This is a genomic window from Brachybacterium sp. YJGR34 (assembly GCF_003347015.1).
Taxonomy (GTDB): Bacteria; Actinomycetota; Actinomycetes; order Actinomycetales; family Dermabacteraceae; genus Brachybacterium.
The window spans coordinates 1-113633 of sequence record NZ_PNFB01000002.1; the positions used below are offsets into that span (position 1 = coordinate 1).

98 protein-coding genes and 2 tRNA genes (1 of these 100 running past the window's edge) are annotated in these 113633 nt (G+C 73.6%); 48 read left to right on the plus strand and 52 right to left on the minus strand.

Annotated elements, in window-relative coordinates; all coding sequences use genetic code 11:
• Positions 1-73: 73 nt before the first annotated feature.
• Positions 74-808 carry a L,D-transpeptidase family protein gene (locus CXH06_RS01880; RefSeq protein ID WP_114853472.1) on the minus strand — a complete coding sequence of 245 codons (735 nt, stop codon included), beginning with the start codon at positions 806-808 and terminating at the stop codon, positions 74-76.
• Positions 809-1064: 256 nt separating this feature from the next.
• Here CXH06_RS01880 and CXH06_RS01885 point away from each other — a divergent pair, with 256 nt between their 5' ends.
• The 3 genes from CXH06_RS01885 to CXH06_RS01895 all read left to right on the plus strand — a co-directional run bounded on the left by CXH06_RS01885 (position 1065) and on the right by CXH06_RS01895 (position 3324).
• Entirely contained in the window at positions 1065-1907 is an 843-nt protein-coding gene (locus CXH06_RS01885) for a serine hydrolase (RefSeq protein ID WP_232820154.1), read from the plus strand.
• Entirely contained in the window at positions 1904-2719 is an 816-nt protein-coding gene (locus CXH06_RS01890) for a serine hydrolase (protein ID WP_114853473.1), read from the plus strand. The genes CXH06_RS01885 and CXH06_RS01890 overlap by 4 nt, the downstream gene beginning before the upstream one ends.
• Before the next feature lie 230 nt (positions 2720-2949).
• Positions 2950-3324 (plus strand): DUF3817 domain-containing protein, encoded by a 375-nt coding sequence (locus CXH06_RS01895; RefSeq protein ID WP_114853474.1) that lies wholly within the window; start codon positions 2950-2952, stop codon positions 3322-3324.
• A gap of 21 nt (positions 3325-3345) precedes the next feature.
• Here CXH06_RS01895 and folP read toward each other — a convergent pair whose 3' ends face one another.
• Complete coding sequence (gene folP, locus CXH06_RS01900) at positions 3346-4305, minus strand: dihydropteroate synthase (RefSeq protein WP_114853475.1); 960 nt, start codon at positions 4303-4305, stop codon at positions 3346-3348.
• 146 nt (positions 4306-4451) lie between these two features.
• Between folP and CXH06_RS01905 the strand changes: the two genes are divergently transcribed.
• The 12 genes from CXH06_RS01905 (at position 4452) to CXH06_RS01960 (ending at position 15654) form a co-directional block, all read left to right on the plus strand.
• Positions 4452-5600 carry an NAD-dependent epimerase/dehydratase family protein gene (locus tag CXH06_RS01905; protein WP_114853476.1) on the plus strand — a complete coding sequence of 383 codons (1149 nt, stop codon included), beginning with the start codon at positions 4452-4454 and terminating at the stop codon, positions 5598-5600.
• 10 nt (positions 5601-5610) lie between these two features.
• Positions 5611-6729 carry a glycosyltransferase family 1 protein gene (locus CXH06_RS01910; RefSeq protein WP_114853477.1) on the plus strand — a complete coding sequence of 373 codons (1119 nt, stop codon included), beginning with the start codon at positions 5611-5613 and terminating at the stop codon, positions 6727-6729.
• 29 nt (positions 6730-6758) lie between these two features.
• Positions 6759-7388: an RNA polymerase sigma factor gene (locus CXH06_RS01915; protein ID WP_114853478.1), complete on the plus strand. Its 630-nt coding sequence runs from the start codon at positions 6759-6761 to the stop codon at positions 7386-7388.
• Complete coding sequence (locus CXH06_RS01920) at positions 7381-7575, plus strand: zf-HC2 domain-containing protein (RefSeq protein WP_114853479.1); 195 nt, start codon at positions 7381-7383, stop codon at positions 7573-7575. Before CXH06_RS01915 ends, CXH06_RS01920 begins: the two co-directional genes overlap by 8 nt.
• A 102-nt stretch (positions 7576-7677) precedes the next feature.
• The gene (gene msrA / locus CXH06_RS01925) at positions 7678-8304 is read left to right on the plus strand and encodes a peptide-methionine (S)-S-oxide reductase MsrA (RefSeq protein WP_114853480.1); all 627 of its coding nucleotides are present in this window, start codon (positions 7678-7680) and stop codon (positions 8302-8304) included.
• 53 nt (positions 8305-8357) lie between these two features.
• A complete protein-coding gene (msrB, locus tag CXH06_RS01930; protein WP_114853809.1) occupies positions 8358-8762 on the plus strand; it encodes a peptide-methionine (R)-S-oxide reductase MsrB in 405 nt (134 codons plus the stop codon).
• A 184-nt stretch (positions 8763-8946) separates the two neighbouring features.
• A complete protein-coding gene (locus CXH06_RS01935; RefSeq protein WP_114853481.1) occupies positions 8947-9837 on the plus strand; it encodes an ABC transporter ATP-binding protein in 891 nt (296 codons plus the stop codon).
• Positions 9834-10865, plus strand: coding sequence for an aliphatic sulfonate ABC transporter substrate-binding protein (locus CXH06_RS01940; protein WP_114853482.1), 1032 nt, complete (start codon positions 9834-9836; stop codon positions 10863-10865). Before CXH06_RS01935 ends, CXH06_RS01940 begins: the two co-directional genes overlap by 4 nt.
• Positions 10862-11683 (plus strand): ABC transporter permease, encoded by an 822-nt coding sequence (locus tag CXH06_RS01945; RefSeq protein ID WP_114853483.1) that lies wholly within the window; start codon positions 10862-10864, stop codon positions 11681-11683. Before CXH06_RS01940 ends, CXH06_RS01945 begins: the two co-directional genes overlap by 4 nt.
• Entirely contained in the window at positions 11680-13740 is a 2061-nt protein-coding gene (gene acs / locus CXH06_RS01950; RefSeq protein ID WP_114853484.1) for an acetate--CoA ligase, read from the plus strand. Before CXH06_RS01945 ends, acs begins: the two co-directional genes overlap by 4 nt.
• Before the next feature lie 37 nt (positions 13741-13777).
• Entirely contained in the window at positions 13778-15151 is a 1374-nt protein-coding gene (locus tag CXH06_RS01955) for an O-acetylhomoserine aminocarboxypropyltransferase/cysteine synthase family protein (protein ID WP_114853485.1), read from the plus strand.
• Positions 15148-15654 carry a CoA-binding protein gene (locus CXH06_RS01960; protein ID WP_114853486.1) on the plus strand — a complete coding sequence of 169 codons (507 nt, stop codon included), beginning with the start codon at positions 15148-15150 and terminating at the stop codon, positions 15652-15654. The genes CXH06_RS01955 and CXH06_RS01960 overlap by 4 nt, the downstream gene beginning before the upstream one ends.
• Before the next feature lie 7 nt (positions 15655-15661).
• Here the strand turns inward: CXH06_RS01960 and CXH06_RS01965 are convergent, their stop codons facing one another.
• The 3 genes from CXH06_RS01965 to CXH06_RS01975 form a co-directional block, all read right to left on the minus strand.
• Positions 15662-16030 carry a glyoxalase/bleomycin resistance/extradiol dioxygenase family protein gene (locus tag CXH06_RS01965; RefSeq protein ID WP_114853487.1) on the minus strand — a complete coding sequence of 123 codons (369 nt, stop codon included), beginning with the start codon at positions 16028-16030 and terminating at the stop codon, positions 15662-15664.
• A 59-nt stretch (positions 16031-16089) separates the two neighbouring features.
• Positions 16090-16752: a pentapeptide repeat-containing protein gene (locus CXH06_RS01970; RefSeq protein WP_114853488.1), complete on the minus strand. Its 663-nt coding sequence runs from the start codon at positions 16750-16752 to the stop codon at positions 16090-16092.
• 91 nt (positions 16753-16843) lie between these two features.
• Entirely contained in the window at positions 16844-17713 is an 870-nt protein-coding gene (locus CXH06_RS01975; protein WP_114853489.1) for an aldo/keto reductase, read from the minus strand.
• Between the two features lie 45 nt (positions 17714-17758).
• Here CXH06_RS01975 and CXH06_RS01980 point away from each other — a divergent pair, with 45 nt between their 5' ends.
• Positions 17759-18127: a MerR family transcriptional regulator gene (locus tag CXH06_RS01980; protein ID WP_232820155.1), complete on the plus strand. Its 369-nt coding sequence runs from the start codon at positions 17759-17761 to the stop codon at positions 18125-18127.
• Positions 18128-18132: 5 nt separating this feature from the next.
• On the opposite strand, the gene CXH06_RS01985 is transcribed toward CXH06_RS01980, so the two are convergent.
• Positions 18133-18206 (minus strand) — tRNA-Met (locus CXH06_RS01985).
• Between the two features lie 1087 nt (positions 18207-19293).
• Between CXH06_RS01985 and CXH06_RS01995 the strand changes: the two genes are divergently transcribed.
• A complete protein-coding gene (locus CXH06_RS01995) occupies positions 19294-20574 on the plus strand; it encodes a polysaccharide lyase family 1 protein (protein ID WP_157975560.1) in 1281 nt (426 codons plus the stop codon).
• A 15-nt stretch (positions 20575-20589) separates the two neighbouring features.
• Here the strand turns inward: CXH06_RS01995 and CXH06_RS02000 are convergent, their stop codons facing one another.
• The 9 genes from CXH06_RS02000 to hemE are packed head-to-tail and all read right to left on the minus strand — an operon-like array spanning position 20590 to position 30701.
• The gene (locus tag CXH06_RS02000; RefSeq protein WP_114853492.1) at positions 20590-21894 is read right to left on the minus strand and encodes an MFS transporter; all 1305 of its coding nucleotides are present in this window, start codon (positions 21892-21894) and stop codon (positions 20590-20592) included.
• A gap of 51 nt (positions 21895-21945) precedes the next feature.
• Entirely contained in the window at positions 21946-23259 is a 1314-nt protein-coding gene (gene hemL / locus CXH06_RS02005; protein ID WP_114853493.1) for a glutamate-1-semialdehyde 2,1-aminomutase, read from the minus strand.
• A 34-nt stretch (positions 23260-23293) separates the two neighbouring features.
• On the minus strand, positions 23294-24316 hold the full coding sequence (gene hemB / locus CXH06_RS02010) for a porphobilinogen synthase (RefSeq protein WP_114853494.1): 1023 nt from the start codon (positions 24314-24316) through the stop codon (positions 23294-23296).
• Positions 24317-24326: 10 nt separating this feature from the next.
• Positions 24327-25097 carry a uroporphyrinogen-III synthase gene (locus CXH06_RS02015; RefSeq protein WP_114853495.1) on the minus strand — a complete coding sequence of 257 codons (771 nt, stop codon included), beginning with the start codon at positions 25095-25097 and terminating at the stop codon, positions 24327-24329.
• The gene (hemC, locus tag CXH06_RS02020; RefSeq protein ID WP_114853496.1) at positions 25094-26119 is read right to left on the minus strand and encodes a hydroxymethylbilane synthase; all 1026 of its coding nucleotides are present in this window, start codon (positions 26117-26119) and stop codon (positions 25094-25096) included. Before hemC ends, CXH06_RS02015 begins: the two co-directional genes overlap by 4 nt.
• On the minus strand, positions 26116-27339 hold the full coding sequence (locus CXH06_RS02025) for a ferrochelatase (RefSeq protein WP_114853497.1): 1224 nt from the start codon (positions 27337-27339) through the stop codon (positions 26116-26118). The genes hemC and CXH06_RS02025 overlap by 4 nt, the downstream gene beginning before the upstream one ends.
• A 28-nt stretch (positions 27340-27367) precedes the next feature.
• Positions 27368-28084, minus strand: a complete 717-nt coding sequence (hemQ, locus tag CXH06_RS02030; RefSeq protein WP_114853498.1) for a hydrogen peroxide-dependent heme synthase — start codon at positions 28082-28084, stop codon at positions 27368-27370.
• A complete protein-coding gene (locus CXH06_RS02035) occupies positions 28081-29496 on the minus strand; it encodes an NAD(P)/FAD-dependent oxidoreductase (protein ID WP_114853499.1) in 1416 nt (471 codons plus the stop codon). The genes hemQ and CXH06_RS02035 overlap by 4 nt, the downstream gene beginning before the upstream one ends.
• Positions 29493-30701: a uroporphyrinogen decarboxylase gene (hemE, locus tag CXH06_RS02040; RefSeq protein ID WP_232820156.1), complete on the minus strand. Its 1209-nt coding sequence runs from the start codon at positions 30699-30701 to the stop codon at positions 29493-29495. The genes CXH06_RS02035 and hemE overlap by 4 nt, the downstream gene beginning before the upstream one ends.
• 96 nt (positions 30702-30797) lie before the next feature.
• Here hemE and CXH06_RS02045 point away from each other — a divergent pair, with 96 nt between their 5' ends.
• On the plus strand, positions 30798-32315 hold the full coding sequence (locus CXH06_RS02045) for a glutamyl-tRNA reductase (RefSeq protein WP_114853501.1): 1518 nt from the start codon (positions 30798-30800) through the stop codon (positions 32313-32315).
• Positions 32316-32546: 231 nt separating this feature from the next.
• Here CXH06_RS02045 and CXH06_RS02050 read toward each other — a convergent pair whose 3' ends face one another.
• Positions 32547-32930: a hypothetical protein gene (locus CXH06_RS02050; RefSeq protein ID WP_114853502.1), complete on the minus strand. Its 384-nt coding sequence runs from the start codon at positions 32928-32930 to the stop codon at positions 32547-32549.
• 89 nt (positions 32931-33019) lie between these two features.
• On the opposite strand from CXH06_RS02050, the gene CXH06_RS02055 reads away from it, so the two are divergent.
• A complete protein-coding gene (locus CXH06_RS02055; protein ID WP_114853503.1) occupies positions 33020-33331 on the plus strand; it encodes a hypothetical protein in 312 nt (103 codons plus the stop codon).
• Between the two features lie 12 nt (positions 33332-33343).
• Here the strand turns inward: CXH06_RS02055 and CXH06_RS02060 are convergent, their stop codons facing one another.
• From CXH06_RS02060 to CXH06_RS02085, 6 genes are all read right to left on the minus strand, one after another.
• On the minus strand, positions 33344-35428 hold the full coding sequence (locus CXH06_RS02060) for an acyltransferase family protein (protein WP_232820157.1): 2085 nt from the start codon (positions 35426-35428) through the stop codon (positions 33344-33346).
• Complete coding sequence (locus CXH06_RS02065; RefSeq protein ID WP_114853504.1) at positions 35425-37569, minus strand: acyltransferase family protein; 2145 nt, start codon at positions 37567-37569, stop codon at positions 35425-35427. Before CXH06_RS02065 ends, CXH06_RS02060 begins: the two co-directional genes overlap by 4 nt.
• A gap of 18 nt (positions 37570-37587) precedes the next feature.
• Positions 37588-38907, minus strand: coding sequence for a M18 family aminopeptidase (locus tag CXH06_RS02070; RefSeq protein WP_114853505.1), 1320 nt, complete (start codon positions 38905-38907; stop codon positions 37588-37590).
• Positions 38908-38953: 46 nt separating this feature from the next.
• The gene (locus tag CXH06_RS02075; protein WP_114853506.1) at positions 38954-41044 is read right to left on the minus strand and encodes a DUF6541 family protein; all 2091 of its coding nucleotides are present in this window, start codon (positions 41042-41044) and stop codon (positions 38954-38956) included.
• A gap of 14 nt (positions 41045-41058) precedes the next feature.
• Entirely contained in the window at positions 41059-43530 is a 2472-nt protein-coding gene (locus CXH06_RS02080; protein ID WP_114853507.1) for an acyltransferase family protein, read from the minus strand.
• 109 nt (positions 43531-43639) lie between these two features.
• Complete coding sequence (locus tag CXH06_RS02085; protein ID WP_114853508.1) at positions 43640-44536, minus strand: hypothetical protein; 897 nt, start codon at positions 44534-44536, stop codon at positions 43640-43642.
• A gap of 254 nt (positions 44537-44790) precedes the next feature.
• On the opposite strand from CXH06_RS02085, the gene tgt reads away from it, so the two are divergent.
• Entirely contained in the window at positions 44791-46074 is a 1284-nt protein-coding gene (tgt, locus tag CXH06_RS02090) for a tRNA guanosine(34) transglycosylase Tgt (protein WP_114853509.1), read from the plus strand.
• Positions 46075-46078: 4 nt separating this feature from the next.
• Entirely contained in the window at positions 46079-47644 is a 1566-nt protein-coding gene (locus CXH06_RS02095; RefSeq protein ID WP_114853510.1) for a PQQ-binding-like beta-propeller repeat protein, read from the plus strand.
• Positions 47645-47653: 9 nt separating this feature from the next.
• On the opposite strand, the gene CXH06_RS02100 is transcribed toward CXH06_RS02095, so the two are convergent.
• The 3 genes from CXH06_RS02100 to CXH06_RS02110 all read right to left on the minus strand — a co-directional run bounded on the left by CXH06_RS02100 (position 47654) and on the right by CXH06_RS02110 (position 52218).
• Positions 47654-48376 (minus strand): hypothetical protein, encoded by a 723-nt coding sequence (locus CXH06_RS02100; protein WP_232820158.1) that lies wholly within the window; start codon positions 48374-48376, stop codon positions 47654-47656.
• A gap of 232 nt (positions 48377-48608) precedes the next feature.
• On the minus strand, positions 48609-51587 hold the full coding sequence (locus CXH06_RS02105) for a glycoside hydrolase family 2 TIM barrel-domain containing protein (RefSeq protein ID WP_114853512.1): 2979 nt from the start codon (positions 51585-51587) through the stop codon (positions 48609-48611).
• A gap of 139 nt (positions 51588-51726) precedes the next feature.
• Positions 51727-52218, minus strand: a complete 492-nt coding sequence (locus tag CXH06_RS02110; protein WP_114853513.1) for a DUF2975 domain-containing protein — start codon at positions 52216-52218, stop codon at positions 51727-51729.
• 269 nt (positions 52219-52487) lie between these two features.
• On the opposite strand from CXH06_RS02110, the gene CXH06_RS02115 reads away from it, so the two are divergent.
• Positions 52488-54047, plus strand: a complete 1560-nt coding sequence (locus tag CXH06_RS02115) for a DUF3375 domain-containing protein (RefSeq protein WP_114853514.1) — start codon at positions 52488-52490, stop codon at positions 54045-54047.
• Positions 54048-54063: 16 nt separating this feature from the next.
• Here CXH06_RS02115 and CXH06_RS02120 read toward each other — a convergent pair whose 3' ends face one another.
• On the minus strand, positions 54064-54435 hold the full coding sequence (locus CXH06_RS02120) for an MGMT family protein (protein WP_114853515.1): 372 nt from the start codon (positions 54433-54435) through the stop codon (positions 54064-54066).
• Between the two features lie 80 nt (positions 54436-54515).
• On the opposite strand from CXH06_RS02120, the gene CXH06_RS02125 reads away from it, so the two are divergent.
• Together CXH06_RS02125 and CXH06_RS02130 are read left to right on the plus strand one after the other, a co-directional pair.
• Positions 54516-55583: a YeeE/YedE family protein gene (locus CXH06_RS02125; protein ID WP_114853516.1), complete on the plus strand. Its 1068-nt coding sequence runs from the start codon at positions 54516-54518 to the stop codon at positions 55581-55583.
• A 37-nt stretch (positions 55584-55620) separates the two neighbouring features.
• Complete coding sequence (locus tag CXH06_RS02130; RefSeq protein WP_114853517.1) at positions 55621-55851, plus strand: sulfurtransferase TusA family protein; 231 nt, start codon at positions 55621-55623, stop codon at positions 55849-55851.
• 69 nt (positions 55852-55920) lie between these two features.
• Here CXH06_RS02130 and CXH06_RS02135 read toward each other — a convergent pair whose 3' ends face one another.
• Positions 55921-57363, minus strand: coding sequence for an MFS transporter (locus tag CXH06_RS02135; protein ID WP_114853518.1), 1443 nt, complete (start codon positions 57361-57363; stop codon positions 55921-55923).
• A gap of 102 nt (positions 57364-57465) precedes the next feature.
• On the opposite strand from CXH06_RS02135, the gene CXH06_RS02140 reads away from it, so the two are divergent.
• The 12 genes from CXH06_RS02140 (at position 57466) to CXH06_RS02195 (ending at position 72202) form a co-directional block, all read left to right on the plus strand.
• Positions 57466-58347, plus strand: coding sequence for a helix-turn-helix transcriptional regulator (locus CXH06_RS02140; protein ID WP_114853519.1), 882 nt, complete (start codon positions 57466-57468; stop codon positions 58345-58347).
• Positions 58348-58391: 44 nt separating this feature from the next.
• Complete coding sequence (locus CXH06_RS02145) at positions 58392-59090, plus strand: DUF4194 domain-containing protein (RefSeq protein ID WP_114853520.1); 699 nt, start codon at positions 58392-58394, stop codon at positions 59088-59090.
• Positions 59091-59224: 134 nt separating this feature from the next.
• Positions 59225-60277, plus strand: a complete 1053-nt coding sequence (locus CXH06_RS02150; RefSeq protein WP_114853521.1) for an ABC transporter substrate-binding protein — start codon at positions 59225-59227, stop codon at positions 60275-60277.
• Between the two features lie 10 nt (positions 60278-60287).
• Complete coding sequence (locus CXH06_RS02155) at positions 60288-61283, plus strand: iron ABC transporter permease (RefSeq protein WP_114853522.1); 996 nt, start codon at positions 60288-60290, stop codon at positions 61281-61283.
• Positions 61280-62299 carry an iron chelate uptake ABC transporter family permease subunit gene (locus tag CXH06_RS02160; protein WP_114853523.1) on the plus strand — a complete coding sequence of 340 codons (1020 nt, stop codon included), beginning with the start codon at positions 61280-61282 and terminating at the stop codon, positions 62297-62299. The genes CXH06_RS02155 and CXH06_RS02160 overlap by 4 nt, the downstream gene beginning before the upstream one ends.
• Before the next feature lie 9 nt (positions 62300-62308).
• Positions 62309-64153, plus strand: a complete 1845-nt coding sequence (locus CXH06_RS02165) for an SIP domain-containing protein (protein ID WP_114853524.1) — start codon at positions 62309-62311, stop codon at positions 64151-64153.
• A 132-nt stretch (positions 64154-64285) separates the two neighbouring features.
• Complete coding sequence (locus CXH06_RS02170; RefSeq protein ID WP_114853525.1) at positions 64286-66064, plus strand: CDP-glycerol glycerophosphotransferase family protein; 1779 nt, start codon at positions 64286-64288, stop codon at positions 66062-66064.
• A gap of 159 nt (positions 66065-66223) precedes the next feature.
• A complete protein-coding gene (locus CXH06_RS02175) occupies positions 66224-68230 on the plus strand; it encodes a glycosyltransferase family 2 protein (protein WP_114853526.1) in 2007 nt (668 codons plus the stop codon).
• Entirely contained in the window at positions 68227-69033 is an 807-nt protein-coding gene (locus CXH06_RS02180) for a polysaccharide pyruvyl transferase family protein (RefSeq protein ID WP_114853527.1), read from the plus strand. Before CXH06_RS02175 ends, CXH06_RS02180 begins: the two co-directional genes overlap by 4 nt.
• Before the next feature lie 169 nt (positions 69034-69202).
• Positions 69203-70150 carry an ABC transporter permease gene (locus CXH06_RS02185; protein ID WP_232820159.1) on the plus strand — a complete coding sequence of 316 codons (948 nt, stop codon included), beginning with the start codon at positions 69203-69205 and terminating at the stop codon, positions 70148-70150.
• Positions 70143-71003, plus strand: coding sequence for an ABC transporter ATP-binding protein (locus CXH06_RS02190; protein WP_114853528.1), 861 nt, complete (start codon positions 70143-70145; stop codon positions 71001-71003). Before CXH06_RS02185 ends, CXH06_RS02190 begins: the two co-directional genes overlap by 8 nt.
• A complete protein-coding gene (locus CXH06_RS02195; RefSeq protein ID WP_114853529.1) occupies positions 71000-72202 on the plus strand; it encodes an acyltransferase in 1203 nt (400 codons plus the stop codon). Before CXH06_RS02190 ends, CXH06_RS02195 begins: the two co-directional genes overlap by 4 nt.
• 36 nt (positions 72203-72238) lie before the next feature.
• Here CXH06_RS02195 and CXH06_RS02200 read toward each other — a convergent pair whose 3' ends face one another.
• The 4 genes from CXH06_RS02200 to CXH06_RS02215 form a co-directional block, all read right to left on the minus strand.
• The gene (locus CXH06_RS02200) at positions 72239-72946 is read right to left on the minus strand and encodes an SDR family NAD(P)-dependent oxidoreductase (protein WP_114853530.1); all 708 of its coding nucleotides are present in this window, start codon (positions 72944-72946) and stop codon (positions 72239-72241) included.
• Positions 72939-73625 (minus strand): 2-C-methyl-D-erythritol 4-phosphate cytidylyltransferase, encoded by a 687-nt coding sequence (locus CXH06_RS02205; RefSeq protein WP_114853531.1) that lies wholly within the window; start codon positions 73623-73625, stop codon positions 72939-72941. The genes CXH06_RS02200 and CXH06_RS02205 overlap by 8 nt, the downstream gene beginning before the upstream one ends.
• Before the next feature lie 189 nt (positions 73626-73814).
• A complete protein-coding gene (locus CXH06_RS02210) occupies positions 73815-75095 on the minus strand; it encodes a CDP-glycerol glycerophosphotransferase family protein (RefSeq protein WP_114853532.1) in 1281 nt (426 codons plus the stop codon).
• A gap of 2 nt (positions 75096-75097) precedes the next feature.
• A complete protein-coding gene (locus CXH06_RS02215; protein WP_157975562.1) occupies positions 75098-76816 on the minus strand; it encodes a glycosyltransferase in 1719 nt (572 codons plus the stop codon).
• 228 nt (positions 76817-77044) lie between these two features.
• Here CXH06_RS02215 and CXH06_RS02220 point away from each other — a divergent pair, with 228 nt between their 5' ends.
• The 3 genes from CXH06_RS02220 to CXH06_RS02230 all read left to right on the plus strand — a co-directional run bounded on the left by CXH06_RS02220 (position 77045) and on the right by CXH06_RS02230 (position 83199).
• Complete coding sequence (locus CXH06_RS02220; RefSeq protein ID WP_232820160.1) at positions 77045-80428, plus strand: ATP-binding protein; 3384 nt, start codon at positions 77045-77047, stop codon at positions 80426-80428.
• A 220-nt stretch (positions 80429-80648) separates the two neighbouring features.
• Entirely contained in the window at positions 80649-81128 is a 480-nt protein-coding gene (locus CXH06_RS02225; RefSeq protein WP_114853534.1) for a hypothetical protein, read from the plus strand.
• Positions 81129-81234: 106 nt separating this feature from the next.
• Positions 81235-83199, plus strand: coding sequence for a hypothetical protein (locus CXH06_RS02230; protein WP_114853535.1), 1965 nt, complete (start codon positions 81235-81237; stop codon positions 83197-83199).
• A 25-nt stretch (positions 83200-83224) separates the two neighbouring features.
• On the opposite strand, the gene CXH06_RS02235 is transcribed toward CXH06_RS02230, so the two are convergent.
• The 6 genes from CXH06_RS02235 to CXH06_RS02260 all read right to left on the minus strand — a co-directional run bounded on the left by CXH06_RS02235 (position 83225) and on the right by CXH06_RS02260 (position 90482).
• Complete coding sequence (locus tag CXH06_RS02235) at positions 83225-83842, minus strand: LytR C-terminal domain-containing protein (RefSeq protein WP_114853536.1); 618 nt, start codon at positions 83840-83842, stop codon at positions 83225-83227.
• A gap of 13 nt (positions 83843-83855) precedes the next feature.
• Positions 83856-85268: a beta-N-acetylhexosaminidase gene (locus CXH06_RS02240; protein ID WP_114853537.1), complete on the minus strand. Its 1413-nt coding sequence runs from the start codon at positions 85266-85268 to the stop codon at positions 83856-83858.
• A 231-nt stretch (positions 85269-85499) separates the two neighbouring features.
• Positions 85500-86627, minus strand: coding sequence for a peptidoglycan-binding protein (locus tag CXH06_RS02245; protein WP_114853538.1), 1128 nt, complete (start codon positions 86625-86627; stop codon positions 85500-85502).
• 382 nt (positions 86628-87009) lie between these two features.
• Positions 87010-87083: transfer RNA gene (locus tag CXH06_RS02250), tRNA-Pro, on the minus strand.
• A gap of 56 nt (positions 87084-87139) precedes the next feature.
• The gene (locus CXH06_RS02255) at positions 87140-88078 is read right to left on the minus strand and encodes a metallophosphoesterase (protein ID WP_114853539.1); all 939 of its coding nucleotides are present in this window, start codon (positions 88076-88078) and stop codon (positions 87140-87142) included.
• 1 nt (position 88079) lies between these two features.
• The gene (locus CXH06_RS02260) at positions 88080-90482 is read right to left on the minus strand and encodes a penicillin-binding protein (RefSeq protein WP_114853814.1); all 2403 of its coding nucleotides are present in this window, start codon (positions 90480-90482) and stop codon (positions 88080-88082) included.
• Between the two features lie 253 nt (positions 90483-90735).
• Here CXH06_RS02260 and CXH06_RS02265 point away from each other — a divergent pair, with 253 nt between their 5' ends.
• From CXH06_RS02265 to CXH06_RS02280, 4 genes are read left to right on the plus strand one after another with little or no spacing between them, the layout of a single operon-like run.
• Positions 90736-91062: a WhiB family transcriptional regulator gene (locus CXH06_RS02265; RefSeq protein ID WP_114853540.1), complete on the plus strand. Its 327-nt coding sequence runs from the start codon at positions 90736-90738 to the stop codon at positions 91060-91062.
• A complete protein-coding gene (locus tag CXH06_RS02270; protein WP_114853541.1) occupies positions 91059-91229 on the plus strand; it encodes a DUF4177 domain-containing protein in 171 nt (56 codons plus the stop codon). The genes CXH06_RS02265 and CXH06_RS02270 overlap by 4 nt, the downstream gene beginning before the upstream one ends.
• A gap of 3 nt (positions 91230-91232) precedes the next feature.
• Positions 91233-91763, plus strand: a complete 531-nt coding sequence (locus tag CXH06_RS02275) for a RidA family protein (RefSeq protein WP_114853542.1) — start codon at positions 91233-91235, stop codon at positions 91761-91763.
• Positions 91764-91773: 10 nt separating this feature from the next.
• Positions 91774-92601 carry an MBL fold metallo-hydrolase gene (locus CXH06_RS02280; RefSeq protein ID WP_114853543.1) on the plus strand — a complete coding sequence of 276 codons (828 nt, stop codon included), beginning with the start codon at positions 91774-91776 and terminating at the stop codon, positions 92599-92601.
• Positions 92602-92691: 90 nt separating this feature from the next.
• On the opposite strand, the gene CXH06_RS02285 is transcribed toward CXH06_RS02280, so the two are convergent.
• The gene (locus tag CXH06_RS02285) at positions 92692-93369 is read right to left on the minus strand and encodes a Crp/Fnr family transcriptional regulator (protein ID WP_114853544.1); all 678 of its coding nucleotides are present in this window, start codon (positions 93367-93369) and stop codon (positions 92692-92694) included.
• Positions 93370-93526: 157 nt separating this feature from the next.
• Between CXH06_RS02285 and nth the strand changes: the two genes are divergently transcribed.
• From nth to CXH06_RS02305, 4 genes are all read left to right on the plus strand, one after another.
• Positions 93527-94219 carry an endonuclease III gene (gene nth / locus CXH06_RS02290; protein WP_114853545.1) on the plus strand — a complete coding sequence of 231 codons (693 nt, stop codon included), beginning with the start codon at positions 93527-93529 and terminating at the stop codon, positions 94217-94219.
• Positions 94216-94899: a CoA pyrophosphatase gene (locus CXH06_RS02295; protein ID WP_114853546.1), complete on the plus strand. Its 684-nt coding sequence runs from the start codon at positions 94216-94218 to the stop codon at positions 94897-94899. The genes nth and CXH06_RS02295 overlap by 4 nt, the downstream gene beginning before the upstream one ends.
• Positions 94900-95094: 195 nt before the next feature.
• Positions 95095-95481, plus strand: coding sequence for a cold-shock protein (locus tag CXH06_RS02300; RefSeq protein ID WP_114853547.1), 387 nt, complete (start codon positions 95095-95097; stop codon positions 95479-95481).
• Positions 95482-95485: 4 nt separating this feature from the next.
• Positions 95486-96418, plus strand: a complete 933-nt coding sequence (locus CXH06_RS02305; RefSeq protein ID WP_114853548.1) for a DUF3027 domain-containing protein — start codon at positions 95486-95488, stop codon at positions 96416-96418.
• Between the two features lie 118 nt (positions 96419-96536).
• Here the strand turns inward: CXH06_RS02305 and CXH06_RS02310 are convergent, their stop codons facing one another.
• The 9 genes from CXH06_RS02310 to CXH06_RS02350 form a co-directional block, all read right to left on the minus strand.
• Positions 96537-97709: a DNA polymerase III subunit delta' gene (locus tag CXH06_RS02310; RefSeq protein WP_114853549.1), complete on the minus strand. Its 1173-nt coding sequence runs from the start codon at positions 97707-97709 to the stop codon at positions 96537-96539.
• The gene (gene tmk, locus CXH06_RS02315) at positions 97706-98437 is read right to left on the minus strand and encodes a dTMP kinase (RefSeq protein WP_114853550.1); all 732 of its coding nucleotides are present in this window, start codon (positions 98435-98437) and stop codon (positions 97706-97708) included. The genes CXH06_RS02310 and tmk overlap by 4 nt, the downstream gene beginning before the upstream one ends.
• Positions 98434-99510 (minus strand): Gfo/Idh/MocA family protein, encoded by a 1077-nt coding sequence (locus CXH06_RS02320; protein WP_114853551.1) that lies wholly within the window; start codon positions 99508-99510, stop codon positions 98434-98436. Before CXH06_RS02320 ends, tmk begins: the two co-directional genes overlap by 4 nt.
• 95 nt (positions 99511-99605) lie before the next feature.
• Positions 99606-100460 carry a carbohydrate ABC transporter permease gene (locus CXH06_RS02325; RefSeq protein WP_114853552.1) on the minus strand — a complete coding sequence of 285 codons (855 nt, stop codon included), beginning with the start codon at positions 100458-100460 and terminating at the stop codon, positions 99606-99608.
• On the minus strand, positions 100457-101611 hold the full coding sequence (locus CXH06_RS02330) for a carbohydrate ABC transporter permease (protein ID WP_369832962.1): 1155 nt from the start codon (positions 101609-101611) through the stop codon (positions 100457-100459). The genes CXH06_RS02325 and CXH06_RS02330 overlap by 4 nt, the downstream gene beginning before the upstream one ends.
• Complete coding sequence (locus CXH06_RS02335) at positions 101608-102954, minus strand: ABC transporter substrate-binding protein (RefSeq protein ID WP_114853553.1); 1347 nt, start codon at positions 102952-102954, stop codon at positions 101608-101610. Before CXH06_RS02335 ends, CXH06_RS02330 begins: the two co-directional genes overlap by 4 nt.
• Before the next feature lie 210 nt (positions 102955-103164).
• Entirely contained in the window at positions 103165-105885 is a 2721-nt protein-coding gene (gene topA, locus CXH06_RS02340; RefSeq protein WP_114853554.1) for a type I DNA topoisomerase, read from the minus strand.
• Positions 105886-105981: 96 nt separating this feature from the next.
• Positions 105982-106932 carry a phosphatase PAP2 family protein gene (locus CXH06_RS02345; protein ID WP_114853555.1) on the minus strand — a complete coding sequence of 317 codons (951 nt, stop codon included), beginning with the start codon at positions 106930-106932 and terminating at the stop codon, positions 105982-105984.
• Positions 106929-108527: a methyltransferase gene (locus tag CXH06_RS02350; protein ID WP_114853556.1), complete on the minus strand. Its 1599-nt coding sequence runs from the start codon at positions 108525-108527 to the stop codon at positions 106929-106931. Before CXH06_RS02350 ends, CXH06_RS02345 begins: the two co-directional genes overlap by 4 nt.
• A gap of 95 nt (positions 108528-108622) precedes the next feature.
• Between CXH06_RS02350 and CXH06_RS02355 the strand changes: the two genes are divergently transcribed.
• The gene (locus tag CXH06_RS02355; RefSeq protein WP_114853557.1) at positions 108623-111076 is read left to right on the plus strand and encodes a DEAD/DEAH box helicase; all 2454 of its coding nucleotides are present in this window, start codon (positions 108623-108625) and stop codon (positions 111074-111076) included.
• Between the two features lie 17 nt (positions 111077-111093).
• On the opposite strand, the gene CXH06_RS02360 is transcribed toward CXH06_RS02355, so the two are convergent.
• From CXH06_RS02360 to CXH06_RS02380, 5 genes are all read right to left on the minus strand, one after another.
• The gene (locus CXH06_RS02360) at positions 111094-111426 is read right to left on the minus strand and encodes an Rv3654c family TadE-like protein (protein WP_114853558.1); all 333 of its coding nucleotides are present in this window, start codon (positions 111424-111426) and stop codon (positions 111094-111096) included.
• A complete protein-coding gene (locus CXH06_RS02365) occupies positions 111423-111818 on the minus strand; it encodes a TadE family type IV pilus minor pilin (protein WP_114853559.1) in 396 nt (131 codons plus the stop codon). Before CXH06_RS02365 ends, CXH06_RS02360 begins: the two co-directional genes overlap by 4 nt.
• Positions 111818-112018 (minus strand): DUF4244 domain-containing protein, encoded by a 201-nt coding sequence (locus CXH06_RS02370; RefSeq protein ID WP_114853816.1) that lies wholly within the window; start codon positions 112016-112018, stop codon positions 111818-111820. Before CXH06_RS02370 ends, CXH06_RS02365 begins: the two co-directional genes overlap by 1 nt.
• Before the next feature lie 159 nt (positions 112019-112177).
• Positions 112178-113263, minus strand: a complete 1086-nt coding sequence (locus CXH06_RS02375; protein WP_114853560.1) for a type II secretion system F family protein — start codon at positions 113261-113263, stop codon at positions 112178-112180.
• A protein-coding gene (locus CXH06_RS02380; protein WP_114853561.1) for a TadA family conjugal transfer-associated ATPase crosses the window boundary here: on the minus strand, positions 113260-113633 show its 3' portion. 859 nt of this gene lie beyond the right edge of the window; 374 of the gene's 1233 nt are visible here — the last part of the coding sequence; its start codon lies beyond the right edge, outside the window; the stop codon is at positions 113260-113262. Before CXH06_RS02380 ends, CXH06_RS02375 begins: the two co-directional genes overlap by 4 nt.

Here is a 113633-nt window from a genome sequence, read left to right on the forward strand (position 1 = left end):
CGGCGGCGAGCCCGGGGGCCCGCCGCCGTCCGGCGACCGGGGAAGGTGCTGCGCCCCGCGGCGGGGGCGGTGGTCAGCTGTGGATGAAGACCCGGCGCTGCCTGACCATCCATCCGCGCGACCACAGCATGTTGGTCGCGGCGGTGGAGATCCGGCAGCAGCCGTGCGAGGCCGGGTAGGTGGGGATCGAGTTGGACCCGTGGATGGCCCAGCCGCGGTCGTAGTACGCGGGGCGGTAGAGGTTGCCGAGCGGGCCGGACTGCCAGCCACTGCTGTAGAAGCTGTACATCCGGAAGTCGCCCTTCGGGGTGGTCGCCGTCTTCCAGCGGCCTCCCGAGTAGTAGCGCTCACCGCTGCCGGTCGAGGTGTTCAGGATGTACTTCAGCGTCCCGTTCCAGGTCGCCGTCATCACCTGAAGGCTCAGATCGACCTCGAAGCCCCAGCCGGAGGTCTTCTGCCGTGGGGGCTGGACCCCGTTGGACAGGGCGCGGTAGGTGTTGGGGCCCACCACGCCGTCGCGGCCGAGTCCCGCCGACTTCTGCAGCGCCCACACCGCCTGCTGGGTGAGGTGGCCGAAGCTGCCGTCGACGCTGCCGCACCAGTACTTCAACCGGTTCAGCCTGCTCTGGAGCGAGCTCACGGCGGAGCCCCGATCGCCGCGGCGCAGGGTCGGCGCCGCCTGGGCGGCGGTGGTGCCGATGGTCATGCCGAGACCGAGCGTGCCCACCCCGAGCAGCAGGGTGCGGCGCGACGGGAGCGCGACGGGCAGGAGCCCGCGGTCCGGTCTGTCGATGATCCTCAGGTTCATTCTCTATCCCCCTCGTGAGTTCCGGCGGCCCGTGCGGGGCCGATCCGGGACGCCACGTCGGTGTGGCGACACATCCATCATGCCGGAGTCAAGACCGGGTCAACAAGAGGGAAAATGCGCAGGTGTCGGCGCTGTGCGGCCGAGTCGGACGACGGCACTGGTCGGGGCGCATATCGGGCGTCTCGGACACGTGGTCACGAATCGGTCTCGACCGCGGAGGCTCGGCGCGTCGGACGCGTGTGCCATATTTGAGCGCGTGGAGCCCGAGACCGCGCCGACGACGCCCGCCGACCCCGCCGTCCCCGTGGACGTCGACTTCCCGCACGTCCTGGGGGTGACCGACGCGCAGCGCACCCTGCACCTGCAGGGCGACGGCACCCGGGTCCTGGACCTCGCGAGCGTCTCCAAGCCCCTGAGCGCGCTCGGCGTCCTGGTCGCCGTGGATCGCGGCCTCGTCGACCTCGACGAGCCGGCGGGCCGCGAGGGAGCCACGGTGCGCCACCTGCTCGCCCACACCGCCGGCTATCCCTTCGACGGCGAGGCGGCGGTCGGCGCCGTCGGCGCGAAGCGCATCTACTCCAACACCGGCTTCGAGGTGCTCGCCGCGCACGTCGAGGAGGCCACCGGCTACGGCTTCGACGAATGGATGGAGCAGACCGTGGTGGCGGGGCTGGACCTCGTGGACCTCGAGCCGACGGGCTCGCCGGCCGCCGGCTACCGGGGCTCGCTGCGCGATCTGCTCGCCGTGGGCCGCGAGCTGCTCGAGCCCTCGCTGATCTCCGAGGAGCTCTGGCGCGAGGCGACCAGCGTGCAGTTCCCGGGGCTCGCCGGCATCCTGCCCGGCTACGGCCGGCAGACGCCCAACGACTGGGGTCTGGGCCTCGAGATCCGGGGCGGGAAGTCGCCGCACTGGACCGGATCCCGCTCGAGTCCCCGGACCGTCGGCCACTTCGGACAGTCCGGCTCCTTCCTGTGGGCGGACCCGGATCAGGGTCTGGCCGCCGCCTTCCTCGGCGAGAGCCGCTTCGGCGCGGAGCACGTGCGCGTGTGGCCCGGCCTCACCGACGCGATCCTGGAGCGCTACGGGACGGCGGTGTGAGCTCCCTCGACCTGCTCGACGACTTCGGCGTCGAGGCGGCCGCGATCGTGCTGGGCCCCGAGGGGGTGCGCGAGACGCGCGGCGATCTGCGGCGGGCGCGGCCCTGGCGCTCGGTGAGCAAGGTGCTCACCGGGTTCGGCGTCGTGCTCGCCGCACAGGAGGGGCGAGTGGGTCTCGACGATCCCGCCGGTCCGCCCGGCGCGACCCTGCGCCACCTGCTCTCCCACGCCTCCGGCTGCTTCTACGAGTCCGCCTCCACCCTGCAGGCCCCGGGGCAGCGGCGCCACTACTCGAACTACGGGATCGACGAGGCGGCCCGCCACCTCGAACGGAGCCTGGGGCGGGACCTCGAGGACTGGATCCAGGAGCGCGTGGCCTCTCCGCTGGGCATGGAGCACCTCCGGTGGGGCCCGTCCGCAGCGGTCGACGCCGTCGGTCCGCTCGAGGACCTCGCGCTGCTGGCCGCCGAGCTCCTGCGGCCCACGCTGCTCGAGCCGGCCTGGTACGCCGAGCTGACGCGCCCGCAGTTCCCGGACCTGGTGGGCATCATGCCCGGCTTCGGCAAGCAGAGCCCCAACCCCTTCGGCCTGGGCGTCGAGATCCGCGGCACGAAGTCCCCGCACTGGACGGGCACCCGCAACAGCGAGGGCACCGTCGGCCACTTCGGGATGCGGGGCACCGCGTTCTGGGTGGATCCCGTCGCCGACCTCGCCCTCGTGGTCGGCACCTCCCTCGACTTCTGCGACACCCACCGCGAGGTGATGCCGCGCCTGGCGGACGCCGTGCTCGCCGAGCACGCCCCCTCCGCCTGAGCCGGGCCGCCGCCCGCCCGGCGCCGGCCGGGTCCTCCGCAGAATGGTGCGGATCCGTGCCGGATCAGGCCTCCGGGTGGTTCGACTCCGCACCTTTCCCGGGCGCGGCACAGACCGGGCCGCGGCGGCGAGATCCCGCTCACGGGGCGGGTCCGCGGTCCGCGGATACCCAGGCGCGGCCTCTAGCCTGGGCGCCACCCGGTCCCCGCGCCCCTGGAGCAGATCTCGCCATGACCACCCCGCCTGCCGACGCCCCGACCGCCGCCGCTGCCGCCGAGGCCGCCGCGCCGTCGGCCCCTAGCCTCCTGGGCCGCATCTTCGCCGTCGTCGCCTTCGTCGAGGCCTTCACCTGGGCGGGCCTGCTGGTCGGGATGTTCCTCAAGTACGTCACCGGGACCACCGAGGCCGGGGTGTGGCTGTTCGGCCGCCTCCACGGCGGGGCGTTCATGGTCTACGTGGCGGTCACGATCGTCGCCGCGATCTCGCTGCGCTGGAGGTGGTGGGTGGCGCTGACGGCGCTGGCCTGCGCGATCCCGCCGCTGGTGACGGTGCCGCTGGAGATGTGGCTGCGTCGCACCGGGCGCCTGTCCCGCCCCGCCCGCTGAGGCGGAGCGGGCCCGCCGGGCTCACACGTTGTGCACGAGCGGGCCGGCGGGATCCCGCCACCCGGCCAGCACCTCGAGCATGCGCACCATCCGCACGGTCGCGGCCACGTCGTGGACCCGCAGCACGCGCGCGCCCTGGCGCATCACCCAGGCCGCCGCGGCCAGCGACCCCTCCAGGCGCTCCTCCTTGGGCAGTCCCAGGGACTCGCCGATCACGTCCTTGCGCGAGAGCGCCGCGAGCACCGGCAGCCCCAGCGAGGTGTACTCCGACCAGTCCCGCAGCACCTCGAGGGTCTGCACGGTGGACTTGTTGAGGTCCGGGCCCGGGTCCAGGACGATCCGCTCGCGCGGCACCCCGGCCTCGAGCGCGCGCTCGAGGCGCGCCGCGAGGAAGTCCCGCACCTCCTCGACCACGTCCTGGTAGTGCGGGTGGGGGAAGGGGCGGCGCGGCGAGGCCACCGAATGGGTGATCACCAGCGAGGCGCCGAGCTCGGCGACCGTCGGCGCCATCCGCGGGTCCGAGAGCCCCGTGGTGTCGTTGACGAGATCCGCCCCCACCTCGATCGTCGCCCGGGCGACCGCGGCGTGGTAGGTGTCCACGCTCAGCAGCACGTGGGGCGGCAGCTCACGGCGCAGGGCCTCGATGACGGGGACCACCCGCTCGCACTCCTGCTCCACGGGCAGCGGATCGCCGGGGGCGAACTTCACCCCGCCCACGTCGATGAGGTCCGCGCCGGCCGCGGCGGCCTCGAGCCCGGCGCGGACCGCGGCCTCGAGGGCGAAGGTGCGGCCCTGGTCGTAGAAGGAGTCCTCGGTGCGGTTCACGATCCCCATCACCAGCACCCGGCGCGTGGTGTCCGGCAGCGGCCGAGGGGCGAGCGCCTCCGGGGGAGCTGGGACCGGTTCTCCAGAGAGCCGGGATACAGTGGAATCCACCATGGGCGAACGCCCCGTCGAGCTGTCGTCGTACGCGTTGTTCATGGCCTGTTCCTCAGCAGTTCGGGCGGGAGTCCCTCGTCTTTGAGCGGCACCCGTCCTGCACTACGTTATGAGCGAACACGTCGATGCACAATCCGGCTGCGGTCTCCACCCTATGCCGGGACCTGGACCTTTGGAGGACTCACGAGATGAAGATCGTCGTCGCCGGCGGAGATGGCTTCTGCGGATGGCCCACTGCCCTGTACCTGTCGCAGAAGGGGCACGACGTCACGATCGTGGACAACCTGGTGCGGCGCGAGATCGACGTGGAGCTGGGGTCGAACTCCATGACCCCGATCCTCCCGCTGGAGGAGCGCGTGGCGGCGTGGAAGGAGGTCTCCGGGAAGGACATCGCGGTTCGGATCGCGGACCTCACCGACTACGACGCGGTGGTCTCCGTGTTCGAGGACATCCGGCCCGAGGCGTTCGTGCATTTCGCCGAGCACCGCAGCGCGCCGTATTCCATGATCGACCGCGAGCACGCGATCGAGAACCACCGCAACAACGTCGAGGGCACCCTCAACGTGCTGTGGGCGATCAAGGACATCGCCCCCGACTGCCATCTCGTCAAGCTCGGCACGATGGGCGAGTACGGCCAGCCGAACATCGACATCGAGGAGGGCTGGATCGAGATCGAGCACAAGGGCCGCAAGGACCGCCTGCCGTTCCCGAAGGCCCCGGGCTCCTTCTACCACCTCACCAAGGTGCACGACAGCGACAACATCATGTTCGCCTGCCGCATCTGGGGCATCCGCGCCACCGATCTCAACCAGGGCGTGGTCTACGGCCTCGAGACCGACGAGACCCGCCTCGATCCGCGGCTCGCGAACCGCTTCGACTACGACGCGGTCTTCGGCACGGCCCTGAACCGGTTCATCATCCAGGCCGCCATCGGCCACGACCTCACGGTCTACGGCAACGGCAGCCAGACCCGCGGCTACCTGGACATCCAGGACACGGTGCGCTGCATCGAGATCGCCTGCGAGAACCCGGCCGACCGCGGCGAGTTCCGCGTCTACAACCAGTTCACCGAGCAGTTCTCCGTCAAGGAGCTCGCCGAGAAGGTGCAGAAGGTCGGGCGCGGCCTGGGTCTCGACGTCGAGCTCGCGACGACCGAGAACCCGCGCGTGGAGAAGTACGACCACTACTACAACGCGGTCAACACCAACCTCCTGGACCTGGGGCTGGAGCCCCACCTGCTCACCGACGAGCACCTCGTCGAGGTCCTCCAGGTGGCGCTGAAGAACACCGATCGCGTCCGGCGCGAGCTGGTCATGCCCACCGTCACCTGGAAGTGAGCACCCGTCCGTGAAGATCGCGATCGTCACGGAGACCTTCCTGCCCTCGGTCGACGGCGTGGTGACCCGGCTCCGCCACGCCGTCGAGCGCTTCGTGGACCTCGGTCACGAGGTCATGGTGGTCGCCCCGGAGCTGGGCGTCACCGAGCACCACGGCGCGAGGGTGGTGGGCATCCGTCCGGTGACGCTGCCGTTCTACAAGCATCGGCGCTTCACCCTCCCCACCCCCACGGTGGACGGCATCATCCGCGGCTTCCACCCGGACGTGGTCCACGCCGCCCAGCCGATCCTGCTGGCCTCCTCCGGCGCCTACGCCGCCCGCCGGCAGCGGATCCCGCTGGTCGCGAGCTACCACACGCACATCCCGCGCTACCTGGACCTGTACCGGGCCTATCGCTGGGGCAAGCCCGCGGTGTGGTGGCAGATCAAGCGCAACCACGCACTGGCCGACATCAACCTCGCGACCTCGCAGACCATGCGCCAGGAGCTGGCCGAGAAGGGCATCGAGGACCTGCACGTGGTCCGACGCGGGGTCGACACCCGGCAGTTCCATCCCCGCTTCGCCTCCGCGGCCATGCGCGAGCGCCTCACGCAGGGGCATCCGGAGAAGAAGCTCCTGGTGTTCGTGGGGCGCCTGGCCGCGGAGAAGGAGATCCACACGCTGCGCCCGATGATGGACCGCCGCGACGACGTCGCGCTCGCGATCGTCGGCGACGGCCCCTTCCGCGGTGAGCTGGAGCGGCACTTCGCGGGCACGGCGACGCTGTTCCCCGGCTTCATGGAGGGCGAGGAGCTCGCGAGCGCCTTCGCCAGCTCCGACGCCTTCGTCTTCCCCTCGGTCACCGAGACCCTGGGCCTGGTCATCCTCGAGGGCATGGCCTCCGGTCTGCCGGTGGTCGCCGCCCGCTCGGGGCCGACGATGGAGCAGGTCACCGACGGGGAGAACGGCCTGCTGTTCGACTCCGGGGACGAGGGCAGCCTGGACGCGGCGCTGACCCGGCTGGGCGACGGCGATCTGCGCGGTCGCATCCGTGCCGCGGCGCGTGCGGAGGCGGAGAGGTTCTCCTGGGACAACGCCTCCGACGATCTGCTGCGGTACTACGAGATGGCGATCGAGAAGCACGGCTGAACGGCGCCGGGGCCCGTACACTCCCCGGCATGGACAGCCGCACCCGTGCCGGTGAGCAGGTGCTGCTCGCCGCCCTGCGTGCGGGCGATCAGGATGCCTACCGCGAGCTGGTCGACCGCTATGACGCGGGGCTGCGCCGCGTGGCCCGGGGCCATCTGCCGCCGGCCGCCGCGGAGGAGGCGGTGGGGGAGACGTGGGCGTCCGTGGTCCGCTCCATCGATCGCTTCGAGGGTCGCTCCTCGGTGAAGACCTGGATCTATCGGATCCTCCTGAACACGCTGCGCACGGCGGCAGGGCGGGAGGGGCGCGTGGTCCCGTTCTCCGCCCTGGGGTCCGCCCACGACGCCGAGACCGCCTCGGGCGCGCCGGTTGAGGACACCTATCGTGGCCCCGGCTGGCTCGGCGCCACGCCCTCGCGCTGGGACGACATGCCCCATGAGGAGCTCGAGCGGGAGGAGCTGCTGGACATGATCCTCGAGGCCGTCGACATGCTGCCGCCCGCCCAGCGGGAGGTGGTGGAGCTGCGCGACCTGCAGGGCTTCAGCGCTGCCGAGGCCGCCGAGGTCCTCGGCATCACCGCCGTCAACCAGCGGGTCCTGCTGCATCGCGGCCGCGTCGCCGTCCGCCGGCTGCTCGAGGAGTACCTGAGCCATGACTGATCCGCTGCCCCTGCACTGCGCGGAGGTCCTCGACCTGCTCACCGAGCTGCTCGAGGACGCGCTCAGCGCGACGGACCGCCTGCTCGTGGAGGCCCATCTCGCGGGCTGCGAGGACTGCCGGATCCGGCGGGAGCAGCTGCGCGTGACCATCGAGCTGATCGGGAGGGCCGGGCGCAGGGTGCTCTGAACGGCCGTTCCCGCCGCGGGTGTAACACCAGGCCCCTTCGCTGGTCTGCACTCCTGTCCGCGCGCCGTCCCGATCGGGGCGGCCGGAACGACAGGAGCCGACATGACCCGTACGACCAGCTTCATCACCTCCCTCCTCGGCGAGCAGCCCGGCACCTCCGGCCCCGAGCTCGTCCCCTCCGCGCCGCACCTCGTCACCGGGAACTCGTTGACCGGGCCGTGGCCTTCCGGCCATCAGAGCCTGGTGGTGGGCATGGGCTGCTTCTGGGGCGCGGAGCGCCTGTTCTGGGAGCTGCCCGGGGTCCACGTCACCGCCGCCGGCTACGCCGGGGGCTCCGTGGAGAATCCCTCCTACCGGCAGGTGGCCACGGGCCGCACCGGTCACGCCGAGGTGGTCCGGGTCGTCTTCGACCCGGAGGTCATCACGCTGGAGGAGCTGCTGGCGGTGTTCTGGGAGAACCACGACCCCACCCAGCACCTGCGCCAGGGCAATGACGTGGGCAGCGAGTACCGCTCGGTGATCCTCACGGCCGACGAGGAGCAGCACCGGGCCGCCCTGGCCAGCCGGGAGCGCTACCAGCAGAAGCTGACCGCCGCCGGTCACGGGTGGATCACCACCCAGATCGAGCCGCTGGAGCGCTTCCATCTCGCCGAGGAGGGGCACCAGCAGTACCTGGCCCGGCATCCGGAGGGCTACTGCCATCACGGGTTCTGCCAGGTCAGGTACTGACCGTGGGCGGCACACGCACCGCCGAGACCACCACGCATCCTGAGGAGAGCACCATGACCCGTTTCACCGACCACGAGATCCGTCAGCGCCTCACCGACCTGCAGTACCGAGTTACCCAGGAGGGCGGCACCGAGCGCGCCTTCACCGGCGAGTACTGGGACACCAGGGCCGACGGCAGCTACCGCTGCCGCGTCTGCGACGCCGAGCTGTTCAGCAGCCGGGCGAAGTTCGACTCCGGCTCCGGCTGGCCCTCCTTCGTCGAGGAGGCCTCCGAGGGGGCCGTGCGCCGCCTCGAGGACCGGAGCCTGGGGATGCGCCGCATCGAGGCCCGCTGCGCCGGATGCGACGCCCACCTGGGTCACGTCTTTCCCGACGGCCCGCACCCCACCGGGGAGCGCTACTGCATGAACTCCGCGTCCCTGCGGCTGGAGACGGAGGGACCGTCGGCCGGCGAGTGAGGCCGGCATCGCGCGAGCGGGGAGGGGTTCGGCCGGACCCCTCCCCGCCGCGTCCCGTGCCTGCCGTGAAGCGGCTCACGCCGCGGCGGCCCGGAAAAGGCCCATAGGCCTGCTTTCGGGCCCGAATGTTTCAGCATATGACGCTGATGTGGTCTCCGTATGACACGGCCTGCAGGATGCCTCCATGACCACAACGGTGACCGCCACGTCCTCGAGCACTCCGCGCGCCGCCGCGGAGCGCTCCCCGGGCTCCCGCGGCCCCTCCGCGACCCCGCACGGGGTGCAGCTGGAGGGGATCGCCCGCGCCTTCGAGGGTCCCCAGGGCACCCGGGCGGTGCTCCGGGATCTCGACCTGGAGCTGGCCGGCGGGGAGATCGTCGCCGTCGTCGGCCCCTCGGGCTGCGGGAAGTCCACGCTGCTGCGCCTCATCGCGGGGCTGGACCGCCCCAGCGCCGGTGCCATCCGTCTGGGCGGCGGCGTGCTCGAGGGCACCGACCCCCGCACCGCCGTCGCCTTCCAGGAGCCGCGCCTGCTGCCCTGGCGCACCCTGGCCGACAACGTCGCCCTGGGCCTGCCGCGCGGCACCGCCCGGCGCGCGGGCCGGGAGCGGGTGGAGCACCTGCTGCGGCTCGTCGGCCTCGAGCATGCCGCGGACCTGCGGCCGCGCGAGGTCTCCGGCGGCATGGCGCAGCGCGCCTCCCTGGCGCGGGCGCTCGCCCGCAACCCCGAGGTGCTGCTGCTGGACGAGCCCTTCGGCGCCCTCGACGCCCTCACCCGTCTGCGCATGCAGGACCTGCTGCTCGACATCCACGCCGCCGAGCCCACCACGGTGCTCGTGGTCACCCACGACGTCGAGGAGGCCCTCTACCTCGCCGACCGGGTGCTGCTGCTGCGCACCCTGCTGGGCGCGGCCCCGGAGGCACCCTCCCTCGCCCGCACCATCGCCGTGCCGGGGACCCGGCCGCGCGACCGCGCCGACCACGACCTGGCGGCGCTGCGCTCGGAGCTCCTCGAGGGCCTCGGCGTGGACACCCATCATTCCCCTCAGCCCACCACCTCGGAGTACCCCTCATGAACCGCACCCTCACCCGCCGCACCGCCACCGCCCTCGGCCTCGGGGCCGTCGCCGCGCTCGGGGCCGCCTCCTGCGTGCCCGGCGAGGGATCCCAGGACCAGGCGGGCGGGTCCGGCGCATGGAGCCTCAGCGCCCTGACCGTCGACTGGGCGACCTACAACCCGCTGAGCCTCGTGGTGCGCGAGCAGCGCCTGATCGAGGACGCGCTCGGCGAGGAGGTCACCGTCGAGTGGGTGCAGTCGGCCGGCTCGAACAAGGCCAACGAGTTCCTGCGCTCCGGCTCCGCGCACGTCGCCTCCACCGCCGGCTCCGCCGCGCTGCTCGCCCGCGCCAACAAGTCCCCGATCAAGGTCATCGACATCTACTCCCAGCCCGAGTGGTCGGCGCTCGTGGTCGAGGAGGGCAGCGACATCACCGGCCCCGGCGACCTCGCGGGCCGGGCGGTCGCGGCGACCCCGGCCACGGACCCCTACTTCTTCCTCGTCCAGGCCCTCGGCGAGGCCGGGCTGAGCATCGACGACGTCGAGCTGCAGCCGCTGCAGCACGCCGACGGCCGCACCGCCCTCGAGGGCGGCAGCGTCGAGGCCTGGTCCGGGCTGGACCCGATCATGGCCGCCGCCGAGGTGGAGTCCGGCGCGCAGCTCGTCTACCGCAACGTCGACTTCAACACCTACGGCTTCCTCAACGCCACCGAGGACTTCATCGACAACCACGCGGACGTCGCCCAGGTCGTCGTCGACGCCTACGAACAGGCCCGCAGCTGGGCGCTCGAGAACCTCGAGGCCACCGCGGAGCTGCTCGCCGAGGCCGCGGGCATCGACGTCGAGGTCGCCACCACCGTCATCACCGAGCGCTCGAACCTCGACGTCAGCGGCGTGCCGGGGGAGGACCAGCTGGCCGTGCTCGAGGCGATCACCCCGATGCTCGCGGACTCCGGCGACGTCCAGGGCGGCGCCGAGGCGCTCGAGGAGGCCCGTGCCTCGATCGTCCACGACGCCTTCGCGCGCGCCGCCACGGAGGCGCAGTGAGCACCGCCGCCCCGACCGTCGAAGCCCCCGCGAGCACGGCGCCGGCCGCCCGTCCCGGCCTCTGGGACCGCACCGCCGTGCGCCTCGCGGCCGGGGCGGTGCTGCCGCTGGTGATCCTCGGCGCCTGGCAGGCCGTGACCGTCACCGGCGTGGTCCCCGCCTACCGCCTGCCCCCGCCGCTGACCGTGGTGCAGGCGGGCGTGCAGCTCGCCGAGGACGGGGCGCTCTGGCTGCACGTCGCCATCTCCGTCCAGCGCGTGCTGCTGGGCTTCGCGATCGGCTCGCTGGCGGGGCTCGCGGTCGCCGGCGTGGTGGGTCTGTCCCGCGCCGGCGACGCCCTGCTCAGCCCCACCCTCGCGGCCCTGCGCGCGGTGCCCTCGCTGGCCTGGGTGCCGCTGCTGATCCTGTGGCTGCAGATCGGGGAGGAATCCAAGGTCACGCTCATCGCCATCGGCGCCTTCTTCCCCGTGTTCACCACCGTCGCCGCCGCCCTGCGGCACGTGGACCCGCACCTGGTCGAGGCCGGGCGCTGCTTCGGCCTCTCCGGCTGGTCGATGTTCCGCACCATCCACCTGCCCGCCGTAGTGCCCTCCGTGGTCTCCGGCCTGCGCCTCGCCCTCGCCCAGGCCTGGCTGTTCCTCGTCGCGGCGGAGCTGATCGCGTCCTCGATGGGCCTGGGCTTCCTGCTCAACGACTCCCAGCAGACCGGCCGGGTGGACCGGATCCTCCTGGCCATCGTGCTGCTGGCCCTGCTGGGCAGTCTCACCAACGCCGCCCTCGGCCTGGCGGAGAAGAAGCTGCTGAGGAGGTGGGCATGAGCGTCGCCGAGTCCCGTCTGATCGAGCAGCGCACCTTCGCCCCGGATCCTGCGCTCGCGGGGACCTGGAACGCGGACCGGGCTCTGGTCGAGCGCGCCGCGGCGGACCCGATCGCCTTCTGGGAGGAGGCCGCCCGGCGCCTGGACTGGGCCGAGCCCTGGCACACCGCCCACCAGTGGGATGCGCCCGTCGTCGACTCCGCGACCGGGGAGCTCTCCGTCCCCGCGGCCCGCTGGTTCCTGGGCGGGCGCCTCAACGTGGCCGAGAACTGCGTGGACCGCCACGTGCGCGCCGGCCGCGGGGCGAAGGTCGCCCTGTTCTTCGAGGGCGAGGGCGGCGATCGCGAGGCCGTCACCTACCAGGACCTCCAGCGCCGCGTGAGCCGAGCCGCGAACGCGCTGACCGAGCTCGGCATCGGGCCCGGCGACCGGGTGATCGTCTACCTGCCGGTGCTCGTGGAGACCGTGGTGATCGCGCTGGCCTGCGCGCGCATCGGCGCCGTGCACTCCCTGGTCTTCGGGGGCTTCAGCGCGGAGGCGGTGCGCTACCGCCTCCAGGACACCGGGGCGAAGCTGCTGGTCACCTCCGACGGCCAGTTCCGGCGCGGCGCGGCCGTGGAGGTCAAGTCCGCGGCCGACGAGGCCGTGCGCGACCTGCCCGCCCTCGAGCACGTGCTGGTCGTGCGGCGCACCGGTCAGGAGATCGCCTGGACGCCCGGGCGGGACGTGTGGTGGCACGAGAGCGTCGAGGTCGCCAGCGCGGTCCACGAGCCCGCGTCCTTCGACGCCGAGCATCCGCTGTTCATCATCTACACCTCCGGCACCACCGGCCGGCCCAAGGGCCTGGTGCACACCGCGGGCGGCTACCTCACCCACGCCTCCTTCGCGCACTGGGCGCACTTCGACGCCAAGGACTCCGACGTCCACTGGTGCACCGCGGACCTCGCCTGGGTCACCGCCCACACCTACGAGATCTACGGCCCGCTGAGCAACGGCCTCACCCAGGTCCTCTACGAGGGCACCCCCGCGGTGCCGCACCGCGAGCGTCACCTGGAGATCATCGAGCGCTACGGCGTCACCGTCTACTACACCGCCCCCACCCTCCTGCGCACCTTCATGAGCTGGTTCGGACCGGAGCTGCCCGGCGGGCACGACCTGTCCTCGCTGCGCCTGCTGGGGACCGTCGGCGAGGCGATCAACCCCGAGGCCTGGATCTGGTTCCGCCGCACCTTCGGCCGTGACGAGCTGCCCATCGTCGACACCTGGTGGCAGTCCGAGACCGGGGCCGCGATGCTGGTCCCGCTGCCCGGTCTCACCACGCTCAAACCCGGCTCCGCGACCGGGCCGCTGCCCGGCATCGACATGGCCGTGGTCGACGCCGAGGGGCGGGAGGCGCCCGCGGGGACGGCGGGCACGCTCGTGGCCCGTCGGCCCTGGCCCGGCATGGCCCGCACCGTCTGGGGCGATCCGGAGCGCTACCGCGACTCCTACTGGCGCGAGTACGCCGGCTGCGGGGAGCACGGCGGCTACTACGTCGCCGGGGACTCCGCGACGGTCGACGCCGACGGCTGCTTCTGGATCCTGGGCCGCCTCGACGACGTCGTGAACGTCTCCGGCCATCGCCTCTCCACCATCGAGATCGAGTCCGCCCTGGTCGCGGACCCCTCCGTGGCTGAGGCCGGCGCGGCGGGCGTCGACGACGCCCTCACCGGGCAGGCCGTCGCCGTGTTCGTGATCCCCGCGGAGGCGACGGCCGGCGAGGGAGCGGACGGCCTCGACGCCGCGGCGCTGCGTGCCCGCGCGGCCCGCGAGATCGGCCCGATCGCCAAGCCCCAGCACCTGCTGACGGTGCCGGACCTGCCCCGCACCCGCTCCGGGAAGATCATGCGGCGCCTGCTCACCCAGCTGGTCCACGCCGAGCGATCCCGCCGCGCCGGGCTCGAGCCGCCCGAACTCGGCGACATCACCTCGCTGCAGAACCCCGAGGCCGTGGCGCTGGTCGCCGACGTCCTCGCCGCGCTCCCCGCGGACGATCCGATCCTCGCCCCGCAGAGCTGACAGACTCACGCCCCACCGCCGATCCTGGAGGACCCCCATGCCCCCGATCTCCCCCGCCCCGAGTGAGGAGCGCCGCTTCGGCTTCCGCACCCGTGCCCTGCACGCCGGCGGCACCCCCGACGCCGCCCACGGCTCCCGGGCGGTGCCGATCTACCAGTCCACCTCGTTCGTCTTCGACGACGCGGCCGACGCCGCGAACCTCTTCGCCCTGCAGAAGTACGGGAACATCTACTCCCGCATCGGCAACCCCACCGTCGCCGCCTTCGAGGAGCGGATCGCCTCCCTCGAGGGCGGCATCGGCGCGGTCGCGACCGCCTCCGGGATGAGCGCCGAGTTCATCACCTTCGCGGCCCTCGTCGGCGCCGGCGACCACGTGGTCTCTTCCGCGCAGCTCTACGGCGGCACCGTCACTCAGCTCGACGTCACCCTGCGCCGCTTCGGCGTCGAGACCACCTTCGTCGCCTCCTCGGACCCCGAGGACTACCGCGAGGCGTTCCGGCCGGAGACGAAGGTGCTCTACGTGGAGATGATCGGCAATCCCTCCGGGGAGATCGCCGATCTCGAGGGTCTGTCCGCGCTCGCCCACGAGCACGGTGTGCCGCTCGTGGTCGACGCGACCCTCGCGACCCCCTACCTGGTGCGTCCCCTCGAGCACGGCGCCGACATCGTCATCCACTCCGCCACGAAGTTCCTCGGCGGGCACGGCACCACGCTCGGCGGCGTGGTCGTCGAGTCCGGCCGCTTCGACTGGGGCAACGGGAAGTTCCCCGGCATGACCGAGCCCGTCGACTCCTACGGCGGCATCCGCTGGTGGGCGAACTTCGGGGAGTACGGCTTCCTCACCAAGCTCCGCTCCGAGCAGCTGCGGGACATCGGTCCCGCACTCTCGGCGCAGTCCGCCTTCCAGCTCCTGCAGGGTGTCGAGACGCTCCCGCAGCGGATGGACGCCCACCTCGCCGGGGCGCGGGCGGTCGCGCAGTGGCTCGAGGCGGATCCGCGGGTCTCCTACGTGACGTGGGCGGGCCTGGACTCCCACCCGCACCGGGCGCGCGCGGAGACGTACCTGCCGCTGGGCCCCGGCTCGGTGTTCGCCTTCGGCGTCGCCCCGACCGGCGAGTTCACGGACGAGGAGGAGCGGGCCGTCGCCGCCCGCGCCACCGGCGAACGGGTCATCGAGAACCTGCAGCTGGCCTCCCACCTGGCGAACATCGGCGACGCCCGCACGCTCGTCATCCATCCCGCCTCGACCACGCACCAGCAGCTCACCGCGCAGCAGCTGCTCGAGGGCGGGGTGCGCCCGGACCTGATCCGGCTGTCCGTCGGCCTCGAGGACGTGGAGGACATCCTGTGGGATCTCGACCAGGCGATCACAGCCGCGACCGGCCTCGAGCGGACGGAGGGCCAGCGATGAGCACCGAGGACCAGCGCACCTGGCAGGGCCCCTCGGCGCCCGAGCGCCTGGCGATCCTGCGCCGCACCCGCAGCGTCGCGATCGTCGGCGCCTCCGCGAACCCCGCCCGGGCCAGCTACTTCGTGGCGACCTACCTGCTCTCGAGCTCGCCCTACGAGGTCTACGTCGTCAATCCGCGGGCCGAGGAGATCCTGGGCCTGCCCGCCTACGACTCCCTCGCCGACCTGCCCGTGGTGCCGGACCTGGTGGACGTCTTCCGCAAGGACGCCGACCTCCCGGGCGTGGCCCAGGAGGCGGCGGACGTGGGCGCGTCGGCGCTGTGGCTGCAGCTGGGATCGTGGAACGAGGAGGCCGCCGCGATCGCCGAGGGCGCGGGCCTCGACGTCGTCATGGACCGCTGCCTGAAGATCGAGCACGCCCGCTTCCACGGCGGGCTGCACCTGGCCGGCTTCAACACCGGGGAGATCAGCTCGAGGAAGCAGCGGGTGAGCGGGCGCGGCTGAGCGCCTCTCAGGCCTCGCCGCCGCCCAGCGGGTGCGAGAAGTCGATCGTGACGCCGGGGACGGCGGCGAGGCGCACCACGGCGGAGCGCTCGCCGAAGTCCATGTCCGCCGGCTCTCGCACCGCCTCCGCGCCGCGCTCGAGGGCGCGCGAGAAATCTGCGTCGACATCCTCGCTGGTGACGTGGAGGACCACGCCCCGGGCGGTCTCCCCGCCGGGGTCCGGGGCGTTGAGCCACAGCGGGATGCCGCTCGGGGCGGTGAGCGCGGCGAAGCTGCCGAAGTCCGCCTCGATGCTCCATCCGAGGGCGTCGCGGAGCGCGGCGGCGGCCCGTGAGGGCTCCTCGAGGATCAGGGTCAGGGCGCGGATGCTGGTCATCGGGGAGACTCCTTCGTGGTGAGCAGGGCCTGGGGCGACACTACCGGGCAGGGCGCGGCTCAGTCCTCGATCCGCACCCCGAGGTGGGTCGCGAGGGCCGGGGCGAGGGCGGTGACCTGCTGGGCGTCCAGGGTCGCACCGGCCATGCCCTCGAGATTGCCGATCGAGCCCATCTCGAGTCCGCGGAGGTCCACGTCCTGCAGCTGGGCATGGGCGAGGGCGAGGCTGCCGGTGCGGCAGTCGATGAAGGCGACCCGCTTCGCGTGGACGCCGCTGAGGTCCAGCTCCCCGATCGTGCAGTCCTCGAACAGGACGTCCTCGAGGTGGGAGGAGCGCAGATTGATCCAGTCCAGCTTGCAGCCGCTGATGCGGGTGGAGGTCACGGAGGCGTCGTAGATGTCCAGTGCCCCGATCCGGGAGCCGGTGAGCTCCACGTCGCGCCAGGTGGAGCGGGTGGCGTCCAGGACCGGAGCGTTCAGACGATCGATCCGGGTCTCGACGAGGCGGGCGGAGGTCAGCGCCGTGGTGTGCGCGGTGACGCCGAGAAGCTCGCACTCGGTGAGGGTGAGACCGGTGAGATCGGCGCCCGAGAGGTCCGCGTCCTCCAGACGCAGGCCCTCGACGTGCTCGTGCGGCCCGAGGTCGCCGTGCACGCCCCGGTCGAGATCGGGGAGCACGAGAGGGCTCAGCACGGGCTTCCGGGTGGTCGAACGGGTGCGCACGGTGCTCCTCGAGGAGATCGGATCCCGCGGCGGCGGGCGGTGTCCTCGAGGGTACGGGGGAGGGCCGACGGACGAGGCGCCGGCCCGGCGCTCACCCCGCCGGGCTGCTCCAGCCGTCCAGGCGGGCGAGCTGATCCTCGGACAGCTGGACGGCGGTGGCGCCGACGTTCTCGGCCAGGTGCTCCGCGGAGGTGGTGCCCGGGATCGGCAGGACGTGCTCCCCGCGGCGGACCAGCCAGGCCAGCTGCACCTGCGTGGGGGAGGCCCCGGTCTCCGCGGCGACCTGCTCGAGCGGAGAGCCGTGGACAGCCTCGCCCGGCGAGACCGGGAAGAAGGGGACGAAGGCGATGCCCAGCTCCGCGGTGCGCTCGAGGACCGGGTCATGTGCGCGGGCGCCGTAGTTGTAGAGGTTCTGCACGGCGGCGATGGGAACGACGTTCCGCGCCCGCTCGAGGGTCGCGACATCGACCTCGGACAGGCCGATGCGCCGAACCCGTCCCGCCTCCTGTGCCTGCTGCAGCGCCCCGACCTGCTCCTCGAGGGGGATTCCCGGATCGACCCGGTGGAGGTAGACCAGGTCCAGGGTCTCCCTCCGGAGGCGGCGGAGGCTCTCCTCGATCTGCTGGTGCAGGAGCGCGGGATGCCCGAGCGGCACCCACTGCTCGGGGCTCGGCCGGATCATGCCGACCTTGGTCGCCACCATCGCGTCCACGCCGTGCAGGGCCTCGGCGAGCAGCCGCTCACCCTCGCCCAGGGCGTAGGCGGAGGCGGTGTCGAAGTGGCTGACTCCGAGGTCCACGGCGCGCCGCACCAGGGCGATCAGCGCGTCTCGGTCGCTCGGCGTCGCCCAGATCGGAGCGGCCGCGCCGCGACGGGAGCCGGGCTCGTCGGCCAGTCGCATGGTGCCCAGGCCGATGCGGGAGGCGGGGAGGGGAATACTGACGGTGCGTGAGGTGTCCATGACAGTGACGCTAGGAACTGACACCGATGTGAGGAGCAAGCCGGTATGACGCAGCACACAGCGATGCGCATCGGGGAGATCGCCGCGGCCACCGGCGTGAGCGTGCGCCTGCTGCGGTACTACGAGGAACAGGGTCTGCTGTCGCCGGACCGCACGCCGACCGGTCAGCGGCTCTACCGCACCGAGGACGTCGCGACCGTGGGCCGGATCCGCCGGCTCCTCGCCGCCGGCCTGGGGACGCGCACGATCCGCACCATCCTCGGGTGCGCCTGCGGCGGGACGGGCGATGTCGAGCCCTGCCTGGACCCTCTGCTCCTGGAGGAGGTCTCCCGCCTCGATGATGAGCTGGCGCGGCTCGCTGAGCACCGCAGTGCCCTCACCGGTCTGCTCGAGGACAAGGTGCACAGGAGATGATCGGGACGCTCCGGCAGGATTCGAACCTGCGACCGGCTCCTTATGGGGGAGCGGCTCTGCCGGGCTGAGCTACGGAGCGAGGAACCGAGGAGGTGACCGGCTCCAGCCTGCTGGACGCGTCGGGCGCTGTCGAGCCTGCCGTCATCGACCGACTCGGACCGTCGTGCACCGTCTCTGCCGACAGGTCCGAGAATGCGTCAGGGCGTAGCGCCTCTTGTCGATCTGCCCGCGAGATCTCTTCGGTGCCTCAGGCAGGGATGCCCGCGAAATCTCACGCGCTCGGGCGGAGGTGGATCACTGTGGTGGTGTCGGAGAGGGGCTTTGCGAGCGAGGCCTCGAGGTCGAGTGTGCGGTCGCGGGCATGGTCGGTGAGGCGGTCCTGGATGGCTCGGTCTCGACGGTCTCGACCTCGTCGCCGACCTTGCGGACCGTGATCGAGGTGCGCAGCAGCGGCGACGGCCTCGTCGCCGAGAGCCCGAGCAGGGAGTCCGTCTCCCGGGCCGGGCGGAGGTAGCGGCCCATCGTCCGCGCTCTCGTGTCGACACCGACCGCAGCGTCGGGAGAGGGCCGCAGCGTCGGGAGAGGGCCGCGAACGTTCACGTATTTGCGGATACGCAACTTCGCGAACGCCACGACAGCGGGGCCTTCAGGGCGTCGAAGGAGTACTTCCGTGAGCGGCTCCGCCGAGATCCCGCTCGCCGGCCTGGCGGCGCCCTGCAGGCGCCTCCTGGCGTTGTCCCGGGACCACCCCGTGACCGCAGTGACCTCGTCCACCATCACCCCCCGTCCTTCCTCGAAGCCTGCCGGTAGGCCCTGGCGCACTTCGCCGTGATCTCCGCTCCCGCACCCATCGTCAGCTCACATCCCATGCCCCAGCGTCACACCGGTTCGCGGGCACCTCTGCGTGAAGCACTGAGGGCGCTTCACGGGCATTCTCCGTGAGTCTCGTCGCAGGGTTGATGTGGCGACCGCGGCCCCGTAACCTCTTGGACATGACCCGTGAGAAACCGGTTTCTCGCCGCAGGGACGCGACGAGGAATGGCAGCGCCGAGGTCGTGTCGTCTCCGGATGTTGTCATGCCGGGAAAGGGGCATAGCCGATGGGCGGTGCATTCTGCGGTCAGCCGTCCGTGCGGCGATGCCAACGCCACGACAATGAGGAGCATCATGATTCGACGTCGATTCCTTGCCCGCACCCTCTCCGCCGCCGCGCTGGGCGCCACGCTGTCGGTGAGCGCAGCATCAGTCGCGCGGGCGGAGCCCGAGGATCCCCGTCGGGAGGCCCTGCGTGCGGGGGACGGATGGGGCTCCGCCGGGACCGGGACGACGGGAGGTGCCGACGCCGCGGAGGGCATGGTGTTCCTCGTGACGACCAAGGCGGAGTTCGTCGCCGCTCTCCAGCGTGCCGCCGGTGCGCCGGCCATCATCACGGTCCGCGGTGATATCGATATGAACACCGGTGAGCAGGGCGAGCCCCTGACGTGGGAAGACTATGCCGATCCCGCCTGGGACCTGGAGGCTTACCTCGAGGAATACGATCCGGCGCACTACGAGGGTGATCCGGAGGGGCCGCTCGAGGACGCTCGCGCTCGCTCTCATCAGGCTCAGCTGGACAGCGTCCAGGTCGTGGTGCCCAGCAATGTCACCCTCATCGGCGAGAACGGCGCCCGCCTGATCGGCGCGAGCCTCATCCTCCGCGGCGAGAACATCATCGTGAGGAACCTCGAGCTCACGGGCATGGAGAACTGGTTCCCCCAGCGCAACCGCCACGGCTGGGTCTCCGAGGGATTCGACGTCGTCGGGCTCATCGGGGCGACCAACGTGTGGCTCGACCATCTGACGATCGACGGTCCGTTCCCGGCAGGAGAGTCGAAGGAGAGGATCTTCGGTGATGTCGTGCACCGCGTCGACGGACTTCTCGACATCACCAACGGGGCGGATATGGTGACGGCCAGCTGGTGCGTCATTCGGAATGGCAGCACCTCGGTGCTCATCGGGAACAGCGACGACAGCCCCGAGGACGAGGGAAAGCTGCGCGTCACCTTCCATCACAACCGCTTCGAGAACCTCGCCGAACGTGCTCCGCGCGTTCGCTACGGCGCCGTCCACGTCTACAACAACCTGATTGTCGTCCCCGATGCGGAGCACTACGTCTACTCGTGGGGCGTGGGTGCGCACTCCAAGCTCTGGATCGAGGACAACGCCGTCAGCGCCGTGGACGGCGTGACCCCCGCCGAGCTCGTGCACGCCTGGGGCGGAACCGAGGTGCACCTCGGCGTCACCCGCTTCAACGGGTCCGAGGTCGATGCCCTTGCCGCGTACAACGACGTGGCCGAGACCCCGCTCGAGGACTACCCCGGACCAGCCCCCACCCTGTACGGGAAGCGGCACCCGCTGCCTGCGGTGGAACCGGTCGTGCGATCTGAGGCGGGTGCGCGAGGCCTGTAGTGGCCCATAGCGCCGTCATGCCGGCCCGTCGGCCGTGATCCCGTCGAAGCGGAGCAGCGCCGGCACCCGCACCATGAGCGCGATGAGCACGGCGACCATCACCAGACCCGCCCCGACGGTGGTCCACCCCACCCCGACGTGCTCGGCGACCTGGCCCAGCACGAGGGCCGCCAGCGGCATGATGCCGATCGCGAGCTCCTGCACGCCGAGGGCGCGGCCGTGGACCTCCGGCTCCGTGGTCATCAGCAGCAAGGTCGTCTGCAGCACGCCGAAGGCGGCGCTGAACAGGCCGATCAGTCCCATCAGGAGGAAGGCCGCGGTCACGGTTCCGGCGAGGGCGAAGGCCACCCAGGACATCGCCCAGGCGAGGGTGCCCAGCACGAACACGGCTCCCTTGGCGCGGAAGTCGCCGAGGCCCGCGATGAGCAGCGAGCCCAGCAGACCGCCGGCCCCCGCGCAGGTCAGCAGGGCGCCGAGGCCCGCCGCGTCGAGGCCCAGCTCGGCCCCCGCGAAGACGGGCATGAAGCTCTGGAAGATCGGCCACAGGAGGGTGTTCGCGGCCAGGGTCACGAGCAGCACCGCGAGGGCGAGGCGGTTGGCGGCGATGCTGGTGATGCCGCTGGTGACCATGCGCAGCACGGAGACGCCCCGGTGCGGCGAGGGCTGCGGGGCGCGGAGGCGGCGCAGGGGCAGCAGCAGCGCGAAGGAGGCGAGATACCACAGGGTCGAGATCCACAGCGCCGCGGGGGCGCCCAGGAGGGCGATCATGCCGCCGCCCAGCGCAGGCCCGATCACCTGGGTCATGTTCATCGCGATGGAGTTCAGCGCATTGGCGTTGGAGAGGTTCGAGCGCCCCACCAGCTCCAGGACCAGCGCGGCCCGCGCGGGCTGGGAGGGGGACTGCGCGAGGCCGATCGCGAGCCCGCCGGCCACGAGCACCCCGTAGGAGAGACGGCCGGTGCTCGCGAGCATCGCGACGATCGCGACCGCGAGGCTCGCCCAGCCGCAGGCGAGCAGGAGCAGGCGGAGGCGGTCGATCGCATCGGCCAGCACGCCGGCGAAGGGCCCCAGCAGCAGCGGGGCCAGGCGCGCGGCGGTGTAGACGGCGACGAGGAACTCCGAGTGCGTCAGCTCGTAGGCCAACCAGCCCAGCACCAGGGTCTGGGTCCAGACCCCGCCGAAGAAGAACAGGTTCGAGACCCACAGCAGCTGGAAGGCGCGGTTGCCGCGCAGGGAGGACAGCGCCGTCCCGAGCCCGGGTCGCGAGGGACCGTCCGCCCCGGGCTCGCGCGGCGCGGGGCGGACGGTCCTCTGGGTCATGCCAAGACGGTATACCAGATGGGGAGAGGGGGTGCGCGGAGGAGCCGCTCCTCAGCCCTGCGCCGCGGCACGTGCCGCTCCCGGCAGCGCCGCCGCGATCCGGTCGAGCACCTCCGGGGTGTGCGCGGTGGAGACGAACCACGCCTCGAAGGCCGAGGGCGGCAGGTACACCCCGCCCTCGGCCATCGCGTGGAAGAAGCGGGTGAACGCTGCGGTGTCCTGGGCCTTCGCGTCCTGGTAGGTGCGCACCGGCTCGCTCCGGAAGAACACCGAGAACAGCGTCCCGGCCGTCTGGATCACGTGCGGCACCCCCGCGGTGGTGAGCGCTTCGGCCACCATCTGCTGCAGCGCCGTGGAGGCGCTGCCCAGCGTCGCGTAGGCCGCCTCGTCGAGCCCCGCGAAGGTCGCCAGGCCCGCGGCCGTGGCCAGAGGGTTCCCCGACAGCGTGCCCGCCTGGTACACCGGCCCGGCCGGGGCCAGCAGGCCCATCAGGTCCGCCCGCCCGCCGAAGGCCCCGACGGGCAGCCCGCCGCCGATCACCTTGCCGAAGGTCATGAGATCCGGTGCCCAGCCCGCGCCGTCGATGCCGTAGTGGCCCGCGCGGCTGGCCCGGAAGCCGGTGAGCACCTCGTCGCTGATCAGCAGCGCGCCGGCGGCGTGCGCGGACTCGGCCAGGAAGCGGTTGAAGCCGATCCCGTCCTCCTCCGGCGGCGTGATCACGCCCATGTTCGCCGGCGCCGCCTCGGTGATGATCGCGGCGATCTCCCCGCCGCGCTCGGCCAGCAGCGCCGTGACCGCCTCGCGGTCCCCGTAGGGCAGCACCACGGTGTCGCGCGCGGTCGCCGCGGTGACGCCGGCGGAGCCCGGCATCGCGAAGGTCGCCACCCCGCTGCCGGCCTCGGCGAGCAGCGCGTCCACGTGCCCGTGGTAGCAGCCGGCGAACTTCACGACCACGTCCCGGCCGGTCGCGGCGCGTGCCACCCGCAGGGCGCTCATCGTCGCCTCGGTGCCGGAGTTGACCAGGCGCAGCTGCTCGACGGGGCCGATCCGGTCCACCACCTCCTCGGCGAGGGAGACCTCGCCGGGCTGCGGGGCGCCGAAGGACAGCCCGTGCCCAGCCGCCTCCCGGACCGCCTCGACCACCGGGGGGTGCGCGTGTCCCAGGATCATCGGGCCCCATGAGCCCACCAGATCCACGTACTCGATGCCGTCGGCGTCGTGCAGCAGCGCCCCCGAGGCCCCGGTGAGGAACGGCGGGGTGCCGCCCACGGAGCCGAAGGCGCGCACCGGCGAGTTCACGCCCGAGGGGGTGACCTGGCGGGCGCGGGCGAAGAGGGCGTCGGATCGGGTGTGGGACGGGGTCATCACGGGACTCCTGGAGGTCGAGGGGGTCAGGGGATCAGAGGAACTCGCGCAGGTGCGCGGGCAGGCCGTCGCGGTACCACCCGGCGACCTCGCTGGCGTAGTACGTCAGCACGGTCCGGGCCCCCGCACGGCGGAAGGCCAGCAGGGACTCCAGCACGGTGCGGTCGCGGTCGATCCAGCCGTTCGCGGCGGCCGCCTCGATCATCGCGTACTCGCCGGAGACCTGGTAGGCGCCGACGGGGACCGGAGAGGCCGCGGCGACCTCGGCGAGCACGTCGAGATAGGGCAGTCCGGGCTTGACCATCACCAGGTCCGCGCCCTCGGCGACGTCGAGGGCGAGCTCGCGCAGCGCCTCGCGACCGTTCGCCGGGTCCTGCTGGTAGGTGCGGCGGTCGCCCTGCAGCGTGGAGTCCACCGCCTCGCGGAAGGGGCCGTAGAAGGCGGAGGCGTACTTCGCGGTGTAGGCGAACAGCGCGGTCTCCTCGTGCCCGGCGCCGTCCAGCGCGTCACGGATCGCCGCGATCTGCCCGTCCATCATCCCCGAGGGGCCCAGCAGATGGGCGCCGGCCTCGGCCTGGGCGAGGGCCATCTCGCGGTAGCGCACGAGGGTGGCGTCGTTGTCGACCCTCCCCGCGGCGTCGAGCACGCCGCAGTGGCCATGGTCGGTGAACTCGTCCAGGCACAGGTCCGCCATGATCACCGTGGCATCGCCCAGCTCGGCGCGCAGCCGCGCCAGGGCGGCGTTGAGGATCCCGTCGTCCGCGGTGGCCCCGGAGCCGATCGCGTTCTTCGTCTCGGGCACGCCGAACAGCATGATGCCGCCCACGCCGCGCTCGGTCGCCTCGGTCGCGGCCCGCACCAGGGAGTCCATGGTGTGCTGCTCGACGCCCGGCATCGAGCTGACGGGCCGGTTCTCCTGCGCCCCCTCGCGCACGAACATCGGCAGCACGAGGTCCGCGGGACGCAGCGTGTGCTCCCGCACCAGCGAGCGCAGGGCTCCACCGGCGCGCAGGCGCCGGGGACGGTCGATCGGGCCGGGGAACGGGGGGAGGGTCATGGGAGCTCCTTCAGCGAGGCGAGGGGGACGGGGACGCGGTGCCGGTCAGCACCTGCTGCACGGCGCGGGCGAGGGCGGCGTCCGTGGGAGCCTCCGCCTGCCCCGCGGGACGCAGGCCGGCCTCGCGGGCGGCGCGGCTGGTGGGATCGCCGATGGTGACGACCGCCGTGGACGGGTGCACCCCGTGCGCGGCGGCCCGCTGGGCGATCAGCGGCGAGGTCAGCACGATCGCGCCGTAGCCGCCGCGGGCCAGGGCCACCGCCGCGGCGGCGGGGAGGTCGACGGGCCGCGAGCGGTAGGCGATCACCTCGTGGACCGTGTAGCCCTTGGCTCGCAGCCCCTCGGGGACGGTGCGGGCCGCGGAGGCCGAGGCCGGGAACAGCACGTTCGCGCCCTCGGCCGCCTCCGGCATCGCGTCCACGAGCGCCTGCCCGGAGCCTCCGGCGACCAGATCGGCGCGCACCCCGGCCGCCGCGAGCGCCGCCGCGGTGCCGGGGCCGACGGCGACCACCCGGGTGCCGCGCGGGACCTGCAGCGCGCCGTCGGTCGCGAGGGCCGCGACGGCGGTGCGGGAGGTGATGACGAGCTCGGTGAAGCCGCCGCCGACGAGCCGGTCCCGCGCGGCGTCCAGGTCCGCCCCGTCGGCCGGCACCAGGCGGACCAGGGGGTGGCTCTCCGCCTCCAGGCCCAGCTCCAGCAGCCGGTCGACCAGCTCGTCCTCGCGCCCCGCCGGTCGGGTGACCAGGACGGGCCGCGGGGCGACGGGGTGCGGGGCGGTCATCGGGACCCGGCCTCCGCGAGGATCTCACCGGCGCCGCGGGAGAGCAGGTCCTCCGCGAGCTCCGCGCCCAGCTCGGAGGGCAGCGAGGTGGCACCGCTGAGGGTGTCCTCGGCGAGGTCGATGGCGACCCGGGCGGAGCCCTCGACGGCGCGGGCGCCGTCGGGGCGGATCGCGAGCGCGCGCAGATGCAGCACCGTCCCGGCATCGCCGTCGGCCGACGCATCCTCTGCGTCCTCCGGCACGATCTCGGCGAAGGCCGCGACCGGGGAGGAGCAGCCGGCCTCGAGGCTGCGCAGCAGCGAGCGCTCGGCGGTCACCGCGGCGCGGGTCGCCGGATGGTCGACCGCCGCCAGTCGCGGCGCGAACCAGCTGCCCAGCGCGAGCGCGTCCGCGGTCGTCTCGACGGCCAGGGCGCCCTGCGCGGGGGCGGGGAGCATCACCTCGAGAGGCAGCAGCTCGCTGATCGCCCCCTCGCGTCCCACCCGGCGCAGGCCGGAGGCGGCGAGCACCACCGCGTCGAGGTCCGCGTGCTCGCCGAGCGCCCGGCCCAGCCGGGTCTCGACGTTGCCGCGGATGCCGACCACGTCCAGGTCGGGCCGGGCGCGCAGCAGCTGCGCGGCCCGGCGCGGGGAGCCGGTGCCCACCCGGGCGCCGGCGGGGAGCGCGGCGAGGGTCAGGCCGTCCCGGGCGCACAGCGCGTCCCTCGGGTCCTCGCGCGGCGGGAAGCAGGCCAGGGCGATGTCCGGCAGCGGCGCGGTGGGCAGGTCCTTGCAGGAGTGGACGATCAGGTCCACGTCGTCGTCCAGCAGCGCCTGGCGCACCGCGGCGACGAACACGCCGGTGCCGCCGATCTGCGCGAGCGGGCTGATGCGGTCGCGGTCGCCGTGGGTGCTCACGTGCACCAGCTCGACCTCGTGGCCGGTGCCCGCCACCAGCGCCTCGCCCACCTGCCCGGACTGGGTCAGGGCGAGGTCCGAGGCGCGGGTGCCGATCCGCAGCGCGGCGCCGCCGGCGGGCGTCATGATCCCGCCCCCGCCGCGGCCGCCCGTGCCCGCTCCACGTCCTGCGCCGAGTCCACGGCACTCGTGGTGGGACGGCACAGGCGCCCCACGCAGCAGTTCGCCCCGCACACGTCGGGCGTGCCGCCGAAGTCGGTGACCACCCGCCGGGGGAAGGCCGGATCGAGGCGCTCCTGCACCAGGTCGGCCAGGGCCGCGATGAAGCGGGGGTCCTCGCCGGCGGTCGCCACGCGGCGGAAGCCGAGGCCGTGCTCGGCGGCGGAGTCCTTCGCCTCGGTGTCCAGGTCCCAGACGACCTCGACGTGATCGGTGACGAAGCCGATCGGCACCACCACGACGGCGTCCGCGCTGTCCTCCGCCGCGATCTGCGCGATGACGTCGTTCACGTCGGGCTCGAGCCAGGGGATGTGCGGCGCCCCGGAGCGGGACTGGTAGACCAGCTGCCACTCGGGGATCTCCGGGGCGACGTCGTGCAGCTGCTCCATCACCCAGCGGCACGCGGCGAGGTGCTGCTCGACGTACCAGCCGCCGGAGCCCTCGACCCGCGTCTCCTCGGGACCGGAGGTCTCGGCCATCGCGGTCGGCACCGAGTGCGTGGAGAACAGCACCGCGACGCGGTCCGCGTCGTGGCCCTCGACGGCCAGATCCCTGAGCGCGCTGTTCAGGCCGTCCACCACGGGCTCCAGGAAGCCGGGGTGGTTGAAGTAGACGCGGACCTTGTCGATGCTGACCTGATCGCTCAGGCCGGTCTCCTCGAGCACCATGCCGAAGTCCTCGCGGTACTGCCGGCACGAGGAGTAGGAGGAGTAGGCGCTGGTCACCAGGCCCAGGGCGTGGCGCCGACCGTCGGCGTGCAGGGCGCGCACGGCGTCCGCGTTGTACGGGGCCCAGTTGCGATTGCCGAAGTAGATCGGCAGGTCGACCCCGCGGCGCGCGAGCTCCTGCTCGAGGGCGTCGATCATCGCGCGGTTCTGCGCGGTGATCGGGCTGCGACCGCCCAGGGCGCGGTAGTGGCCGGCGACCTCCTCGAGGCGCTCGTCGGGGATGCCCCGTCCGCGCGTGACGTTGCGGAGGAAGGGGATCACGTCGTCCTGGCCGTCCGGCCCGCCGAACGACGAGAAGAGGATCGCGTCGAAGGGCTTCGTCTCCCCGCGTCGCGTGTGGGTGGCGGAGGACGGTGCGGCGACGGCGGGGGCGCCCGCCGAAAGTCGGGTATCAGTCATGAGAGGTCCTAGGGAGCGTCGTTCGGGGTCAGGCGAGGAGAGCGGCGACGTCGTCGAGCTCGATGCGCCGGCCGGTGTGGAAGGGCAGCTCGTCGCGCACGTGCCGGCGAGCATCGGAGTAGCGCAGGTGGCGCATCATGTCCACGAGGTCGTGGAGGTCGTCCGCCTCGAAGGACAGCAGCCACTCGTAGTCGCCGAGGGCGAAGGCCGCGACGGTGTTGGCGTTGACCTGCGGATAGTCACGACCCATGAGGCCGTGCTCGCGCAGCATCGCATTGCGCTCGTCCTCGGGCAGCAGGTACCACTCGTAGCTGCGCACGAAGGGGTAGACGGTGATCCACTGCCGGCGCTCGAAGGACGGGACCATGAAGGAGGGCACGTGCCCGCGGGCGAACTCGGCCAGGCGGTGCACGCCCACGGCGGCCCATTCGCGGTGCAGCCAGGTCCCCGGCACCGAGCGCTCGAACTCGCGCAGCGCGCCCTGCAGCGCCTCGGGGTCGTCGGCGGCGAGCCACAGCATGAGGTCGTCCTCGGCGCGGAAACCGGAGACGTCGTAGAAGCCGAGGATCTCCAGGCCGCCGCCGGAGGTGGACTCCATGAGGGCGGTGACCTCGCGCAGCGCCTGCGCGATCTGCGCCGTGGTCAGCTCCCCGTCCTCGGTGAGCCCCGAGAGCCGACGGAAGACGGTGTAGCTGGTGTAGCGGGTCTGCTGGGCGATCTGCTCGGCGTCGTGCTGCTGGGTCATGAGGGGGAACCTTCCAGGAGAGTCGTCTCGGCGCGGACGATCGCGTCGATACCGGTGCCGGCCCGCCAGGAGCCGACGAGTTCGAGGGGCCGCTCCGGCGGCTGCGCGGCCAGCAGGGCCGTGAGCGCGTCGAGTGCGGCGCGGTGGCCGGGCAGGGCCTGGCGCATGGCGCGATCCCAGTCGATCACGGCGCTGCCCAGCACCTGGTCGCGGTGCAGGGCGGTGCCGAGGATCCGGGAGGCGTCGGCGAGGGCGAGGTCCGTGAGGCCCTCCGTCGCGGGCAGCTCCTCGCCGGGGCGGCCGTAGCTCAGGCGCACCAGGTGCGGGCCGCGGGCCGACGGGTGGGCCGCGCGCAGCGCCTGCTGCACGTGCTCCCACTTGGCGCTGACGTGCGTGAGCGCCTTGGCGCGGATCCCGGTGGTGCCCGGGGCGACGAGGGCCCCGGTCCCCGAGGGGAAGGCGTCCAGCGCGGGGGCGTCGAGCGCGAGGGCCACCAGGCGCACCGCGGCCGACGGCGCCTGCGGGATGCCGGCGGCCAGCTGGGGCTCCGCGCCGCGCAGCAGGTCCCGTGCGGTGTCGGGCGAGCACGCGAGGACCAGGTGATCGGCCGCGAGCTCCTCGTCGCCGGCCGCGAGCAGCCAGCCGGTGCCGCCCTCCCCGCGGGAGAGTCCCGTGGCCTCCGCCGCGGTGCGCAGGATCGCGCCGCCGGCGAGGAGCTCCTGCGCGAGGGCGTCGGGGAGGGCCGCCATGGTGGGGGCCACGGCGTGCACGCGGGTGCCCGCGCTCGCCGTGGACCCGCGACGCAGGCGGCGGACGGTCCGCACCAGGGAGCCGTGCTCGGCCAGGCCCCGGGCCAGGGGCGCCGAGGCGGCCGCGAACTCGAGGGTCGCCGGATCCGCGGAGTGCACCCCGCCCACGATCGGGGCGACCAGGCGCTCCAGGACGCGCGGGCCCAGGCGGCGGCCCACGACCTCCGCGACGGTCGCGCCGGGCCGCGTCCCGACCCGGCGCGGCAGCAGCGGCTCCAGGGCGGCCCGCAGCGCACCGACGATGCCCAGCACCGCGCGGACGTCGGCGGCGAGGGGGCGGCCGGGGATCCCCAGCAGCGCGCCGGCGGGGGCGCGGTGCACCCCGGCGTCGGAGACCACGCGGCTGCCCAGGCCCTCGCGCGGGGCGACGATGCGCTCCGCCAGGCCCAGCTCGGCGACCAGGGCGTCGACCGCGCCGGCGCCGATCGAGTACGCCTCCGCGCCGGAGCTGACGGAGATCCCGGCCAGGGGGATCTCGGCGATCGCCCCGCCCAGGTGGTCCGCGGACTCCAGCAGCACCACCCGGCGGCCGGCGCGCTGGTGGCGGCGGGCGGCGAGCAGCCCGGCCAGGCCGCCGCCCACGACGAGGGTGCGCTCGGTCATGCCCGGGGTGCGCCCTGCTCGTGCAGGAAGCTCACCAGGTCCGTGAGCACCTGCGGATCCGTCTCCGGCGGGACCCCGTGGCCGAGGTTGACCACGTGGCCGCTCGCGCCGGCGCCCGCGGCGAGCACCGCGCGCGCCTCCTCGAAGCGCGCCCGCTCGGAGGTGAACAACACCGCGGGGTCGATGTTGCCCTGCACGGGCGTGCCCGGCGGCAGCAGCGTCAGCGCGTGGTCCAGCCGCTGGCGGTGGTCCACGCCCATCACGGTCGCCCCGGCGGCGAACATCTCCGGCATCAGGTGCGAGGCGCCCACGCCGAAGTGGATGCGCGGCACCGGGAGGTCCGCCACGTGCGCGAGGGCGGCGGAGGAGTGGGACTGGACGTGGGCGAGGTACTGCTCCGCCCCGAGCGCCCCCACCCAGGAGTCGAACAGCTGCACTGCCGAGGCGCCCGCGAGCACCTGCGCGCGCAGGAAGCGTCCGGACAGCTCCGCGACCCAGGAGGCCAGGCGCGCCCACACCTCCGGCTGGGAGCGCATGAGGGCGCGGGTGCGCAGATGGTCGCGGCTGGGGCCGCCCTCGACCATGTAGCTGGCCACCGTGAACGGGGCGCCGGCGAAGCCGATCAGGGGCGTGGTGCCGAGCTCCGCGACCGTCAGGCGCACGGCCTCCCGGATCGGATCCAGAGCGGCCTCGTAGTCGTCGCCGAGCGCCGGCAGCGCGTCGACGTCGGCCGCGGTGCGGATCGGACGCTCGAAGACGGGGCCGACGCCGGGGCGGATCTCGACGGCCACGCCCGCCTGGCGGGCGGGGACCACGATGTCGGAGAAGAAGATCCCGGCATCGACCCGGTGGCGGCGCACCGGCTGCACGGTGATCTCCGCGGCCATCGCCGGGTCCACGCAGGACTCGAGCATCGAGGTGCCCTCACGCAGCGATCGGTACTCGGGCAGCGAGCGCCCGGCCTGTCGCATGAACCACACGCTGGGTGTGTCGCCCCTGACACCGCGCAGCTCCTGCAGCAGTGAGGCATCGGCCACGCCGCCGTGCTCCGCCGAGCGGCGCGCGGGGTGCTCCGAGGGGAGCAGCGAGGGGTCCTGGACGAGGGCGGCGGCAGTGGTGGCGAGCCCCGGGCCTGCGGCGTTCCCGGATTCTGACGTGCGTCGCGATGTTTCTGACGCACTGTCGGCATAAATGGGCTCTGACATGGGGTTCTGTGTCATGACGCCCCTATTGTGCACATCCGTCCCGGGGGTTCGCCGGGACTCTCGGCCCCGACGGGTCCCGGGCCTAGACTGAGGATCATGCTCGTCGGACTCCGCGCTTCCCATGAGCACCTCGACCTCGAGGTGCTGGACACCCTGACCCGCGGGGCGGACCGGCTGCCCGCGGTCATCGACGAGCTCCAGCGCGAGCGGCTCGCCGCCGGCGGGGCGACCCCGGTGATCGCCGGCGAGGTCGTGGTGAGCACCTGCAACCGGCTCGAGGTCTACCTCGACACCGAGCTCTTCCACGAGGGCGTGGACCTCGTCATCGACGCGGTCTCCCGCACCAGCGGCCTCGAGCGCGAGGTGGTCTCCCTCTGCGTCGACGCCGCGATGGACGCTCCCGTCCCGCAGCACCTGTACGAGGTGGTCTCCGGTCTGCGCTCGCTCGTGGTCGGCGAGGCCGAGATCGCCGGCCAGGTCCGCCAGGCCTACGAGGCCGCGCGCCGCCGGGGCCGCACCACCTCGATGCTCCACGACCTCTTCCAGCACGGATTCCGCTGCGCGAAGTCGGTGGCCACCCGGGCGCCCGTCGGCGCCGCCGGGCGCTCCGGCGCCGCGGTCGCGGTGGATCGGGCGGACATCGCCCTCGGCGGCCTCGCCGAGCGCTCCGTGCTCATCGTCGGCACCGGCGCCTATGCGCGGCTGGGCCTCGCCGAGCTCGCGCGGCGCGGCGTGCGCGACGTGCAGGTGTTCTCGCCCTCCGGTCGCGCCTCCGGCTTCGCGGCGCGCCACGGAGCGCAGGTGGTGGACCCCGCGGGCCTCGAACGCGCCCTGCACGGCGCGGACCTGGTGCTGGCCTGCTCCGGCCGCGGCACCTCCCTGTTCCCCGAGCAGTTCCTGGGCGCCGGGAGCACCGTGGTGCTCGACCTCGCGCTGCACTCCGACCTCCACCCGCTGGTGCGCCACCTCAAGGGCGTCACCGTGCTGGGCCTGGCGGATCTCCGGCTCGACGCCGATGCGGAGACGGACCCCGCCCTGATCACGGCACGAGAGATCGTCGCCGAGAACGTCGAGGCCTTCCGGGTGCAGCAGGAGGTGCGCCGGATCGACCCGGCGATGGCCGCGATGCGCCAGAAGGTCTTCGACGCGGCCGACGGCGAGATCGACCGCCTGCGCCGGGACGTCTCCGGCGAGACGGCCGACCTGCTCGAGCGCTCCATCCGCCGGATCCTGGCCAAAGTCATGCACAAGCCCGCCGAGCGGGCGAGGCACCTCGCCGAGACCGGCTTCGCCGACGCCTATGTCGAGGCCTTCCACACCATCTTCGGGATCGACATCTCCGCCGGCCAGGACCTCTCCGGGGAGGCCGGCGCGGCCGCGGACGAGCTCCCCGAGGCGCGGCCGGCCGGCTGGATGCGCGTGGATCGCACGGTGCCGCCGCGGACGGACGGGACCGGCGTCGACGCCCTGGGGGCCGATGGTGCGGAGGCTCACGAACAGGACGTCCCCGCCGAGCTCTCCGCGGCGGCGATCGCTCGCGTCGCCCTGCGGGACGGCGCCTGCCCGGCCGGCCACGGTGCCGCAGCGCTCCGCTCCGGCCACGCCGCGGGCTGAGGAGAGCCGGGCGGCGCGCTGGGGCGGCGGCCGGTCCGCCGTCCGCGCACCGGGCCTGCCCGCGCCGCCACCCGACTCGGCCTGCCCTCCCGTCGGGGTGTCGGAGAGCCAGGGACGTGACGATCACTGTCGGAATACGGCCAGGCAGCTCCTCTAGCGGCGAGGCCGGCCGTATTCCGACAGTGATCGCACAGGTGCGGGGTGCCGGGGTGCCGGGGGTGGTCCGTCCGCTCAGCGGCGGCGGAACAGGTCGCGCAGGCCGCGGCGCGGGCGCGGGGCGGGCTGCTCGGTCTCGGGCGTCCCCTCGATGCCGTCGACGTCCTCGGGGTCGATGCGCAGGCCGTCCTCGTCCACCCACACGTCGGTCCAGCCGACGTCCGACTCGTCGCGCGGACGGTACTCCCGGCGCGGGCCCAGCTCCGGGCGGACCTCCTCGAGCTCGATCTCCTGCGGCGCCCGGACCTCCTCGCCGCGGTGGGGGACCGGGCAGGTCCAGAAGTAGGGGCAGCCGGGGCACCCGGCGGTCTCCTCGTCGGGAGTCGCCTCGCGCTGCATCTGGACCCCGTCGATCTGCTGCAGCATGCGCAGACGCGACTCGTAGGGATTGATCTCCATGGTCCGCTCAGCGTACTGCGCCGGGGCCGCCGTCCCGGCGGGCGCCGCGTAGGATCACCAGGTCATCACCCGCACCAGGAGGAGCTTCGATGCCCACCCCGCAGCAGCGTGTCCACGACGCCACCCGCCGCCTGCTCGATCTGCTCGAGTCCGGCGAGTCCCTCACCCCGGAGGCGATCGCGCTGCGCTCCGAGCTGGCCGAGGCGACGGCCGAGGCGGGGCACCTCGACGACGCGTACTACCAGGTCGAGGAGCTCCACAAGGACGCCGTGCGGCACTACGGCCCGGACCACGAGGCCGTTCGGCGCGCCCGCGCCGCCCTCGAGGCGGTCAAGGCCGTGGGGCAGCGGGCCGGCGCGGCCCAGGAGGGCGAGGACGGCGGCGAGCTGCTCGGGAGCTGACATCCCGACCCCTCACCACGCGAAGCCGTCCTCCCGCAGCAGGCGCTCCGTCTCCTGGCCCGCGGACTCCATGTAGGTCGCCGTGAGGTGGTCCTCGTCGAACATGACGTGGACGTTGCCGATGATCGGCGGGCAGGCGTCCTGGGGGCAGATCAGCGGCTGCAGGTCCAGCGGGTGCAGCGTGCCCCCGCCGCGGCCGGAGAGCTCCTCGAGCACCGCCGCATCCGCGCGCACCGCGGGCATCGCCTCCCGGTCCAGCGCCTGCGTGCACTCCTCGACCGTGCCGCCGGCCTCGAGGCAGGCCACCGGATCCTCGGCCACGCGCGGGGCATCGCGCAGGGCGATCACGTCGATGTCCTCGGCGAGCAGCTGCGGCACGGTCCCCTCCGTCACCCGGCTGACCCGCTCGGCGCCCTCGTGGGGGAGCAGGGTGGTCGACAGCGCGACCGCCTCCGGGTCCAGGTCGCGGAGGTAGGACAGGGAGACGTCGTTGTGCGCATCGCACTCCGGCCCCTTGTAGGACGCGATCCCCGGGGTGAACACGCAGCTGGGGCCCCGCAGGATGATCAGCCGCCAGCCGTTCTCCCGTGCCGGGCCCGCGAGCGCCATGGCCACCTGGGCCACGCGCGAGTTGCCGACGGCGACCAGCACCGGGGCGTCCTCCGGGGCCTCGGTCATGCGGCAGGACCCCTCGATCATCCCCTCGACCGGTGCGAACTCGCCCTCGCAGGGGAGCTCGAGATGCGCCCAGTCCTGCTGGAGGGTCGCGCCCGAGGGGAGGGGCGGCGCCTCGGGGTTCACGTCCCGGTGCGCGATGAAGGCGGGGTCCAGCGCGCGGGCGCCGGGGTTGTCCACGGTGGCCCGCCGCGCGGCCTCCTCGGCGAGATGCTCGAGCTGGGCGCGGGCGCCGAGGCTGGGAGCCAGCCCGATCGCCAGCACCGCCACCGCCACCGCGCCGGCGCGCCACGGCCGGGCGTTCGCCCAGCGCCAGCGCCGGAACGGGGAGTCCACGAGACGGGTCAGCAGCCAGGCCAGCACCAGGCTCACCGCGATGATCGCCGTGCCCAGCAGCGGGCCGGCGGCCTCCCGCTCGGTGACCAGGACGGTGATCGTGAGGATCGGCCAGTGGACGAGGTAGAGCCCGTAGCTGATGTCCCCGAGCAGCGCGAACGGCCGGGAGCTCAGCAGGCGGTCCGCCGAGAACCGCGACCCGGTGGTGCCGGCCAGGAACACGCCCGTGGCGCCCAGCAGCGGGATCGCCGCGATCCAGCCGGGGAACATCGAGCGGCCGTCGATGAGGGCGCCGGTGGAGATCAGCACCGCCAGGCCCGCCCAGCCGAGCGCGACCCGCAGCCGCCGCCCGCCCGCGCGGCGGGGCGCGCCCGGGGATGCCAGGGGCCACAGCGCGAGCAGGGAGCCCGCGGCGAACTCCCAGACGCGGGTCGAGGTGTCGAAGTAGGCAACCTCCTGAGCGGCCGCCGTGGAGACCACGGACCAGGCGAAGGAGGCCAGGGCGAGGGCGGCGAAGAGCACCAGCACCACGCGGCGGGGCGGGATCCGCAGCCGGCGCGCGAGGAGGGCGGAGAGCGCGAGCAGCAGCGGCCAGGCCAGGAACACCTGGCCCTGGATCGACAACGACCAGAAATGCTGCAGCGGCGAGGTGGCGATGCTGGCCGCGGCCTCGTAGTCCGTGCCGCGGTGGATCAGCAGCCAGTTCTCGCCCTGCAGCAGCGAGGCGATCGCATCGTTGAGCGCCGGCATCCAGGTGCTCTCCGGGAGCAGCAGGTACACCGCGGCGAGGGTCGCGAGGATCACCGCCGCGGCGGGCGGCAGCAGACGCTTGAAGGTGCGCGCCCAGTACGCCAGCGGCGCCATCGGGCGGCCGTCCTCCATCCGGCGCAGGAAGCTGCCGGTGAGGAAGAAGGCGGAGAGGAACAGGAAGACGTCCACCCCGCCGGAGACCCGGTCGAAGAACACGTGGTAGAGCACGACCAGGGCGATCGCGAGGCCGCGCAGGCCGTGCAGCTCCGGGCGATGGTCCGCGCGGGAGCGGGCGGTGGGGGCGGGGGCCGACAGAGCGGCAGGGGCGGTGCTCACCAGGTGAATCCTGCCTCGTCGAGCCGCGCGCCGACGGCGTCCTGCATGGTGGCGGCGTAGGTGCCGGTGAGGTGGTCGTCGTCGAGGGAGACCACGACGTTGCCGATGACGGGCGTGCAGGTCCCCTCGGGGCACACCAGATCGGTGACCTCCAGCGGCACGACCGCCTCGCCCTGGGCGGCGAGCAGAGAGGCGTCGGGCCGCTCCTGCGCGAGCGCCGGGGCGAGGGCCGGGGCGCACTCCGGATCCTCCGCGCCCCGGGCCGCCACGCAGCCCGGCGGATCCAGGGGCATCCGCGGCAGGTCGCGCAGCGCGATGACCTGCCCTCCGGTGGCGGTCAGCGCCGGCAGGGCCCGGTCCATGCCGGGCATGATCGTCTCGGCGCCCTCCCGGTCCAGGAAGGTGGTGTGCAGCGCCACCGCCGCGGGGTCGACGCGCTCGAGATACGCGGCGGCGGCCGCGGAGAACTCGGCGCAGCCCGGGGATGCGGCGTCCTCCGCGCTCGCGCCGGTGTAGGGGCAGCCGCCCTCCCAGAGGGTCACCAGCGTCCATCCCTCCGCCCGAGCGAGCTCGATGAGCGCGGCGCTGAACTGCTCGAGCCGGGAGTTGCCCACGCTGACGAGCACCGGCGCGCCCTCCTCGCCGGGCACCACCCGGCACATCTCCGCCAGCGCCTCGCGCTCCGCGCCCCGGGGCGCGAGCTCCCCGGTGCAGTCCTCCTCCCCGGAGACCCAGTCACGGGTGATCAGCGCCGCCGTCGGCAGCGGCTCCGCGTCCGGGTCCGCGTCGGGATGCACGGTGAAGTCCGGGTCCAGCACCCGCGCCCCGGGGTTGTCCGCCACCGCGCGCGCCGCGGCGTCCTGCTGCTCGGCGAGCAGATGGCTCTGGGCACCGAGCATGGGGGCGAGTCCCAGCACCAGGCTGGTCACGGCCACCAGCCCCGAGCGCCAGGCCCTCGCGCCCGCCCAGGGCCAGCGGCGGATCGGGGTGTCCACGAGGCGGGTCAGCAGCCAGGCCAGCAGCACGGCGGCGAGGATCAGCACCGCGCCCTCGACAGGGTCCGCGCGCTCCGTCCCGGCGTGGGCCAGATACAGCGTCAGCAGCGGCCAGTGCACGAGGTACAGGCCGTAGGAGATGTCGCCCAGCGCCCGTGCGGGGCGGGCGGAGAGCAGCCGGTCCACGCCGAGGCGGTGGCCCGAGGTCCCGGCGATCAGCACCATCGCCGCGGCCGCGAGCGGCCAGGCCGCGATCCAGCTGGGGAAGGCGCCCTGCACGTCGACCAGCAGGCCGCAGGAGACCAGGCCGATCAGGCCGATCCAGCCCATCGCGACCCGGGCGACGGCGCCGCGCCCGGTGGCGGCGCGATGGCGGCGGGACTCCCGGCGCTCGCGCCGCGCCTCCCACCGCGGCAGCGCCAGGCCCAGCAGCGAGCCGGCGGCGAACTCCCACAGCCGCGTGCGGGTGTCGAAGTAGGCGATCTCCTGCTGGGTCGCGGTCGAGTGCACGGACCAGGCGAAGGACGCCAGCAGCACCACGGCGAGCACCGCTGCGAGCACGCCGCGCGCAGGGAGCCCGGCGCGGCGCGCCAGCAGCACCGCGGCGGCGATCAGCAGCGGCCACAGCAGGAACACCTGGCCCTGGATGGACAGCGACCAGAAGTGCTGGAACGCCGAGGGCCCGTCGGCACCGGTGGCCGCCGCCGCGTAGTAGTCCACCCCGCGCCGGATCAGCACCCAGTTCTCCACGTGCAGCAGGGAGCCGATCGCATCGGTGATCGCGGTCATCCAGCGCTCGGCCGGCAGCAGGAGCAGCACCCCGGCGAGGGTCGCCAGCGCCACCACGGCCGTGGGCGGCAGGAGCCGCTTGAAGGTGCGGGCCCAGTAGGCCGCCGGCCGCATCGCCTCCCCGCGGTCGATCCTGCGCGTGAAGGTGCCGACCAGCAGGAACGCGGAGAGGAAGAGGAAGACGTCGACCCCGCCGGAGACCCGGTCGGCGAACACGTGGTACAGCACGACCAGGCCGATGGCCACGCCGCGCAGGCCGTGCAGCTCGGGGCGGAAGCGGCCGGCGCGGGTGCTGTCCACGCCGCCGGCGACCGAGGGCCGGGCGGGGGAGGAGGTGTCGGGGACCGGGGAGGGCATGGGGACGTGCGCGGCGCCTCAGCCGCGCAGGAAGGCGGTGCAGGCCTGCTGCAGCAGCAGCGGATCGGCGGTCGCGCACATCTCCCGCGCGGAGTGCATGGACAGCAGCGTGAGGCCGACGTCGATCGTGGTCATGCCCAGCCGGGTCGCGGTCAGGGGGCCGATGGTGGAGCCGCAGGGCATGGCGTTGTGGGAGACGAAGCGCTGGTGCGGCACCCCGGCCCGCTCGCAGGCCGCGGCGAAGGCGGCGATGCCCACGGCATCGGTCGCATAGCGCTGCTGCGCGTTGATCTTCAGCATCGGTCCCTCGCCCAGGCGGGGCCGGGTGACGGGATCGTGGCGCTCGGGGTAGTTCGGGTGCGCGGCGTGGCCGGCGTCGGCGGAGAGCACCATCGAGGAGGAGAGCACCTGCCGCCGCGAGGCCTCGTCGCCGCCGAGGGCGGCATGGAGGCGCACCAGCACGTCCTCGAGGAAGGGGCCGGCCGCGCCGGATCGGGTCGCGGAGCCCACCTCCTCGTGGTCGTTGGCGACCATCATCGCGATCGGGGCGGGGCCCGCGGTGCCGGAGGGCTCGGCGCCGGAGGCCACGTCGATCAGCGCCAGCAGCTCCGCGTGCACGGAGCTGAGGTTGTCCAGCCTCCCCGAGGCCAGGAACTCCTCGTCGGCGCCGAAGAGCGCGGGGGCCTGGGCATCGGCCGTGACGACGTCGAGGCCGACGATCTCGCGGCGGTCCACGCCGGCGTGGCCGGCGAGCACCTCGAGGACGTCCACCGGGGCCAGGCCGATGATCGGCTGCATGTGCCGCTGCGGGTCCAGCTGCAGGCCGTCCTTGTTCACCGCGCGGTCCAGATGCACCGCGAGCTGGGGGACGCGCAGCAGCCCCGGGGTGTCGACGAGGACCACGGAGCCGTCGGCGAGGGCGAGGCGGCCGGCGAGCCGCAGCTCGCGGTCCAGCCAGGAGTTCAGCAGCGGGCCGCCGTAGATCTCGATGCCCACCTGGGCGAGGCCCTCGGCGCTGAGCTGCGGGTCCGGCTTGAGCTTCAGGGCGGGGGAGTCGGTGTGCGAGCCGACGATGCGGAAGCTGCTCGCGGCGTCCGCGCCCTCGGGGGCGGACCAGGCGATGAGGGAGCCGTCGCGCACCACGTAGCGGTCTCCGGCGACGTCCTCCGCGGACCAGGGGGCGCTCTCGGACAGCGCGGCGAAGCCGGCCTGCTCGAGGCGGCGGACCGCCTCGGCCACGGCATGGAAGCTCGAGGGGGAGGCGGTGACGAAGTCGCCCAGGTCGAGCGCGGTGGTGCGGGCGCGAGGGGACGGAGCGGCGGCGGAGAACGGAGTCACACGGTCATTGAACCATCGCGCACCCCTCGCCGCCGCGCGGGACCGCTCAGCAGGCGGTGACCTCGTACAGCCGCACCTCGCCCACCTCGTGGACGAGGTCGAAGCCCGCGGTGTCGTCGGTGATGTCCTGGAACCCGAGGTATCCGGACTCCGCGGCGTCGTCGCCGCCCAGGCGGTGGTCGTCGAGGTCGAGGTAGTACAGCGGACGGTCCTCGGGCAGGGACTCGCACACCGTCGGATCGGTGGCGATCTCGTCGAGGGCGTCGTCGAGGTGGCGCTCATCCGGGGTGCGCCGGACGGTCATGTACAGCCGGTTCACCTCGCGGTCCCCGAGGGCGTAGGCGAGACCGCCGCCCTCCCAGGGATCCACGATCAGGTACCCGTCCTCGGGGACGTACTCCGGCAGCTCCTCGAACATCTCGAACTCGTCGGTGCTCACCAGATCCGCGATCTCCCACGTCCGGTACGCCTCGGAGACGGCGTCGAAGCGCTCCTCGAGCAGCGGGTCGCTCGAGACGTGCCAGGCCAGCAGCGTGGCGAGGAGGGCGCCGACCACGCCGCCGGCGACGGCGCGGAGCGGTCCGTGCGCGGCCGGGACGGCGAGGGGGGACCCCGCGGCTCCGTCCAAGCCGTCGGCCCCGGCCGCTCCCCGGGCGCTGCGGCGTCCGCGCTCGGCGTCCCCGGCGCGCCGCAGGGCGCCGGCGAGCGTCTGCAGTCCCATCGTCGCCAGCGGCACGGCGACCACGGTCAGGGCCGCGGCGGCCCGGAAGCTGTCGCGGTAGAGGAATCCGGCCAGCGCGTCGCGCCAGAACCCGTCGGGCGCCGCGGAGGAGGCCCAGTAGACGAGGCCGGGCCCCAGCATCGCCAGCAGCACCACGCGGTGACGGCGCGCCCCGAGGGCGGCGCCGGCGATCCCGAGCCCGCTGAGGAGGACCACGACGCCGAAGGCGGGGCGGCCCATGGAGCCGCCGAAGGCGATCTCCCCGAGGGCCTGCGGCGTGCTCTGGAAGGCGGTCCACGGTGCGGTGGCGGTCGAGGGCGACATGACCGCCCAGAGCACCACGATCGCGAGCACCATCGCGGCCAGCACGGCCGCGCGGACCACGTCGCGCCGCGGGGTGTCGCGCAGCGCGCGCAGCGGCGTGGTGTGCCGCGCCCCGCTGCGCGCCACCTCCCGCACCGGAGCCACCATCGTGCGCTGCAGATGCCGGACCAGGCTCGCGGCGGCGATCGGGAGGACGATGATCAGACCCACGAGCGCGGAGCCCGGGTGCGCGATCCCGGCGCCCACCCCGATGGCGGCGATGATCAGCCCCAGCCGCACCGGGGCGTCCAGCAGCGCCTCCCCGCGCGCGGCATGCACCAGGACCGCGGCCAGCACCGGCACCACGGCCAGGCCCAGGATCGTGGGATAGACCAGCCCCCAGTCCAGCAGCACCAGCGGGAAGCCGGGCAGGGCCAGCAGCAGCGGGCCCACCAGCATCCGCACCACCAGGGCCGGGCGCACCAGCTGCTCGACGAGCAGCCACATGGCCATCGGCCACACCCCGAGGACCGTGGTGAGCATGAGCGCATGGACGGCCTGCGGGAGGTCGAGGCCGCTGAGCTCGCGCACCAGGGCACCCGCGGTGTGCCAGCCGTTGGGGTACAGCAGGCCGCGCAGCAGCGCGCCGGTGTCGAAGGGCGTGGCCTCGCCCGTGCGCAGGATCGCCTCGATGGCGTTGAGGTGGAAGGCGTTGTCGTACCGCTGCGCGATCGTGGTGGGGTCGACGAAGGCCCGCAGGTACAGCGGGACCATGAAGAGCAGGGCGATCACCTGGCCGGCCAGGTACTGGAGCGCGGCCGGCCCGGAGATCAGCGCGAGGCGCGGTCCTCGCCGGCCCCAGGGGGTGCCCCAGGTCCAGGCCGCGGCCACGAGTGCGCACACCGCCGTGGTGCCCGCGACCCACCGCACGTCCCAGGCGGCGTCCAGCAGCGCGGTGGCGAGGGTCGAGAGCAGGATCAGGCCCAGGGAGACGGGCGGGGCGGCCAGCAGCGCCGTGGGCACGCCCACGCGGCAGCACAGCAGGATCGAGGCGCCCGGGACGATGAACATCACCGCGGCGACGATCACCCCGGGTATCACGTCGGTCCACATAGGCCGTCATGCTCTCACGCGGAGGGCGCGGGAACGTGCTCCTGGAGCAGTCGTGTCATCTCGGGGGCGAGGACGACCTCGACGAAGGTGCGGGAGAGATGGTCGTCGTCCATGTAGACGTAGGTCTCGCCGAGGATCGGGGAGCAGCGGCCGGCCGGGCAGATGCTGTCGCTGAGATCGAGCAGCACCGTCTCGGCCCCCGCGCCCTCGCCCTCGAGCGCCGCGAGCTCGGCGGCCGGGTTCTCGGCGGCGAGCTTCTGCGCGCGCTCGGCGCCGCAGGCGGCGTCGGCGTCCGCGGGGGTCCCGCCCTCCTCGACGACGGCCTCCGCGCACTGGTACTGGTCCTCGGGCCAGCGCGGGGTGTCCCGCACGCCGAGCACCGTGATGCCCCGGTCCAGGAGCTCCTGCACGGCGGCGGCGGTGCCGGAGGGCACGGCCTCGCCGGCGTCCACGGCGGCGGTGCGGGTGACGGTGGTCAGGACCAGCTCGGGGGAGACGAGGTCCATGTAGTCCAGGACGTACTGCGCGTAGCCGCGGCAGTAGGGGCTCTCCTCGATGCCGCTGCGGAATCCGCACGCGTCCATCGAGAGGTTCACGATCTGCAGATCGTGCTCCTGGGCGTAGGGGATCAGGGCGGGGATGAACTGGCGGGCATGGGAGCTGCCCACCACCACCACGGTCCCCGCGGCCTCGGAGCCCGCGGGCAGCAGCTGCTGGCAGTTGACGTTGTGGAAGTCGGACGCGGGTGCCCAGGCGCCGCCGCAGCGCTGGGGCAGATCGGGCCACTGGGAGCCCAGCTGGTAGCCATGGGGGAGGATCTCCGCCGGAGCCTCGGTGGCGACCTCGTCGGTGGGGACCCCGGTGGCGGCGGGCGGCGCCGGGCTCGTCTCGCCCCCGGTGTCGAGGGAGAGCCACCAGGCGCCGGAGGCCCCGGCCACGAGCGCGACGCTCGCGGCGACCGCGGTCAGGGCGCGCCAGGGGCGGGCCTCGAGCCAGCGCGATCGCCGCACGGGGGCGTCGACCGCGCGGGTCACCAGGGTGGCCAGCAGCACCGAGCCCGCGAGCACCGCGAGCCCGTCGACCAGCCCGGCCCGCTGCTGGTCGCTGTGGTGCAGCCAGAGCACGAGGATCGGCCAGTGCACGAGGTACAGGGCGTAGGAGATGTCGCCGACGAAGGCCGCCGGCCGGGTGGACAGCAGTGCGTCCACACCCCAGCGGCGACCGGAGTGCCCCGCCAGCACCACCGCGGCCGCGGCGGCGAGCGGCCAGATCGCGATCCAGCCCGGGAACAGCGTCGAGACGTCCACGACGATGCCGCAGGCCAGCAGCGCGGCGATGCCCGCCCAGCCGGTCAGCGCCCGCAGGAGACCGTGCCGCGGAGCCTCGCCGTCCTCCGGGCGACGCGCGCCGGTCAACCGGTCCAGCCGGGGCAGCGCGAGAGCCAGCAGGGACCCGGCGGCGAACTCCCACAGCCGCGCCGCGGTGTCGAAGTAGGCGATCTGCTGCTGGGACTGGGTCGAGAGGATCGACCAGGTCAGCGACGCCGCGCCGATCAGCGCGATGATCGCCAGGAGCGGGCGGCGCACCGCCTTGCCCGCCCGCGCCCGCCGGACCACCAGCAGGAACAGCAGCGGCCACACCACGAAGGCCTGCCCCTGCACGCTGAGGGACCAGAAGTGCTGCAGCGGGGACGCCGCGCCCGCATCGCGCGCGTGGTAGTCGACCTGCTGGAAGACCAGCAGCATGTTCTGCAGGTACACGGCGGAGGCGACCGCCTGTTCCATCACCAGCTGCCACATCGAGGACGGCAGCATCACGGCCGTCGCGCCGAGGACCAGCAGGATCACCACCGCCGCAGGGGGCAGCAGGCGCTTGAAGGTGTGCAGCCAGTAGCGCGGGACGCCGAGCGGACGGCCGCTCTCGAGGCGCCGGACGAAGGTGCCGGTGAGGAAGAAGGCGGAGAGGAACAGGAAGACGTCCACGCCGCCGGAGACCCGCCCCAGCCAGATGTGGTAGATCGCGACCAGGCCCAGGGCCACGGCCCGCAGCCCGTGCAGCTCGCGGCGGAAGGCGGGGCGGGGGCGTCCGGCCTCGGGGACGTCGGGGTCGGCGGGTGCGTCGGAGCGGCGCCGGCGTCGCCAGGTGCCCGTGACCGCCTCGGAGGTCGACCAGGCGTCCTCCGCGTTCTGCTCCGCCCGGCGCTCCCGAGGGCCCTGGACCCAGTCCTCGAGGGAGGAGGTCCGTGCCGGACCGGGGGCCGCCGTCCAGTCCGCGAGGGCGGAGCGGGCCGGGGCCGGCTCCTGGATCCAGTCCTCGAGCCGGTCCGCGGGCGCGGGCGTCGGCGCGGGCTGCTCCCAGTCCGCGGCGCGCCGCGCCAGGGCGGGATCCTCCGTGCGGCGCGAGCGGGAGCGCCGTCCGCCCCGGCGAGAGCGCGGGGGATCGCTGGGCGAGCTGATCGTGATCCCCTTCCGCGCTGCCGACGTCACCGCTGCCGTGCAGGGCCTGCTCCCGCGTCGCGGCGCTGCGGAGGATCCTAATGGATCGGGGTGGGGACGGTCGGTGCCGGGACGGTTCCCGCGCTCCGCCGTCGACGGGTCATCGGGGGTGCTGCTCGTCGCCTCCAGCCGGAGAGGGAGCCGCCGCGGATCGGGCACGAGCCAGACCGAGCAGCATCACCACGAGGGCGACCAGGATGCCGAGCAGCTCGAGTCCGCCCCGGGCGGCCTCCGCGATGATCCAGGACTCGGGGAGCACCGCGTGGAGGGCATGGACGGTCATCAGCTGACCGAGGACCGTCGGCAGCACGAGAGCGAGCGCCATGGCGAGCAGAGCGCCCCAGGCCGCGACGCGGAGCGGACGGTCACCGGTCGCGACGAGCAGCCCGCCGAGCAGGAGGGTGAGGGCCAGCAGCAGGGAGAACCCGGCGGCAGGGAGCCCGGCGAGCGCCGACGCCCGCAGGACCAGGCGCGCGACCCCGAGCAGCGCCGCATGACCGAGCAGCCCGGCCGCGAGCACCACCACCAGCACGAGAGCCAGCGGTCGCGGGGGCACACGCAGCGGGATCGCGGGGCCGCGGCGGCCGGGCTGCAGCACCAGCAGCAGGGCGAGGACGATGATCACCAGGGCGGCCGCCCCGTTGAGCACACCCCATGCCGTCTCGAGCGGGTCCAGCACCGAGCTCAGCGCCGTCGTCCCGTCGAGCGCGAGCAGGAGCCCCGTGTGGAGGGTGCCCGCTGCGGCGGCGATCCCGAACGCGAGCACGGCCAGGGCGAGCAGCAGGGCCGTCCGCAGACCCGGTCCGTCCGGGCGGGCGTGACGTCGCAGCAGCACCACGCTCGCGCCGGAGATCGCCGTCCAGGCCAGCGAGAGACCGATGAGCACGAGGGACAGCACCCCATCGAGCGGGACGCGACCCTCCCCCGGGAGGTGCAGCAGGATCAGCAGGAGCGCCTCCCCGCCGATCGTCGCCCCGGCGCCGAGCAGCGCGATCACGGCCGGTCCTCGGATGCCCGGCGGCGGGTCGGCACCGCCGTCCGACGTCGCGGGCGGAGTCCACGGACCTGGTGGCGGTGCCGGGGGGACGTGCTGGGGATCGTTGCTCATGATGTGGTGCTGCTCCCTGGAGGGACGCTCTGGGCAGACGACGAGCCGAGGGGAGGAGGACGGCGGGCGCCGTGCAGGAATGTTCTCATGCCCTGGTCCGCGGCGCGCCGTCCGGGCCGGAGACGCCATGGGATCATGGGCCCGTGACCGCTCAGAGTGCCGACCCCTCCGCCCCGCCCTCCCCGGCCGATGCCGGCTTCGAGATCCTCGCCCGCCAGGGGGCGAAGGCCCGGGCCGGGGTGATCACCACCCCGCACGGCGAGATCCGCACTCCGGCGTTCGTGCCCGTGGGCACCAAGGCCACCGTCAAGGCGGTGCTGCCGGAGTCGATGGGCGAGCTCGGCGCGCAGGCGCTGCTGGCCAACGCCTACCACCTCTATCTCCAGCCCGGCCACGACCTGATCGACGAGGCCGGCGGGCTGGGTGCCTTCATGAACTGGTCCGGTCCCACCTACACCGATTCCGGCGGCTTCCAGGTGATGAGCCTCGGGGCGGGCTTCAAGAAGGTGCTCTCCAGCGAGTTCTCCGGCGGGGAGACGGCGCGCACCGCCTCCGGGGAGGACGACGACGTCGCCGCGGGCAAGGAGCGCCTCGCCCATGTCGACGACGACGGCGTCACCTTCCGCTCCTTCATCAACGGCGACGAGCACCGCTTCACCCCCGAGATCTCGATGCAGATCCAGCACGGCCTGGGCGCGGACATCATGTTCGCCTTCGACGAGCTCACCACGCTCATGAACTCGCGCGGCTACCAGGAGCAGGCGCTCGAGCGCACCCGGCGGTGGGCGCTGCGCTGCCTCGCCGAGCACGCCGCCCTCACCGCCCAGCGCACCCACCGCCCCTACCAGCAGCTGTGGGGCGTCATCCAGGGGGCCCAGTACGAGGACCTGCGCCGCCGGGCCGCCCACGACCTCGGGACGATGGAGGTGGACGGCTGGTCCTTCGACGGCTTCGGCATCGGCGGGGCGCTCGAGAAGGAGAACCTGGGCACCATCGTGGGCTGGGTGACCGACGAGCTGCCCGAGGACCGGCCCCGCCACCTGCTGGGCATCAGCGAGGTCGACGACCTGTTCGTCGCGATCGCCGCGGGCGCCGACACCTTCGACTGCGTCTCCCCGTCCCGGGTGGCGCGCAACAGCGCCGTCTACACCGCGACCGGCCGCGTGAACCTCACCGGCTCGCGGTACCGCCGCCAGTTCGCGCCGATCGACGAGACCTGCGACTGCTACACCTGCACCCACTACACCGCGGCGTACGTCCACCACCTGTTCCGTGCCAAGGAGATGCTCTCCTCGACGCTGTGCACGATCCACAACGAGCGCTTCGTGGTGCGTCTGGTGGACCGGATCCGCGCCGCGCTCCTCAGCGGCGACTTCGACGCGCTGCGGGAGGAGACCACCGGCACCTACTACGGCGCGCCGCGGTGAGATCGTGAGCACCGAGGCACCCGACGCCCACGACGCGCCCGATCTCCCGACGGCCTTCGGCGCGGCCGTGGCGCTGGGAGCCCTCGCCGGGCTTTGCGCCCTGCTGGCCGAGCACCTCCTGCTCGGTGCGCTGCGCCTGGCCGCCGGGGTGCTCGCGGGCGCCGCCCTCGGCGTCCTCCTCCTCGTGCTCCTGTCCGTGCGCCTCGCACCGCGGCCGCGCCGCCTGGCGGCGGCGGGCCTCGCCGTCGTCCTGGCCCTGGCGCTCACGGTGCCCGCGGTCCTCGCCACCCGCCCGGGCCCCCTCGAGGACCGTGCGACGCTCACCCTCGAGGCCCTCGGCGAGGGCGATGTCGTCCACTCCCTGCCCTCCCGCGGCTCCCCGGTGCTGGTCCGGCGGGCGGACGGCAGTGCCGAGATCCTCCTGGAGGAGGAGGTGCGCACCCTCGACGCCGACCCCGGCGACGTCCTGGCCCTCTCCGCGGACGGGGACCGCCTGCTGCAGGCCGCGGGATCCAGCACGACGGTGCATTCCCTGGACGCGACCGCGACCGCGCCTCCCGAGGCGCCGTTCCCGGAGCTCGAGGTGGAGGGCTCGCCGGTGGCCCTCGACGGGGACCTGCTGGTGGTGCAGCGCTGCGAGGGGGAGCTCTGCCGTCTCAGCGGCATCGACCTCTCCGCCCCGGACGAGGTCCTGTGGACGCTCTCCGGGTCCTCCGGGGACCGGGGTCCCGATCCCGCCGGGCTCGCGGTCCCCGCCCGTGCCGAGCGGCCGCCGGGACTGCTCGACGCCGCGCGGGCCACGGGCGTGCTGCCCGCGGTGCCGCTGCGCTTCGACCCCGCGCAGGGCTGGTTCCAGATCGATCCCGCCACCGGATTCCCCCTCGGCCGGCTCCTCGCCGGGCCCGAGGAGGAGTGCCGCCTCGCGGTCACCGCCTCGCCGCCCGCTCTCGAGGATCCGCTGGTCCAGGAGCCGATGGTGCTCACGGCCTGCTCCGCCGAGGACGGCGCGCTGCGGGCGGCCGCGCACCGGGACGGGGAGCGGGTGTGGGAGTCCGAGGTCTCGCCGGCGGGCACCTGGACCGTGCGCCTGGACCAGGGACGGGTGATCGCCGCCGGCACCGAGGAGGGGACCTCCGCGAGCGGGGAGATGGTCGCCTCCGAGCGGAGCGGGGAGTGGACCCCTCCCGGTGCCGACGGCCTCGCGCCGGCGAGCGCCGCCACCGCGCGGCTCGGGATCGACGGGGCGCGGATGATCCTCGCCACCGAGGACTCGCAGCTGGTCGCCTACGACACGGCCGACGGCACCGCTCTGTGGACGCTGCCGCTCCCCGGCTCCGGCGCGGGGATGCGGGGTGAGCTGCGGGTGGGCACCGCCGTGGTGCTCGATCCCGTGGAGCGGCGGCGGCCGCTGGACCCGCGCGGCGCGCAGCGGCTGCGGGTGGTCGATGCGGCCACCGGCGAGGTCGCCGTCACCGCGGCGACCGCCGAGGAGGTGCGCGAGGTCCGCGCCCTCGGCGGCGGCCGCGCCCTGGTCACCGTCGGCGACCGGAGCCTCCTGCTGGGCCCCTAGCGGGGCGGCTCAGGCGCCGAGCTTCCTGCGCGCGGTGGAGTACACCAGGAAGGAGGCGTAGAGCATGACCGCGCCCATCACCAGCACGCGCAGCATGTCGATGCCCGAGGACACGCGGTAGGTGGTCGCGGAGAGCCCCGTCGCGGCCGGGTCCTGGAAGGCCATCGCCCCGGCGATGAAGCCGACGACGAAGCTGAGGATCCAGTACAGGACCACCGAGACCGGGATCGAGGCGGCCACGACGATCCCGCCCACGCGCGCCCTGCCGCGGCCGATGACCGCGGCGGCGATGCCGACGCCGATCACCACCAGGCTCAGCACGATGTTCGCGATGAACAGCAGGATCGTCACGAGGCTGGCGCCGATCGCGACGCCGCCGGGCTCCAGCGACTCGTCGGCGAGGTTCTCCGCCATGACCAGCGAGGCGAGGTCCACGCCGAGGCGGACCAGCAGCAGCAGGGCCGAGCCGACGAGCAGGGTGATGCCCAGGAGCTTCACCCGGCCCCAGTTCACCTGCTCGGCCGGGGCGAACTGCGGGGCGCCGGCCGGTCCCGGCGCACCCGGGTAGCCGGGGCCCGGTGCCCCGGGGTACCCGGGCCCCTGGGCGCCGGGGCCGGGCGCTCCGGGGTAGCCGGGTGCCGGCGAGGGCTGTCCCCACTGCGGGGCGGGGGAGGGCGGCGGATTCTGGCCGCCCTGGTCCCACTGGGGCTGCTGTCCGTATCCCTGGGTCATGGGTCTCCGTTCACGGGGTGGTCGAGGGCACTGCGGGCTGCGGTGCTCCGGGGTCCGGGCCGTCCCGGGGGACGGCGCCGCGCGGGCGGGCGGCGCTGCCGCGGCACCCAGTGCGTACCCCTGGCTCCTGCGATCCCCCCGAGAGGCCCCCGGCGGCGCCATGGCGACGCCGGACCCAGCGTATCGGTCGGGTCGGCGTCGCCGCGCGGTCGCGTCTGCGGAGGGTGAGCGCTCAGCGCCCGGGGGAAGCCAGGTGCAGGCGGAGGGTCTCCTCGTGCGCGTCCAGCACGTACTCCGGCAGCGGCAGCGGGCCGCAGGCCGCCGAGCCCACGCCGTGCAGCGCGGCCGAGGCCGTCACCCAGGTGCGGCCGTCGGGGCGGAGCGCGCCGTCGTGCGCGCGGGCGTCCAGCTCCGCGGTGGACCACGGGCGGACCGCGAGCCCGAACGGCTCCGGGGCCCGCAGCTCGAGCGTGCCTCCCACGCCGCTCAGCACGGCGCGGACCACCCCGGCTCGATTCCCGTTCTCCTGCGGGAACACGTAGGGGACCTGCAGGTCCGCGACGGAGGAGCGCCAGGTGGCGAAGGTGGTGCCGCCGCCGGTGTCGGGGTAGGACTCGTGCGGACCGAAGCCGTCGTACTCCACCTGGTCCGGCGCCGCGGGCAGGGCGAAGGTCCAGCCGATCCGCGGCAGCGGGAGGTCCCGCGGCCAGAAGGCGGCCGGGGTGACGGTGAGCTCGAGGTCCACGCCGTCCACGTCGCCGCGCCAGCGCTCGACGACGTCGGCCCCCAGCGCCGAGCCGTCCAGCCCCAGCCGGGTGCGGATCACGAGCTCCTCGCCGTCGGCCTCGATCCCGACCAGCCGGCGGCGGGCCACGTCCAGCCCGATCCGCTTCCAGCGCGCCTCGAGCGGGTTCCGGGTCCGAGCCCCCTCGTTGTCCACGGGGGCGCGGTACAGGTCCGCCCCGGCGTGCTCGATCCCGAGGTCGCCCAGGCCCACCAGGCGCCCCAGATCGTCGAAGCGGGCCGGGCCCAGACGCCAGGCCCCGTCGGCCTCCTGCTGCGGGGCGAGGGCGGGCGCCGCCGGGACCGCCGTCGCGGCGGCCAGTCGCTGCGCGTCCACGTGCGAGGCGGCGACCACCTCGTGCCCGGCCGGCACCGGGCCCTCGGCCTCCCGCGTCAGCAGGCGCACCGTGACCGCGGCGTGCTCGCCCGTCGGCAGCGGCACCTCACCGCTCTGCCCCGGGGTGAGCGCCGGCAGCGCCAGCTCCTGCCAGGTGGCCTGCTGGTCGAGGGAGACCTCGGCCCGCAGCCGCGACAGGTCGCTGAAGGCGTAGCGGTTGGTCAGACGCGCCGTGGTCGCGGAGACCTCGAGGCCGACGGGGGAGTAGTGGTGCTTGGCGTCCAGCAGCGCCGGGGAGGGGGTCCGGTCCGGCAGCACCAGCCCGTCGGCCACGAAGTTGCCGTCGTGCAGGCGCTCCCCGAAGTCGCCGCCGTAGCCGAAGATCTCGTTCCCCTCGGCGTCGTGGGTGAGCAGGCCGTGGTCGATCCACTCCCAGATGAAGCCGCCGTGGAGGGCCGGGTACTGCTCGGTGAGCGCCATGTACTCCTTCAGGGACCCGGCGCCGTTGCCCATCGCATGGGCATACTCGATCCACAGGAACGGCTTGCTCAGCGCCGGCGGGTCCGCGAAGTGGCCGTCCGGCACGTCCAGGGCGAAGCTGCGCAGCATCCGCGTGAGCTTGTCCTGGTACTCCGCGGAGAGCTCCCGCCGGCCGATCTGCTCCGACTCCTCGACCGAGGAGTACATGAGGGAGAAGACGTCGACGTAGGAGGCGGAGTAGTCCTGCTCGTAGATGACGGGGCGGGTGGGGTCGGTGGCGCGGACCCGCTCGACCATCGCCTCGGTGACCGGGCCGCTGGCCGCCTCGTTGCCGATCGACCACATGACGATCGAGGCATGGTTGCGGTCGCGGCGCACGAAGCGGTCGCTGCGCTCGACCAGCGACTGCTCGAACTGCGGGTCGAGCGCAGGGCCCTCCGCGGCGCCGGTGGCGTCCTCGCCCCAGGTGGAATCGGCGTGGAAGCCATGGGTCTCGAAGTCGCCCTCGCAGATCACGTACAGCCCGGCCTCGTCGCACACGTCGAGGAAGCGCTGGTGGGGCGGGTAGTGAGAGGTGCGCACGGCGTTGAGGTTGTGCTGCTTCATGAGTGCGACGTCGAGGTCCTGGTTCTCCAGGTGCTGGGTGCGGCCGACGACGGGATCCGCCTCGTGCCGGTTCACGCCGCGGAAGACGATCCGCTCGCCGTTGACGCGGAAGATCTCCCCGTCCACCTCGACGCGGCGGAAGCCCAGGCGGAGACTCACCGTCTCCGTCTCCGTGCGGACCGTCGCCGCGTACAGGTGCGGGTCCTCGGCGGACCAGGGGCGGACCTGCTCGATGACGGTCTCGGTGCCGTCGGCCGGAGCGGTGAGGCCCAGGCCCGGCACCTCGACGGTGGCCGGGACGCTCTCGCCGTCGGGGCCGACGGCGGTGGCGCGGAGCAGGCCGCGCCCGGTGGCGGGGTCGAAGTCCGCGAGCGTGACCAGGTCGTGGATGCCGCCGGCGGGGCGCAGCAGCAGGTCCACGCTGCGGAAGATGCCGGAGGCCCACCACATGTCCTGGTCCTCGACGTAGGTGTTCACCGACCACTGCACCACGCGCACGTCGAGCCGGTGCTCGCCGGGGGCGGCCAGCGCGCCGGTGACGTCGAACTCCTGGGTCAGGCGGGAGCCGGCGGTCACGCCGATCTCCTCCCCGTCGATCCACACCTTCGCCGCGGAGTCCACGCCCTGGAAGCGCAGCAGCACGCGGCCGCCGCGGCCCAGCTCCTCGGCCCAGTCCTGCGGGACGGTGAGGGAGCGGGAGTAGTGCCCGGTGGGGTTCTCGTCCGGCACGTGCGGGACGTCGCGCGGGATGGGGTAGATGACGTTGGTGTACTGCGGGGCGCCGTAGCCCTGGAACTGCCACAGGCCCGGCACCTCGATGGGTGCGGCCTCGCCGAGGTCGGAGCCGTCGGCCCGGGTGCCGTAGCGGAAGTCCCAGGTCCCGTCGAGGCTGAGCGCGGGGGCGTCGGTGGCCAGGTGGGCGCGGCCGCGCAGGCGGCCCCGTCCGGCCGGGAGCTCCTCCCACCAGCGGTCGGTGCGGTCGGTCGCGGGCACGGTGGTGGTCATCCGGCTGGCTCCTCGTCGAGTGTCGTCCCGGTCGGGGACGTGTCGTGAACGTTCACGGACGAGCCTACCCGGCAGTGCCGGGGGCGGGGAGGGGCGACGGCGCACCCGACTCCTCGCGACGCGCCTGGCGCAGGCAGGTTCACCGTGGAATTCGGGGTCGATACCACGGTGAACCTGCCTGCGGCGGAGGCGCGCTGCCGTGGGGCCGGCGCCGCCACACCGTGACGCTCACGGTCGCCGCCAGACCTGCGGCGCCCGCCAGGAACAGGAGCACGATGCCGGGCCCGCCCAGGGACTTCAGGACCAGGAGATGTCCGGTCACCGCGACCAGGAGCAGCAGGCCCGCGCTGATCAGGGTGCCGGCCAGCGCGATCCACCGCCGTGCGACAGGGCTCGTCCCGCGGCCGGCGGCCGCCAAGGTGATGAGCCGGAGGGCTGCGACCATCGCCGCCGCCCCACAGGCCGCGGCGAGCCCCGCGGCCACGGCGTAGGCCGCGGCGGCATCGGCCACCTCGTGGTATTGCCGACCCATCGCGAGCGCGGTGAGGGGCAGGAGGTCCGTGAGCAGGAGGAATCCCAGCCCCAGGGTCACGGCTGCGAACTGGGCGAGGCGCCGTGCGAACGCTGTCATGCCACCGACCGTAGGACGCCCTGCGCGAGGCGGCGCGGGCGGGCGCAGATCTTCACCCGCTCTCCATGGCCCGCCGCGGCGGCAGCGGACCCGACGCCGCGCAACGCGCCTGATGCAGGCAGGTTCACCGTGGAATTCGGGGTCGATACCACGGTGAACCTGCCTGCGGCGGAGGCGCGCTGCCGTGGGGCCGGCGCCGTCGGGCGGTCATCGCGCCCCGGCTCGCCCCCGGACCGAGCCGCACGCACCGCGCCGGTACACTCGCCCGGGTGACCACGACCGAGCCGAACCGGTGGACCGACCGCCGCAGCGACGCCGTGTCCGCGCGCAAGGAGTCCTACGAGCAGCTGCGCCGGGCCAGCACCTGGCGACTGCTCGCGGCGACCAAGGCCCCCGCCGTCCTCGCGATCCTGCAGTCCACCTTCCCCGCCGGGGACCGTCGGCTGCCGCGCAGCGAGCTCGTCGCCCGGGTGGGCGCGCACCTCGCGCTGCTGCACGACGACGAGCCCGCGACGGGCCCCGGCGCCGCGGCGCCCACCGGCGCGGACGTGGAGGACGAGGAGGCCGGCCGCGGGGGCCGCAGCGCCGCCGAGTACGTCGACGCCTGGGTGCGCGAGGGCTATCTGACCCGCCGTGACGATCCGCACCACACCGAGACCACCTTCGAGCCCTCCCCGGCGACGATCGACGCGATCCAGTTCATCGCCTCGCTCGAGGAGCACCGGCCCACCACCACCGAGTCGCGCCTGACCCTCGTGGTCCAGCAGTTCGAGCGCCTCGCCGAGGAGACCGAGACCGACCGCGACGTGCGCCTGGCCGACCTCCAGCGCCGCCGCGAGCGCATCGAGGCCGAGATCCGCGAGCTCGCCGAGGGCGAGCTGATGCTGCCCAGCTCCGAGGCCTCGACCGACCGCCTCCGCGACATCCTGCAGATCGCCGCCGAGCTCTCCGGCGACTTCCTCCAGTACCGCGAGGACCTGCGCGCCGTCGACCTTCGCCTGCGCGAGCAGATCCTCTCCCCGGAGGGGTCGCGCGGGGAGATCCTCGAGCAGCTTCTGGCCGGCGACGACCTGCTGGGGCAGTCCACCGTGGGCCGCACCTTCACGGCCTTCTTCCGCATGCTCAACGACCCCGCCCAGACCCGTGCCACGCAGGAGCTGGTGGACCGCCTGCTGGAGCGGGACTTCTCCCACGCGCTGGGCCGCGACGAGCGGGAGCGACTCGCGAACGTCTTCAGCGACCTCTACGAGCCGGCGCAGGAGGTCCTCGACGTCAAGACCGAGCTGTACCGCTCGCTCGCCCGCTTCGTCCGCTCCCAGGACTTCCGTCAGCACCGGGTGCTGCTCGAGGCGCTCCAGGAGGCCCAGGGCCTGGCACTGGCCCAGAAGGACGAGGTCCCCACCCGCACGCCCTTCCCGCTCGCGCCGGACCTGTCCCGGGTGCAGCTGTCCTCGGTGTCCCAGCACCGGCTGAAGGACCCCACCGATCCGGGAGCCCCGGCCGAGGCCGAGGTGCACGATGCGACCGCCCTCAGCGTCGAGGTGCTGCAGGACCTGGTGCGCACGAACGACATCGACGTGGTGGGCCTGACCGTGAACGTCAACGAGGTGCGCGGGCGCAGCGGCCAGGCCTCGATCGGCGACATCCTGCGCGAGAAGCCCGCGGACCAGGGGCTCGCGAGCGTGATCGGCCTGATGTTCCTGGCCACGAACCACGCTCAGGCGCGCGAGGGCTCCACCGAGATCGTCACCTGGCGCGAGCTGGACGGCAGCGACTACGCGGCCAAGGTCCCCACCTTCTACTTCCTCGAGGACGTGCCCGTCGACTGACCCGCGGGGGGTCCGCTCAGGGCTCCTGGGTCTCCTCGAGCTCCGCGAGGGTGGCGCGGGAGCGCTCGCGCAGCTGCTCCAGGTCCGTCCCGAACTGCGCCATTCGGCAGCCGCGACCGTTGGGCTTGACGACGATGCCCTCGGCCTCCCAGCGGGGCAACGCCCGGGCCAGCAGTGGATGGTCGCCGTCGCTGTTGGTGACGCGCCACCAGGGCACGCCACCGCCCCAGATGCGCAGGATCCGCCCCACCAGGCGCGGCCCGACGCCCACGATCGACCCCACCTCGCCGTAGGCGGCGACCTGCCCGGGCGGGATCGCCTCGACCACGCGCAGCACGCGCTCGACGGTCAGGTCGTCCATCCGGGTCCGCGGTGCATCGGAGGTCATAGGGGCCAGTGTCCCAGGGTCCGTGTCACACTCTGCGACATGGCTTCCGCTTATGGGTCCCATAACCTACGGTGGGTCGAATGATTCTCACCGGCCTCCTCGTCGGCGCCGCGCTCGGCTACGTGCTGCAGCGTTCCCGCTTCTGCGTGACCGGCGCCTTCCGCGACCTGTACCTCACCCGCTCAACCCGCTACTTCACGCCGTTCATGCTGGCGATCGCCATCCAGGCCGTCGGCGTCGCCGCGCTCACCAGCGCCGGCGTGCTCGCCCCCGAGGCCGCGTCCTTCGCGCCGGTGGCGGTGATCGTCGGCGGTCTGCTGTTCGGGATCGGCATCATCTTCGCCGGAGGCTGCGCGACCGGCACCTACTATCGGGCGGGGGAGGGGCTCATCGGCTCCTGGGCCGCGCTGATCTTCTACGCCCTGTTCGCCGCGATCATGAAGTTCGGCCCGCTGGGCGCCTTCACCGAGGCGGCCCGCTCCCGCACCGTCGGCGAGGCGACGATCCAGGACACCCTCGGCGTGAGCCACTGGGTGCCCACCGTGATCTTCGCCGGGCTGGTCACCGCACTGGTGGTGTGGCAGGTGCGGCGCAACGCCGGCCGCCCCCGCGCCGCGCTCCCCGCCCGCCGCACGGGCCTCGGCCACTACCTCGCGGACATCCCCTGGTCCCCCTGGGTGGGCGGCGTGCTGCTGGGTCTCCTGGCGATCATCGCCTGGGTGACCTCCACCGCCTCCGGCCGCAACGGCGGCCTCGGCATCACCACGCCGTCGGCGAAGATCGTCACCTACCTCACCACCGGGGACATCACCCTGGTGGACTGGTCGGTCATGCTCGTGCTCGGCATCCTGGTGGGTTCCTTCATCGCGGCGAAGCTCTCCGGGGAGTTCCGCTGGCGCGTCCCCGATGCGCGCACCATCCTGCGCAGCGTGGGCGGCGGTGCCCTGATGGGCGTGGGCGCCGCGCTCGCCGGCGGCTGCACCATCGGCAACTCCCTCGTGGAGACCAGCCTGTTCAGCTACCAGGGCTGGGTCTCGCTGGTCGCCATCGTCCTGGGCACCTGGGGCGCCGCCTGGCTCCTCATGGTGCGTCCGCAGAAGGCCGCGGCCGCCTCGCGCCCGGCCCCCACCCTCACCCCCGCCGCCTGAGCGGCATTCCCGACACCGACTCCCAGGAGGACGTCCCATGGCCGCCTACACCCTCGAGACCAACGGCGCCGTCTGCCCCTTCCCGCTGATCGACGCGAAGCAGGCGATGGAGCAGCTGAGCACCGGCGACGACCTGATCATCGGCTTCGACTGCACCCAGGCCACCGACTCGCTCCCGCAGTGGGCGGCGGAATCCGGCCACGAGGTCGTCGCCTTCGACCGCACCGGGGACGCCGGCTGGACGATCACGGTGCGCAAGGGCGTCTGAGCCCGCGGCGTCGCGACGGCCCGGGACCTTCCGCGCGAGGGTCCCGGGCCGTTCGTCCGCGCGGCGTGCTCAGGCGGCCGCACCCTCCGGCCGGGGTGCGGCGAGGGACCGCGCCAGCACGGCGAAGACCAGCGCGCACAGCGCGTGCACGCAGAACACGACCATCAGCGAGCGGTCCAACCGCGCGGCCTCTCCCTCGGATCCCGCGAGGGACCAGAACACGCCGCCCAGCAGGGCCACCCCGAGGGCCAGGCCCAGCTGCTGGCAGGTGGTGAACAGACCGCTGGCGACACCGGCCGCCCCGTGCGGCGCCCGGGAGATCACCGTCTGCAGGACCGGGCCGTACATGCACGCCTGCGCGACGCCCAACGGGACCAGCGCCCACTGCAGGGAGAGCAGGTCGTCGTGCCCGGTGCCGGCCAATGCCGCGATCAGCAGCAGGATCGCCGCCTGGGCGAGGGCCGCCCGCGTCATGGTGCGCGGGCCCGCGCCGGGCAGCAGGCGCGGCAGGGCCACCGAGGTCGCCACGAAGGTGATGCCGAAGCCGAGCACCAGCAGGGCGGGTCCCAGAGCGCCCATCCCGTAGCGGGCCTGGGCCAGGGACGAGAGCTCGTACAGGAACGCGCCGTAGGTGGTGAAGAACAGCAGCGCCATGAGCAGCCCGCGCCGCACCACCGTGATCCGCAGCAGCGACGGGGGCACCACGGGGGTGATGCCGGCGCGCTCCGCACGCCGCTGCAGGGTCCAGAAGACCACCAGCAGCGCGCCCCCGGCGGCGAGGCCGAGGACGGACCACGGCGGCCAGCCCGCCGAGCGTCCCAGGGTCAGCGGCACCACGAGCAGCAGGAGGCTCGCGCCCAGCACGGAGGCGCCGAGGGCGTCCATCGCCGGAGGGGTCGAGGAGCGCGAGCGCGGCACCGCCGGCAGCCCCAGCACCCCCACGAGGGCGATGGCGCCGATCAGCACCTGCACCGCGCGCCATCCCAGGTGCTCGGGCAACGCGGTCGCCACCACCCCGGCGAGCACCTGGCCCAGCACGGTGCTCACCCCGGCCATCGCGGCGAACACCATCAGCCCCTGCGTGCGCCGGGACCCGGTCGCGGTGGACTGGATCGTCGCGAGCACCTGCGGGGTCAGCAGGCCTGCCGCGATGCCGAGCGCCGCTCGCAGCACCACGGTGGAGGCCAGATCGGGGGCGAGCGCCGCGGCGACGCTCAGCACCACCGTCGCCAGGGCGCCGATCGCGAGCAGGCGCCGCCGGCCCCAGCGGTCCCCGAGGCGGCCGGCGATGACGAGCGTGGCCGCGAAGGTGGTGGTGTACGCCGCCAGCACGAGCTGCTGACCGGCGTCGTCGGTCCCGAGGTCGGCCCCGAGGGCGTCGGCGAGCACGTTCAGGGAGCCGAAGGTGACGTTGACCGGCATGTAGGCGATCAGCAGCACGGCCAGGCCGCGTGTGCTCAGCGGCGCAGGAGGTGCCGGGGAGAGGGGAGCGGTGGGTGGGGAGAGGGTCATGACGACACCCTCGCGAGCAGCGGATCCTGTGACCAGGAGTCCGTTCATCCCGGTACCAGCACCACCTGGCTGCGCCGCCGGGCGGGGTGCACACTGGTGCGCATGGAGCAGTCCGAGGCACGACGCAAGGAGCTCGGCGCCTTCCTGCGCGCCCGGCGGGAGGCGGTCACGCCGCAGCAGGCGGGGCTTCCGGACCTGGGACGGCGGCGCACGCCCGGGCTGCGTCGCGAGGAGGTGGCCCAGCTCGCCGGCATCGGCGCCACCTGGTACACCTGGCTCGAGCAGGGCCGTGCGGCCGGTGTCTCCGACCAGGTGCTGGAGGCCGTGGCCCGGGTGCTGCGCCTGAGCGAGGCCGAGCGCCGCCACATGCTGGTCCTCGCCGACCGCTCCCCGGCGCTCCCGGAGCCCCCGCTCACCCTGGGCCCCGAGCACCTCGCCGTGCTCGAGCAGCTGCTGCCGTTCCCGGCCGCCATCCAGGACGACGCCTACGAGATCGTCGCCACCAACCGCGCCTACCGCTTCCTGTTCAGCGATCTGGACGCGTATCCGGTCCAGGAGCGCAACTGCGCCTGGCTGATGTTCACCGACCCCGTCTGGCGCGGGAGCCTGGTCGAGGAGGAGCGGGTCCTGCCCGAGATCGTCGGACGGCTGCGGGCGCATCGGGCCGAGCACCACGGGGGCCCGCGCTGGAGCGAGCTCGTCGAGCGCCTGAGCGCGCGGTCGGAGGACTTCCGACAGCTGTGGGGGCAGCGCGAGGTCGCCGACGAGGGGTCCCGCCTGCGCGCCTACCGCTCGCCGCGCGCGGGGCTGCTGAGCGTCCACTTCCAGAGCCTGTGGATCGATCCGCGCCGCGGCACGCGCCTGGTGGTCATGTCCCCGGCCGACACGGCCACGCGGGAGCGCCTCGAGCGCCATGCCGCTCTGCTGGAGGCGGCGCCGGCGTGGACGGCCCGGGAGGGCGTCGCCGCCTCGCTCGCGAGCTGAGGACCGACCCGCGTCGCGGGGCCCCGGTAGGGTGGGTCCCCGTGATGACCTCCGCACCCCGCCGCGACGCCGACGCCCTCGAGCCGCTCGAGGACGGTGCCCCCTCCGCGACCGGCTCCGCGCTGGTCGACGACTCCCGCCGGGTCCTCGTCCACCTGCTCCAGGGGCCGTTCATGGACGGCCGCCGGGACAGCGCCCGCTACGCCCAGCTGCTGCGGGACCGGGCCGCGATCGAGGCGCGCCTGGCGGACCTCTTCCTCGAGCTCGTCGTGGACGACGACGCGCAGGTCGCCTTCGTGCGCCAGAGCGAGGAGGACCCGGACGCCCCCAAGCTGCTGCGGCGCCTGACCGGCCTGAACCGCCTGGACTCGGTGCTGCTGCTGGTGCTGCGGCAGATGCTGCTGACCCAGTCCGCGCGCGGACAGCGCACCGTGGTCTCCGAGGCCGAGCTCCAGCAGGCGCTCGCCGCCTACCGCCGGACCACCTCGACGGACGAGGCCGGCTTCGCCAAGGAGGTCCGCGCCGCGATCGCGAAGGTCCAGCGGGCCGGCCTGCTCGACGAGCAGGGCGACGACTACGAGGTCTCCCCGGTGCTGCGCCTGATGATCGGCCCCGACACCGCCCGGGAGTTCATCGCCCTGTACCGCGAGGCCGGGGTGGGCGGCCTCGAGGACCCGGGCGACGAGTCCGACGACGGCGACGCCGTCGCGGTCGCCGAGCGCGCCGCCCCCGGCGCGGACTGAGCGGCGCGCCCCGGGCGCCGTGTGATCAGCGGCACGCCGGAGCGTCACGGCAATTGTGCACCGCCGGTCTTGCGCAATAAGGTGAGCCCCGCCTTACCCACTCCCGGGTGCTCCCTGTCGAGAAGGACCTCCTCATGACGCTCAGCCGCCGCTCGTTCGCCCTGGCCGCACTCGCCGTCCCGGCTCTCGCGTCCTGCTCCGGCGGTGAGGACCCCGCCGCGAGCTCCGGAGGCGCGGCAGCCGGCGGGGGAGCGGCCGAGGGGTCCTTCCCCGCGACCGTCACCCATCTCTACGGCGAGACCGTCGTCGAGGCCGAGCCCACTCGCATCGTCACCGTCTCCTGGGTCAACGGCGACTCCGTGCTCGCCCTGGGCGTGGTCCCGGTGGGCCTGCCGGTGGTCACCTGGGGCGGCAACGACAACGGCTCGACCGACTGGATCGACGCGAAGCTCGAGGAGCTCGGGGCCGGGTGGGACAGCGAGAACGCGCCCACCCAGTACGACGAGACCGACGGTCTGAACCTCGACGAGATGGCCGCGCTCACCCCGGACCTCATCGTCGCCGCCTACTCCGGCATCACCGAGGAGGAGTACGAGCAGCTGAGCAAGATCGCGCCCACCATCGGCCCGATCGCCGCGAACTACACCACCTCCTGGCAGGAGGCCGTCACCGCGATCGGCACCGCCACCGGCCGCGGCGAGGACGCCGAGGCGCTGATCAGCGGGATCGAGGGGGACCTGGCCGCCGTCGGCGAGGAGAACCCCGCCATCGCCGAGAGCACCTTCATCGCCGGGAACCTGGGCCTGGCGGACAACTCGATCGCATTCTACGTGGGCGAGGACACCCGGCCCCGGTTCTTCACCGCGATCGGCATGACCCAGGCCGAGGTGGTCGCCGAGAACAGCTCGGCGGCGGAGAACTTCTACGTGGAGTGGTCCGCCGAGAGGGCGGACGAGCTGGACTCGGACATCTTCTACACCTGGGCCGAGGCCGGCACCACCGTCGAGGACTACCAGGCCAACGGCCTGTTCGCGCAGATCCCCGCCGTCGCCGCGGGCGGCGTGGTGCTCACCGACGACGACCACCTCACGCTCTCCATCTCCGCCGCGAGCGCTCTCAGCCTCCCCTGGGCGATCGAGAACTTCGTGCCCTCGGTTATCGAGGTCGCGGACAGCGTCGCGGGCTGACCGGCGCACAGTGCGACGGTCCACGGCGCTCGCGATCACGCTGGGCCTGCTGGCCCTCGCGCTCGCGAGCCTCCTCTCCCTCATGGTCGGCGCCCGCACGGTCACGCCGTCGGCCGTGTGGACGGCGCTGACCGACTACGACGCCGGTCTCGCCGACCACGTCGTGATCCACGCGCGCCTGGAGCGGACCGTCGCCGGGATCGCCGTCGGCGCGGCGCTGGCCGTGGCCGGCGCCGCCATGCAGGGGATGACCCGCAACCCGCTCGCCGATCCCGGAATCCTCGGGATCAACGCCGGTGCCACCACCGCCGTCGTGATCGGGGTGTTCGTCGCCGACATCTCCCGGGTCCCGCAGTACATGGTGCTCGCCCTGATCGGCGCCGCCATCGGCACCGCCGCGGTCTACGCCGTCGCCTCGATGGGCACGGAGGGGGCGACGCCGGTCAAGCTGGCGCTGGCCGGTGCGGCGCTCACCGCGGGCCTGGGCTCCCTCGTCAACGCCCTGGTGATGCTCGACGACTCGACGATGGACCGGCTGCGGTTCTGGCAGGTCGGCACGCTCGGGGCGCGCACCCTGTCCGACATCGGCACGGTGGCCGCGCTGATGGGGGTCGGCGTGGTCATCATCGTGCTGGCGACCGGGCTGCTCAACGCCCTCGCCCTCGGCGACGACGCCGCGGTGGGCCTCGGGGTGGACGTGGGCCGGGCCCGCGTGCTGCTCGGGCTCGCGATCATCCTGCTGTGCGGCGCCGCCGTCGCGCTCGCCGGACCGATCGGCTTCCTGGGCCTGGTGGTCCCGCACGCCGCCCGGCTTGTCGTCGGCGGCGACTACCGCCGGATCGTGCCGCTGTGCCTGCTGGGCGGACCGGTGCTGATCCTGGTGGCGGACACCGTGGGCCGGGTGATCTCCCCGCCCGCGGAGGTGCAGGTGGGCGTGATGACCGCGCTGATCGGCGTGCCCGTCTTCATCGTCCTGATCCGGACCCGACGGCAGGTGGGACTGTGAGCGCCCCCCTCCGCGACCCCCGCGCCCGGCGCACCCTGCTCGCCCTGGGGCTGCTGGGCCTGCTCGTGCTGGGCCTGGTCCTCGTGCGGGTGCTGGTGGGCACCCCGATGGTCTACCTCGACCAGGCGCTGCGCGTGATCGGCGGCGAGGAGATCCCCGGGATCTCCTTCATCGTCATGGACAACCGCCTGCCCACCGCCGTGGTCGCGGTGCTCGCGGGGATCGCCTTCGGACTCTCCGGCACCGTCTTCCAGACCCTGCTGCGCAACCCCCTGGCCAGCCCCGATGTGATCGGCGTGACGCTCGGCGCCTCCGCCGGCGCGGTGATCGCGATGGCGTACTTCCAGGCCGACGGCAGGGCGCTGTTCTGGTGCGCCCTGCTGGGCGGTCTGCTCACGGCGCTGCTGCTCCTGGCCGTGGCCGGCGCCGGGCGCACCGGGGGAGCGGTCGACAACCGCTTCGTGCTGGTGGGCATCGGCCTCGCCGCCGGGCTCAGCGCCGTCATCTCCTACCTCCTGACCCGGCTGGACATGCAGACCGCCGGCGATGCCATGCACTGGCTGGTGGGCTCGCTCTCGGGGGCCACCTGGGAGCGGGCGGCGGTCCTCGCCATCGCGCTGCTCGTCCTGGCGCCGGCCCTGGCCCTGCTGGTGACGCGGCTGCGGATCCTCCAGCTCGGCGACGAGGCCGCCACCAGCCTCGGACTGGCCGTGCCCCGCACCCGGATCTCCCTGATCATGGTGGCGGTGACGCTGTGCGCCCTGACGGTCGCCGTCACCGGTCCGCTGTCCTTCGTGGCCTTCCTGTCCGGGCCGATCGCGCGCGGCATCGTGGGCCGCCCCAGCTTCCCCGTGGCGGCCGCGGTCGGCGCCGCGATCGTGCTGGCCGCCGACGTCGTGGGCCAGAACCTGCTGCCTGCCGCGGCGCTGCCGGCCGGCGTCGTCTCCGGAGCCCTCGGCGCCCCGATCCTGCTGTGGATCCTCACCCGTCCCTCGACCTCCACCACCGGAAGGTGACCGCGCCCCATGGCCGTGATCGATGCGAAGCACCTGACCCTGGCGTACGACCGCCGGGAGATCGTCCACGACCTCAGCCTCACCCTGCCCGAGGGGCGGATCACGATCATCGTGGGCGCCAACGGCAGCGGGAAGTCCACGCTGCTGCGCGGGCTCTCCCGGCTGCTGCCGCCGCGGGGCGGGTCGGTGCTCCTGGACGGGCGGGACCTCCATGCGCTGCGCGGCAAGGAGCTCGCCCGCCGCCTGGGCCTGCTTCCCCAGACGCCGGTCGCGCCCGACGGCGTCAGCGTCCGCGAGCTGGTCTCCCGCGGTCGCTTCCCCCACCAGGGCCTCATCCCCCAGTGGAGCGAGGACGACGAGCGTGCGGTGGCCCGGGCCCTGGCCGCCACCCGCACCGACGCGCTCCAGGACCGCCTGCTCGAGGAGCTCTCCGGCGGGCAGCGCCAGCGGGTCTGGATCGCCATGGCGCTCGCCCAGGAGACCGACGTGCTGCTGCTGGACGAGCCCACCACCTATCTCGACGTCACCCACCAGCTCGAGGTGCTCGACGTGGTCCGCGACCTCAACCGCGAGCGCGGCACCACCGTCGGCATCGTCCTGCACGACCTCAACCTCGCCGCCCGCTATGCCGATCACCTGGTCGCCGTCCGGGACGGCGAGATCCACTCCGAGGGCACCCCGGCGCAGGTCATCACCGAGCAGATGGCCCACGAGGTCTTCGCCCTGCGCGCCCTCGTCGCCCCCGACCCCGTCACCGGCACCCCGATGGTGCTGCCGCTGGGTCGCGACCGCACCGCACCGACCCACCACCACGAGGAGGACCCCATGTCCACCACGGCCCAGAGCGCCGCCGTGCTCGTCCCGGCGCTCGAGCACAGCGCCATGCTCGCCTTCGACCTCGCCGTCGTCGCCCGTGAGGCGCTGGGCCCGTCCCTGGTGCGCCTCACCCTCGCCGGCGAGGAGCTCGCGCACTTCGGCACCGGCTCGCATCCGCTGGACCTGCGGATCAAGCTGATCATCCCCGGTCCCCGGAACACCGCTGACCACTTCGCGGCCGTCCGCCCCGGGGCCCTCCTCGACCCGGAGAGCCACGGCGAGTGGTACCGCAGCTGGCTGCAGATCGATCCCGCGGACCGCGGCTGGATGCGCACCTACACCGTGCGCGCCCAGCGCGCCGCGGGTCATCCCGGCAATGTCTCGGAGCATCCCGAGATCGACGTGGACTTCGTGCTGCACCTCGAGGAGGACCAGGTGCCCGGGCACGGCGTCGCCGCACGTTGGGCGCACGGGGCGCAGGTCGGCGACCGGATCACCATGCTGGGCCCGAACCGGGCGCTGGTGGGCCCCGAGTACGGCGGCATCGAGTTCCGCCCCGGCACCGCGCGGACGGTGCTGCTGGTGGGCGACGAGACGGCGGTGCCCGCCCTCGGCTCGATCCTCGAGGCCCTGCCGCCGACGATCAGCGGCCACGCCCTGCTCGAGGTCCCCGAGGCCGGCGACGCGCAGGACCTGCTGACCCGCTCCGGGGTGCAGGTGACCTGGCTGGCGCGTGAGGGCCGCCCCCACGGCGAGCTGCTGGACGCGGCCGTGCGGCGCCTGATGAGCGAGAACGCCCAGGCGTTCCGGTCGACCGCGGCGGAGTCCGGCGCCGCGGAGGGCGAGCTCGAGGACGTCGACATCGACGAGACCATCCTGTGGGAGACCACCACCGGTCACGGCACCTTCTACGCGTGGCTGGCGGGCGAGGCGGGGGTCATCAAGGCTCTGCGCCGCCACCTGGTCAGCGAGCTGGGCCTGGACCGCCAGCAAGTCTCCTTCATGGGGTACTGGCGCGCCGGGCGGCCCGAGAACTGAGGACCCGCTGCCGGGCCGGAGGCCGTGGGAGGATCCCGCGGCCGGCTCCCCGCCCGTGGCAGGATTGCTCGATGCCCCGGCGCCGGACGGCGGGGCACGACCCTCGACCCCGAGAGAATGAGGTGCCCGCGCGTGAAGGCGATCAGCGTCAAGAAGGCGGCGACGATGCTGTCGCTGTGGCCGGCGGCCGTGAACCTGCTGTCCGTGGTGGCGGTGCTGGTCGTGGCCGCGTCCGCGGGATCCCCGGCGGCGATCCTCGCGCCGCTGGTCCCGCTGGCGATCATCCTCTGGCGCCAGCGCCGCACCCTGCGCCGCCGGCCCAAGGGCGTGGGCGGCCTGGGCCGCTACGCGACCAGCCGCTTCCTGCTCATCGCCGCCGCCGGCGCCCAGCTGCTCCTCTCCGGGAGCGCCGGAGCGCTCGGGATCATCGCCTGCGCGGCCGCGCTGGTGGTGCTCGTCGCGGAGCCGATCCTCCGCGCCACCAACGGTGTGGCCGTCCCCTACGCGGCGGGCTTCCCCGGTCACGAGGCCCGACGCCGCGCCCGCTTCCGCTACGGCTGGATCTTCCCGCTCGACGTGCTCGCGCTGACCGCGCTGCTGCTGGCGGTCCTCGCCCCGGTCCCGCTGCTGGTGGCGAGCCTGCTGCTCTCCCTGCTCGCGGCCGCTCTGGCGGTGGGCGCGGGGCTCGACATCATCGGGCGGATCCGCGCCCGACGCGCCTTCCAGGCCCGCCTCGAGGAGCACCTGACCGCGCTCGGGCCCGTGTTCTACGTGTACTGGGACGCCCCGGCGCGCTCGGCCTTCCAGGTCTCCATGTGGCTGCCCTACCTCGAACGCCTCGGGGTGCCGTTCGTGCTGGTGGTGCGCTCGGTGGCCACCTTCCGCCAGCTCGCGGCCGTGACCGAGCAGCCACTGGTGCTGCGCCGGTCGCTCAGCGACCTGGACGCGCTCATGGTGCCCTCGGTCCGCGGCGTGTTCTACGTCAACAACTCGATGCGCAACAACCACATGGTGCGCTACTCGGCGCTGACCCACATCCAGCTGCTGCACGGCGAGTCGGACAAGGCCTCGAGCGCCACCCCGATCATCAAGATGTACGACCGCGACTTCGTCGCCGGCCAGGCCGCCATCGACCGCTTCGAGACCTTCGACGTGCCGATGCCCGCGGACATCTTCCGCATCGTCGGCCGCCCCCAGGTGGAGGACGTCGAGGGGGAGCGCGGCGCGATCGGCGCGCTCGAGGAGCCGAGCGTCCTGTACGCGCCCACCTGGCTGGGCTACCAGGAGGAGACCAACTACTCCTCGCTGCCGGCCGGGCCGTCGATCGTGCGGGCGCTGCTGGACCGCGGCTGCCGGGTGGTTTTCCGGCCCCACCCCTACAGCTCCCGGTCCCCGGAGCTGCGGGCGGCCTGCCGGGAGATCCGCGAGATGCTCGCGGACGATGCCGCCGCCACCGGTCGCGAGCACCTCTTCGGCGCGGTGGCTGAGAAGGAGATGAGCGTCGTGGACTGCTTCAACGCGGCCGACGCCATGATCTCCGACGTCTCCGCCGTGGTGGGGGACTTCCTGCACTCGGGCAAGCCGCTGGCGATGGTCTCCCCGCGCACCGGCGCCGAGGAGTTCGTCGCGACGTTCCCCATGGCCCGCGCCGCCTACGTGCTCGTCGCCGAGGACGGGGCGGTGACGAATCTCCAGGAGGGGCTGACTGCCCTGCTCGCCTCCGACCCGCGCCGCGAGGAGCGGCTGCGGTGGGCCACCTACTACCTCGGCGACATCCCGCGCGACGGGTACGCGGAGCGCTTCGTGCAGGTCGCGCGGCAGGAGCTGGGTCTGGATCCGGTCCCGACGAGGGACCCCGCGGAGACCGGCCGGGAGGCCTCGCCGGAGGTCGCCCCGGAGCGCACGCCCTGATCCCGAGCCGCCCAGCGCCCCTCCCGGGAGCGCGGGGCGGCGATGCTACGCTTCGCGTCATTGTCCGCTACGGCCGTCGTACTGCACCGGGGCGGAGCGGCCCCGCGGGGGTCGATGGGACCCCGCAGCGATGGCCGAGAATGTCGAGGTCCCCGAGGAATGACACCCCAGGTCACCGTGATCGTTCCGGTCTACAACTCCGTGAACTACGTGCGTGAGTCGATCAACTCCGCCCGGGAGCAGACCATCGCGCCGGAGGAGGTCGAGATCCTCGCGGTCGACGACGGCTCCACCGACGGCAGCGACGCCGTGCTCGCCGAGCTCGCGGCGCAGGACCCGCGGATCACGGTCCTGACCCAGGAGAACTCCGGCACCCCGGGCGGAGCCCGCAACCCGGCCATCGACCGGGCCACGGGGGAGTTCCTCTTCTTCCTCGACTCCGACGACGTGCTCACCCCCGATGCGCTGCGCAGCATGGTCACCACCGCCCAGCAGGAGGGATCGGACGTGGTGCTGGGCAAGCTCGCCAGCATGGACGGCCGCAAGGCGCCCTCGAGCATGTTCACCAGGACGGTGCTGGACGCCGACGTCGTGCGGGACAAGATCTTCAACACCCTGGGGCCCACCAAGCTGATCCGTCGGGAGCTCGTCGAGCGCCTCGGCGTGCGCTTCCCCACCGATCAGAAGGTGGGGGAGGACCAGCCGTTCATAGCCGCGGTCTATCTCAGCGCCCGGAAGATCTCGGTGCTCGCGGACAAGGACTACTACCTCATCCGCCACCGCGCCGAGGGCGACAACATGACCCTCTCCCCCCGCTCCGCGGCGGACTACGTCCGGACCGCCTCCCGCTGCGCGCTGGCCATCGAGACGTACACCGAGCCGGGGGAGAAGCGCGAGCTGCTCCTGCGCCGGCCCTTCGGCTGGTCCATGAAGTCCGCGCTCTCGCCGCGCTGGCGGAAGCTCGACCGCCCCGCGCAGGAGCGGGCCGCGCAGGAGTTCCGCGAGACGATCGGCCACCTGTACACGCCCACGCTCCGCGCTCTCCTCGCCGAGCAGACCCGGCTCCAGCTGGACCTGCTGAGGGCCGGGGACCTCGACGGCCTGGACGCCTACATCGCCTACGCCGCGCAGAACCCTGACCGGCGGATCGTCTGGAGCGGGGGAGCGTTCCGCCTGGGCCTGCCCCCGGAGCTCGCCGCCGGGATCCCCGAGGAGCTCCGCGAGGTCTCCGCGCCGCGGATGACCACGCGCCTGGAGGACCTCCGGATCGAGGGCGGGCAGCTGCAGGTCGGCGCGAGCGTCCGCATCCCGGAGCTCGACGGGACGCCGGAGGGGCTCGGCATCCGCGCCCGCCTGCGCAGCTCCGAGCTCGTGCAGGACCTCGAGGTGACCGCCGAGGACCTCACCGCCCCCGCCACCCTCACGGCGCGCACGGGAGACCTGCGCAAGGGCGTGTGGGACCTGTTCACGGTGGTGCGCTTCGGGGAGGTCGAGACGGAGCTGCGCCTGGGCGCCGACCGTGTGGGCACCCTCGCCCCGGACGGGGTCTCGAATCTCGCCGAGGACCCCGCCGCCGGCGACCGGCTCATCGCCTACTTCACGCAGGGTCCCGGGAACCTCTCGGTGGACCGCGGTGGGATGCTCAAGCGGCACCTCGTGGGGGCCGCCTGCCTGGGCCTGACCCTCGACGAGAACGGGCGCGCGCTGATGCTGGTGCAGACCACTCGGCCACCGGCGGCCGGGGACGAGTACTTCTGCCGGCTCACCGGTGCCGTGGAGCACGGCGGCCGGCAGCTGCTGCCGAGCCTGCGGCTCGGTGACCGCCTGCTGGGCCTCCGCCTGCCCGTGACCGCACAGATGATCGGCGCCACCGTGGAGGTGAGCTCGGTGCTGGGCGGCGTGCGCGCCCCGCTGCCCGCCGCGGGGTCCGAGCACTGGCCCGCCCGCGCCGCCGGCTTCGGCCTGGTGGCCGACGACGCCGGGGTGCTCACCGTGACCGCCCCCTCGGCACGCCCCGCGGAGCGCGAGGTCGACTGGTTCACGCCCACGCGGTCGCTGCGCACCCGGGTGGTGGGCAGCCGCACCGTGGCGGCGGTGCGCTCGGCCCCGCTGCTCGGCCCCGTGCTCGAGCGCGCCGTGCGCCGCCTGCGGAGGGACCGCTCGTGAGGCCGCCGATCCCGACGTTCTGGTGGCGATGGAAGTACCCCCACCGGCTCAACTTCGGCGACGAGATCACCCCGGAGCTCGTCGAGCGACTCACCGGACGGCGCGTGACCTGGGCGAGCCCTGCGCGCTGCGACCTGGTGGGCGCCGGCTCCGTGATGCAGATGGTGCTGCGGAAGCGGGAGCGGAACCGTCCCCGCATCTGGGGCAGCGGCTTCATCAGCGCCGGGACCGTCGCGGGGGAGCCGGTGGACCTGGACGTGCTCGCTGTGCGGGGCCGATCGACGCTCGAGAGGGTGGTGCCGCCGCGAACCGGCGAGATCGCTCTCGGCGACCCCGGTCTGCTTGCGCCGATCCTCCTGGACGGCGCGGTCCGCAAGCGCTACTCGCTCGGTGTGATCCCGCACTACCGCGACGCCGCCTCACCGGTGGTGGAGCGGATGCGGCGCCTGGGCACCGAGGTGCGCGTGATCGACGTCGCCTGGACCCCGCAGGAGGTGGCCCGCGAGATCGCCGCCTGCGACGCCGTGATCTCCTCGAGCCTGCACGGGCTGATCTTCTCCGACGCCCTGGGCGTCCCCAACGCCCACATCCGCCTGGGCGACCAGCTCAAGGGCGGTCTGTACAAGTTCCACGACTACTACTCGGCGTTCTCGGTCGCGGACCGCTACCGCCAGTACGAGGAGCCGGCCGGGGGAGCCTCCAGCGCCGGGGAGGTCGTCGAGGCCGTCTGCGGCGCCTATGTCGAGCCCACGGGCCTGCGCGCCCTGCAGGAGGGGCTGGCGACGGCGGTGAGCGACCTCTGACGGGCCGACGTGGCGAGGATCGCGCCTGCTGTCCCGACCGGAGGCGCGGTCGTACCATGGAACGTCCCGCGCCGCGGGGCGCGTCCGCGCGGGGTGACCGCGGCGGCGCCGCGCCCCCGCGGGCACGGATGACGCCGAGATGTCCCCGCGGGGAGACGGGAGTGGAAGCGTGACGGACCTTCGCAGCGGACCCACCGGGTCGCCGCTCGTGCCGCCTCCGATGGAGCGCACCCTCGACCCGGCCGCGGTGAACCGCGCCGCCGAGGCCAGCGGTCTCGAGCAGATCGGCGTGCGCCCGGGCCTCCTGCGCTATCTCAAGGACCTGTGGACCCGACGCTCCTTCATCCAGGTGCTCGCCGTCTCGAAGGCCCAGGCGGAGAACCAGAACACCTATCTCGGGCAGGTGTGGGCGCTGCTCTCCCCGCTGCTGAACGCCCTGGTCTACGTCGTCATCTTCGGCTTCATCCTGCAGGTGGGCCGGGCCGGCATCGAGAACACGATCGCGTTCATCGTGGTCGGTGTGTTCATGTTCCGCTTCTTCGAGCGCTCGGTGATGGCCGGGGCGCACTCGATCAACCACAACCTCGCCCTGGTGCGCTCGGTGAAGTTCCCGCGCGCCGTGCTGCCGATCGCCGGGGTCCTCGCCGAGCTCGCGTCCCTCGGGCCGGCGCTGGTGGTGATGGTCCTGATCTCCTATCTCTCCGGCTTCCTGCCGATCGCCGGACGGGTCACGATCGACGTGTACTGGCTGCTGCTGCCCGCGGCGGTGGCCCTGCTGTGGATCTTCTCCACCGGCTGCGCCTTCCTCGTGGCCCGCTGGGTCGCGCTGACCCCGGACCTCGACAACCTCCTGCCCCACATCATGCGCGTGCTCATGTACGCCTCCGGCGTGATCTTCTCCGTGGACCGCTACCTGGGCGACTTCAGCTGGGGCTGGATCGTGGAGTACCAGCCGGTCGCGGTGTACCTCTACCTGGTGCGCTCCTCGATCCTCGACGAGCCCGCCTATCCGCCGGACCTGTCGATGTGGCTGCTGGGCATCGGCTGGGCGGCGCTGTTCGTGATCGCCGGGTTCCTGGTGTTCTGGCGCGGAGAGGAGCGCTACGGTCGTGACTGATATCGAGGAGGTCGACTTCGAGGTCGACCAGGAGGACCTGGACGCCGCGCCCGTGCCGGCCGGCTCCGGCACCGGGGGGCTGAGCCTGCTGGTCAACGACCTGCACGTCACCTATCGGGTGTTCGGCGCGAAGAAGGTGGGGCACGGCCCCGGGCGCAAGCAGGGCACCATCGGGCGCCTGCTGAGCCGCGGGGCCCGCCAGCCCGCGGTCCGCGAGGTCAAGGCGATCCGGGGCATCAGCTTCGCCGCCGACCACGGCGAGTCCATCGGCATCATCGGGGTCAACGGCTCCGGGAAGTCGACCCTCCTGCGGGCGATCGCGGGGCTCATCCCCCCGGCGTCCGGCACCGTGCACGTGGCGAGCAGCCCGGCCCTGCTGGGCGTCAACGCGGTGCTCATGAAGGACCTCACCGGCGAGCGCAACATCATGATCGGCTCCCTCGCGATGGGGCTGACGAAGGCGGAGGTCAAGCAGCGCTACCAGGAGATCGTCGACTTCGCCGAGATCGGCGACTTCGTGAACCTGCCGATGAAGGCGTACTCCTCCGGCATGGGCGCGAGGCTGCGGTTCGCGATCTCCGCCTCCACGGTGCCGGACATCCTCATGATCGACGAGGCGCTCGCCACGGGCGACGCGGGATTCCGCGCCAAGAGCAAGGCGAAGATGGCCGAGATCCGCGAGTCCGCGGGCACGGTGTTCCTGGTCAGCCACTCGTTGGCGACGATCAAGTCCATGTGCACGCGGGTGCTGTGGGTGCACGAGGGCAAGCTGGTCATGGACGGCCCCCCGGACGTGGTGTGCGCGCGGTACAAGCGGTTCGTGGAGCAGAGCAGGAAGCGAGCGACGGCATGACCGCCCGCGGTGCCCCGCGCCGCCGCGTCGAGATCGTCGACTGCTACCGGCTGCTCGCGGCCCTCGCCGTGGTGGCCTTCCACTACCTGTACAACGGGATCAAGAACGGCAAGATCGACAGCATCGACCACTCGTCGCTGGCGGAGGTCGCCCGCTGGGGATATCTCGGCGTGGATCTGTTCTTCGTGATCAGCGGGTACGTGATCGTGGCCTCGGTCGTCGGCAAGGACGCGCGGCGCTTCGCCACCGGCCGTGCCCTGCGGCTGTACCCCGCCTTCTGGGCGGGGATGCTGATCACCACGGCCTTCGCGATGATCCTGGGCGGCGAGCGGATGGACGTGACCGGTCCGCAGTTCCTGGCGAACCTCACCATGGTCCCCAAGCTGCTGGACCAGCCGCTGATCGACGGCGTGTACTGGACGCTGCTCTACGAGCTGAGGTTCTACCTGCTGATCCTCGCGCTGGTCCTGCTGCGGCAGGGCCACCGCCTGCCGGCCCTCATGCCGGCCTGGGCGATCGGCATGTTCGTCCTCGACGTCATCGACCCGAGCATCTCCTCGGTGCTGCCCTACCTCGGCGGGTACTACCTGTGGTTCGCGGGCGGCGCCGTCATCGCGATCATCGCCCGCGACGGGTGGAGCCTCTACCGTGCCGCGGGCCTGCTGGCCGCCTACCTCCCCGCCACCGACTTCGAGCTCTCGACGAAGTCGATCCTGGCCACGGTCCTCTACCTGCTGATGCTGGCCACCCTGATCCCCGCGGTCCGGGACCTGCGGATCCCCGGCTCGGCGACGGCCGGCGCGCTCACCTACCCGCTGTACCTGCTCCATGCGCACATCGGCTACATGCTCCTGGCGACCTACGCGACCGAGCAGACGAAGTGGTTCGCCTACGGAGCGGTGACCGCCGTGGTGCTCGCGATGGCGTACGGGCTGCACCTGCTCGTCGAGCGCAATCCCGCGATGCGCCGGTTCTGGGCGTGGCTCTTCGACGCCACGCTGGGGCGCGGCGTGGACCTGCTGCAGGGAGCCGTCGACCGGGCGCTGGAGTCGGGGAGCACCCCCGGCACAGCGGGTCCGGTCATGCCGGCGCTCGCCGGGCTCCCGGCGTCCTCGGCCGCGGCGTCGGAAGCCATCGGGATGGAGCCGTCGCTCGCTCCTGCACCCCGGACCGAGAAGGAGCCCGCCGGCCGCCGCTGAGGAGCGGGGCCGACGGGCTCGGTGGGGCAGGCGGGATCACTGCCGCACGACGATGTTCTCCGAGTCGATGAATCGGCCGACGGGCGAGGACAGCGTGTAGATGACCTGCGCGACGTGCTCGGGCTGCATGATCGTGGAGGGGTCCTCCTCGGGTGCCAGCGTGCGGCGCAGCGCGGTCGCCGTCCGGCCGGGGGAGAGGCAGACCACGCGCGTGCCGTAGATCGCGAGCTCCTCGCGCATCACCTGGCTCATGTTGATCACGGCCGCCTTCGAGGCGGAGTAGGTGAGCCAGCCCGAGCGTCCGTTGATGCCCGCGGTGGAGGCGATGTTCACGATCAGCTCGAAGCGGTTGCCGCGGTTCAGCAGCGTCTTGACGATGGTGAACGGCGCGTAGAGGTTCACGCTCATCGTCTTCTCGAAGTCGGCCATCTTCACCTGCTGGAGCGGCACGGGGTTGGTGTACCCGGCATTGTTGACCAGGATGTCGATGGACCCGACCTCGTCGTGAGCGCTCTTGACGGCCTTCTTCAGCGCCTCGCGGTCGCCGACGTCGACCCGCACCGGGACCACCTTGCGGCCGATCGGGAGCTGGGCCTCCAGCTCCGCGACCGCCGCGTCGAAGTCCTCGGACTCGCGGGCGAACATCACCACGGTCGTGATCTCGTCGTGCTGGAGGATGAAGCGGCGCACGGTCTCGAGTCCGATCCCGCGGGAGGCGCCGGTCACCAGGGCAGTCTTACTCATCGTCGTCCTCCTCGGGCCGCAGGAGGAACCCTGCCATCTTCAGATCCGTGCTGGTGGTCACCTTGAAGTTCTCGTCGGAGCCGTCGACGAAGTGGACGGGGAACCCGCTGTCGGCGACCAGGGTCGCGTCCTCGGTGTACTCGATCCCCTCGGCGCGCGCCCGGTCGTGGGACTGCTGGAGGGCGGGCTTCGAGAACTTCTGCGGGAGCTGGACGTTGCGCAGCCGGTCCCGCTCCAGGGAGCCGGTGACGGCCGCGGTCTCCGGGTCCACCGGAGCCACGGTGAAGGAGATCTTCGACATCAGCGAGACGTTCTCGTGCTCGGAGTCGATCAGGCGCTGGAAGTCCGTGGTGCGCACCAGCGGGCGTGCCGACTCGTGGATGATCACGTCCTCGTTCGTGCAGTGCGGGATCATCGCCGCGACCGAGGAGTGGCGGGAGTGGCCCGCCTCGACGAGGGTGACGGGGGTCGAGATCGCGTAGGCCTCGAGGACCTCCTCGATCTGCGTCCTCCAGTGGGGAGGGTAGTTCACGACGATCTGCGAGATCTGCTCGACCCGGTCCGCGGTGACGAGCGCGTAGACGAGGATCGGGATGCCGCGGAGCTTGAGGAGCTGCTTGGGCTGATCCGCCCCGGTGCGACTGCCTATCCCACCGTTGAGGAGGATGAGTGAGTACATGGAGGACTTCCTTCGTGCGGGGCGCGGCGCCGCGGTCCCAGGGCCGAGCCCTGGTCCGGGGCGCCGCTTCCGTCGAGTTCACCGGGACGTCATCTGCGTGTCCCGCGCCGTTCACTCTACAAGTCGACTCCGGGAAACCTGGACGCCACGCGGGACGGCTCTCGCCGCCGGGTGCGCCCGCGGGCCGGCTCAGCGGGTCGGGTCCGCGGGAGCTCCTCCGGCCCCGTGCCCGGCGCCGTCGCCCGACTCGTGGGCGCGGATGCGCGCCCACAGCTCGTCGCGGCGGGCCGAGAGGTGGCGGCAGGCGTCCAGGAAGCGCTGCATCGAGGCGCCGGGGGTGGTGTCTCCGAGGTAGTACTCGGTCAGCTCCCGCCGCTCCTCGAAGCGCGTGTCGTGGGCGATCAGGTCCCCGGCGAGGTGCCCCACCTGCCCCGCCTCGGACTCCGCGAGCCGCGGCACCGCGCCGAGCAGCTCGGTGGCGGCGTCGTGGGCCTCGGGGTCGGAGGAGCGCGTGATGATCAGCGGGCGCGTGGTCAGCAGCCAGTCGTTGGCCACGGCGGAGACGTCGCACAGCAGCAGGTCCGCCTCGGCGAAGTCCTCCTGCAGCGTGCGGCCCTCGCTCACGCGGCCGCCGCCGGCGGCGAGCTCGGAGCGCACCGCGGCATCCGCCTCGCCGAAGGCGGGGACGCGCACACCGGTCAGCGGGTGCGGGCGGTACAGCACGTCCAGTCCCTCCGCGAGCAGCGCGCGGACCGCCGTCACCCCGTGAGTGTGCAGCGAGCTGTATCCCACCGAGGCCTGGCCGCCCTCCCAGGTGGGGGCGTAGAGCACGACGGGACGCCCGTTCGGCCGCGGGGAGCGGGGGACCCGCTCCAGGTCCAGCGCGGGGCGGCCCACGGGGATCGCCCGCGCGGGGGCGTCGAACAGGGAGGTGTAGCGCTCCAGCCGGTCGATCGCCGCCTGTCCGGCGACCAGCGAGTAGTCGTAGGCCTTGACCTGGTTGGAGACCGAGACCGACTTGTCCGAGTCCCCGTGCAGGATCGACACGTGGATCGCGGAGCGCGAGCGCAGGGCGGCGGTGTTGAGGGGATTGAAGTTGACGTAGAGGACGAGCTTGGTGTCGCTGCGCAGGATGATCGCATCGAGCGTCGCGTCCAGGGCGATCGTGACCACCGGCAGGCCCGACTCCTCGCGGAGCGCGGCGGCGGTCCGGGAGTCCATGCAGACGATGGTCACGCCCTGGGCGGCGTGCAGCTCCCGCAGCGGTCCGTACCAGCCGCGCAGCTGGTAGAGGCTGTCCGCGGTGTCGGGGAAGTACACGATGACGTCGCCCTCGAGGGAGGCGTCGCGCAGCGCCTCGTCGTCCCCGAGCCCGTCCGGCATGCCGCCCGGCAACAGGCGGTACCGGCGCAGGAGCCGTCCGCCCAGGCTGCGGACCCGGCGCCGCAGGGAGTTCCCGCGCGCCGCCATGCTCAGGCACCTCCCGTCGGCCGGGCGCCCGGGGAGCTCGCGAACACCTTCTGCCAGGACTCGGTCGTGGTGTGGCGCGGCAGCGCCCGGCGGTAGCTGCGACGCAGGCTCGACCAGCGCACGGCCATCGACAGGTGCGAGCGCAGGGTGCGCGCGAGGGCGTGCCGCGCGACGGATCCGCGCACCTCGACGGCGGAGAGAGTCTCCCCGTCCGCTCCCGTGAGCAGATAGGCGTCGGCCCCCAGCGTGGTGCGCCAGTGCAGGGAGTCGGCGGGCAGCGCCACCACGATCCGCGGCGCGGTGTCGGGGCGGAGCAGTCGGGCCGCGGCGCGGGCGAGGGCGCGCGGCAGGGGCAGCGGGCGCCGCCGGGTGGCCGTCAGCTCGACGGTGGGCGCGGTCGCCGCCCGACCCGCGGCGACCGCCCGGGCCCCGTCGCTGCGAGCCCGCGCGAGATCCCTCCCCAGCCAGTCCTCGGGGCCGGCGCGGAAGGCATCGATCCCCTCCTCCCACAGCTCGGCCGTCAGCAGGTGCCCGGCGAGGACGTGCTTGAGCTGATGGGCCAGCGAGGAGACCAGCACCCCGCGGCCCGCCCCGTACGCCGCGGCGATCGCCAGGCGGTTGCGGTGCAGCACGCGCGCGGTCCACGTGGTCTGGGTGCGGAACGGGGTCCAGGGCGGGTGGTGGACCGAGGTGCCGGGCAGCACCGCATGGTCGTAGCCGCGACGGGTCGCGCGCAGCCCGTACTCGGCGTCGTCCCATTTCAGGAACAGCGGCGCGGGCAGGCCCAGATCGGTGAACGCGTGCGGGGGGAAGAGGCTGGCCCACCAGCCGGTGTAGTTCGCGTCGCGTCGCGGCATGAGGTCGTCCCAGTCCGCCGGAGTGGTCCCGGCCAGGTCGATCCCGTCCTGCACGCGGGTGGCGGAGCGCCACTGGAAGGAGCCGGGCCGCACGGCCTCGGCGAGGGCGACCAGGCGGGTGGGCTCCGCCGAGGAGAACAGCGGGGAGCCGACGATGGTGGGCCGCGCGGCGAGCGCCTGATAGGTGAGCATCCGGCGCAGCGACTCCTCGCCGAGGATCGCGTCGTCGTCGGAGAAGAGCACGGCGGCGCGCGGATCCTCGGCCGCCTCCAGCATCCCGCGGGCGTAGCCCCCGGAGCCGCCCAGGTTCTCCTGGGTCACCAGGCGGATGCCCTCGTGCTCGGCGCGCAGCCGGGTGAAGGCCGCGTTCCCGGCCAGGGTGCCGCCCTGGTCGACCACGACGACGCCGCGCACCGGCCGCATCCGGGCGAAGCGCCGCGCCTGCGCCGTCGCATCGGCCTCCCGCCGGTAGGTGGGCATCACGACGGTCACGGGCGGCAGGGGGGCGTCCCGCTCGGTGCTCCAGCGCACGGCGTGCGCCGCGCCGGTCAGCCACAGCCAGTCCTGCGCCAGGGCGTCCCCCTCCAGCGCATGGCGTCCGGCGGGGAGCTCGGCCAGGCGCACGGTGCGGCCCGCGCGAGCGCCCCACAGCACACCCCGCCCGCCCTCGAGGACCAGATGCACGGGGGAGTCCCGGAGCACGGGGCGCCACGTGGCCAGGGGGAGGACCTGGTCCCAGACGGGGACGGCGGGGCCCAGGCGGGAGGACTGGAGGAGGAGCTCCGTCCGGTGCGCTCCGGGAGCCTGCCCGTCCTCGGCACGGGGTGCGCTCGGTGCTGCGGTGCCGGTCCGCACTGCCTGCATCGGACCTCCTCGACGATCCCAGACCGGTCCTGCAGCGGTGGCCGCGGGCGGTCGGGAGGCGCGCTGCGGGACTCGATGACGACATCGCCCGGGCGCCCGAGCGACCTTCGGACTATACCAACGTGAATTCTGGATGAACGGAGAGTGGCGCGATGCAGCGCTCCGCGGCGCGGCACGGAGCGGTCGGCGATGCCGCGCGCCGTGAGGACCTGCCGGTACTCTGCTGGGGTGACTTCCGCACCTGAGGCCCTCGATCTCCCGGGCGTGCCCGAGACCGGCGCGCCGGCCGCTCCCGCCGCCGACCCCGATCACCCGCATCCGGGACAGTGGCGCCTGGTCCACGCCCAGGTCTCCAACTGGGGGACCTTCCACGGCACCCATGACCTGGCCGTCTCCCCCAAGGGGTTCTTCCTCACGGGAGGACCCGGCACCGGCAAGTCCACCCTGCTGGATGCGATCAGCGCCCTGCTGACCCCGCCGCGCACCCTGCAGTTCAACGCCGCCGCCTCCGACGCCGGCCCGGCGCGCTCGAAGTACCGCCGCACGGTCGCGAGCTACGTCCGCGGCGCCTGGGCGATGCATTATGACCAGGCCACCGGCGAGTTCAGTCAGGAGGTGCTGCGCGAGAAGACGACGCTGTCGGTGCTCACGCTGCGCTACGCCGACGGCCTCGGCGGCACCGTCCAGCTCTCGCGCCTGCTGCTGCTCCACGCCGGTCACAGCGCGGACTCCGACGTCCGGAGCCTGTACGTCATCGCCCGGAAGCCCCTGGACGTGACGGATCTGCGCCAGTTCGTCTCCACCCAGATCGAGGGCAAGGCGCTCGAGGCCGCCCATCCGGGCACCGAGACCTTCCGCCAGTTCCGCGAGTACCGCGCCGCGTTCAGCCAGCTGCTGGGCATCCCGGACGAGAAGGCGCTGGGGCTGCTGCACAAGATCCAGTCCGCCAAGGAGCTCGGCGACGTCAACGCCCTCCTGCGCGACTACATGCTCGACGCCCCGCGCACCTTCGACCTCGCCGATCAGGCGCTCGCGAACTTCCACAACCTCTCCGAGGTCTACGAGGCGCTGGTGACCGCGCGCGAGCAGCGGGAGCTGCTGCGCGGCCTGCGCGAGAACCACGAGGGCTGGGCCTCGATGCGTGAGCGCGGCGGCGAGCTGGTGGACCGCCGCGCGGACATCGACGTCTTCGCCGCCCAGCACCTGGTGCGCCTGCTCGGCGACGAGACCGACCGCCTGCAGCTGGAGCGGGACCGGCTCGAGGCCCAGCAGCGCCGCCTCACCCAGGACGTCACCGAGGCGCGCGCGGACCTCTCCCAGCTCAAGGAGCAGCGTCGGCGCGCCGGCGGCGGCGAGATCGACGACTGGAAGCAGCAGATCGCCGGGCTCGAGGTGGAGCGGGAGCGCCGTCGCGAGCGCGCCACCGAGTTCGCCTCCCAGCTGGCCACGCTCGAGCTGCGCACCCCCGCCGGGGAGGACATGTTCCTCGCCCTACAGCGCGAGGTGAGCGCGCTGCGCGAGTCCCTCGAGGCCGAGGAGGCGGGGTCCGACGGCGCCCGCTGGGAGGCGGAGGCGCAGGTGCGCGAGCTGGGGGAGATCCTCTCCCGGACCCGCGGCGAGCTCGCCTCGCTGACCTCCCGCGCCTCGAACCTGCACTCCGAGGACGTGGCGCTGCGCGACCACATCGCCGCCGAGGTGGGCATCGCCCCCACGGAGCTGCCCTTCGCCGCCGAGCTGCTGCAGGTGCGCGCCGGCGAGGAGGAGTGGACCGCCGCGGCGGAGCAGGCCCTGCGCGGTCTGGCCCGCTCGATCCTGGTCCCGGATCGGGTCTATCGCGAGGTCGCCGCCGTCATCGACCGCACCAAGCTGCGTCGCCGCATCTCCTACAACCGGGTCAACACCGATCTGCGCCGGCCCGACCGGGCGCTGGACGAGCGCTCCCTCGCCGCGAAGCTCGAGGTCAAGGACGGCGAGTTCCACGTCTGGCTGAGCCACGAGATCGCCTCCCGGATGGACTACACCTGCGCGGACACCCTCGAGGAGTTCACGCGGCTGCACCGCGCCGTGCTGCGCTCGGGGCAGATCAAGCACTCGGCGACCCGGCACGAGAAGAACGCCGACCGCCAGATCAACGACCGCTCCCAGTGGGTGCTGGGCTTCGACAACCGGGCCAAGCGCGCCGTGTTCGAGGCCGAGCGCACCCGCGCCGAGCAGGCCCTGTTCGAGGCCCAGGCCCGCCGCAAGGACGTCGAGGCCGAGCGGGAGCGGCGGCGCGAGAGGCTCTTCGCGCTCCAGGCGATCAGCACAGTGACCTGGGACGACATCGATGCCGCCTCGGTGGCGCGGCGGGTGGCGAACCTGCGCGAGATGGTGCGCGCCGCGGAGGACGGCTCCGCCGCGCTGAGTGAGCTGGCCCGGCAGATCGAGGAGGTCGAGCAGTCCATCGCGGACTCCGACGAGGAGCTGCTGGAGGTGGTGCGCCGCGCCGGCAAGCTGGGCGAGCAGACCGAGCGGGCGGCGGAGCGCCTGGAGGAGGCGCGCGAGCGCGTGGCCGAGTCCACGCTGGCCCCGGAGGTCGAGGCGGAGCTGTCCGAGCGCTTCCGCGCGATCTCCGAGACCCTCGTGCTGTCCACCATCGACCAGGTCACCAAGGACGCCTCGGCCACCCTCGACGCCGAGCTGATGGACCTCACCCGCCGCACCTCCCGCGCCGAGGAGGACATGCGCACCGCGATGCGGGAGTTCTCCCGGCGCTGGCCCGCGCAGGCCGGGGACACGGCCCCCACCCTGGAGGGCGTCGACGACTACCTCGGCATCCTGCAGCGGATCGAGGAGGAGAAGCTCCCCGAGGTCGAGGACCGCTTCTTCGAGTTCTTCACGGGCAACACCCTGGGCGATGTGCAGGCGCTGGCCACGGCCATCGCCCGCGAGCCCGCTGAGATCCGCAAGCGCCTCCAGCGCATCAACGCCCTGCTCGCCCAGGTCGAGTTCCACTCCGGCCGGTACCTGCAGCTGTCGATGCGGCCCGTCCACCTCGCCGCCCTCGACGACTTCAAGCGCGCCCTGGAGGAGGCCGTCGCGCACACCGCGCTGAACGACATCTCCCGCGATCGCGATCTCGCCGAGGAGCGCTTCCTGTCCCTGCGCCACCTGATGGATCTCATCGGGTCCGCGCGCACCCGGGAGGACCAGGTCTCGCGGGTCATCCTCGACGTCCGCCGGCACGTGCACTTCCACGCCGAGGAGGTCGACGCCGAGGGCACCGTGGTCCACGCCCACGAGTCCGGCGGTCCGCTCTCGGGCGGCCAGAACGAGCGCCTGGCCACCTTCTGCCTCGCCGCGGCGCTGCGCTACCAGCTGGCCGGCACCGGGCAGCAAGTCCCGCGCTACGCGCCGATCATCATCGACGAGGCCTTCTCCAAGGGCGCCGGCAAGTTCATCACGGCCGCGATGGAGTCCTTCCGCCACTTCGGCTTCCAGGTGATCCTCGCCAATCCGGGCAAGAACCCGCAGGCCCTCGCCCCGTTCATCGGCGGCGTCGGCGTGGTGTCCATCGCCCAGGACCGCTACTCCTCGGTCTCGCCGGTGCAGTTCGTGCCGGTGGAAGACTGATCGGCGTGCCGCGGAGGGACGAGCCGGCAGGAGCTCGGGCGATGCGGCCGTGCTGAGCGCCCGGCGCCCGGGGCACCGGGTGCCGGTTCCGCGCGATGGGGAGTTCTCCCCATCGGCAGGATCGGCGGGCGCCGGTACCCTGGATGCCCTCCGTTCCGATCCGGCGGAGCAGTGGGACGCCGCACGAGTCGGCGAGGAGATCGGAGAGAGGAGGCCAGCGATGTCGGCGAGCCCTCCTCCCCTCGAGGTGCATCCGGGCGAGAGCGCCACCCACCACCGCATCCGGGACCTGCTGGGCCGGGTCACCGCCGCGCTGCTCGCGGAGCAGCCGGCGCTGGGCGTCTTCGCGGAGCACCGGCCTGCGCGCGACCGCTCCTCGGGGAGCACCTGGCGGGGCGCGCAGACCCTCTGCCACGTCAGCCCGCTGCTGGCGAGCACGAGGGCGCCCGAGGCCGGCGAGGACGGGGCCGGGCGGCTGCTCGCCGCCGCCGAGGCCGTCGCGGCGCGCGGCGGCCTGCATCGTCGCTCGGAGCAGGTGCTCCAGGGCGTCTCGAGCGTCTCCTGGACCGATGCTGGTGGGGACCTGCTGGAGGTGGTGGTCGGCGTGCGCGTCGCGGTGCGCGCGATCAGCGCTCCCTTCGCGCCCGAGGGCCCCGCGGCGCCGAGGACCGTCCGTCCGGCCGGGCTGACCGCCCGCTGACCGCCCGCTGACCGCACCCTCCGTGACGGCCGCCGGGTCGCGCGCGGACCGGTCCGAGCCGCTCCGGGGTCAGGGTCCGCGGCGCCCCGATTGCTAGTCTGGGCCGGTGCTCGAGCCGTCGCCGCGTCCTCGCCCGCGCCCCGGCCCCTCCCGGCCGGTCGCGCGGCTCGCCGCGCTGGCCGCCTCCGGGGCGCTGGCGCTGTCGCTCTCGCTGCCGGCCTCGGCCCTCGGTGAGGACGGACCCTTCGAGTTCCCCGTCGAGTCGGACGCGCTGGCGATGATCCCGGGATCGGCCACCCGCCTCCCGCTGGACGGTCTGATCCAGGACGATCTCGAGGCGGAGGTCGTTCCGGACTCCGCCCGCCTGGCCATCCCGGAGGACGTCGCCGAGAGCGCCCGCGCCCCCATGGAGCTCGAGGACGACGGCCGGTCGATCGTGGTCTCCGGGGAGGGGACCTGGTCGCTGCTGGGCACGGACCTCGTGTTCACCCCGCTGGTCGGGGTGGAGGGTCCGAGCTCCCCGATCGCGCTGACCATCGAGTCCGTCCAGGGGGTGAGGTCCCTGCCCGTCACGCTCACGCCCGATCTGCTCGAGCTCGAGGAGATCTCCGCGCACGGCTCCGCCGACGAGCCCACCTCCATCGCCCTCGAGGGCGGCGTCCCGTCCGGGGGCACCGTGCACCTGGAGCTCGCGGGGCTGCCGGCCGGCTCGACGGTCACCGCCGACGGCAGCCGGGCGATCGTCCCGGACCAGGGGCTGTGGCAGCTCTCGGCCGACGGCGGCACGCTCCGCCACACGCCGGCCGCCCCGGGCCTGGGCCGCCAGGTCGATCCGGTCCGGCTCGCCGTCACGGACGAGGAGGGGACGGTGGTGAGCGCGGCGGAGGTCTCCCTCACGGTGCCGATCATCTCCGACCTCGACTGGTCCGCCCCCTTCGGCGAGGACATCCTGTTCGTCGTCGGCGAGGGACAGCAGTACGTCGACCCCTCCACCCTGCGCCTGCAGCCTCTCGGCGGCGTCACCGAGGCGGAGTCCGCGACCGACGGCACCCGAGTGGTGATCCACGGCGAGGGCACCTGGGCGCTGGACCGCGAGAGCGCCACCGTGCGCTTCACCCCGGAGAGCGATCAGGTGCGCGAGACCGCCCCGATGGGGATCGTGGGCGGCGACGGTGAGGGCGCGTCGGCCTCCACCGCGCTGCTGAGCACCGCCTACCCGATCCTGCGGGACCGCTCCCTGGCCGGGATCCCCGGGCGGGAGCTCAGCTTCGACCTCAGCACCGGGATCCGGGACGTGCGCTCGGACTCGCTCCGCTTCGATCCGGAGGCGGTCCCCGAGGGCGGCACGCTCTCCGAGGACCGCACCGAGCTGGTGGTCGAGGGGGAGGGGACCTGGACGATCGATCTCGCCAGCCGCTCGCTGGTGATGACTCCCGAGGAGTCGTTCACCGGGACCGCCGCATCGGTGGGGATCACCGCCCGCGGGGTCTACGCGGACAATCCCGTGGAGGCGACCTTCGAGGCCACCTTCTCGCCGGTCATCGCGACCCTGCGCGACGACGAGGGACGCACCGCGCCCCGGGCCCCGATCACCGTCGACGTGCTCGGCAACGACACCGCCGGCAGCGGCTCCCAGCCGCTCGAGCCCGAGTCGGTGGAGCTGAGCTCGCTGGCGGCCACCAACATCACCGAGCTCGACGAGGGCCGCGGGACGCGCCTGGTGATCCCGGGGGAGGGGGAGTACACCGTGGGGGCGAACGGGGCGATCACCTTCACCCCGGAGCAGGGGTTCACGGGGCGCACCACGCCGATCGCCTATCACGTGCGGGACTCCGCCGGCATCCCGGCCACGGCGAACCTCGTGGTCGACGTCGACCCCGAGTTCGCCGCGAGCACCGAGCAGGGCGCCGACGTCGCCGGCATCAACAGCCTGCTGGTGGGGTTGACCCCCGCCTCGCCGGGCACCGCGATCGTCTTCGGCACCATCGTGCTGCTGCTGCTCTACAGCGGCGGCGTGTCCCTGTGGATCGGGCTGCGCATGGAGGCCGACCGTCGGGCGTGGGAGGACTGAGAGGTCGACAGGGCCCCCGGGCCCGTCAGCAGCCCTCGGGGGACTCGACCGGCTGGGCGAGGGCCTCGGTGGCCGCGGCCTCGTCGATCAGGCCCGTGAACCCGGTGCCCAGCAGCAGGTCCACCTCGGAGCCCTCCCGGCTCTCGTCGAGGCGCAGCTGCGCCGGGGCGTCCTCGCCGGTGACCTGCGCGGCCACGGACCGGGCCGCGAGATAGGCCGAGGGTCCGAAGACGACGGTCGCCGGACCGCTGGACTGCCGGGTGTTGCCGGGATCGCCCACCGCGTAGCCGCGCCCGGCGAGATCCTCGGTGACGGATCCGGCCAGGCCGGTGCGGGTGGTGCCGTTGAGGACGGTCACGCTGACCTCGCCGGGCGGGAGGGGCACGGCGCCGTCCTCGGGGCAGGTGATCCCCGAGGGGGCGGACTCGAAGGTCTTCTGGGAGATCACGCCGGGCTCGTCGACGGGCTCCTGGAGGTCCTTCACGGCGTAGGCCCCGATGCCGATCAGCACGATCGAGAGGATGGAGAAGAAGGCCAGCTGCGTCGCCCGCAGACGGCGCGTCCGGCGCAGCCGCTGATCGCGGCGGCGGACGTCGTCGGCGGAGCGGCCGTAGGGGTGGGCATCGCGATGGGAGGAGGGCATCGTGGCGAGTCGTTCAGTCGAGGGGACGATAGCGGATGCCGAAGGCGTCGAGCCGGGGCAGGTGGGCGCGCAGACGCTCCTCGAACTGCTCCCAGGTCTGCTCCGGGGAGCCCCAGGCGCGTTCGGCGAGGGCGCACAGCCGGGGGAAGGCCATGTACTGGAAGCTCTCGGCGTCGGGCAGGTACTCGGACCACAGCTGGGCCTGGACGCCCAGGATCAGCCGCCGCTGCTCCTCGGTGAGCGACGGCGGCTCGAGCGGCGCGGTGTAGACGTCCTCGACCGAGAGCACGGGGCCGGGGATCGCCGGCGGCTCGTGGGCGGGGGAGGCCTGGTAGTAGTTGAGATACGTCTGGTCATGGGTGGAGATGATGGTGCGGAAGCCGCGCCGCACGGAGCGCTTCACGCCGGCGGCCTCCCGCCAGTTCATGACGATGGTGTCGTCGGGCAGGCGGGTCTCGAGCACCTCGTCCCAGCCGACGATCCGCTTGCCGTGCTCGGCCAGGACCTCGGCGGCGAAGCGGGTGAAGCGGCCCTGGATCTCCGAGAAGCGGGTCAGGCCCCACTCGTTGAGGCGGCTGCGGGCGGCGGAGGAGCGCTCCCACTCCCCGCGCGGGCACTCGTCGCCGCCGATGTGGACGTACGGGCCGGGGAAGATCGCCGCCACCTGGGTCAGGACGTCCCGCACGAAGTCGAAGACGACATCGGACACCCCGAGGACGTGATCGGAGATCCCCCAGACCTCGCGCACGCCGATCTGCTGCTCCGGGACGTTGCCGAGCTCGGGATAGCTGGCGATCGCGGCCTGCATGTGGCCGGGCAGGTCGATCTCCGGCACGATCTGCACGCCGCGGCGGCGGGCGTACTCCACGAGCCCCTCGAGCTCCTGCGCGGTGTAGTAGCCCCCGTGGCGGGTGCCGTCGAACCGCCAGGTCTCGGCCCCGCCGTCCATGCTCCCCACGAGGGTCTGCTCCCGCCAGGCCCCGATCTCGGTGAGCCGCGGATAGCCCTTGATCTCGATCCGCCAGCCCTGGTCGTCGGTCAGGTGCAGGTGCAGGACGTTCAGCCGGTGCAGCGCCATCGCGTCGATGAAGGTCTCGATCTCCGCGATCGGGAGGAAGTGGCGGGCCACGTCCAGGTGGAGGCCGCGCCACGCGTAGCGGGGCCGGTCCGCGATGGTCACGCAGGGGATGGAGCCGTTCGTGCCGGTGACGATCTGGGCGAAGGTGTTGCGGCCGTCCGCCAGCGCGGCCTCGCTGCCCGCGGCGAGGTTCGCTCCGCGGGGGGAGATCGACAGGGTGTACTCCGCGGCGTCCAGCTCGTCGTTGACCCCCACGGAGAGCTCCTCCCAGGGGTCCTGCGTCTCCCACGCCCCCTCCGACCAGATGACCGACTGCGGCAGCGGGACGAGGGCGAGCGGGTCTGTCATCAGTTCCTCCTGGGCGGCGACGCCGAACGAGATCCTGATCAGTCTGCCACGGAGAGATGGGTCACGGCGTCCCGGCACGCGCCCTCGAGACGAGCTCGTCCCGGACGCACGGGAGCCCGGTCGGCGGTGCCGACCGGGCTCCCTCACGGGTCCTGCCCCTTCCCGTGGACGCCGAGGCGTCGAGCAGGTCACCGTGGTCCTGGATCCGTCTCCTGCGCGGAGGCTCGTGCCTCAGCGATAGGTGACGAAGACGTGCGGTGCGCTCCAGATCGAGCGCTCGACCACCTGCTGGCGCGAGCCGGAGGCGTCGATGATCCGGCCGTTGCCGAGGTAGATCCCCATGTGGCCGTAGTCGTTGCCGGTGAAGGCCACCAGGTCGCCGGGCTGCGCCTCGGACTGCGCGATGATGCGCCCGCCGAAGGTGTACCCCTTGGCGGTCTTCCGCGGCAGGTCGATGCCCGCCTGGTTGTACGCGTGGTACACCAGGCCCGAGCAGTCGAAGCCGCCCGCCGGGGAGGAGCCGCCCCAGACGTAGCCCACGCCGAGCTGTGCGCGGGCGGCGCTGATGACCGCGGCGCCGTTCACGCTGCCGGTGCTCGCGGAGCCCTGGTCGTCGCGGCCCGTGGCGCCTGCGGAGAGGCGGACGTCGCCGGCCAGGGCGCTCCAGGTCCGGGTGCCCACCACGGTGTCCACGCGGAGGCCGGCGGCGGTCTGCAGCGCCCGTACCGCGGAGGCGGTGCGGGGACCGAAGACACCGTCGACCGCGAGCGAGGCGCCCGAGGCGTTGAGCTCCTTCTGCAGGGTGCTCACCGCCCCGCCGCGATCGCCCTGGCGCAGGGTCTGCCCGGAGGCGGAGGTCTCCGAGGACGAGCTCGAGGAGGTCAGCGAGCCCCACGTGAGCGGGCCCACCACGCCGTCCACGCCGATGCCGGCGGAGCGCTGCTGGGACTTCACGGCCTGCAGGGTCCGGGCGCCGAGGACGCCGTCGGTCGCGAGCGAGGCCCCGTGTGCGTTCAGCCGCTGCTGCAGGTAGGTCACCGCCGAGCCGCGGGAGCCGAGGCGGAGCGTCTGCGCGGTGTGCGAGGACTGGGTGGCGGGAGCCGGTGCGGCGGACACCGGAGCGGCCGGGGCCGGCGTGGCCGGGGCCGGAGCGGCGCCGCGGACGGCCCCGTGGGCGGAGGTCGGGGCGGAGGACTGGGCGGTGGCGGCGGCGGACCCGGCCAGCGCCGCGGTGGCGGAGACGGCGCCGAGGGCGGCGACTCCTCCGACTCCCCGGCCCACCGGGGCGGCGAGCCCTCGGTAGTCGATGACGGCACGGCCGGCGGCCCGGTGCGTGCCTCGTGGTGCGGTGCGGAACATCGGGGTATCGCTTTCTCCGTCGCCGCACAGGTGCGTCCGCGGCGCGAGGCGCCTCGCGCGCACGAGCACTGCGCCCGTCACACAGGGAAGAGGAGGAAGACCCGAGCCGGTGACGGGGAGGCGGCAGCACGGGGCGTGCCCCGGGAACAGGCGGCACTGCCGTCGACTGTATGTCCCCTGAACCCGGCCTCCCCAGAGGGATTTGCCCGCCCAACACGGCGTCTTTACGAAGAATTTGCACTATTTCGCGAAATGGCGCCGTGTCGGGCTTGAGAATCGAGAAACAGCGAGGTAGTTACGCCGTTGTTATTCGCTGGGTGTCCGGGGACGACGAAAGAGCCGCGGGAGAGTCTCTCGACTCTCCCGCGGCTCTCGACTCCGGTCGGGGTGACAGGATTTGAACCTGCGACCTCCTCGTCCCGAACGAGGCGCGCTACCAAGCTGCGCCACACCCCGGAGGGTTCCCGCCGAAGCGGCTCACCGAGGAGCAACTTTACCAGGCGTTCGGGGGCTCAGGGGTGCGCGAGGGGCCTCGGGGCGCGCAACGTGAGCAAGGTCGCCTCCGGCGGGGTGAGCAGGCGGTAGTCCGAGTACGGGCTCGCCCCCATCCCGGCGCTGACGTTCAGCGGGACACCCTTCCACGTGGACGCCCCCCGGGCCTGGCGGCGCGGCAGGTCGCAGTTGGTCACCAGCGCGCCGATCCCGGGCAGCCGCAGCTGGCCCCCGTGCGTGTGGCCGGCCAGCATGAGATCCGCGCCGTCGGCCGCGAAGGCGTCGAGCACCCGCCGGTAGGGGGCGTGCGCGACGGCCACGCGCAGCACGTTGCCGTGCTCGGGCGCGGGCGGCTCGGGGTCCGGGCGCGGCGGCATCTCGTCCCGCTCCAGATGTGGGTCGTCGACGCCCACCAGGCGCACCTCCAGCCCGCCCAGCTCGATGCTCGCGCGGGTGTTGGTGAGGTCCTTCCAGCCGAACTCCGTGAGCCGGCGTACCAGCTCCCCGGTGGGGAGCGTGGGGTCGCGCGGCTCGGTGATCCCCGCGGGGCGGGGATCGGGCAGAAGGTAGCGGGCAGGATTCTTCGGATGCGGGGCGAAGAGGTCGTTGGAGCCGAGGACGAAGGCGCCGGGGCGCGCCAGCAGGGGAGCGAGGGCCTCGGCGAGGATCGGCACCGAGGCGGCCGAGGCGATGTTGTCCCCGGTGTCGATCACCAGGTGCGGGTTCAGGGTCGCCAGGTGCTCGAGGAAGGCCAGCTTGTGCGGCTGCCGGGGCATCAGATGGATGTCGCTGATGTGCAGCACGCGCCGGGTGCGGGCGCCGGGCGGCAGGATCCGCAGCTCCACCTCGCGCAGGGTGTACCGGTGGATCTCGACGTGACGGGCCCAGATGTGCGCGGCCGCGGCGGCGCCTGCGCCGAGGGCCCCGGCGGTGGCCGCCGCGGCGGTGAGCGGTCGCACCTCAGCCCCGGCCGCTGGACTGGCGGATGACGACGCTCTGCCCCTCGGGCAGTGCGGTCCCCGGTCCCGGCTGCGTGCCGATGACGTACCACTGGCCGACGTCCTCCGAGCTCTCCTGCTCGACCGAGGTCGTGTAGCCGGCCGCCTCGAGGGCGGCCTGGGCCTCGCTGAGCACCATGCCGGAGACGTCGGGCACGGTGCCCTTCTGGACGGCGTCCTGGCCCTCGGCGGGCTCGGCGCCGGCGGGCGCGGCCGGGAAGGGCTCGCTGGGCAGCCCCTCGTGGACACGGGTCATGTACTCCTGCCAGGTGGGCAGGGAGACGGTGTTGCCCCAGACCTTCCCGCTGGTCAGCTCCTCGCCGTCGACCGGGAACCCGCCGGGGCGGATGTTGGCCTGCGGGTGGCCGAACCACACCGCGGTGGACATCTGGCGGGTGAAGCCCACGTACCAGGTGTGGAACTGCGAGCCGGAGGTGCCGGTCTTGCCGCCGGCGGTGTGGCCCGGGATGACCTTCCCCTTGCCGGTGGCCTTGGGGTCCTCGAGGTCCTGCTGGAGGGTCCACGCCATCGTGTCGGCGACCTCCTTCTCGACCGCCTGGTGGCACGCGGCGCCGGAGATCTCCATCGCCTCGCCGTTGCGGTCGGTCACCTCGGTGATCGCCTGCGGCGTGCAGTAGGTGCCGCCCGCGGCGTAGGTGGCGTAGGCGCTGGCCATGTCGAGGGCCGAGATCCGCAGCTCGCCGAGCACCACCACGGAGGGAGCCAGCTCGGTGCCGTAGAGCTCCTCGATCGGCGCCGAGTAGGTCGCGGGGTCGAAGGGGTTGTGGGTCGCGGGGACCACGCCGATGTCGCGGGCGCCCTCGGCGACATTGCACAGGTCGAGCTGGCGGGCCATGTTCGCGTAGGAGGTGTTGATCGAGAACTTCGTGGAGTTCAGGACCGACTCCATGGGGGCGATCTGCACGGAGACCGCGTTGTCCGGGTTGTAGCCCGGGTTCTCGAACCAGCGGCCGCGGTGCAGGCACTGCGCGGGGAAGGTCTTCATCTCCTCGCGCGAGGTGCTGACCTTGTCGTCGATGGTGTGCCCGGTCTCCAGCCATTCCTGGAGCACGAAGGGCTTGAAGGTCGAGCCGACGGGGAAGCCGCTGCTGCCGCCGAGGGACTGGGGCACGTTGTAGTTGATCGCCGTCTCGCCCGGACCCGCCTCGGAGTACGGATTGAAGGTGCGGTTCTCCGCCATCGTGAGGATCTTGCCGGTGCCCGGCTCGACGGTCACGATCGAGTGGCCGAAGCCGCTCTCGGAGTCGCCGGGCACGCGGCGCTGCAGGATCTCGGTGGCCGCGTCCTGCGTCGCCGGGTCCAGCGTGGTGCGGATGGTCAGGCCGCCGCCGTAGAGCAGCTCGCGCCGCTCGTCGTAGGTCTCGGCGAAGGCCGGGTCGTTGAGCAGGGTCCGCGTGACGTAGTCGCAGAAGAAGCCGTCATCGCCCGCCTCGGCGCAGCCGGCCCGGACGTTCTTGATCTTGAGCATGTCCTCGACGGGCTGGGCGGTGTACTCGTCGTACTCCTCCTGGGTGATGAAGTCCTCGCGCAGCATGTCCCCCAGGACCTCGTTGCGACGCTTCTCGCCCGCCTCGGGATGGGCGACCGGGTCGTACTGGTTCGGACCGTTGGTGATCCCCGCCAGGAGCGCCGCCTCGCCGGGGGTCAGCTCCTTCGCACTCTTGGAGAAGTAGTGCTGTGCCCCGGTCTCCACGCCGTACTGCGAGGGGCCGAACTGCGCGACGTTGAGGTACCCGTTGAGGATCTCGTCCTTGGTCCACTTCTTCTCGAGCGAGATCGCGAGCTTCGCCTCGCGCAGCTTGCGCCCGTAGGTCGTCTCGGTCGCCTCTGCGATGTCCTCCTGGTCGCCGCGCTGGACGGCATCCATCAGCAGGGCGTTCTTCACGTACTGCTGGGTGAGGGTCGATCCGCCCTGGGTGGCGCCGCCGGTGGCGTTCGAGACGAAGGCGCGCACCGTGCCCTTGGGGTCCATGCCGCCGTGCTCGTAGAAGCGGCGGTCCTCGACCGCGATCACCGCGTTCTGCATGTTCGGGGAGATCTCCTCGAGCGGCACCATGATGCGGTTCTCGGTGTAGAACGTGGCCAGCAGCGAGCCGTCGGCGGCCTCGATGCGGCTGGCCTCGTTCAGCGGCTCGACCTCGAGCTCGCTGGGGTAGGAGTCGAACAGCTCGACGCCGTCACGGGCGACGGCGGAGCTCGCGGACACCAGCGGCAGGAAGAAGGCGGCGAGCAGCACACCGGCCAGCGCCGAGACGGCGAGCAGTCCCAGCAGCAGGTAGATGGTCTGCGCCAGCGCGACGGGGAGCGAGCGTCCGGACGCGGGAGCGGGCGTGGTACGGGCCATGTTCACACAGTACGGCGAGGCGCCGCCGGAGGCCATCGGACATGGCGCACGCGACGAATCGTGACCGCTCCGAGGCATGGCCCGCCGCGTGGGGGCGGCTCGCGGCGTCGGGCGGAGCGGCGCGTCGACCCCATAGCACACCGCGGGAGCGCCCGACCCGGGGGTCGGGCGTTTTGCGCTGTGGTGGTCGTCTCTCTACAGTGGGTGCGAAGAACGGGTCAACGTCGATTCGGGATACGGGAAGGGGACGAGCATGACCATCGGGGGTGCTCAGATCACGAGCGATTCGAGCTGGGCGACGCGCGGAGCGTGCACGACGATGGATCCGGACGGATTCTTCGTGCAGGGGAAGGAGCAGCACGCGCTGAAATCGGCGTGCGGCGCCTGCCCGGTGCGCACCGAATGCCTCGCCGACGCGCTCGACAACCGGGTCGACTTCGGCGTCTGGGGCGGGATGACCGAGCGCGAGCGGCGCCGCCTGCTGCGCCGCAACCCCGAGGTGAGCGACTGGACCGCCGTGCTGCGGCGCGCCGAGCAGGAGTCCGCCGGTGACCCGCCCACCGGTAGGCTCGCCCCATGAGCACTGTCACCCGCTGGGAGTACCTGACCGTTCCGCTGCTGATCCACGCGACCAAGCAGATCCTCGACAACTACGGCGAGGAGGGCTGGGAGCTGGTCCAGGTGGTGCCGGGGCCCAATCCGGAGAACCTCGTCGCCTACCTCAAGCGCCCCCGCGCGGAGGGCTGAGCGATGCCCGCCGCGGCTGCCGAGGGCGCCCGCAGCGCCCGGATCCGTGCCCGGCTCGAGGAGCTGGGCCTGTCCCTGCCCGCCGTCGCCGCACCGGTCGCCGCCTATGTCCCGGCCGTCGCGAGCGGGCGTCACGTCCACACCTCGGGCCAGCTGCCCTTCGTCGACGGCGCGCTGCCGACCACCGGCAAGGTCGGCGCGGAGGTCACCCCGGAGCGGGCCGCCGAGCTCGCCGCGGTCTGCTGCCTCAACGCCCTCGCGGCGGTCGAGGCGCTGGTGGGGGACCTGGATCGTGTCACCGGCGTGGTGAAGGTGACCGGGTACGTCGCCTCCGCGGCGCACTTCACCGCCCAGCCCGCGGTGATCAACGGGGCCAGCGAGCTGCTGGGTGCCGTGTTCGGCGCCGCCGGCACCCACGCCCGGGCCGCCGTCGGTGTGGCCGTGCTCCCGCTGGACGCCCCGGTCGAGCTGGATCTGCTCGTGGAGCTCGACGAGGCGATCGAGCGCGACGGCGTCGCCGCGCCGTCGGCCTGAGCGCGAGCGCATGGAAGGCAGGGAGCAGGACCCGCCGACGGACCCCGAGGAGCCGCGGGTCGAGCTGATCGCCGTCCGCGCGGACAATCCCGGCCCGATGACCCTGGACGGGACCGTCAGCTATGTGCTGCGGGACGGGGAGCAGGCCTGGGTGGTCGACCCCGGACCCAAGGATCCCGAGCATCTCGCCGAGCTGCTGCTGCGCAGCGGTGATGGCGCACGCCCCGCCGGCGTGCTCGTCACGCACCGGCACGCCGACCACTCCGCGGGGGCGGCCACGCTCTCGCGCCAGCTGGCCGCCCGCAGCGGTCGCGAGGTGCCGCTGTGGGCCGCCGACCAGTCCGCCGTCCCCGGCTCCCGGCCGCTGCCGGCCGCCCTGATGGGTGGCGGCGGGGTGGTGGCGCACGTCGTCCATCTTCCCGGCCACACGGCGGACTCGGTGGGGCTGCTGGTCGCGGGTGGGCGCCTGCTCAGCGGGGACACGCTGCTGGGCGGGTCCTCGACCGTGATCGTGCCCGAGGACGGCGGATCGCTCACCGACTACCTGCAGTCCCTCGCCATCCTGCGGGCGATGGCGATCGACGGTCGGATCGGATCGATCCATCCGGGGCACGGCCCCGCCCTGGAGTCGCCGTTGGACGCCCTCGCGGCGATCGAGCAGGCCATCGCGCATCGCCATGAACGGATCGAGCAGGTGCGCCGGGCACGCACCGCCGGGGTGCTCACCCTGGACCGTCTGCTGCGCTCCGTCTACGGCCCGGACCTGCCCGAGCCGCTGCGGGAGCCCGCCCGCTGGAACCTGCGCGCCACCCTCGACCATCTCGCCGAGGGGCACTGAGCCATCGGCGCCGGGCTCGTCGGGCCCGGAACGCACCGATCCCCGGCGCCTTTCCGTCGAGGGAGGCGCCGGGGATCCGGTGGGGTGCGCTCAGCGGGCGCGGCGGCGCAGGCGCTCCACGTCGACGATGAGCACGGCGCGGGCCTCCAGACGAATCCACCCGCGCGAGGCGAAGTCCGCCAGGGCCTTGTTCACCGTCTCGCGGGAGGCGCCGACCAGCTGGGCGAGCTCCTCCTGCGTGAGACCGTGGGCGACCATCACGCCGTCGTCGGTCTGCCGGCCGAAGCGCTGGGCGAGATCGAGGACGTTCTTGGCCACGCGGCCGGGGACGTCCGCGAAGACCAGGTCGGCCAGGGACTCGTTGGTCTTGCGCAGGCGCCGGGCCAGCGAGGCGAGCAGATGGCGGCCCACCTCCGGGCGCTGGGCGAGGACCCGGTAGAGGTCCTGCTGCGAGAGGGAGTAGAGGGTCGACTCCGCGACCACGGTCGCGGTCGCGTTGCGCGGTGCCGGGTCGAAGAGCGACAGCTCGCCGAGGGTCTCCCCGGGGCCGAGCACCGCCAGCAGGTTCTCGCGACCGTCTCCCGAGGCATGGCCGACCTTGACCTTGCCCGAGCCGATGATGAAGAGCCGGTCACCCGGATCCCCCTCACGGAAGATGATCGCGCTGCGGTGGTAGTCCTCCTGCTTCATCGATCCCAGCACGGCCTGCTTGCCGTCCTCGTCGAGCGCGGCGAACAGCGGCGATGACCGTACGATGTTCTCGTCCACGGAACCTCCTGATGGTGGGGTCCCGACGACCGGGACCGAGCTGTGCAGTCGATGTGACCGTCGCCACGAGCAGCGGTGGTGGCGGTCACATGATGGGCAAACACTATCGTGATCATGGGCCGGAGGCCCATCACGCGCCGGAGGAGGAGCTGTGCAGATGTCGAGGCAGGCCCCGTCGAGCCCCGCCCGAGACCTGCCGGGGCCCCCGGCCGACGCCGCCGCCGTCGCCCTCCGCCTCGCCGAGGAGCACCCCGGCGCACGCACCGAGCTCGACCATCGCAGCGCCGGGGAACTGCTGGTCGCGACGGTGCTCTCGGCCCAGACGACCGACGTGCGCGTCAATCAGGTCACCCCTGGTCTCTTCGCGCGCTGGCCCGATGCCGCCGCACTCGCCGCCGCCGATGAGGAAGATCTCACCGCGGTGGTGCGACCGCTCGGGATGGGCGCCACCCGGGCGCGTCGCCTCATCGCCCTGGGCCGGGCCCTGGTCGAGCGGCACGGGGGAGAGGTCCCCGACGATCAGGACGCGCTCGAGGCGCTGCCGGGCGTCGGCCGCAAGACCGCCCACGTGGTGCGCGGTGTGTGGTTCGGCCGCTCCCTGCTCGCCGTGGACACCCACGTGGGCCGGCTGGCCCGCCGACTGGGCTGGACCGCGCGGACCGCGCCGGAGAAGGTCGAGCAGGACGTGGTCGGGCGCCTGGCGGCCGACGGCACGGGCGCACCCGCGGAGGACCTCACGCTGCTGGGGCTCCGGCTCATCCTCCACGGCCGACGGGTCTGCACCGCGCGGGCGCCCCGCTGCTCGGAGTGCGTCCTGGCCGATCTCTGCCCGAGCGCGGGCGTCGCATGAGCCCGGATCCGCTGAGCCCCGTCCCGCGCTTTCTGGCCCCGCTCGCCGAGCGCGCGCGCCGCGGCGAGGTGCTGCTCTCCCGCGACGCCGACCCGCGGGACCCGCCGCCGACGCCCGATCCGATGCGCCGCAGCGCCGTGCTCGTCCACATCGCCGGCACCGCGCTCGAGGACGCGCAGCTGGTGCTCGAGGAGCGGGGGCACGCCCTGCGCTCCCAGCCCGGCCAGTTCTCCCTGCCCGGTGGCGGGCAGGACCCCGACGACCGGGACGCCGTGCACACCGCGCTGCGGGAGGCGCACGAGGAGACCGGGCTGGATCCCGCCGGGGTGCGGGTGCTCGGGGCCTTCGCGCCGATCCCGATGCCCTGGCGCGGGCATCGGGTGACCCCGGTGCTCAGCTGGTCGCCCGCCGTGCCGGAGCTGGGCGTGCAGGATCCGATCGAGGTGGAGCGCGTGGTCTGGGCCGCGCTGACCGGTCCCGGCTCGCTCACCGATCCGGCGCACCGGGCGCGGGGGCTGCTGGACGGCGTGGGGGTCGGCCCTGTCTTCGCCCTGCCCCGGGACGCCTTCGTCTGGGGCTTCACCGCGATGCTCCTGGACACGGTGCTGGCCGGCCTGGGGCTGGAGCCCGTCCCCGGCACCGCGCCGGCGCGGGAGATCCCCGCCGAGCGGCGTCGCTGAACCGGCTCCGGTGGCTCGGGTCACCCGGCTCGAGCGAGGTCCCCCACGGCGGTCCGCGCACGATAGACTGGATCGTTGCCGGACGGTCTCCGGCAGCCCCTCGGGGTGGACGCGGAACGGCCGGCACGGACGCTCCGCGCGCCTCGGGACCCCGAGCAGCAGACCGACGATCAGCAGACAAGGAATGGGATCCAGGTGCCACGCGGCAAGGTGAAGTTCTACGACGCCGAGAAGGGCTTCGGCTTCCTCCTCGACGAGGAGGATGGTCAGAGCGTGTACGTGCACGCCACCAACCTGCCCGAGGGCGTCACGGCCCTCCGTCCCGGCGCCCGGGTCGAGTTCGACATGGTCGACGGCCGTCGCGGCCCGCAGGTGCTCTCGATGCGGATGCTCGAGCCCGCCCCGTCGGTCACCCGCGCCCGCCGGCCGAAGCCGGACGAGATGGCCGACGTGGTCGAGGACCTCATCCGTCTGCTCGACGACGCCTCCAACGGCCTCCGCCAGGGGCGCTACCCCGACCGCGGGCACTCCCAGAAGATCTCCACCGTCCTCCGTGCCGTCGCCGACAATTTCGAGGCCTGAGCCCATGACGTCATCGACCGCCGCCGCCCGCCGCCCCCGCACCGCACGTCCCAAGCTGGACGCGGTCGCGGCCGGTGCCGTCGATCTCGCCCGCGAGGCCCTGCTCGAGGTCACCGAGCCCGGGCAGGTCGGTGAGCACCAGCGCGTCGAGATCGCCGGCGAGCGACTGGTCACCCACGTCTTCGCGTGCACGATGCCCGGCTACGCCGGCTGGTCGTGGGTGGCGGTGCTGGCCCGCGCCCCGCGCGCCAAGGTCCCCACCGTCGCCGAGACCGCGCTCCTGCCCGGCGAGGACGCGATCCTCGCGCCGGCGTGGGAGCCCTGGTCGGAGCGGCTGAAGCCCTCGGACGTCGGGGCCGACGACCTGCTGCCCTACCGCGGCCAGGACGAGCGCCTCGAGCAGGGGTACGAGGCCACCGACGACGAGGACGCCGATCGCGTCGCGCAGTGGGAGCTGGGCCTGGGCCGTGCCCGCGTGCTCTCCCCCGAGGGCCGCTCCGAGGCGGCCGAGCGCTGGCTGGAGGGCGAGTTCGGTCCGCGCCAGGTCTCGACCCGCGGGCGCCGCGGCACGGTCGCTGCCTCCTGCGCCAGCTGCGGCTTCCTCATGAAGCTCTCCGGCTCCCTGCGCCAGGAGTTCGGGGTGTGCACCAACGAGTGGTCCCCGGCCGACGGGAAGGTCGTCCACCTCGGTTTCGGCTGCGGCGCGCATTCGGAGACCGGCCAGGAGGACGACGAGCCCGAGATCCCGCGCGCGAGCGGCGTGGTGGTCGACGAGCTCGAGGTCGACGTCGTGCCCGCGGGCGGCACGCAGGACGCCGCTCCCGCGGAGGCGGCCGAGGCGGCGGCGGCCACCGATGCCGCAGCGGACGGCAGCGCTGCCGCGGCCGCCGAGGACACCGAGGCCTCGTCCCCGGAGGCCGACGCCCCCGACGCCTGAGCGCACCCGCCCTCGTCCTCAGCGCCCCGTCTCCGTCCCGGAGCCGGGGCGCTGCTGGGTGCTGGGCGGCGATGCGTCGAGCCTGTCGCCCGGGCCCGGGCCCGGACCCGGGCCCGGGTCAGCGCAGGGACAGGGCGATGCGCGCCAGGAGCGCCTCGATCGCGAGCAGCGGAGGCACGTTCCCGGCGATCCGCCGCCGGGCCTCCTGCACCGCCTCCAGCAGGTCGAGCGTGACGTGCGCGGATCCGGCGCCGGCCACCTCGTCGATCTCCCGGGACACGTCGACGTTCACGAGCTCGGACTGCGCGCCCAGCTGGCGGCTGAGCACGTCGCGCAGCACCGAGTGCACGTCCAGCAGGTACCGGTCCAGCACATCGCGCACCAGGCGGGTCTGGCGCCGTTTGGCGTCCTCCTCCAGCTGGCGCAGCTGCGAGCGCAGCGCGGGCGGGACCTTCCCGTCCTCGATCCCGGCCGAGCGCAGGAAGCGCTCCTTCTCCTCGGCCGCGACGAGGTCCGCGTGCTCCTTCGCCTCCGCGGTCGCGCGATCGAGGAGCGACTGGGCGGCGAGCACCGCCTGTCCCGCCCCGCGCAGCGACAGCAGGGTGCGGGCGGACTCCTCCCGGGCGGCCAGGGCGCCCTCCTGGGTCGCATAGCGCAGGGCGAGGCCGATGTGCCCCTGGGCGGCGCGCGCCGCCCGGATCGCGAGCTGCTCGTCCACGCCGTCGCGGCGCCGCAGCAGCTCGGCGACCACCGCGGCGGAGGGGATGGACAGGGTGACCTGGCGGCAGCGGGAGCGGATGGTCGGGGCGAGATCCTCCGCGGAGGGGGCGCAGAGCATCCAGACGGTCGACGGGGGCGGCTCTTCGATGGACTTCAGCAGCACGTTGAAGGTGCCGGCGCTCATCCGGTCCGCGTCCTCGACGATCAGCACCCGGTGCCTCCCGGTGGCGGGCGCCCGCTGCGCCGTCATCACCAGCGAGCGCACCTCCTCCTTCGCGATGGACAGCTTGTCCGTCGCGACCACGGTGACGTCCGGGTGGGTGGAGGCGAGCGTGGTGCGGCACGCCGTGCACCGCCCGCAGCCGGTGCCCTGCTCGCACTGCAGCGTGGCGGCGAAGGCCCGCGCCGCGGTGGACCGGCCGGAGCCGGGCGGTCCGGTGATCAGCCAGGCCTGCGCGAGGGAGCCCTCCGGGGAGGCGGCGCGGCGGAACTGCGCGACGGCGGCGTCCTGGCCCACGACGTCGGCCCAGACGCCGGCGGGGGCGGCCGTGCCCGCGGCGGGCGCGCTCACGCCTCGTCCCGGTGCCGCGGGGGCGCGGCCCGCGGGGCGGTGGGATCGAACAGGCTCAGCACCTCCGCGACGGCCTCGAGCACCGCGGCGTGGACCTGCTCGCGCGGGAGGGTCCCGTCGATCACGGTGAAGCGCTCGGGGTCCGCCGCGGCGAGGTCCAGGAACTCCTGGCGGACGGCGCCGTGGAACTCGAGCCCGGCCTGCTCGAGGCGGTCCCGGCCGGCGGGCTCCCGGCGCTCGTCGAGCGTGTCCGCCGGGACGTCGAGCAGGATCGTGCGATGGGGGAGCAGGCCGTCGACCGCCCACAGCGAGAGGGAGGCGATGTCGTCCTGGTCCAGATCGCGCCCGGCGCCCTGATAGGCGATGGAGGAGTCGAGGTAGCGGTCGCTGAGCACCAGGCCGCCACGGGCGAGATGCGGGCGGACCAGGGTCTCCACGTGGTGTGCGCGGTCGGCGGCGTACAGCAGCGCCTCCGCCCGCGCCTCGACCTCCTGACCGTGCAGCAGCAGCTCGCGGAGCCGCCGGCCCAGCTCCGTGCCGCCCGGCTCGCGGGTGGTGAGGATGAGGTCCTCCGCGACGGAGCGCTCGGTGACCAGGTGCTCCCGCAGCATGCGGATCTGGGTGGTCTTGCCGGCGCTGTCACCGCCCTCGAAGGAGATGAAGGCACCGCGCTGGGGTGAGCGCGGGGAGGGGACGCGCAGCGCGCGGGCGGTCTCCAGGAGGCTCATGCCGACTCCTCCCCGGGGTAGACCACGCCGAGCTCGGCGCGCACGGCATCCATCGTGGACATCACGCTGAGGGTGTCGTACCAGCTCATCAGCGGTGACTCGAGCTCCCCGGCGGTGATCCGGCGAGCGGACTCCGCGATCTCGTAGGCCATGCCGTCTCCGGGCGCACCGGGGTGGGAGAAGGAGGCCGAGCGGCCGTCCAGCAGGGTCACGGTGAGGGTGCCGGGGGCGAAGAAGGCCCCGGAGAGGTGGGCGGAGCCGGCCGTGCCGCTGACCACCGCCTGGGTGGGGGTGCGCGCGTTCAGGGTGGAGGACAGGCGCGCCCGCCCGCCGTCGGCCCCGCGCGCGAGCAGCGCGACGTACGCATCGACACCGGTGGAGGTCAGATCGCCGCGCACGGCGAGGTCCGTGAGATCGCCCAGGACCATCTGCGCGAAGGAGAGCGGGTAGACGCCGAGGTCGAGCAGGGCGCCGCCACCGAGCTCCGGCGCGTACATGCGGTGCGCGGGGTCCTCGGGGAAGGACTGCCCGTGGTCCGCCGCGACCTCGACGATCTCGCCGAGCATCCCGCTCGCGAGCACCTGACGCAGCACGTCGTACTGCGGCAGGAAACGGGCCCACATCGCCTCCATCGCGAAGACGCCGCGCCGCTGGGCGAGGTCCAGCAGCTCGCGGGCCTGACCGGAGTTCAGGGTGAAGGCCTTCTCGACCAGCACCGGCACGCCGGCCTCGAGCACGGGACGGGCCAGGGCGTGGTGCTGGGCGTGCGGGGAGGCGATGTACACGGCGTCCAGGCCACCGGCGGCGAGCATGTCCTCGACGGCGTCGAAGGACCGCTCGATCCCGTGCCGGGCGGCGAAGGCCCCGGCCCGCTCCGCGGAACGGGAGACGACGGAGGCCACGCGGGAGGCGGTCGCCCGGTGCGCGGTGGCCGTGAACTGGTCGCCGATGTGGCCGGGGGAGATCACGCCCCAGCGCAGCCCCGGCGCGGCGGCCGGATCGAGGACGGTGGAGGCGGGCAGGGTGAGAGTCGGCTCCCCTGCGGCGTCCCGGGTCTCAGCGGTCTGGTTCATGGGTCCAATCTATCGAGCGCCTCCGACATCGCGAGGGACCCCGGGCCCCTGTGGAGGGCGGTCCGCCGTGGGCGGAATTCCGGGGTGCCTCCCCGCTACCCCTTGACACTGCCGGCGGTCATGCCGCGCACCAGGAACCGCTGGAGCCCGAAGAACACCAGCATCGGCACGACCATCGAGATGAAGGCGCCCGCGGTGAGCAGCTCCGCGCCCTGACCCTGGGTGCCCAGCATCTGCTGCAGGCTCACGATGATCGTGGTGTTCTCCCCGCCGCCGAGGAACAGCTTGGCGATGAGCAGGTCGTTCCACACCCACAGGAACTGCAGGGTGGCGAAGGCGGCGATCGCGGGGGAGGACATCGGGGCCACCAGGCGCCAGAAGGTCTGGAAGTGCGAGGCGCCGTCGATCTTCGCGCTCTCGACCACGGAGGAGGGCAGGGTCGACATGTAGTTGCGCAGCGTGTAGATCGCCAGCGGCATGCCGAAGCCGGTGTGCAGCATCCACACCGCCACGAACTGCCCGTTGATCCCCAGGCCCCGTGGCCCCAGCAGGTCCAGCATCGGCTGGAAGGCGACCTGGATCGGCACCACCATCACGGCGACGATCATGATGAACAGGACGTCCTTGCCGCGGAAGCGGAGGAAGGTGAAGGCGTAGGCGGCGAAGGCCGCGAACATGATCGGCAGCACGGTGGCGGGCACCGCGACCACGATCGAGTTGACCAGCGATCCGCCGATGGAGGGATCGCCCAGCACGGTCGCGTAGTTCCCGAGCGTCCAGCCGCCCTCCCACAGCGCGGTCCACCAGCCGGTGGTGGCCGCGGCCTCCCGGGTGCGCAGGCTGGTCACGAGCAGCCCGAGGGTCGGGATCGTCCACAGCACGGCCAGCAGCGGCATGGCGATCATCGCCGCCGGTGAGCGCTTGCGCCCGTCCTGCATGCGCCCGGTCATCGGCCCGCCTCCTGGTTCCTGAAGCTCTTGACCTGATAGACGAGCACCGGCAGCACCAGCAGCAGGAGCACGACCACCACGGCGGAGGCCTGACCGGCCTGCTGGTCGGTGAACAGCTTCCGGAAGAACAGGTTCGCGATGACGTCCGTGTCGTACAGGCCGTTGGTGGTCACGTAGATGACGTCGAAGACCTTCAGCACCAGGATCAGCACGGTGATGAGCACGGCGACGAGGGTGGTCCGCACCTGCGGGAAGACGATCTGCCAGAAGATCCGCACCTCGCTCGCGCCGTCCATGCGACCGGCCTCGACCGTGTCCTCGGGGACGGCCTTGATCGCCGAGCTCAGCAGCACCATCGCGAAGCCCGTCTGGAGCCAGATGAGGATCACCATCAGCAGCAGGGAGTTCAGGCGTCCGGTGGAGATCTGGTACCACGGCTGCGGATCCATGCCCAGGGTGGTGACCACGGCGTTGAGCAGGCCCGTCTGCGGGTCGCCGGGGGAGTCGTAGGCGTACACCAGTCCCCAGATGGTCGCGGCCCCCACGAAGCTGATGGCCATCGGCAGGAAGATCATCGACTTCGCCGCCCGCTCACCGCCCGCCGAGAGCTTGTCCGCGAGCACCGCGACGGCCAGGCCGAAGGACACGGTGACCACCGGGACCACGAGGATCCACAGCAGGTTGTTGAGCATCGCCGACCAGAAGGCGGAGCTGGAGAAGATCGCCGCGTAGTTGTCCAGTCCCACCCAGTCCGTGGAGTCGTCGTTCGCGAAGGAGTACACGACCGTCTGGACCGTGGGGTAGAGCAGGAAGATGCCGATGAGGCTGAAGCCGGGCAGCAGGAAGGCGTAGGGGATGAGCCCCTCCGACAGCCGCGCGGGGAAGCCCTCGATGCACAGGTTCACGAAGGTGAAGAACACGATCGAGCCGCCGATGCCGACCACCAGGCCGAGGATCCCGATGAGGATCCCCGAGCCCAGGAACCACTGCGGGTAGTAGGCGCAGGCGAGGAAGGCGTTGCACACCAGCCACGCCGTGACCACCATGCCGACCGCGCCGATCAGCACCTGCAGCGGACGGGCCGGGGAGCTGCCGCGCGTGCGCGGGGCGGCCGGGGCCGCTCCCTTCCCGGAGAGCGTCCCGGTGGTCACTCGGGCCACCCCGCCTCGATCTCGTCGCACACCTGCTGGGCGGTCTTCTCGTCCTGCAGCCACTGGACCATGCCGGTCCAGAAGGAGCCGCCGCCCACGGAGGTGGGCATGAGGTCCGAGCCGTCGTAGCGGAAGACCTGCGCGCCGGAGGCGATCTCGGCGACCTGTCGGGTGATCTCGTCGGAGTACCGGGTGAGGTCGAAGGTGCGGTGGGGGCTCAGCCAGCCGCCCGCCCCGGCCCACTCGCCGCCGAAGGCGTCGGAGCTGAGGAAGTCCATCACCGCCACGGTGTCGTCGTTGAGGCGGAACAGGGCGGCGAGGTCCCCGCCGCCCAGGATCGGCTGGCCGTCGAAGCCGCCCTCCCAGGTGGGCATCGCGTACACCCCGATCTCCTCGTCCATGTTCGCCTGGATGTCCTCGGGGTAGAAGCCGGTGACGAAGTTGCCCTGCCGCACCAGCATCGCCTGGGGCGGGTCGGTGAACTGGGCCAGCGGCGCCTCGGAGAACGGGGTGTTGATGATCGAGGTGGTGCCGCCCAGCACGTTGCCCTCGCCCTTGAGCAGGTCGCCGACGAGATCGAAGACCTCGATCACCTCGGGGGCGTTGAAGGGGATCCGGTGCTTGACCCAGTCGTCGTAGACGACCGGGCCGTGGACCCGCAGCATGAACTCCTCGATCCAGTCGGTGCCCACCCATCCGGTCGCCTGGTCGGCGGCCCAGCCGTCGGACCACGGCGCGATGCCGTCGGCCCTGATCCGGTCGGTGATCTCGTAGAGCTCCTGCATGGTGGCCGGGTCGGTCGCGTATCCGGCCTCCTCGTAGGCGCGGCGCGGGTACCAGATCAGGGACTTGCAGGCCATCCGCATCGGCGCGCCGTAGACGCGGCCCTGGTAGCGGGCGGAGTCCAGGAAGCCGGGGATCAGGGTGGAGGCCAGCTGGTCGTAGTCGAGGTAGACGTCGATGGGGACCACCATCCCCTTCGCGGCCAGGTCGAACATGCCGCCGGGCTGCGGGAACAGGGCGATGTCCGGGGCGTCGCCGGCGCCGGCTCGCTGCTGGATGGTGTTGGGGAAGTCGGTGTCCGCGGTGTACTGGATCGTGATGCCCGTGTCCTCCTCGAAGGCGGCGAGGGAGGCCTCGAAGCCCTCCTGCTCCTGACCGCCGAACTGTCCGAGGATCGTCACGGTGCCCGTGCCGGGGGTGTCCCCCGGGGTGTACCGCTCGGTCGCCGCACCCCCCGTGCCGCCGTCGGGGTCGGGATTCTGCAGGCATCCGGTCATCCCGAGCGCGGCGGTCGCCGCGGCTGTGGACAGGACCGCGCGCCGGCGGGGGCGTCGCTCCATGATCACTCCTTCGTGGGTCACCGATGTGCTCCTGGTCACAGTATGCCCCGTGTCCAGCGCGGCGCGACGGATCGGGTCCCGCGGCGCGCCCGATCGGGGCGTCGGCGCGTCGACGGGGTCCGGAGCGCGCACGAGGACGGGCACGGACCGTTCGGTCCGTGCCCGTCCTCGGCCCTCAGCGGGACCCGGTGCGGCGCCGTGCGCCGCCGGTCACTCCTTCGCGGAAGCCTTCTTCGCGGGAGCCTTCTTCGCCGGGGCCTTCTTGCGCGTGGTGGTGCGCTTCGCGGCGGGCTTCTTGGCCGGCCCCTTGGCGCGCTTCTCCGCGAGCTTCTCGATCGCGACCTTCTCGGTGATCTCCTCGACCTTCTCCGTCGAGCGCAGCGAGACGTTGGTGGTTCCGTCGGTGATGTACGGGCCGAAACGGCCGTCCTTGATGACGATCGGCTTCTCGCTGGTGGGGTCGGTGCCGAGCTCCTTGAGCGGGGGCTTGGCGGCGGCCCGTCCGCGCGTCTTGGGCTGGGCGTAGATCGCCAGGGCCTGCTCGAGGGTGATCGAGAAGATCTGCTCCTCGGACTCCAGGGAGCGGGAGTCCGTGCCCTTCTTGAGGTACGGGCCGTAGCGGCCGTTCTGGGCGGTGATCTCGGTGCCGTCCTCGGTGGTTCCGACCACGCGCGGCAGGTGCAGCACCTTCAGCGCGTCCTCGAGGGTCACGGTGGACAGGTCCATCGACGCCAGCAGCGAGCCGGTGCGCGGCTTGGGCTGCTTGGACTTGGGGACCTTCTTGCCGCCGGTCTCCTCCGGCTCCGGGAGGACCTCGGTGACGTAGGGGCCGAAGCGGCCGTCCTTGGCGATGATCTCGTGCCCGGTCTCCGGATCGGTGCCCAGCACGCGGCCGTCGTCCTTGGCCCGCTCCAGGAGCTGCTCGCCGATCTCGACGGTCAGCTCGTCCGGGGCGATCTCGTCGTTGACGGGGGCGCGCTGCGGGGTGCCCCCCTCGACGAGCTCGCCGTTCTCGTCCCGCGCCAGGCGCTCGATGTAGGCGCCGTAGCGGCCCACGCGCAGGGTGATGCCGTCGCCGATCTCGATGCTGTTGATCGCCCGGGCATCGATGTCGCCGAGGTCGTCGACCATGGGCTTGAGGCCGATGGGGCCGTCGGTCCCGTCGGAGAGGTAGAAGTTGCGCAGGTAGTCCGCGCGCCCCAGTTCGCCCTGGGCCATGCGGTCCAGCTGCTGCTCCATCTGGGCCGTGAAGTCGTAGTCGATGAAGGCGCCGAAGTGCTCCTCCAGCAGCCGCACCACCGCGAAGGCGGTCCAGCTGGGCACCAGCGCGGTGCCGCGGCGCAGCACGTAGCCGCGGTCCTGGACGGTGGCGACGGTCGAGGCGTAGGTCGAGGGTCGGCCGATGCCGCGCTCCTCGAGGGCACGCACCAGCGAGGCCTCGGTGAAGCGCGGGGGCGGGGTGGTGGAGTGGCCGTCGGGCGTCAGCTCGCGGGTGGCCAGCTCCTGCCCCTCCTCCATCTGCGGCAGGCGCTTGTCCCCGGTCTCGTCGTTGCCGTAGCGGGAGGCGTCGCGCCCCTCCTCGTAGGCGGCGAGGAAGCCGCGGAAGGTGATCACGGTGCCGGCGGCGCGGAAGGTGGCGCGGCGGCCCTCGCGCTCCAGCAGCAGCTCGACCGTCGAGGTCGTGCCCTTGGCGTCGGCCATCTGCGAGGCGACGGTGCGCTTCCAGATCAGCTCGTAGAGGCGGAACTCGTCCCCGGAGAGCTGCCCGGCGACCTCGGCGGGGGTGCGGAAGTGATCACCCGCGGGCCGGATCGCCTCGTGCGCCTCCTGCGCGGCCTGCGACTTGTTCTGGTAGTGGCGGGGCTTGTCCGGCACGTACTGCGCGCCGTACAGCTCCGCGGCCTGGGCGCGGGAGGCCCGGATCGCCTCGCCGGAGAGCGTCACCGAGTCGGTGCGCATGTAGGTGATGTAGCCGTTCTCGTACAGCGACTGCGCCACCCGCATCGCCTGGCGGGCGCCGAGGCGGAGCTTGCGCGAGGCCTCCTGCTGCAGCGAGGAGGTGGTGAAGGGCGCGGCCGGGCGGCGCGTGTAGGGCTTGGAGTCCAGCGCGGTCACGCGCGCCGGGGCGTCGGTCAGCGCCTCGACCAGGACCCGGGTCGACTCCTCGGTGAGCACGGTCGCCTCGGCGGCCTTCGGCTTCAGGGAGCCGTCGTCGGCGAAGTCGCTGCCGGTGGCGACGCGCGCGCCGTCCACGGTCGCGATCTTCGCGGTGAACTGCCCGCCGTCAGCGGCGAAGGTGCCGGTCACGTCCCAGTAGTCGGCGGCGACGAAGGCCATCCGCTCGCGCTCGCGCTCGACCACCAGCCGGGTGGCGACGGACTGCACGCGCCCTGCGGAGAGGGACGGCTTGATCTTGCGCCACAGCACCGGGGAGAGCTCGAAGCCCACCAGGCGGTCCAGGATGCGGCGGGTCTCCTGGGCGTCGACCAGGTCGGTGTCGATCTCGCGGGTGTTCTCGAGCGCCCCGAGGATCGCGTCCCGGGTGATCTCGTGGAAGACCATGCGCTTGACCGGGAGGCTCTTCTTGGGCTTGAGGGTCTCCAGCAGATGCCAGGCGATGGCCTCTCCCTCGCGGTCCTCATCGGTGGCGAGGTAGAGGGTGTCGGCGTCCTTGAGGGACTTCTTGAGGTCCGCGACCGTCTTCTTCTTGTCGGGGGAGACGATGTAGTACGGGTCGAAGTCGTTCTCGACGTCGACGCCGAACTTGCCGTACGGCCCCTTCTTCATCTCCGCGGGGAGGTCGCGGGGCACCGGGATGTCCCGGATGTGCCCCACCGAGGCCTTCACGTCGTACTCATCGCCCAGGTATCGCCCGATGGTCCGCGCCTTCGCCGGGGACTCGACGATCACCAGATGCCGTCCGCCAGTCACGTTGCAGTGTCCTTCCTCGCCGCGTCACGTCGCGGCCCGTTCGCGGTGGCCGCTGGCCGGGGTGCACCGTTCGCACCCTCGGCGCTCGGCGACTGCTCACGGTACACGGTCGCCGGGACGGCCCCGGTGTGAGATCGGCGGGCGCAGCAGGAGCACCAGGGACATCCAGGCGGCCGCGCAGCCGGCGATCACCGCGGCCGTGGCCGCGAAGGCGTCGAGCTGCGCGGCGGCGTCCTCGAGGTCCAGCGGGCGCGGCAGGTTCGCGATGCCGAGCGCGCCGATCGCGAGCCCCGCCGCCCCGGCGAGCGCGAGCACCGCGGCCGTCGCGATCTCGGCCGGCGGCGACGAGGCCGCGCCCACCCCCGGGCCGCCGCCGCGGCGCCGGCGCCCGTGGTCGGGACGCCGCGCGGCGCGGACGAGACGGCGCCGGGCGGCGACCCCCTGCACCGCCAGCACCAGGAAGGTCCAGCCGGCCACGACGAGGAGACCGCCGACGACGTCGCTGGGACGATGCCAGCCCACCACGAGGGTGCCGATCCCGGCCGCGGCGGTCCACAGCGCACCCAGCGGGGCGAGCACCACCCGGGCGCGGCCGGAGGCCAGCACCAGCGCGACCATCGCGGTCGCGGCGAGGGTGGTGTGCCCGGAGGGGAAGGAGTTCGGGGTGATCTCGATCCCCGGCCCCAGCGCCTCCCGGTCGACCAGCACGTGCTTGATCAGCTGGGTGGTGAGGTTCGCGCCGAGGATCAGGACGGACAGCGGCAGCAGCAGGGCCGTGCGCCGCCGGAGCAGCACCAGCAGCACGGTGGCGGCGAGGAGAGCCCCGATCACCGGCATGCTGACGGTCTCGACCGCCAGCTCGGCGTACTGCGAGAGCGGGCCGTCATGGGCCTGCGCGCCGGAGAGCGTGAGCTGGTCCAGCCGCTGCCCGCTCGCGGTGCCCACCGCGGTCCGGGCCAGCAGCACGACCGCCGCGGCGCAGACGGCGGCGGCGAGCAGGGCCAGCAGGGGCCGGAGCCGCCCGCCGCCGGCGCCCTCGGCGCTCACAGCGTCACCATCTGCGTGATCACCAGGTCGCGCACCGCGGGCAGCAGCCGCTCGCGGGCCTCGTCCTCGTCGGCGTCGGTGAGCGCGCAGACCGCGGCGAGGACCTGGCCGAGGGTGAGGGTCCCGTCCAGCGCCCCGACGGTCGCGGCCAGCAGCTGGTCCGCCGGCACGGCACGCGCGAAGCCGGCGCCCTGCACGAGCTCGATGAGCATCGGGTCCCACTGCCCCGGGGTGAGGTGCCGCCGCTCGACGACGTCCGCGGCGCGCACGGGACGGGTGCCGGCCAGGGCCGTGTCGTCCAGCGCGGCGAGGCGGTCCAGGGCGAGCATCCCGGCGCCGAGGTGCTCGGCGAGGGACCCGCTGCCGGTGCCCGCGATCCGCTCGGTGCGCAGCACCCCCGCGCGCTCGCCGGCCCCGTCGGCGGGGCGGCGCAGCAGCAGGTAGCCGAAGCCGATCGCGGCGACCCCGCGGGCCGCGAAGTCGTCGAGCCAGGCGCCCAGCAGGCCCGCCCAGCCCGGGTCGCGGTCGGTGAGGCCGCCGTCGCGGGCCCAGGTCTCCGCGTACTGCGCGGGATCCTCCTGCTCGCGCTGGATCACCCAGGCGTCCACGCCGTCGGCTCGCGCGTCCTCGAGCCAGGCGCGGGGATGCGCGTCCCACGGCTCCTCCTCGCCGATCTCCCAGTTGCCCAGCAGCACGGCGCGCCCTCCGGGGGCCAGATGGCCGGGCAGCGTGCGCAGCAGCTCGGCCAGCAGGGTGTCCCCGGCACGGCCGCCGTCGCGATAGGTCCAGCGGGTCCCGTCGTCCTCCGCGCCGCGCGGGGTGATGACGAAGGGCGGGTTGGAGACGATCAGGTCGAAGCGCTCCCCGGCGACCGGCTCCAGCAGCGAACCGCGGCGCAGCTCGATCTCCACGTCGTTGAGCGCGGCGTTGAGCGCGGCGAAGGCCAGCGCGCGCTCCGAGAGGTCGGTGGCCACCACGTGCTCGGCGTGCCGAGCGGCGTGCAGGGCCTGGATCCCGCTGCCGCAGCCGAGGTCCAGCACGCGCCCCACCCGCTCCCGCGGCGCGATCCGGGCCAGGGTCAGCGAGGCGCCGCCCACGCCGAGCACGTGCTCGCCGTGCAGGGCGCGCCCGGTGGCGAGCTCCGAGAGGTCCGAGGCGATCCACCAGGAGATCTCTCCGGCGTCGTCCCGCGCGGCATACGGGGTGAGGTCCACCAGCGCGCGCAGCGGGGTGTCCGGGTCGTCGGGGACGTGATCGTCGAGCCCGCGGGGGCCGGGGTCCGCGGCGGGGCCGACGAGGCCCGTCCGGAGCGCGCCGTCGACGCCGAGGGCGGGCAGGGCGGTCCCGACCCGGGAGCGCGGCACGACGCCCCCGAGGGCGAACAGCGTGAAGAGCACCGCGGCCGGGTCGTCGCTCCCGTGCAGGACGCGACGGGCGGGGACCGGGTCCTCGCGGCGGAGCGCGGCCAGCGGCACCGGGCCCAGCAGCTCCTCGGTGCGCTCGGCCGTGTAGGGGGCGGCCGCGAGGTCCGTGCGCAGGGCCGCGACCTCCTCGGGGGCGAGGCGCGGCGGCGCCGGGGGAGAGTCGGTCCTCATGGCTACGATTGTGCCCCAGGCGCCTGGACCCGATCGGGAGACCAGGTGCAGGAGATGCACAGGTCCGGTGGGCGCGGGCGGGAAACGGGGAGCGGATGCGGGCAGGACGGGCGGAGGAGCTCCTCGCCGACCTCTCGGCGCCGCCCACCCGGCGCACCTGTCTCACCCACCTCGAACGCCGTCCTGCCCGGGCGGGACGGCGCGGGGAGTTCCCCGAGTGGGTGGATCCGCGGCTGCTGCACCATCTGGCCGAACGGGGCATCACCGCGCCGTGGATCCACCAGGAGCAGGCCGCACGGCTCGCCCATGCGGGCCGCCACGCGGTGCTCGCGACCGCGACCGCCTCGGGCAAGTCCCTCGCCTACCTGCTGCCGGTCCTGACCTCCCTGGGCGCGCGCGAGCTCGACATCGAGGCGCCGCGGGCCACCGCCCTGTACCTCGCACCCACCAAGGCGCTCGCCGGGGACCAGCTGACCAACATCACCGCGATGGCCGACGGCGCCGGGATCCGTGACGCCCGGGTGGCCCTCTACGACGGGGACACCCCCGCCGAGCAGCGGCGCTGGGTGCGGCGGCACGGCACCATGGTGCTCACCAATCCGGACATGCTGCACTTCGGCATCCTTCCCGGCCACGAGCAGTGGGCGCACTTCTTCCGGGCGCTGCGCTATGTGGTGATCGACGAGTGCCACAGCTATCGGGGCGTCTTCGGCAGCCACGTCGCGATGGTGCTGCGGCGCCTGCGGAGGATCGCCGCCCACTACCGGGCCTCGCCCACCTTCGTGCTGGCCTCGGCGACCACCGCGCATCCGGAGCTGTCCGCCGCCCGTCTGATCGGCGAGGACGTGACGGCCGTGACCGAGGACGGCTCCCCGCGCGCCGGGGTGACCATCGGGCTGTGGGAGCCGGGGACCCGCACCCGCGTCGACGGACGCGGCGATCCGGCGCACTGGACCGGCGGCGACCGCGCCGGGCCGTCCGACGGCGCCGAGGAGGACCCTTCGGCGGGGGCGCGGCGGAGCGAGGACCCCCTGCGCCGCTCCGCGACCAGCGAGGCCGCCGCCCTCCTCGCCGATCTCGTCGAGCGCGGCGTGCAGACCCTCGTCTTCGCGCGCTCCCGCCGCGGCGCGGAGCTGGTCTCCAGCGGCGCACGCCGCCTGCTCACCCAGAAGGCCGAGCACACGGCCGCGCCCGCTCTCGCCGCGCGCGCCGAGCGCATCGCCGCCTATCGCGGCGGCTACCTCGCCCGGGAGCGGAGGGAGCTCGAGGACGCCCTGCGCTCCGGCGAGCTGACGGCCCTGGCCTCGACGAACGCTCTCGAGCTGGGCATCGACATCGCCGGTCTCGACGCGGTCGTGGTCGCCGGCTGGCCCGGCACCCGCGCCTCGCTCTGGCAGCAGTTCGGCCGGGCCGGGCGGAAGCAGGACGCCGACGGCGGGGCGCTGGCCCTGTTCGTCGCCCGCGAGGACCCGCTGGACACCTACGTGGTCCACCATCCCGAGACGGTCCTCGGGGCGGAGGTCGAGGCCGCCGTGTTCGACCCTGCCAACCCGTACGTGATGACCCCGCACCTGTGCGCGGCGGCCTCCGAGCTCGCGATCCGCGACGGCGAGGAGGGCATCTTCGGCCCCACCGCCCGGGAGCTGCTGACCACCCTCGCCGCACGCGGCGTGCTCCGGCAGCGGGAGACGGGCTGGTACTGGACGCTGTCCGAGTCCGCGCACGAGCTCACCGACCTGCGCGGCAGCGGCGGCGAGCCGGTGCGGATCGTCGAGCGGTCCAGCGGCGCGCTGCTGGGGACGGTGGACGCCGCGAGCGCCCACACCCAGGTGCACGACGGCGCCGTCTACCTCCATCAGGGCGCCAGCTACGTCGTCGACCACCTGGACGTGGAGCAGGCGGTCGCCTTCGTCCATCGCGAGGACCCGCTGCACACCACCCATCCGCAGTCCGCCTCCACCCTGCGGATCCGGCAGGTCGACCGCGAGGTCGAGTGGGAGCAGGGGATCCGACTGTGCTTCGGCACCGTCGACGTCACCGACCAGGTCACCGGCTACCAGGTGCGGGACGTGTTCACCCAGGCCGTGCTGGCCCAGCACCCGCTCGACCTGCCGCCGCGCACCCTCACCACCAAGGCCGTGTGGTGGGTGATCCCGCAGGAGACCGCCGATGCCGCGGAGATCCCCGGCGAGGAGCTGCCCGGCGCGTTGCACGCCGCGGAGCACGCCGCGATCTCGATGCTGCCGCTGCTGGCGACGTGCGATCGCTGGGACATCGGCGGCCTCTCCGCGGCGCAGCACGAGGACACCGGTGCGCCGACGATCTTCGTCTACGACGGCGCGCCCGGGGGAGCGGGTTTCGCCGAGCGCGGCGCCGACGACGCCGCGGCCTGGGTGCGGGCGACCGCGGACATGATCGGCGACTGCCCCTGCGAGAGCGGCTGCCCCGCCTGCGTGGTCTCCCCCAAGTGCGGCAACGGCAACGAGCCGCTGTCCAAGCGGCAGGCCGAGCGGCTGCTCGCCCTGCTGCGCCCGCGCGCGGAGCACTGACGGCGCGGTCCCGCCGCTCACGGCAGGTCCGCCGGTCCGGGGCCGGCGCGCGAACGTGCCGTCGCCGCGGGCAGCGGGGCGGCCTCGACCCGGGTGCGCACCAGCACGTCCCACTCCCGCCGTGTGCAGCTGACCAGCTCGGCGCCGTTACGCGCGGCGACCTCCTCGGCGACGGCGCAGGGCCGGCCGGAGGCCGCGGCCAGCGCGTCCGCCCCGGCGAGGGAGGCCAGGTCCGCGGCGGTCTCCGCGCGGGCCTGGGCGAGCAGGCCGGCGCCCAGCAGCGACAGGGCCGCCGCGGCGGCCGCGCCGGCGCCGGACCAGGCCAGCACCGAGGCGGCCGAGGTGCTCATGGTGCTCCTCCCTCGAGCAGATGCGGCTCCTGGCGGGCCACGGCGTCGGCCGAGAGCCGCCAGCTCGCTCCGGACAGGACGCCGGCGGGCGCCTGCAGCGTCCGCGACGCCTCGACGCGCACCCAGGGTCCGGACCCCGAGATCTCGACCGCCGTGCCGTCCCCGCCGATCCGCTGCGCGACGGCGACCGCGGTGGCGGAGTCCTCCCCGCGGGCGAGCTCCCGGGCGGCGCCGCGCGCCGCGCTCTCGAGCCGCAGCTGGCCGGCAAGACCCGCACCGCACAGGAGGACCACCACGACCATCGCCACCACCACGGGCAGCACGATCGCCGTCTCCGCGGTGGCGGACCCCCGGTCGCCCCGCAGGCGGGACGACCGGGCGGACCGCGTCATCACAGCCCCTGGGACAGCGCCGAGGTGATGATCCCCAGCAGCATCTCGCGGACCTCGCCCGAGGCCAGCAGGGCGACCAGCACGGCGGCGAAGCCGCAGGCGGCGAGCACCGTGATCGCGTACTCGGCCGTGGACGCCCCGGTCTCGTCCCGCAGCGCGGCCGCGAGGCGCCGGCGCATCCGGTTCTTCGTGGGATTCATGATCTCCTCCTTCATCGTCCGGACGGCGATCACCGTCCGTTCGCGGCACGGGCCGCGGGGGCCGGGGCGGCGGACGCCGTCCCGGGTGGCAGCCGCAGCTGCCCGCGCCGACCCGTGGCGGGGCCGGCGCACCGGGCTCTCGCCCGGTGGACTGCGTGCTCAGGGCGGCGGGGCCCCGAGGGCGAAGGTGCCGCCCAGCAGGGAGATCACCGTGGGGATGATCCCCAGCACCACGAAGGCGGGAAGCAGCGCGAGACCCGTCGGCAGCACGAGGCGCACGCCGAGCTGTGCTGCCAGCACCTCGGACTCGCGAGCCCTGCCCCGCCGGGCGTCCCGCGCCGCGGTCCGCAGCACCCCGGCGAGGTCCGCCCCGGAGCGCTCGGCGAGGACCGCGGAGCGTCCCAGGGTCTCCAACGGGCCGGGCAGCTCCCGGGCGGCGAGGGCCGCGGGCATCCCGGCCGCCAGCGCCCCGGCCAGGCGGGCGAGGCGAGTGGCCTCCGGGCCCGGCGGGAGGGCCTCGGCGACGGCGCCGACGGACGGGCCGAGCGGCAGCCCGGACTCCAGCGCCCCCGCGATCAGCTCGAGGAGCAGCGAGGGATCCACACCCCGGCCCGCCGGAGGATCCGCGCGGCGGACGAGGCGGCGCATCCACCACCAGCCCAGCACGGTCAGCGCGCCGCCCGCGATCGCCAGGTGGCGGCCCACGCCGGAGCTGGTCAGCAGGTGCAGCGGATCGCCGCCCAGGAGGGCGCCGAGGCCGATCCCGGCCAGCGGCAGCACCAGCAGGATCCGAGCCGTCGAGCGCGGCCCGGCGAAGGCGCTGCGGCGGGCCTGTGCGGCGTCGTGCAGGTCGCGCAGGGCCTCGGCGAGGTTCTGCAGCATGCCCGCCGTGGGCGCGCCGGTCCGTTCGCACACGGCCAGGACCGCCCCCAGCGCGTCGATGCCCGCCGTCCCCTGCAGGGAGCCCGTGGCGGCGCGGCGGGGATCGGCGCCCGCGGCGCCGGCGCGGGCGAGGTCGCGCAGCTCGCCGTCCGGCAGGGTGCCCGCGACCGCGCCCCAGGCCCGGCGGATGCCCGCCCCGGAGCCGATGACGGTGGCCAGCTCCTCCACCAAGCGAGCGAGCTCGAGCGGACCGGTCGCGGTGCGCCGGGCAGGACGGTCGGGCCGCGCGAGCGCGGGGCGTCGCATCGGCGGAGCGAGCACCCACGCCAGCAGCAGGGCCAGGGGCAGCAGGGCGAGGCTCATGACGACCTCCGACCCGGTCCGCGGTCCCGGCGCGGCGCCCCGTCCCGCACGGCGGAGCGGTCCCGGTCGCGCAGCCGCGCGGCGAGCGCCGCGGCCCCGGGCCCCTCGAGCAGGCGCCCGCGGTCCGCGCGCAGCGCCGTCCGCGTGCGCAGAGCGCCGTCCGCATCCCGGTCCAGCAGCGCGATCTCCTCGAGGGCGCGGACGCCCTCGTGCCGCCCCAGGTGCACCACGACCTCGAGGGCGCTGGCCACCTGCGCCGCGAGCGCGCCGCGGTCCAGGCCGCCGAGCGCACCGAGCGCCTCGAGCCGGGCGGGGACATCGGCCGCGGTGTTCGCATGGACGGTCCCGCAGCCGCCCTCGTGCCCGGTGT

Coding starts and splice junctions, on each gene's coding strand:
- CXH06_RS01940 (WP_114853482.1), top strand. CDS start 9,834: ATGAACCGCACCCTCACCCGCCGCACCGCCACCGCCCTCGGCCTCGGG.
- CXH06_RS02215 (WP_157975562.1), bottom strand. CDS start 76,816: ATGCAGGCAGTGCGGACCGGCACCGCAGCACCGAGCGCACCCCGTGCC.
- CXH06_RS02325 (WP_114853552.1), bottom strand. CDS start 100,460: ATGACCGGGCGCATGCAGGACGGGCGCAAGCGCTCACCGGCGGCGATG.
- CXH06_RS02165 (WP_114853524.1), top strand. CDS start 62,309: ATGGCCGTGATCGATGCGAAGCACCTGACCCTGGCGTACGACCGCCGG.
- CXH06_RS01920 (WP_114853479.1), top strand. CDS start 7,381: ATGACTGATCCGCTGCCCCTGCACTGCGCGGAGGTCCTCGACCTGCTC.
- CXH06_RS02280 (WP_114853543.1), top strand. CDS start 91,774: ATGGAAGGCAGGGAGCAGGACCCGCCGACGGACCCCGAGGAGCCGCGG.
- CXH06_RS01965 (WP_114853487.1), bottom strand. CDS start 16,030: ATGACCAGCATCCGCGCCCTGACCCTGATCCTCGAGGAGCCCTCACGG.
- CXH06_RS02105 (WP_114853512.1), bottom strand. CDS start 51,587: ATGACCACCACCGTGCCCGCGACCGACCGCACCGACCGCTGGTGGGAG.
- CXH06_RS01960 (WP_114853486.1), top strand. CDS start 15,148: ATGAGCACCGAGGACCAGCGCACCTGGCAGGGCCCCTCGGCGCCCGAG.
- CXH06_RS02035 (WP_114853499.1), bottom strand. CDS start 29,496: ATGACCGAGCGCACCCTCGTCGTGGGCGGCGGCCTGGCCGGGCTGCTC.
- CXH06_RS02200 (WP_114853530.1), bottom strand. CDS start 72,946: ATGAGTAAGACTGCCCTGGTGACCGGCGCCTCCCGCGGGATCGGACTC.
- CXH06_RS02145 (WP_114853520.1), top strand. CDS start 58,392: ATGACCTCCGCACCCCGCCGCGACGCCGACGCCCTCGAGCCGCTCGAG.
- CXH06_RS02065 (WP_114853504.1), bottom strand. CDS start 37,569: ATGCCCTCCCCGGTCCCCGACACCTCCTCCCCCGCCCGGCCCTCGGTC.
- CXH06_RS02335 (WP_114853553.1), bottom strand. CDS start 102,954: ATGGAGCGACGCCCCCGCCGGCGCGCGGTCCTGTCCACAGCCGCGGCG.
- CXH06_RS02265 (WP_114853540.1), top strand. CDS start 90,736: ATGACCATCGGGGGTGCTCAGATCACGAGCGATTCGAGCTGGGCGACG.
- hemB (WP_114853494.1), bottom strand. CDS start 24,316: ATGACCCTCCCCCCGTTCCCCGGCCCGATCGACCGTCCCCGGCGCCTG.
- CXH06_RS02125 (WP_114853516.1), top strand. CDS start 54,516: ATGATTCTCACCGGCCTCCTCGTCGGCGCCGCGCTCGGCTACGTGCTG.
- CXH06_RS02375 (WP_114853560.1), bottom strand. CDS start 113,263: ATGAGCCTCGCCCTGCTGCCCCTGGCCCTGCTGCTGGCGTGGGTGCTC.
- acs (WP_114853484.1), top strand. CDS start 11,680: ATGAGCGTCGCCGAGTCCCGTCTGATCGAGCAGCGCACCTTCGCCCCG.
- folP (WP_114853475.1), bottom strand. CDS start 4,305: ATGAACAACGCGTACGACGACAGCTCGACGGGGCGTTCGCCCATGGTG.
- CXH06_RS02120 (WP_114853515.1), bottom strand. CDS start 54,435: ATGACCTCCGATGCACCGCGGACCCGGATGGACGACCTGACCGTCGAG.
- CXH06_RS02130 (WP_114853517.1), top strand. CDS start 55,621: ATGGCCGCCTACACCCTCGAGACCAACGGCGCCGTCTGCCCCTTCCCG.
- CXH06_RS02015 (WP_114853495.1), bottom strand. CDS start 25,097: ATGACCGCCCCGCACCCCGTCGCCCCGCGGCCCGTCCTGGTCACCCGA.
- nth (WP_114853545.1), top strand. CDS start 93,527: ATGTCGAGGCAGGCCCCGTCGAGCCCCGCCCGAGACCTGCCGGGGCCC.
- CXH06_RS02320 (WP_114853551.1), bottom strand. CDS start 99,510: ATGAACCAGACCGCTGAGACCCGGGACGCCGCAGGGGAGCCGACTCTC.
- CXH06_RS02365 (WP_114853559.1), bottom strand. CDS start 111,818: ATGACGCGGTCCGCCCGGTCGTCCCGCCTGCGGGGCGACCGGGGGTCC.
- CXH06_RS01915 (WP_114853478.1), top strand. CDS start 6,759: ATGGACAGCCGCACCCGTGCCGGTGAGCAGGTGCTGCTCGCCGCCCTG.
- CXH06_RS02195 (WP_114853529.1), top strand. CDS start 71,000: ATGACCGCCCGCGGTGCCCCGCGCCGCCGCGTCGAGATCGTCGACTGC.
- CXH06_RS02135 (WP_114853518.1), bottom strand. CDS start 57,363: ATGACCCTCTCCCCACCCACCGCTCCCCTCTCCCCGGCACCTCCTGCG.
- CXH06_RS02225 (WP_114853534.1), top strand. CDS start 80,649: ATGTCGGCGAGCCCTCCTCCCCTCGAGGTGCATCCGGGCGAGAGCGCC.
- CXH06_RS01980 (WP_232820155.1), top strand. CDS start 17,759: ATGACGCAGCACACAGCGATGCGCATCGGGGAGATCGCCGCGGCCACC.
- CXH06_RS01895 (WP_114853474.1), top strand. CDS start 2,950: ATGACCACCCCGCCTGCCGACGCCCCGACCGCCGCCGCTGCCGCCGAG.
- CXH06_RS02245 (WP_114853538.1), bottom strand. CDS start 86,627: ATGTTCCGCACCGCACCACGAGGCACGCACCGGGCCGCCGGCCGTGCC.
- CXH06_RS01955 (WP_114853485.1), top strand. CDS start 13,778: ATGCCCCCGATCTCCCCCGCCCCGAGTGAGGAGCGCCGCTTCGGCTTC.
- hemE (WP_232820156.1), bottom strand. CDS start 30,701: ATGTCAGAGCCCATTTATGCCGACAGTGCGTCAGAAACATCGCGACGC.
- CXH06_RS02260 (WP_114853814.1), bottom strand. CDS start 90,482: ATGGCCCGTACCACGCCCGCTCCCGCGTCCGGACGCTCGCTCCCCGTC.
- CXH06_RS02205 (WP_114853531.1), bottom strand. CDS start 73,625: ATGTACTCACTCATCCTCCTCAACGGTGGGATAGGCAGTCGCACCGGG.
- CXH06_RS02355 (WP_114853557.1), top strand. CDS start 108,623: ATGCGGGCAGGACGGGCGGAGGAGCTCCTCGCCGACCTCTCGGCGCCG.
- CXH06_RS01935 (WP_114853481.1), top strand. CDS start 8,947: ATGACCACAACGGTGACCGCCACGTCCTCGAGCACTCCGCGCGCCGCC.
- CXH06_RS02210 (WP_114853532.1), bottom strand. CDS start 75,095: ATGGCGGCGCGCGGGAACTCCCTGCGGCGCCGGGTCCGCAGCCTGGGC.
- CXH06_RS01880 (WP_114853472.1), bottom strand. CDS start 808: ATGAACCTGAGGATCATCGACAGACCGGACCGCGGGCTCCTGCCCGTC.
- msrB (WP_114853809.1), top strand. CDS start 8,358: ATGACCCGTTTCACCGACCACGAGATCCGTCAGCGCCTCACCGACCTG.
- hemC (WP_114853496.1), bottom strand. CDS start 26,119: ATGACGCCCGCCGGCGGCGCCGCGCTGCGGATCGGCACCCGCGCCTCG.
- msrA (WP_114853480.1), top strand. CDS start 7,678: ATGACCCGTACGACCAGCTTCATCACCTCCCTCCTCGGCGAGCAGCCC.
- CXH06_RS02075 (WP_114853506.1), bottom strand. CDS start 41,044: ATGTGGACCGACGTGATACCCGGGGTGATCGTCGCCGCGGTGATGTTC.
- CXH06_RS02235 (WP_114853536.1), bottom strand. CDS start 83,842: ATGCCCTCCTCCCATCGCGATGCCCACCCCTACGGCCGCTCCGCCGAC.
- CXH06_RS02370 (WP_114853816.1), bottom strand. CDS start 112,018: ATGAATCCCACGAAGAACCGGATGCGCCGGCGCCTCGCGGCCGCGCTG.
- CXH06_RS02305 (WP_114853548.1), top strand. CDS start 95,486: ATGACGTCATCGACCGCCGCCGCCCGCCGCCCCCGCACCGCACGTCCC.
- CXH06_RS02100 (WP_232820158.1), bottom strand. CDS start 48,376: ATGACCCAGGGATACGGACAGCAGCCCCAGTGGGACCAGGGCGGCCAG.
- CXH06_RS01995 (WP_157975560.1), top strand. CDS start 19,294: ATGATTCGACGTCGATTCCTTGCCCGCACCCTCTCCGCCGCCGCGCTG.
- CXH06_RS02050 (WP_114853502.1), bottom strand. CDS start 32,930: ATGGAGATCAATCCCTACGAGTCGCGTCTGCGCATGCTGCAGCAGATC.
- CXH06_RS02150 (WP_114853521.1), top strand. CDS start 59,225: ATGACGCTCAGCCGCCGCTCGTTCGCCCTGGCCGCACTCGCCGTCCCG.
- CXH06_RS02000 (WP_114853492.1), bottom strand. CDS start 21,894: ATGACCCAGAGGACCGTCCGCCCCGCGCCGCGCGAGCCCGGGGCGGAC.
- CXH06_RS02175 (WP_114853526.1), top strand. CDS start 66,224: ATGACACCCCAGGTCACCGTGATCGTTCCGGTCTACAACTCCGTGAAC.
- CXH06_RS02350 (WP_114853556.1), bottom strand. CDS start 108,527: ATGAGGACCGACTCTCCCCCGGCGCCGCCGCGCCTCGCCCCCGAGGAG.
- hemL (WP_114853493.1), bottom strand. CDS start 23,259: ATGACCCCGTCCCACACCCGATCCGACGCCCTCTTCGCCCGCGCCCGC.
- CXH06_RS02025 (WP_114853497.1), bottom strand. CDS start 27,339: ATGACTGATACCCGACTTTCGGCGGGCGCCCCCGCCGTCGCCGCACCG.
- CXH06_RS01975 (WP_114853489.1), bottom strand. CDS start 17,713: ATGGACACCTCACGCACCGTCAGTATTCCCCTCCCCGCCTCCCGCATC.
- CXH06_RS02140 (WP_114853519.1), top strand. CDS start 57,466: ATGGAGCAGTCCGAGGCACGACGCAAGGAGCTCGGCGCCTTCCTGCGC.
- CXH06_RS02055 (WP_114853503.1), top strand. CDS start 33,020: ATGCCCACCCCGCAGCAGCGTGTCCACGACGCCACCCGCCGCCTGCTC.
- CXH06_RS02110 (WP_114853513.1), bottom strand. CDS start 52,218: ATGACAGCGTTCGCACGGCGCCTCGCCCAGTTCGCAGCCGTGACCCTG.
- CXH06_RS02360 (WP_114853558.1), bottom strand. CDS start 111,426: ATGAGCACCTCGGCCGCCTCGGTGCTGGCCTGGTCCGGCGCCGGCGCG.
- CXH06_RS02270 (WP_114853541.1), top strand. CDS start 91,059: ATGAGCACTGTCACCCGCTGGGAGTACCTGACCGTTCCGCTGCTGATC.
- CXH06_RS02045 (WP_114853501.1), top strand. CDS start 30,798: ATGCTCGTCGGACTCCGCGCTTCCCATGAGCACCTCGACCTCGAGGTG.
- hemQ (WP_114853498.1), bottom strand. CDS start 28,084: ATGACCCAGCAGCACGACGCCGAGCAGATCGCCCAGCAGACCCGCTAC.
- CXH06_RS02275 (WP_114853542.1), top strand. CDS start 91,233: ATGCCCGCCGCGGCTGCCGAGGGCGCCCGCAGCGCCCGGATCCGTGCC.
- tmk (WP_114853550.1), bottom strand. CDS start 98,437: ATGAGCCTCCTGGAGACCGCCCGCGCGCTGCGCGTCCCCTCCCCGCGC.
- CXH06_RS01905 (WP_114853476.1), top strand. CDS start 4,452: ATGAAGATCGTCGTCGCCGGCGGAGATGGCTTCTGCGGATGGCCCACT.
- CXH06_RS02295 (WP_114853546.1), top strand. CDS start 94,216: ATGAGCCCGGATCCGCTGAGCCCCGTCCCGCGCTTTCTGGCCCCGCTC.
- CXH06_RS02240 (WP_114853537.1), bottom strand. CDS start 85,268: ATGACAGACCCGCTCGCCCTCGTCCCGCTGCCGCAGTCGGTCATCTGG.